The sequence below is a fragment of the Bacillota bacterium genome (genome assembly GCA_040757085.1).
Classification (GTDB): domain Bacteria; phylum Bacillota; class Sulfobacillia; order JACIYH01; family JACIYH01; genus JACIYH01.
The window spans coordinates 57,672-171,330 of sequence record JBFLXJ010000011.1; the positions used below are offsets into that span (position 1 = coordinate 57,672).

Here is a 113,659-nt window from a genome sequence, read left to right on the forward strand (position 1 = left end):
GTATTCGTCGCAGCCATGAGTCTGGTCGGCCTCGTCGGGGTATCCATAGAGCGCGTTGCGTACCGTCCTCTCCGCAGGTCGGGCAGGCTGGCCCCGGTCGTGTCTGCCCTAGGATGCGCGGTTGTATTGCAGAACGCGGTTATGCTGGCTTCCGGTGCTCGCTACCAGGTGTTCCCGGAAGGGCTGGTGCCAAGCGCGGCATGGAGGGTGGCAGGCATGACCGTCCCCTTGCTGAGAGTAAGTGTGCTGATCCTCTCTTTGATCTTCATGGGACTCTTGTACCTGTTCATCCATCGCACTACTGTGGGGGCGGCCATCCGCGCCACTGCGCTGGATCACGATACTGCCCGGCTCATGGGCATCAATGTGGACCGCATCATAATGCTGGTGTTCCTGATCGGCCCTGCCTTGGGCGCGGCAGCAGGCATTATGATCGGGCTCTACTACCGGCAAGTATACTTTACCATGGGCTGGAGCTATGGTCTGAAGGCTTTCACCGCGGCCGTCTTGGGAGGGATTGGCAACATCCCCGGGGCTATGGTAGGTGGCATAATCCTCGGCTTGTTGGAGACCCTTGGTGCAGCATACATCTCGGCGGCTTGGAAGGATGCCTTCGCCTTTCTCCTGCTCATCAGTATCTTGATCTTGCGCCCCACCGGCCTCTTGGGCGAGCGGGTAGCGGAAAAGCTTTAGGGGGCGGCAGAGATGGTGAGCAAGATACCCCGCAGAGCTTGGGTCAGTGTTCTGGTAGCAGGTCTCGTTGCTTGCCCATGGCTGGTAAGTGACTATTGGGTAGATGTAATGAACTTCTGCGGCATCTACATCTTGCTGGGCCTGAGTTTGAACGTCATCGTCGGGTACGCGGGACTGTTCAATCTGGGGCATGCGGCATTCTATGCGGTAGGTGCGTACACCACAGCTATTCTTTCTACCCGCCTGGGCATACCATCGCTGCTACTCCTGCCTGTGTCCGCGCTGGCAGCTGCCGCCTTCGCGTATATCATCTCCCGTCCCATTATCCACCTCCGGGGCGACTACCTGTGCGTAGTGACCATCGGGTTCGGCGAGATCGTGCGCATTGCCCTGCTCAACAATCCATGGGGCCTCACGGGCGGAGTCAACGGCGTGTTTGGTATCCCGCGACCCAGCCTGGGATTCTTCACCATACGGACGGTGGACCAGTACTACTACTTCATCCTGCTGTTCATCGTGCTGTTCGTGTGGGCCATGAGGCGCTTGGAGAGGTCCCGCGTGGGCAGAGCATGGACGTGCATAAGGGAGGACGAAACGGCAGCCGAGGCCATGGGGATGGATACCGCATCGCTGAAGCTGCTTGCGTTCGTGCTGGGGGCGGCGGGGGCGGGAATCGCCGGCAACATCTATGCATCCAAGATGACCCTGATTGCCCCCGAGAGCTTTAACTTCTGGGAGTCGTGCGTCATGTTTTGCATCGTGGTACTGGGCGGAACTGGTTCCATCCCAGGGGTAATTGTAGCCTCCTTGGGCATGACCGCCCTGCCCGAACTGTTCCGGGAATTTGCCCGGGCGCGCATGCTCGTCTTCGGCCTGGCCATGGTGCTCATGATGATCTTCCGCCCCCAGGGGTTGTGGCCCAGCGCCCACTGGCGCCGGCAGGTCCAGCGAGAGGGGGACCTGGCCGGGACTCCAACGGCGGCTACAGGTCCCGGCTAGCGGGCTTTCGCCCGATGCTTGCTGGTGAGTGCTCTGGCGGTGGGGGCTGGGTGCCGCATCCTGGGCCAGTTTCGCAAGGAGCAGGTGGTGACCCTTGCTGGAAGTGAAGTCCCTGACAAAGCGGTTCGGTGGACTGGTGGCGGTCAACCGGGTGGAGTTCGAGTTACGTCCGGGCGAGATCCTGGGCATGATAGGGCCCAACGGGGCCGGCAAGACCACGGTTTTCAACATGATCACGGGGATTTACCGGCCTGACGAAGGGAGCATCCGCCTTGAGGGCCGGGAACTGGTGGGGCTGCGCCCCCACGACATCACCGCCCTGGGGATCGCGCGGACCTTCCAGACCATCAGGCTTTTTCCTAACCTGACTGTCATGGAAAACGTGATGGCGGGCCAGTACTGTCGCACGCGGGCGGGGATATGGGACGCCCTGGTGCTCAGCCGGCGCCACCGTCAGGAAGAAGCGGCTATCCTGGAGGAAGCGGAGAGGCGACTGGCCTTCATGGGCCTTTCCCACCTGGCGGAGGAACTCGCCCGCAACCTCCCCTATGGTTTGCAGCGCCGGCTGGAGATCGCCCGTGCCCTGGCCACGCGGCCCAAGCTCCTGGTCCTGGACGAACCCGCGGGGGGATTAAACGACCAGGAGACTAGAGAGTTGATGGACTGGGTGGTCCAGATCCGGGACAGTGGGATCACCGTTTTCCTGATCGAGCACGACATGACGGTGGTAATGGGGATCTGCGACCGCATCATCGTGCTGGATAACGGCGAAAAGATCGCCGAAGGCACACCCGCAGAGGTACAGTCCAACCCGCGGGTGATCGAAGCATATCTGGGGAAGGAAGAAGAGGGGTTCCATGGTTGACCAAGGCATCCTGGAAGTGCAAGACCTGCACGTCTATTACGGTCACGTCCATGCCCTCAAGGGCGTTACGTTTCAGGTCTACCCGGGAGAAATCGTGGCCCTGCTTGGAGCCAACGGGGCGGGCAAGTCCACCACCCTGCGGGCAATTTCCGGGTTGGTCCGTCCCCGCCAGGGGGATGTGCGGTGGCAGGGCCAGTCTCTGCGTAACGTCCCTGCTCATGCCATCGTGGCCAGAGGGGTTTCCCACGCCCCCGAGGGGCGCAGAGTGTTCAGTACCCTTACCGTGGAGGAGAACCTGAACCTGGGCGCGTACAGCAGGCGCGGGGATCGAGAGGGTGTAGCCCGCAGCAAGGAGCGTGTCTTTACCCTCTTCCCCCGGCTGGCCGAGCGCCGCCACCAGCTAGCCGGCACGCTCTCGGGAGGAGAACAGCAGATGCTGGCGATCGGCCGGGCCCTGATGTCCTCGCCCCGTCTTCTCCTCCTGGACGAGCCCTCCCTGGGACTGGCCCCTCTGCTGGTGCGTGCCATCTTTCAGACCATCCGGGAGATAAACGAGCAGGGGGTCACCATCCTGCTGGTGGAACAGAACGTGCGGGCGGCCTTGCGTCTGGCTCACCGCGCCTACGTTCTGGAAACGGGTAGGCTGGCCCTGGCGGGTACGGCGGAGGAATTGCGCCAGGATCCCCGCGTGCGCAAGGCCTACCTGGGCGAGAAATAGCTGGCCCGAGACCTGCCCGGGGTGGGAACGCGGTCTCGGGGAAAACGCCCGGTCCCGCCGGGCAAGGAGGTGCTCGCTGTGCCCGGGGATTTGCTCATACTCACGGCGGACGACGTCAGGCGGGCTCTGCCCATGGAGCGGGCCATTTCGGCGTGTGAGGAAGCCTATGGAGCCTACTCCTCAGGCCAGGCCCTGGTTCCCCTGCGCACCCAGATTCCCGTGCCCGAATTCGAAGGGGTCAGCGTTTTCATGCCCGGTCACGTTTCCGGCGCGGGGGCGACCGGTCTCAAGGTGGTCTCCGTGTACCCGCGCAACCCGGAACACGGGCTGCCCACGATCATGGGGATGGTGGTCCTGCTCGATGCTTCCACAGGTACCCCCCTGGCCCTGCTGGAAGGTGGGTACCTTACCGCCCTGCGCACGGGAGCGGCAGCGGGGGTGGCAGCCCGGTACCTTGCCCCCGCCGGTGCCCGGGTGGCAGCGCTGTTTGGGGCCGGGGTCCAGGGCCGCACCCAGGTGCTGGCGCTGGCGGCCGTGCGACCCATCGAGGAGGTGCGGGTGTTCGATCCCGTGCCCGGACGCGCCCAGGCGCTGGCCCGCGACCTGGCCGGCGAGCTCCCCGCGGTAAGGTGGGTGTTTCCCTCCCACCCCCGGGAGGCAGTGGCGGGAGCGCAGGTGGTGCTCGCTGCTACCACTTCCTCGCGGCCGGTATTTCCCGGCGATGCTCTCGCCCCGGGTACCCACGTCACTGCCATCGGGGCATTTACCCCCAGCATGCAGGAGATAGATGAAACTACTATCTTGCGCGCCAGCAAACTGGTGGTGGATTCCCGGGAGGCGGTGCTGGCCGAGGCCGGGGACATCATCATTCCCCTCCGGGAGGGGAAGATCACCCGTGATCACATCTTCGCAGAAATAGGCGAGATAGTGCTCGGCCGTAAACCCGGCCGCCAGGCCGCCGACGAGACCACCGTGTACAAGGCGGTGGGTCTGGCGGTGCTCGATGTGGCGGCCGCGGCCGCCGCCTACCGGGGCGCCCGGGAACTGGGCCTGGGCACCAGAGTGCGGCTGCTCTGACCGCATCCCGGCGCTTCCCACGTCCACTCAATTGCAGGCTGTGCTTTGTAACTCAGGTCAGCCGCCCTCGTCCGCGGCGCGAAGACGCCCCCCTGGGGAAAAGTATGGGCGAGAGGTGATCGCCCGTGGGCGTGGGCAAAACGCGCCCAGTGTTCGCTGTGCTGGGGGGAGGCAACGGGGGGCTGGCCGCTGCCGCCGACCTCGCGCTGAAGGGGTTTGAGGTCAGGCTGTTTGAACTTCCCGAGTTCGCCCACACTGTAGCACCGGTGTCGGAAGCGGGAGGAATCCAGTGCGAGGTGCTCCCCAGCACCGGGCTGAGGGAGGGATTTGCCCGCCTGGCTGCCGTCACCACGGACATCGGGGCGGCGGCCAGGGGGGCCGACGTGGTACTGGTCATCGTGCCCTCCTTTGCCCACCGCCGCTTTGCGGAAATGTGTGGTTCCGTGCTGGAACCCGGCCAGGTGGTGCTGGTCGCGCCCGGGAACTTCGGTGGGGCGCTGGAGTTTGCGCTCACCTGGAAGAGACAGGGGATGAACCCGGGCGGGGTGGTGCTGGCCGAGGCGGAGTCCCTCATTTACGCCTGCCGCAAGAAGGGACCCACCACCATCTGGATTCGGGGATACAAGCGGTCCTTGCGCGTAGCAGCCCTCCCCGCCACCCGCACGGATCGAGTTCTGGCGACCCTCAAAGAAGCATATCCCACCCTGGAGGCAGCCCAGAATGTCTTGGAAACCAGCCTGAGTAATCCCAACGCCCCCACCCACCTTCCCGTGATGATTCTCAACGCCGCGCGCATTGAACGGACGCAGGGCGATTTCCTCTTCTACAAAGAGGGGATGAGTCCGGCAGTGGGACGGGTAATCGAGGCGATAGATGCCGAGCGCCTGGCGGTGGGCAGGGCCCTGGGCCTGCGAAGGATGCGCTCCCTGTACGAGCAGGACATGTCCTGGTATGCCCACCAGGGTACCTTTGGACAGAACATTTACGAGACCAACGTAAACAATCCCATATACAGTTGGAGCCGGGCGCCCGAGTCCTTCGAGCACCGCTACGTCACGGAAGACGTCCCTTACGGTCTTGTGCCCCTCGAGGACCTGGGGGCAACGCTGGGGATCCCGACCGCCACCACCACGGCCGTCATCCACCTGGCGGGGGTGATTGCTGACCGGGACCTGCGCGAAGGTGCCCGCACCCTGCAGGCGCTGGGCCTCGGTGACGTTCCCCTCACACGCCTGATAGAGATGGTCGAGGAGACGGGCGTGGCATGAGGTACTTCGTCACCGGTGGGACGGTGGTTACCGGGGACGGGCGTACTGTGCTGGAAGAAGCCGCCGTGGTGGTGGAGGGGACGCTCATCGCGGATGTGCTCCCCGGTTCCCCTGCGGATAACCCCACAGCCCCCGATCCTTCGGGGGGTGCGACAGGTCCCTCCGGTTCGGCCTCCACTGCCTGCGCGGGAGAGGTCATCGATGCCCGCGGGTGTTACGTGGTCCCCGGTCTCATCAACCATCACGCCCACGGCTGCGCTCTGGGCCCCCTTTTTGCCAGCGGGGCCGAGCCCCTTTCCGGGGAGGAAGTACGACAGAACCTGCTCAGGCATCTGGAGGCCGGCACCACCACCATACTGAACGTGGACGGGTTCGCCCTGCCCGAGGAGGTGGAAGCCGCTCGTCGATACCATCCCCTGAACCTGAAGACGGCCAGTTCCCACACCCCGCTCAACCTCAAGGCGGCGGCGCTGGCGGATGGTAAGGGGCTTTCCCCGCGACACCGCAAGATGACGGCGGAGAAGATGGTGGAGGCCGGGGCCGTCTGCCTGGGAGAAATCGGAGGGGGTCATACCCTGGGTGGGGGTGGCCAGGAATACCTGTACATACCGCGGGCCATACGGGCACGGACGGGAAGGTACGTATCGCCGGCCGGGGCGCGAGCTCTTAAGACGGCCGTGCTGGGCCGGTACATCGATCCCCGGGCTTACAGCGAGGAAGCCGTGCGGGCGGTGTTGGCCGAGCTGGGCCTCGCCGGCCTCCTTTCGCCCGAGGAGGCGAGACGACTGGTGGAAGACGCGGTGCTGCCTTCGTTCCGGGTGGCGCTGGACGGGATGCGGGAGGCCGCCGAAGTGGCGGCCCGGCTGGGAGTCCCCGTCATCCTCCACACCGCCGCCCCTTCCAAGGCCGTATTGCTGGAACTGAGCCGAAAGGCACCCCGGCTCACGGCGGGAGACCGGTCCGCGGGGGAATGCCGGTTCATCGCCGCCCACTGCAACCACGATTCCCTGCTGGTAGATGAAGCGGTCGACTTGGCCGTGCGGCTGCGGGCAGCCGGGATCCTGGTGGATGTGGCCACCTTCGATGCGTTGGGGGCCCGGTACACCACCCCGGGCCCGGAAGTCCTCCTGGAGCTGGTCGCACGGGGGGCTGCCGACCTGGTGTCCACGGACTACGCGGGAGGCCTGTTCGACCCCCAGGTGGTGGCTCTGGCGGAGGTGGTAAGGCGCGGATTGCGGCCCCTTCCCGAGGCAGTGGCCATGGTCACGGGAAGGGTGGCGGATGCCATCCCCTGCCTGGCTCCCGGTCGCGGTTACCTGGCGCGGGGCCGGGTGGCCGACCTGGTCCTTCTCCGCCAGGATGACCTGACCCAGGTGGAACTGGTGATGGTGGAGGGCCGAGTGGTGACCCATCGTGCCCCGGACGTCCGGGTATGACTCTCCGGCCCCGTCGGCGTTGTTTTTGATCGGTCATGTTGGCTACAATGGACGTACACAGGCAAGACGGTGTGCAGGAGGGGTTCTCGTTGAAGTGCACCGTGTGCAGGGGAGAGGCGGAGGTGAGGCTCCCTGCCCATAACTCCAAGTTCTGCCGGGAGCACTTCGACCGGTTCTTCTTGCGCCAGGTCGAGAAGGTTATCTCCGAGTTCAGGATGCTGGAGGCGGGGGCACCCGTGCTGGTGGCTGTGTCCGGAGGCAAGGACTCCCTGACCGTGGCCGATGTGCTGGCAAGGCTGGGATACTCCGTGGTGGGGCTGCACATCGACCTGGGGATCCACAGTGGCGGCTTCTCTGCTGCTTCACGGGAAGCAAGCGAACGGTTCTTTGCCCGCCTGGGCCGCCCCCTGCACATCCTCTCTCTGGAGGAGGAGTTTGGCCTGGGGGTGCCGCAGGTGGTGCGCAGGTTCGATCGGCCGTGCGCCGTATGCGGCCTGACCAAGCGGCACCTGCTCAACGAGTACGCTTACCGGCACGGGTTTACGGCTCTGGCCACCGGCCACCACCTGGATGACCTGTCGAGCACCCTGCTCGCCAACGTCCTGCGCTGGGACACGAGGTACCTGCGCAAGACGCTGCCGGTGCTCCCGGCCGGTGACGGTCTGGCCAGGAAGATCAAGCCCCTGGCCTTCCTTACGGCGGAGGAGATCAGGACTTACGCCCGGTTCCGGGGGATCGAGCCGGTCCTGGGCAACTGTCCCTTTTCGGCGGAAGCCAAGTTCAAGAGATACGCCCGGCTTCTCGATGCCGTCGAAGACGAGTCTCCGGGCACCAAGCGGGGCTTTTACCAGAATTTCTTGCGTATCGCCTCCGTTTTTGCAGAGGCCGCCCCGGCTGCAGGGCAGGCCCCCCGGTCGGAGTTGCCCGAGCTACGCCGGTGCCGGGTGTGCGGTGCCCCCACTCCCTCAGAAGTGTGTGCCTTCTGCCGCATCTGGCGACCGGACCGCGCGAAGGCGGTTGGTGCCGCCCATGGCTAGCAGATGACCTGGCGGAGGAGGCAGGCAAGAGAAGCCAGGTCTTGCTCCAGGGTGATTTTGAGTTCTTCCCGGTAAAACACGGCGGCGGGATGGTGGGTGGCGAAGATGATGCGTCCGTCCCGCTCCAGGGGGCGGCCACGCACCTCGCTGAGCTTGAATCCCGGGCCCAGGACGGCCCTGACCGCCGCCGTCCCCTGGGGGCAGATGATGCGTGGCCGTATGATCTGGATTTGGGGCCAGAGGTAGTGACGGGCGCACACTTCGATTTCTGACGCCCTGGGCGTGCGGTTTCCCGGCGGCCGGCACTTCACAGCCCCGGTGATGAATATCTCCTGCCGATCCAGCCCGGCTCCCTCCAGCAGGTGATCGAGCAGGTGACCGGTGTTGCCGACGTACGGGCGGCCGGTCTCATCTTCCTTTTCGCCGGGGGCTTCTCCCACCAGGACCAGCGCCGCATCCGGCGGGCCTTCGCCCGGCACGGCCAGGCGGCGCGACTCGCCCAGGGGGCACAGGTAACAACGCAGCGCCTCCTCCGCCAGGGCCTGCAGGCGCTGCCCCCGCTCGGCCCTCATTGCTCCACCTGCCCGGCCGATGGTGCTCTCCTCCCTCATTTCTCCACCCGGCCGGCCAGGGGCGTGGTGTGGGCCTCCAGCACCGTCCGGGCGGTGACCAGAGGAGTAGGCCAGGTTAGCTCCAGCAACTCCCTGATCATGCGTCCGTTGATGACCGCCTGCCCTCGGCGGTGGTTGTTCATGCTCACGAATACCTTCCCCGCCTGCCGGTCCAGGAGGCGGATGCGAGGCACCCACTCGGCCAGTTCCTCCCGCGTGTACAGGTAATCGTAGCGTTCCGAAGGTTCTTCGTGGTGCCACCATTTCTGGTAGTTGCGCCCGTGGAAGCGAACATAGGCCACATCTGCCGTCGCACGCACTGCAGGGGGCACCAGGGTGCGGAATGCTGGTTCGTCCACACAGGTGAACCCCAGTCCGGTTTCTCTGAGGAGTTCGAACACATCCTCGCGCAGCCACTCCTGGTGACGGAATTCGACCACGGCCGGAGTCCCGTTGAGGTCCTGCCCCAGTTGCCGGACCAACATCGTGTTTTCGCCGTTGCAGCGGAAGCTGGTGGGAAACTGAAGCAGGACGCAGCCCAGGCGTCCCTCCTGGCGCAGGGGGTCCAGCGCCTGGAGCAGGGTGCGCAGGTCTTGCCGGGGTTTTTCCCGCTCGTGGGTGATGCCCCGGTATGCTTTCACGGCGAAGGAAAAGCGAGGAGGAGTCATCCTGGTCATGTTCCGCAGCATGTGCGGGCTGGGTTGCCGGTAGTAGGTGGTATTCAGTTCCACGAAGTCGAATTCCCGGCTGTAGAATTCCAGCATGCGGTTTTTGGGCAGGTCCGGCGGATAGAACACGCCCCGCCAGTCATCGTACGAGTAGCCTCCTGTCCCCACCAGGATCATCTTCATCACCCCGCCTAGCTTTCTCCCCCAGGGCCGATGCTAAAAGACGCCAGTGACCGCCTCGCCGTTCCAGCCTCCCCCGGACCGTCAGGTGCCTGGGGTCGATCTCCAGGGCGTCCCTCTCGTATATCCTGGCGGGTACGTGCACGTGCACCATTTCGCGTCCGGTATCAACCAGCAGCACCAGGCGGTAAGCCCCTCTTGCTGCGGGAATGCGTTCCCCTTGCACCACCCTCCCCTCGAGCACTACCTCCTCGCCCTCCCGGGCGGCGAGTCCTTCCCGTTTCAATACTTGCCTGCCCTGGCGGGCGGCTTCTGCCTCGTGCCATGCGGCCACCAGGGAGGAGAGGGCGGTAGCCGATACCTTGTCCCGCAGGCGGGCAGCGAGGTCCTGGGGAGATCGGAACTCTCCACCGCTGGCCCGTTCCCGCAAGCAGGCCAGCGCCGCCTGGAAACCTATACCCGGGAGGGAGAGAAGCCCGGCGCGGATAGCTCCTTCTTCCACCCGCCAGAACGCCCCGCTGTGGTTGGGGTGGGGCGGCAGGACGGCGATTCCCAGGCGCCTGGCCTCGTACGCGTAGAGTGCGGGCGGATAGTACCCGCCGGGATTGGAAAGGAGGGCGGCCAGGTAGGGGGCAGGGTAGTGGGCCTTGAGGTACGCGGCCTGGTAGGCCAGGCGCGCGTAGCAGGTGGCGTGAGCGCGGTTGAAGGTGTATCCGGCTGCCCTGCGCAGCCAGCGGAAGGCCTCCCGGGCCTCGGCCTCGGCTATCCCCTGGTTGAGGGTACCCCGTATGAACCGGGATTCCCACTCCCGGATTTCATGACCGGGCTGGCGCTGCGCCTTTTCCAGGGCGCGTCGCATCAGGTCGGCTTCTCCCAGGCTCATTCCGGCCAGGCGGTGACCAGCTTCCATGACCTGTTCCTGGTACACCAGGATTCCACCGGTGGACCCCAGGATGGGCCTCAAACAGGGAGGAAGCCCTCCGGTGTGCGTGGGCGCCCCCGGTCTGCGTGCCCTCAGGGGTCCTGGTTTGTATGAGGCGATGGCGATGGCCAGGTCTCGCAGGGAGCGGGGCCGCATGCGCTCTAGCAGGTTACGGACCCCCTCGCTTTCCAGCTGGAAGCAGCCCACCGTCTGGCCGGTGGCTACGAGCTCCCAGGTGAGCGGGTCGTGCGGGTCGAGGTCTTCCAGTGAGAAGGACGGCTCGGTCTGCCTCACCATGCGCACCGTGTCGCTGGCCACCGTGAGGTGCCGCAATCCCAGCACGTCCAGCTTGGGCAGACCCAGCATTTCCAGGGAGTCGGCGTCGTACTGGCTGACCGGTTGGCCGTCGGGAGCGACATACAGGGGCAGCATCTCTTCTTTGCCGGGCGGGACAGCGATTATGCCCGAAGGATGACGGGATCGGCCCACCGGTATGCCCTCCAGGAGCGCGGCCGCTCCAAACAGGGTGCGAAACGGCTCCCGGTCCCGGGGGATGGCCCGCAATTCTGGCACTGCGTCCAGGGCGTGGGCCAGGGCGCCCGGTCCCCGTTCCCGGGGCAAGGCGGCTGTCAGGGCACCGATCTGCTCGGCGGGCAGGCCCAGGGCTTTCCCCACCAGGCGCAGGGCCGAACGGGCACCCAGGGTGGTGAAGGTGACCACTCCCAGCGCGCCGGCTTCCCCGGTGAGCATTTGGATGACGTCCGGGCGGCGGCGCTGGCACACATCCATGTCGATGTCGGGCAGGTCGGGCCTTTCGGGATTCAAGAATCGTTCGAACAGCAGCCCTTCCTCCAGGGGATCCACGTCGGTGATCCCCAGGCAGTAGCACACCAGGCTCCCCGCCGCCGAGCCGCGCCCTGGCCCTACCGGGATTCCCTCCTGCCGGCACCACGACGCCACCTGGTGCGCCAGCAGGAAGTAGTCGGCGAGGTGGCGGGCGAGGATGATTTCCAGTTCGCGTTGCAGGCGGGGAGCCACCCCGGTGGGTTCCCCGGCCGGATAGCGCCACCGCCTCCCCTGTTCGACCAGGTACCGGAGGATATCCCCTGACCCGGCGGACCCGGGGGAGTTGCTGGACCCGGCAGAGGTGACGGTGAACGGCTGGAGTTCCCAGCGGCACTCCTGCGCGATGGCCAGCGTACGGGCGAGAGCCTCTTGCCTCACCGGGCCAGGCAGGAAGGCCAGCCGTCGGCTCATTTCCTTTTCCGAACAAAGCCAGAGGTCACCTGGTTTCCCAGCTGCAGAGGTGGGCCCACCCCTGCCGGCCAGCAACAGGCGTCGCATCAGGGCCTCACGGCGCTCGGCGTAGTGGACGTCGGCCGTGGCCACCACGGGGATGCCCGCCTCCTGAGCCAGTTCGACCAGGCCGCGCAGCAGGTGCTCCATGGGAGGCTGGCGGCGTTTCCCGGCAGGTTGGGGGGCTTCGGCGGCGGGCGAGACCTGTTCCCCGGTAAAGAGCGTGGCCGGTAGCTCGACGAAGAACGCCCCTGGGAAGATTTCCGCAAGCAGGCGTGCCGTGCACATGGCCCGGTTGCGTTGACCCGCTGCGAGCAGCCGGACCAGGGGTCCTCGGTGGGAGCCGCTCAGGCACAACAGTCCCCCCGCGTTTTGCCACAGCAGCGACAGGGGCAGGGGGCGGCCCGCACCGCCCCCATCCCCTCCGCGGCCCAAGCCTCGCGAGCCGCCCGCACCGCCCGCGGGCCCCCCGCGGCTGGCGCCACCCCGGTGGCCCCCGTCGTCGTGACGGTATCCCTGAGTGGCGCTGCTCAGGCGGCACAGGTTGCGGTAACCCGTCTCATCGCGGCATAGGAGAACCAGGTGGAAGGGATCCGCCCCTGGTACCTCTGCGTTGCCAGCTTCCCCATCTGGCCAAAAGGAGAACTCAATCCCCACCACTGGGCGTATGCCCTGGCGCCGGCAGGCGGCCACGAATGCCGGCACGCCATGGAGGACGCCATGGTCGGTGAGGGCCAGGGCGGGCATGCCGAGGGATGCAGCCCTCTTCGCCAGAGCCTCGGGAGGGGTGGGGGAATCGAAGAAGCTATAATGGCTTTGAACGTGCAGGTGTACGAACATCTCCCCTAGTTTTCCCATGCCTTGGTTGCAGGGTGGGGGTACTGGGCCCTCCAAATGCTGAAACTGAAGGTAAGATGTGGGCCGGTGGCGAATCCTTCCTGTGATCAATTGGGGGCCAGTGTGCCCGTCAAGGGGGGGCTTGGGGTGCTGGTACGCGATCGCATGTCAAAAGACCTGGTGACGGTGTCACCTTCCACTCCCGTTCCCGAGGCCTTGCGCATGATGGAGCAAAGGCGCATCCGGCGACTGCCCGTGGTTCAGGATGGCCGGTTGGTCGGAATTGTCACCCTGCTCGACCTGTTCCGGGTGTCTCCTTCTCCGGCCACCAGCCTCAGCATCTGGGAATTGAACTACCTGATTGCGCGGCTCCCGGTGGAAGAGGCTATGACACGCAAGGTCATTACGGTATCGCCGGATGCCACTCTGGAGGAAGCCGCTCTGCTCATGCGGCACCACCGGGTGGGCGGTTTGCCGGTGGTGGAAGACGGCCGACCTGTGGGCATAATCACGGAGACGGACATATTCGATGCCTTCCTCGATCTGATGGGGCTGCGGCAGCCCGGTCTGCGCGTGACACTGGTATTGCCCGACAGGGTGGGCATGCTGGCGAGCGTGACTGCCATCTGCCGGGATCACGGCGTGAATATTGTCAGCGTGGCTTCTTTCCCGCCCCACGAGGGTGAGGCCAGGATCATCATGCGCCTGTCCGGCGAACAGGCGAGCAAGGCGGTGGAAGCTATCAGGGATGCCGGCTACCGGGTAGCCGATGTTCGCTGAACTTTGTCAGCAGGGCGGCTGACTCGGTCAGGGCCTGCAGTTCCTCGGCTGCCAGGGGTAGGGCCAGCACCTGTTCCCTTCCTCTCCTGCCCACTATGGTGGGAAGGCTGAGGCAGACGTCACCCAGGCCGTAGGCTCCTTCGACCAGGCCGGAGACTGTCAGTACGGAATGCTCATCGTTCAGGATGGCCTCCAGGATGCGGCGCAGTACCACTGCGATGGCGTAGTACGTGGCGCCCTTGCGTGAGATCACTTGTTGAGCAGCTTCCCGTACGCGGGCAAAAAAGGCGCTGCGGTCCCCTATGTGCTTTCCGGTCAGAGCTTCGAACTCGGATACGGTGAAGCCGGCCACCGTGGCCCGGCTCCACAGTGGTACTTCGGTATCGCCATGTTCTCCTACCACATAGGCGTGGACGTTGCGGGGATCTACCCCGAAGTGATGACCCAGGGCCTGGCGGAAGCGCGCACTATCCAGCACCGTACCGGATCCGATGACCCGTGAGGGCGACCATCCCGTCAGCCGGAGGGCAGCCAGGGTGAGAACGTCCACGGGGTTGGAAACCATCAACAGGATGGCCTGGGGGCAGGCGGTCAGCAGAGGTAGTGAATCACGCAAAACCTCCAGGTTTTGCTCCACCAGGTCGAGGCGGCTCTGCCCCGGTCGTTGCGCAGCCCCAGCGCAAAACAGTACGAGGTCTGCATCCCGGCAGTCTTCATAACCGCCCGCTCTCACCTCCACGGGTGCCGTCAGGGGACTGCCATGCACCAGGTCCAGCGCATGTCCTTCGGCCCTGGCCCTGTCCACGTCTACCAGGACCAGACGGCGGGCCAGGCCCGAGAGCATGATGGTGTAAGCTGCGGTGGAGCCCACATACCCTGCCCCCACTATGGCCACTTTGGGCCCGGAATCAGTGCCCATTCCTCCATCACCGTTTCCAGTATGTGCAGGCACATCCGCGTCCATGCCCCAGCATCGGCTGGCGGCTGGAGTCCGGTGACCGGTCAGCGGGACGACCGGAGTGCCAGGACCGTTGCGGGGGGCGTGTTCTGTTCTGAGTTGCGGGGAAGCAAGAGGAAATACCGGGTGGCGGTGGAACATAGTAATGCCGGGGGGATACCGTGGACTGGAGTCGCATTTTGGGTTGGGGATCGCCCATCGGTCTGGGTTTCTTCCTCGTTTGTTTGGCTATTTTCTTCTGGGGTTTCAGAAGCGGGACGGGCAGGCGATAGGGCCCGGTGTGTTCCGATGACGGTTCGCAGGGGCTGCGTAAGGAAGTAGACCTGGGCAAGGCAGGAGCCCCAGTTCAGGTGTGCAGGGTCAGCCTGGTTCGTGCCAGCCAGGAACAGGCAGTCCGGCGCGCTGTGCAACTGGCCGGGGCGCTTGACCTGATGGTGGGGTCCGGGAGTCGGGTACTGATCAAGCCCAACCTGGTGGCCGTGCCTCCGCACCCGCGCAACGGGGCGGTCACGTGGGTCGAGGTGGTCCGCGCGGTGGCCGACGTGGTGCGGGACATGGGGGGGCGTCCTGTCATCGCCGATTCGGCGGCGGTGGGGGCCTGCACCGAGGACGTCGTGGCCGTCTGCGGCTATGGTGCTCTCCGGGAGAAGGGATACCCGGTGCTGGACCTCAAGGACACCGAGGAAGTCGAGGTGGCGGTACCGGGCGGCGTCGTCCTTTCTCACCTGGTGACGTACCGGCCCGTGCTGGAGGCAGACCTGGTGGTGAGCGTGCCGGTCCTCAAAACCCACGACCAGTTGGGAGCCAGCCTGGCCATCAAGAATCTCAAGGGACTGCTCGCCGACCGGGACAAGAAGCGTCTGCACGCGGTGGGCGTGGTGGAGGGAGTATGTGACCTCCTCACCGTCCTGCCCCCCCTGTATGCAGTGGTGGACGGCACCGTGGGCCAGGAAGGACTGGGACCGGTGTTCGGGCGTCCGGTTCCTCTGGGGGTCGTGCTGGCGGGGGCCGACCTGGTAGCGGTCGATACGGTGGCGGGATGGATCATGGGCTTCGGGCCCGGGGAGCTGCCGCTTTCCCGCCGGGCAGCGGAACGGGGCCTGGGATGCGGGGATCTGGAGGCCATAGAGGTGACGGGGGAGGATCCTGCTCGGGTACGCCGGCGGTTTGTACGGGCAGAAGAGGATGTCTCCCTGGACATCCCCGGCTTCCGGGTAGTGTTCGCACCGCGGACCTGCACGGGGTGCCACCACACCGTGCTTTCCGTGGTGGCGGAGATCACAGGGGAGGGACGGACGGCCGCTCTGCACGGCAAGACGGTGGTGGCGGGGCGGCTTTCCCCTGCGGACGTGCAAGGCTTTGACCAGGATAGGCGCGGGAGTGCAGCGGATTGTCCCGGTGGATGCAGCAGCCCCCGGTTTTTCCCTTGCCCCGGCGAGCCTTACGAGAAGAATGTGGTGCTGGTGGGAAACTGCCTGGCTGAGCATGCCCGCCTGGGAAGCTGCTGGGTGAGGGGATGCCCACCCCACAACGCCTGGGTCAAGGATGCCTTACTGCGGGGTCCCGGCCCCTGAACAGGCGGGTCAGAGCGCGAATATCATTGCGAATATCATTCCCTGCCCCCCAGTCTACTCGGCCGGGTAGGGCCCCGGTCGGCCCGGTCGCGGCCCCGGCCGGCTGGTTGACAGAAGTGGTAGGCTGTGCTATAGTGGGCGCCAAACACAATACGGGTCGGGGGACTCTTATCCAGAGCGGCGGAGGGACTGGCCCGATGAAGCCCGGCAACCGGTCACGGGGCTAAGGCCGGCGACGGCCCCAGCCCGAGAGCGTGATGACGGTGCCAACTCCTGCGGAACCCCACGGTTCCGAGAGATGAGAGGTCCGGCTGGACGCCTCTTCCTCTCGGAGAGGCGTTTTTCGTTCTCCGGGGCTCCCGGGGGTCCCCCACCCGGGAGGAGGTGCCCATCTTGCCCAAGACGTTCGCCGAGATCAACCAGCGCATCCGGGAGGGCAAGGCGGTTGTGGTCACCGCCGAGGAAGTCATCCCGCTGGTGCGGGAGAAGGGCCCCCGCCGGGTGGCCCAGGAGGTGGATGTGGTTACCACGGCCACCTTCGCCCCCATGTGCTCGTCGGGAGCGTTCCTGAATTTCGGCCACAGCGAACCGCCCATCAAGATGCAGTCGGTACGCCTGAATGACGTCCCCGCCCATGCCGGGGTGGCGGCGGTGGACGCCTACCTGGGGGCCACCGAACTCAGCCGCGTGCGGGGGATGGACTACGGGGGCGCGCACGTCATCGAAGACCTGGTATCGCGGCGGCCGGTCCTGCTGGAGGCGGAGAGCTACGGGACTGACTGTTACCCGCGGCGGTCGATCCGTACTTTCATCAGCCTGGACTCCCTGAACCAGGCCTACCTTTTTAACCCCCGGAACTGTTATCAGAACTACGCCGCCGCCACCAACGGCTCGGACCGGATCATCTACACCTACATGGGCAAGCTCCTGCCCCGCTTCGGTAACGTGACGTATTGCAGTGCCGGCCAGCTCAGCCCCCTGCTCAACGACCCCGACCTGCGTACGGTGGGCATTGGCACCCGGGTGTTCCTGGGCGGGGGCATCGGATACGTGGCCTGGGAGGGAACGCAGCATTTCCCGGCGCGCCGTCGCCGGGGTGACACACCGGTGGGGCCGGCGGCCACCCTGGCGCTGGTAGGGGATTTACGGGGGATGGACCCGCGCTTCCTGCGCGCCGCCACCTTCACGGGCTACGGGGTCACCCTGTTCGTGGGGGTGGGGATTGCCATCCCCATCCTGGATGAGGATCTGGCTCGCCAGGTGGCGGTGAGCGACCGGGAAATCCACACGGTGGTCCTGGACTACGGCCAACCCCACCGGGATCGCCCCGTGGTGGCCGAGGTGAGCTACGCGGAGCTACGCTCCGGGCGTGTGCTGTTGCGGGATCGCTGGGTGCCCGCTGCGCCGCTGTCCAGCCTGCGCAAGGCGCGCGAGATCGCTGTCATCCTGAAAGATTGGGTGGCGAGCGGACGTTTCTTGCTAACGGAGCCGGTTGCTCCCCTTCCCTGGCGTGATTCCCTGCACACCCTGGCCGTTACTCCGCGGGCCGGAAGCGATCCTGCTGCGGCGGAGACAGCTGCCTCTGCAGAGGGGGACGGTCGGGGAGCATCGGGTAGGGCGGGTGTACCTGCTGCCCCGGAGGTCGCGGCCCCGGCGCAGGGGGCCGAGGGCAAGGGGGTAGAGGTTCCCCCCAGCCCTGCGACCGATCTTCTGCGGAACGGCAGGGGAAGGCCCGAACCGGATGGGGAACGCTGTGTGGCGTGTGGTGCCTGCACCGGGGTGTGCCTGCCGGGGGCGCTGCACCTTGACCCGGCCACCTGGGAGCTCTGCTGGCGGCCGGATCTGTGCACATCCTGCGCCCTGTGCCTGGATGCTTGCCCGGTGGGGGCCCTGGGCGTGGCCGTGCCCGCTGGAGGAGAGGGGTGACCCCCGTGCAGGTGGAGGAAAGATTCTACCGCCACGTCATGGGGGGTGCCGACCTGGTCACCTTCCAGGTGCAGGAAGGAGAAACAGACCTGTGGGTAGGGGTGGATCGGGAGAGTTGGCGTCTCGATCTCCCCGACCGGGTCCGCGAAGTCGTGCGGCGTGTGCGCCGGGACCTGGAAGACTACATCGGCAGAGACAGCAGGTTTATGACTTCCCTGGTGCCGGTGCCGGTCCCCGAGGATGTCCCCGGCGTGGTCCGCGAGATGGCCATTGCCGCTGCCCGGGTGGGGGTAGGTCCCATGGCGGCTGTGGCCGGCGCGGTGGCCGAAGAGGTGGGACGGGCCCTTCTGGGCGAGGCCGGCGAGGTCATCGTGGAGAACGGCGGTGACATCTTCCTCTGCAGCCGCAAACCGCGCCGGGTGGCGATCCTGGCCGGAACGTCGCCGTTCTCCATGCGGGTGGGCCTGCTCATCCGGGGAGACGGCCGTCCCGTGAGCGTGTGCACCTCGGCGGGACGCTGGGGGCATTCGCTGAGTTTGGGGCGGGCGGACGCGGCGGTGGCGGTGGCCCCGTCAGGGGCTCTGGCCGATGCCGCCGCTACCTGGCTGGGGAACCTGGTTCGGGAAGTGGGGGACCTTCCCACCGCTCTGGAACAGGCCCGCCGCCTGTCCGGGCTGACGGGGGCGGTGCTGATCAAAGACGCTCAGTTGGCGGCCTGGGGCGACATCCACCTTACCCCCGTCTGACCCTCAGGCCGCTCGAAGGCTCGCCAGGGGCTGCCGGGGTCCCGGCGCCCGGATGCCGGCCCCGGCAGGCGCTGGCTGGCGCGGGTGGTGTGGGCGGGTGGTGGCGGCGTTGACAACATGAGCGGGCAGATGCTATTTTCTTGATGGGTTTTAGCACTCTGCTGGCCGGAGTGCTAAGGTGAGACGGTGGACGAGCGCAAGCGGAGGATACTGCAGGCCATAGTGGAGGACTACGTGGCCACGGCCGAGCCGGTGGGTTCTCGCACCATCGCGCGCAAGTACGGGCTCGGGGTCAGCGCGGCCACTATCCGCAATGAGATGGCGGATCTGGAAGAGTTGGGGTACGTGGAGCAGCCCCATGCTTCGGCGGGGCGTATCCCATCTGACCGGGGATACCGCTACTACGTGGACGAACTGATGGAGGTGAAGCCGCTACCTGCCCCTGTGGCCGAGCGTGTCCAGGAACTGTGTGAGGGCCGCGTGCGGGCCATGGAAGCGGTGCTTCAGCAGGTGGCGCGCCTCCTCAGCGAGGCTACCAGTTCGTTGGCCATCCTGGTGGGGCCCCATGCTGGTCAGATGGTGTTCCGCAGCCTGGATCTGGTTCCCATCGGGCCCGGGCGGGCGCTGCTGGTGGCCGTGGCGGACCTCGGATTGCTGGAGTCGGGTATGGTGGAAGTCCCTGCGGATCTTACCCGGGCTGAACTCCAGTACATCTCCCAGGTGCTCACCCGGGCGCTGCGTGGCCTGACGGTGCAGGCACTGACTCAGAGCGTATTGCGGGAACTGGACGCGGAGCTGGCCCGTTACCGTCAGGTGCTGGAGCAGGTCCTGGAGATTCTGGTGGCCTCGGCCGGCGAACATCCCTCCGAGCGTATGTACCTGGTAGGGCTGAGCGCCCTGCTTTCGCAGCCCGAGTTCCACGATCGGCAGCGGCTGCGGGCGGTGATATCAGTCCTCGAACAGGAGGTCCTGGTGAAGTACCTGCTTCTGGCCTCGGGGGAGCGAGCGGTGGAGTCGGGGGTGACGGTGAGCATAGGCCAGGAGAATCCTCTGGGCGAGGTGCGCGACCTGAGCCTGGTGTTCGCTCCCTATCGGGTGGGCATGTCCCTGGGACGGCTGGCGGTGATAGGTCCCAAGCGTATGGACTACGGCCGGGTCGTGGGGGCGGTGTCGGAGTTCGAACGGGTACTGAGCGATCTCCTGGGGAGGTGGACCCTCGTGTAGGGAGGGCGTCACCGGCCCCAGATTTCGCTCCTAAATCTTTTTTTTGTGCAGGGAGGTCTATAGATGGCGCTCAAGCAGGTGGCGTCCGGTGCCGAGATCGACGAAAAGCTGGCGGCCCTATTGACAAATGCCAACGCGGTGCGTGCGATCGCCTCCGCAGTGGAAGGCACCATCGGTCCCAAGGGTCTCAACACCCTGCTGGTTGACCGCTTCGGAGACGTGACCATAACCAACGACGGGGTGACCATCCTTACCAAGATGGACGTCAACCACCCCGCCGCCAAGATGGTCATCAACGTGGCCCGTGCCCAGGAAGAGGAAGTGGGGGACGGTACCACAACCGCCACCATCATGGCAGGAGCGCTCCTCACCGAGGGTGTGAACCAGGCGGTGAGAGGGGTACCGGTGACGCGCATCATCGAGGGGGTCAAGCTCGGCATCCGCAAAGCGATCGAGGAAGTGGAGGCCAGGTCGCGACCGGTAGCCGGAGTGGATGATCCCATCCTGCGCCGGGTGGCGTACATTTCCGGACGGGAACAGGAGGACATCGCCGACCTGGCGGTGCGGGCGGCCGCCATGGTGGGAAAAGAGAAACTCCTCGACCGCTCTTTCAAGCTTTCGGACACCGTGGTGGCCAAGGCCGGGGCGGATAACGAAGTGTTCATGGGGGTCATCGTGGACAAGCAACGCACGAACAGGGAGATGCCCAAAGAGGTGTTCCCCGTCCGGGTCCTGGTGGTGGACGATGCTCTGGAGCCCGAGGAGATAGAAGAGGAAGCCCTCGGCACCGAGGCCGGCTTTGGCCGCTACATGCAGTTGCAGGAAGAGTTCCGTGCCAACGTGCGCAAGGTGATCTCCCTGGGCGTCAACCTGGTAGTGGTGGACCGCGGAGTGGACGAGGCCGCGGAGGAAATGTTCACTGACGCCGGGGTCATGGTGCTGCAGCGGGTATCGTCCCGGGAGCTGCGCCAGGTGGCCGAGCATACTGGGGCCAGAGCGATCAAGCGCACCGCCCTGCGCAAGGAGCCGGCGGAACTGGAGAAGTATCTGGGCGCGGCGGACCGGGCGTACGAAGACGAGAAGCTGGAGCACGTGCGCATCCTGGGTGGAAAGGGCAAGCCCATGGCCACCATCCTGGTGGGTGCAGCCACCCAGGAGGTGGTGGGTGAGCGGGAACGCATCGCCAAAGATGCCACCTCGGCCGTGCAGGCAGCGGTGCGGGGCGGGGTGGTCCCGGGAGGAGGGGCCATCGAGCTGGCGGTGGCGCGGGAGGTAGAGAAGCTACGCGCCAGCGTGCGGGGGATGGCAGCCTACGGGGTCGATTGCGTGGCGGAAGCCCTCAAGAAGCCCCTTTCCCAGATTGTGGCCAACGCCGGTTTCAATCCCCTGGAGAAAGTGGGGGACGTAATCGCTGCTCAGGTGGAGAGGGGCTCGGATTCGCTCGCGGTGGACTGCGACACCGGTGAAGTGGTGGACATGTACGAGGCGGGGGTGGTCGATCCCACTCCTGTCAAGACCTATGCTCTGCGGGCGGCGGGAGAGATCGCGGAAGCTATCCTGCGCATCGACACGATCATAAAGAAGAAGGATGAGGGAGGACCCGGCCAGCAGGGCGGGGAAGAGACTGGCGGTTCCCCTGGGGGAGAGATGGACTTCTGACCTGGAGTGGTGGGTTTGGAAGCCGGCGATGACCCACTGGTACTCAAGCTGGCCCAGTACCTGACCACCGAGTTCCGGGAGCGAACCGGGGTGGACCTGCGCTCTGACCCGGTGGCCTGGGACAAAGTCCTGCGGGCGGCCAGGCAGGCACGCCGGCAACTCGCCCGCTCCACGGTATACAGCGTCTCGCTCCCCTTCCTCGTGAGGGGGAATGAAGGACCCCTTCACCTGGACGTGGTGATCACGCAGCGCCAGTTCCTGGAACTCATGATGGGGGAGGTACCCGGGGAGGGCTAGCTTTGCCCGACAAGCGGGACTACTACGAGATCCTCGGTGTGAGCCGGGATGCCAGCCAGGAGGAAATAAAGAAGGCGTTCCGGCGGCTGGCTCGCCAGTACCACCCGGACGCCAACCCCGGTGACCCCACTGCCGAGGAGAAGTTCAAACAGATTAACGAGGCGTACGCGGTCCTTTCCGACCCTGAGAAGCGGGCGCGCTACGACGCCTTCGGCGCGGTCGACGGTGCCCCCGACCTGGGGAGTCCCTTCGCTGGCATCCAGGACCTGTTCGACATGTTCTTCGGGACCGGCCGGCCCCGGGGGCCGCGGCCCCATGAGCCCAAGCGGGGGGCCGACCTGCGCTTGGATCTGGACATCACCCTGGAGGAAGCCTTCGCCGGGGTCGAGAAAGAGCTGGAAGTACCGCGGGTGGAGCGGTGCCCCATCTGCGATGGGACGGGGGCCCGGCCCGGGAGTCCACCGGTAATATGTTCCCGATGCCGGGGTAGCGGGCAGGTGGAAACGGTGTCCGACAGCCTGTTCGGTCGCTTCGTCTCCATCCGCACCTGCCCGGCGTGCGGCGGAGAAGGGAGGGTGGTGACCGACCCCTGTCCCGACTGCGGAGGACTGGGCCGGGTGCGGCGGGTGCGGCACATCAACGTCAAGGTCCCCCCGGGGGCGGACAGCGGTTTGCGGCTGCGCCTGGCCGAAGAAGGTGAACCCGGTGCCCGGGGTGGACCTCCTGGCGACCTGTACGTGGACATCCATGTGCGGCCGCATCGCTTCTTCCGCCGGGAAGGCGACGACCTGCACTGTGAGGTAACCATCAGTTTCATCCAGGCTGCCCTGGGCACCGTGCTGGAAGTACCCACTCTGGAGGGGTCAAGTCCGGTTAAGGTGCCCGAGGGGACGCAACCCGGAACGGTGATCCGGCTGCGGGGCCTGGGGATGCCCCGCCTGCGGGGAGGAGGAAGGGGTGACCTGCACGTACACCTGGACGTGCGCACTCCTACCGGGCTCAGCCCCCGGGAGAAGGAGTTGCTGCGGGAGCTGGCTGCCATCCGCGGGGAGGGCGTCAAGGGGAAGGACAAGGGGATATGGGGGCGCGTGAAAGAAGCCTGGAACAGCTGAACCCCTGCCCCCATGCCCGCTTCACCGTGGAAGCGGGGGCCATCCGGGGCGACGAAGTGCTGTTCGGACAGGAGGCGGCCTGGCAAATGGCGCGCGTCCTGCGTCTCGGGCCCGGCCAGGTGGTGGGGGTGATGGTGGAAGGGCGGGAACTGGCCGTCAGGCTCGAAGAGGTGGGGCCACGGCAGAGCAGGGGGCGGGTGCTGGGGCCGGTGGACAGGTTCACCGAGCCGGGGGTAACGGTGGCCATCCTCCAGGCCCTGCTCAAGGGGGACCGCACGGACCTGGTGGTGCAGAAAGCCACCGAACTGGGGGTCAGCTACATCTTCCCCGTTATCACCGCCCGAACGGTGGTGCGCCCCTCCGCATCCCCAGGGAAATTGCAGAGGTGGGAGAAGATCGCCCGCGAGGCTGCCGAACAGTCACTGCGCACCCGGGTGCCGGCCATCTTTCCTCCCCAGAATCTGGAGCAGGCCCTGGAGCAGGCCCGTCAGTTGTTGCCGGGGGCTACTCTTGTCGTCCTCTGGGAAGAAGAGCGGAAGGTGGGTTTGTGCGATGTGCTGGCGGGCGACGGTAAGGAAATCATATTGCTGATGGGACCCGAGGGAGGCCTGACGGCGGACGAGGTGGCCGGGGTGCTGGCACTGGGTGGCAGGTCGGCCAGCCTGGGTACCCGCATCCTGCGTTCGGAGACGGCGGCGCTCGCTGCCCTCACCCTGGTGCTGGCGTCCCGGGGCGAGATCGGCCGCGCCCCCGGGGGGTGGAGACCGGGGTGTGTTTCGTCTTGAGCGAGGGCGGGCCGCGGGGGAAGGTGGCCTTTTACACCTTGGGTTGCAAGGTGAACCGGTACGATACCGAGGCCATGGCCGAACTTTTCCGCCGGGCGGGATGGGAGATAGTCGACTTCCGGGATATGGCCGACGTGTACGTCGTCAACACGTGCACGGTCACGGCCCGGAGCGAGGCCCAGTCCCGTCAGGCGGTGCGGCAGGCACGGCGTCGGAATCCCGCCGGCCTGGTGGTGGTGTGCGGTTGTTATCCCCAGGTGCAGGGGGAAGAAGCACTTTCTGCCACGGGCGCCGACGTGGTGCTGGGAACGCGGGGACGGGGTAAGATCGTCTCCCTGGTGGAAAGGGCCCTGCGGGGCGAGAAGCCCTTGGTGGAGGTGGCGCCCGGGCCCGCCATGAGCACCCGCCCTGCACCGGTTACCCCGGAGGCTGCTACGGCTCCAGAGCAGTACGAGGAGGTTCCGGTGGTGGGCCAGGGTCGCACGCGGGCTATCCTCAAGGTGCAGGAAGGGTGTAACATGCGCTGTACATACTGCATCGTCCCCGCTGCCCGGGGACATGCCCGCAGCCGCGACCCGGGGGCTGCCCTGGAGGAAGCCCGCCGCCTGGTGGCGGCCGGGTTCCGGGAGATCGTCCTTACCGGCATCCAGCTGGGCGCCTACGGCCGCGACCTGGGCATTCCCGATGGGCTGGCCTGGCTGGTGGAGAAGATGGCCGCCATCGGCGGCCTGTGGAGGCTGCGCCTGAGTTCCATCGAGCCGGTGGACCTCACGGACGCGCTCGTTGGCACCATGGCTTCTCAGCGGGTTGTTTGCCCCCACCTGCACCTCCCCCTGCAAAGCGGCTCCGACCGCGTCCTGGCGGCCATGGGGCGGCCTTACTCCGCCGGGGATTACCTGCGCCTGGTGGAGCGGGCCCGGGAAAAGATGCCGGGAATGGCCCTCTCCACCGACGTGATGGTCGGGTTCCCCGGCGAGACGGACGAGGACTTCGCCGCCACGCTGCAGGTGGTGGAAAAGGCTGGTTTCATGCGGCTGCATGTCTTCCCCTATTCCCCCAGGCCAGGCACGGCCGCTGCCCGGTTGCCGGACGGGGTGCCCGAGAAAGTGAAGGAGGAGAGGGCTCGCGTCCTGCGCGAACTGGGTATGCGTCTGGGCCGGGCCTTTGCGGAGCAAATGGTGGGACAGGTGGTGGAGGTTCTGGCGGAGCGGGAGCAGGACGGCCAGGTGTCCGGGTTGACCCGGAACTACGTGAGGGTTCGCTTCCCCGGCGGGCCGGAACTGGAAGGATGCCTGGTCGAGGTGCGCGTCATCGGTGCCGACCCCGACGGTGCGCGGGGCGAGTTGACGGGCGTGCTGGCAGCTCCGGAAGACGAATAGGCTAACGCGGGGGTGGGACGGTGCCGCAAAAACTGCGGGTGGGCATCGTCTTCGGAGGACGTTCCGGGGAACACGAAGTTTCCCTGATGTCCGCTGCTTCGGTCATCTCGGCCCTTGACCGGGAGAAGTACGAGCGCGTGCTGGTGGGGATAGACAAGGAGGGCCGATGGCGCCTGTTGCCGCCCCTGACGGGACAGGTGAACCCGGTGATGCTGGCCGAGGCCATGGCGCGAGCACCGGTGGTGACGCTGGCCGCCGATCCCCGGGAGCCCTTCCTCTTCGGGTTACCAGGGCGGGACGCCGCAGCGGTCATGCAAAGGATGGACGTGGTGTTCCCCGTCCTCCATGGTCCCTACGGCGAGGACGGCTCCGTGCAGGGGCTCCTCGAACTGGCCGGCATCCCGTACGTGGGGGCCGGGGTGCTTGCCTCTGCCCTGGGGATGGATAAGGCGGTCATGAAGGTGGTTTTTTCCGCCCACGGTCTCCCCGTAGCCCCCTTTCGGGTGGTGTTGAGGAGTCGCTGGGAAAAGGCCCGGGATGCGGTGGCCGAGGAACTGGAGGCGGCGTTCGGTTATCCCTGCTTCGTCAAACCGGCCAACCTGGGTTCTTCGGTGGGGGTTGCCCGATGCCAGAACCGGGGGCAGCTGATGAAGGCGATGGACAATGCTGCCCGGTACGACCGCAAACTGGTGGTGGAGAAGGGTGTCCGCTGCCGGGAGCTGGAGTGCAGCGTGCTGGGCAACGACGAGCCCCTGGCGTCGGTGGTGGGTGAGATCGTTCCCGGGCGGGAGTTTTACGACTACGCCTCCAAGTACCTGGATCCCCGCACCCGGCTGGTCATCCCGGCCCCGGTGCCCGATGAGGTTTCCCGCCAGGTGCAGGATCTGGCTATCCGGGCCTTCCGGGCTATTGACTGTTCCGGGATGGCCCGGGTGGACTTCTTCTGGGACCAGGATTCGGGGGAGGTGCTGGTGAACGAGATCAACACCATCCCCGGGTTCACCGCGGTGAGCATGTACCCCAAGCTCTGGGAGGCCACCGGCCTGCGATACTCGCACTTGCTGGATCGGCTCATCGAACTGGCCCGGGAGCGGCACCGGGAAATGAGCCGTCGCCTAACCAGCTACGTGCCCGAAGAGGATGACGGGCAGGGAGCGCCTTGACGGAGGCGAGGTCCATGGAGGAATGCCCATTCTGTCGGATCGTGAAAGGGGACCTGCCCTCCCAGAAGGTCTACGAAGGGGAGAGGGTAGTGGCCTTCCGGGACATCCGTCCCCAGGCGCCCGTGCACGTGCTGGTGATTCCCCGCCGGCACGTGGGGTCGCTCCTGGAACTGGGGGATGCTGACGGGGATCTGGCCGGCGAACTGCTGCTGACGGCGGTGCGGGTAGCTCGCCAGGAGGGAGTGGACCGCGACGGTTTTCGCCTGGTGGTGAACACGGGATGGCGCTCGGGGCAGACCGTGGGCCACCTGCACATCCATGTGCTGGGGGGTCGCATCTTCCGCTGGCCTCCCGGCTGACGGTTGCCCGGCTTACCCGTGCGGTGGCTTCCCGGCTGAGGTCCCCGCACGGCCCTTCGCCGATTGACAGGCCCCTGCTGGTGCCATACAATGGCGGTGTTGGCGCGGGTGGCGTTTGCTCCCCGCGGAGATTCGTCGGGGAGGAGGGATGCAGGTGACCGAAGTACGCGTCGGGAAGGACGAATCCCTCGACAACGCCTTGCGCCGCTTCAAACGGGAATGTCAGAAGACGGGAATCCTGGCGGAAATCCGGCGACGTGAGCACTACGAAAAGCCCAGTGTCAGGCGCAAGAAGAAGTCCAAGGCGGCCCAGCGCAGAAAGCACCGTTGAGCAGGCCCGAGCACCGTGGAGAAAGACCCAGGCGACCAGTCCCCAGCGGGACTGGTCGATAATTTTGGTGGGACCATTACGCGCCGGGGGCGGGAGTGGGCAGGTGGTGGTAGGCGAGGTGGCAAGGGTCTGGGTGGAAGACGGAAAGGTGCGAGTTGAGCACCCGGAGGGAGGACCGTACCCGGTGGTCCTGCCCGGTCCGGGTATGCTGCTGTACGTCAACGGACAGCTTCAAGCGGGGCCGGTCGAGGTGAAGGCGACAGACCAGGTGGAGGTGCGGTTGCGCGATGAGGAAAGGGCCGGTGCCTGGCGCCTGGAGATTACCCCCGATGGGATGGAGGCGGCCGTGATCGTATCCATGGCTGTCACCGTTCGGCGCAGGCTCCGGGACCTTCCACCTTCCCCGCGGTTGCAACTTCAGGTGGAAGAGGAGATCAGGACCCGGTCGCCCCTCGAACCCGGGGAATTACGGACGGCCCTGGCCCGGGCGGGGGTGGTGTACGGGATTGACGAGCAGGCTGTGGACCGGGTGGGAGACCTTACCCGTGATACCAGACTGGTGGTGGCCCGAGGCAAACCCCTTGTGCCTCCACAGGACGCGCGGGTCGAGCACTTCTTCTCTCCGGAGGAGAGGTTGCCCGTTTCCTACGGGGAAGCGGCTGCTGACCTGCGCCTGCGTTTCACCTTCACCTCCGTAGCACCCGGCGAGTTGCTGGCCCGCCGGCACCCACCGATACCGGGCGAGCCGGGGACCACGGTACGGGGCGAAGCCGTGCCCGTGAAGGCACCCCGAGACCTGGTGCTGGTGGCCGGACGGGGGGCGGAACTCAGCCAGGACGGGCAGGAGGTGCGGGCCACCTCCTGCGGTCGTCCCATGTCGGTGCGAAAAGGGGACCGGGTGCAGGTATACGTGGTGTCGGAACTGGTACATCCCCGCGACGTGGACCTTTCCACCGGACACGTGCACTTCAAAGGGGACGTTAAGGTGGGGGGCAGCGTGCTGGAGGGCATGGAGATAATGGCCCTGGGCACGGTGGAGATCGGGGGAAGCGCCGTGGGGGCCAGGGTTGTGGGCGGGGGCGGGGTCAAGGTAGGCCGGGGTGTGATTTCCAGCACGGTCGTGGCCGGGCAGCGCCCGGGATGGCTATCTGCCGTCCTCCCCCTTCTGACCGGGGTAGTGAAGGACCTGGGGGACCTGGGAGCAGCCCTGTCCCAACTGTGGGAGGCCGGCGAAGTGCTGCCGGGACCCGCCCTGCGCCTGCTGCTGGAGAGCAGTCGGTTCGGGCAACTCGGGAGCCGGGTGGGGCAGTTGACGTCCCAGTACATGAGCGTTCCTATCCGGGAACGCGACGAGGATCTGGCGGCAGCGCTGAAGAGGCTGCAACGGCTCCTCTCTGCCCCCATGGGATTGCGGGATCCCCAGGAACTGTTTGGTCTCTTGCGTGCCCTGCAGGAAAGGGGTATGGAACTGGAAGGGATGAACCAGGAGACTGCTCCCCTCAGGTGTGGATACGCCATGAACTCGACCCTGCAGGCCACCGGGGATATCCTGGTGGCTGGCGACGGCTGCCATAGTACCCGCCTGGTTGCCGGCGGTTCCGTGCGGGTGGAGAAAGTGTTTCGAGGGGGCGAAATCCAGGCCGGACGTGAGGTGTGGGTGGGGGAACTGGGTGCCCCCGGCATCCCCACCCGGGTCCGGGTGCCGCATTCCGGGCAGGTGAAGCTGCGCCGGGTGGCCGAAGACAGCGTGGTGCAGGTGGGGGACCGCGTTTACCAATTCCTCAAGGAAGAACAAAAGGTGGGCCTGCGCCTCAACTCCGAGTCCCAGCTGGAATTCTTCTGGTAGTGGCCGGGCCCTAACTTCGTACGGGGTGGACATAAGGCGACGCGTCGCGGGGTGCTTGGGCGTGGGGTACGAGCAGGCGAGCATAGACTAGAGGCGGGGAGACTGTTTGCCGCAACGACAGCGCGGGCGCCTCTCAGAACGCGTCGCCGGCGTGCTGGAGTTGCCGCGGGAAGTGGTGCTCCACGTGCCCCGGTTGGTGATCGTGGGGAACCTACACCTTACCATTGAGAATCACCGGGGCGTGGTGGAGTTCGGCCCCGAGAGGCTGGTGGTGGGGGTAGGCGAGGGTCAGGTCGCGGTCGAAGGCGAGGACCTCACCATCGTCCGCATCGGGCGCGAAGACATGGCGGTGACCGGACGTATCAGGTGCCTGCGCTTCTCCTGACAGGCGAGGCCGCAGCATGAGGCTGGTGCTTTTGTGGCTGGGGGGCTTTCTGCGCGTCACCATCCGGGGGGCCGCGCCGGAGCGATTCGTCAACCTGGCAGCCCGCCGGGGGATTCCTCTCTGGCAACTGCGTGACCGGGGAGACTGCATGTCGGCCGTCATGGCTGCTTCCCATTTCGGGCTCACCCGGCCCCTGGCCCGGCGGTCCCGCTGTCGCCTGCACGTGGAGGCCAGGGTGGGCCTACCCTTTCTCTGGCGTAAGGTTGGCCGTCGACCGGGGCTGGTGGCTGGCGCCGCCTGTGCACTGGCCTTGCTGGCGGTATGCAACGCCCTGGTCCTGTTCGTGGAGGTGAGCGGGGCTTCTGCCGGACACCGGGAGGAGATTCTGGCCCTGGTGCACCAACTGGGGTTGCGTCCCGCTACCCTCCGTTTCACGCTGAATGGCCCCGCGCTGGAGGAGCAGGTAGCCGGCCGCCTCCCCTACGTGTCCTGGGCCCGGCTTACGTTTCAGGGAACCCTGGCCCGTCTGGAGGTGGGGGAGCGGGAGTTGCCGCCTCCTCCGTCGCCGCCCGCAGGGCCTGCCGACGTGGTGGCGGCAAAGAGCGGTGAACTGGTGTACTTTCTTCCCCTCATGGGCGTACCCCAGGTGCAGATCGGGCAAAAGGTAGTGGCCGGGCAGGTGCTCATATCAGGGGTGATTCCGGGGAGAAAGGTAAACGAAAAGGAGGTGGGGCCTCCCCGGTTGGTGGCGGCCAGAGGCGTCTGCCTGGCTCGGGTCGCTTATCAGGCCATGGTGTGGGTGCCCTGCCGCGAGGTGGTGAACCGGCCCACGGGGCGGACGTGGCAGGGGTGGGTTGTCTTCGTAGCAGGAAAGGAGATAGTATGGAGAGGGAAGGTCCCCTTTGACCTGTACGAGATGTCGCGCACGCGGGCGGCTTGCTGGGGGAGGAATGGAAAGCCGATCGTCGAAGTCTTAAGAACAACCTATCACGAAATGGAGCCGGTGACCTTCGTGCGCACGGCAGAGGAAGCTGTCCGGGTGGCACGGGAGCGTGCTCTCGGGCAGGTGCTGGCGGAGGTGCCGCCCGCCGCAGAGAGGGAATTGATCGAGGCAGAAGTGGAGGTACGAGATGAGGGAGCCACCGCTCGGGTGACTGTGGTGGCCATCGAGGATATCGGCCGGGTGGTGCCCCGTTAGGCTTTCGGGGAGGGATATGACCGGTATTGGACACGACCAGAGTCGCCAGTGAACGCCTGCGCCTCAACGACGCCCAGGACGCGCTGTACCTTTTTGGGCACAACGATGCCCACCTGCGGGCAATAGAGCAGCAGTTTGACGTAAAATTGCAGAGCCGGGGAAGCGAGGTGGTGGTGACCGGCTCTGATGAAGAAGTGGCACGGGTGTCCCGGCTGCTGCACAGCCTCTTACCCCTGGCGCGGGAGGGGACCCTGGACAGTCACGACGTGGCATACGCCATCCGGCTGGCCCGGGAGGGGAACGAAGAAGCCCTCGCCGCCCTGCGGGGGGACACGGTGATCGTAACTTACCGGGGCAAGGCGATTCGCCCCAAGTCGGCGGGCCAGAAGAAGTACGTGGAGGCCATCCGCAATCACGGTATCACCTTCGGGATCGGCCCGGCGGGAACGGGGAAGACTTACCTGGCCGTCGCGGTGGCCGTGGCAGCGTACAAGGCCAAGGGATGCAACCGCATCGTACTCACCCGTCCGGCGGTGGAAGCGGGCGAGAAACTGGGGTTCCTGCCTGGTGGCCTGGAAGAGAAGGTCAACCCGTATCTGCGGCCCCTGTACGACGCCCTGTTCGATATCCTGGGGGTGGAGGCATTCGAGCGCCTGCTGGGGCGGAATCTGATCGAGGTGGCACCCCTGGCGTATATGCGCGGCCGTACCCTGGATGACTCTTTCATCATCCTGGACGAGGCGCAGAACACCACCCCCGAACAGATGAAGATGTTCCTCACCAGGCTGGGACTGGGTTCGCGGGCGGTGATCACGGGCGACATCACGCAGGTCGACCTGCCCCGGGGACAGGTGTCGGGCCTGGAAGAGGCCCGCCGCGTGCTGGCGGATGTCGAAGGCATCGCCTTCGTCTACCTGACCGAAGAGGACGTGGTCAGGCACGAACTGGTCACCAGGATAATCAAGGCCTACGAGCGCTGGGACAGGGAAAAAGGAGGTTAGGGCTTGACCACCTCCCGCTGGCGGCAAGTGTCGGGGATTTCCTGGCGCAGAGCAGGCTGGGGCTTGCTCTTCCTCATACTGTGGTCGACGGTGTTTTACGCGGATCTGGCTCCTCGTCCCCTCAACCTGCTGGAGGGGCAACTGGCCCCTGAAACCATACGGGCGCCCCGCCAGGTGGTTGATCGGGTTCGGACGGAACAGTTGCGGGAGGAGGCCGCTGCCGCCGTCCCGGACGTGTTTGACCTGGATCCCCGGGCCACGGCGGAGGCGGAGCGTGCCGTCGCCGATGCCTTTGCCCGGTTGAGGGAAGTGGCCGCCCAGGCCGGGAAACCCGATGAGAAGGCGCGCCTGCTGGCAGGGGAACTGGGCATCACCGATCAAGACGCCATCCTGGCCGCCCTGCGTGCCGATCCTGGCCAGCTGGAAACGCTGGAGGCGTGGGCGCGGGACACCCTGGTGGCTGTCATGCAGGTGGGGGTGCGAGAAGAAAACCTGGACGCCACCCGCCAGCAGATAAGGCAGCGCGTGGAGGTGCTGCGGCAGCCCCGGGACCTGAAGAATTTTGCCGCCGAGGTGGCGGCAGCCAGGGTGCGCCCAAACCTGGTCTTCAACGCCAGGGATACGGAGGCCCGGCGCCAGCACGCCCGGGAGCAGGTGCGGCCCGTATACGTCCAGCGCGGTGACGTAATCCTCCGCAAGGGAGAGCTGGTCACCGCGGCCCATCTGGTCCTGCTGCGGGACCTGGGCTTGATGCAGGGTGGGGGCAACTGGCTGCTGGGCGCCGGTGCAGTGGTGCTGGCGCTGTTGCTGGGAGGAGCGCTCGTCGTTTACCTGCGCGTATTTGCCCCGGCGGTGTGGAATTCCGAGCACCTCCTGGTCCTGGTGGGACTGGTCACCTCTGTGGCCCTGGTGCTGGGTCACCTGGTGCGGGGAGTGTCCGGGCACCTGACCCCTGTCGCTACCGCATCCCTGCTCCTGGCCGTGCTGGTGCGGTCCGAAGTGGCGGTGGTGGCCTCTCCCGTGCTGGCCGTGGGCGTGGCTGCTATGAACGGGCTGCACGCGGAGTTTGCGGTGACCAACCTCTTCGGTGCCCTGGCGGGGGCCTACGCCGTGGGGCGGATCACCCAGCGCACCGACTTCCTGCGGGCAGGCTTCCTGGCGGGGATGGGGCAGTTGGGGGCGGCGGTGGCGCTCAGCCTGGTGGGCGGGCTGGCGCAGGACAGCCTGGCTCTGTGGCAGGTGTACCTCTTCTCGTTCCTGAGCGGACCCACCTCGGGCGTGCTGGGGGTGGGCCTGCTGCCGTTCCTGGAGAGCGCCTTCGGGGTGGTCACCCCCATCAAGTTGCTGGAACTCTCCAATCCCAACCATCCCCTGCTGCGACGGCTCCTGGTGGAAGCACCGGGCACGTACCACCACTCCATCCTGGTGGCCAACCTGGCCGATGCCGGGGCGGAGGCCATCGGGGCCGACGGTCTGCTTGCCCGGGTGGGAGCGTATTACCACGACATAGGCAAGATCAGGCGTCCCTACTTCTTCATTGAGAATCAGATGGGCCAGGAGAACCCCCACGACAAAATGTCGCCGGCCCTATCCGCGGTGGTGATCACCGCTCACGTGAAAGACGGGCTGGAACTGGCCCGCGAGTACCGGTTGCCTCCCAGCGTGACCGCTTTCATCGCGGAGCACCACGGTGATTCCCTGGTCTCCTACTTTTACAGCCGTGCAGCGGAGAACGGCGGTCCGGTAGAGGAGCAGGGCTTCCGCCACCACGGGCCCCGTCCTCAATCGCGGGAGACGGCCATCGTCATGCTGGCCGACGCCGTGGAGGCCGCAGTGCGGGCCCTTCCCGATCCCACCCCGGCGGCTATCGAGGGGGTAGTGCGGAAGATCATCAGGGACCGCCTGCAGGATCGCCAGCTCGACCAGGCTCCCATCACCCTGCGGGACCTGGACCGGGTGGCGGCGGCGTTCGTGCGCGTCCTGAGCGGGATATACCACCCCCGCATTGAGTACCCGGAGGGGAAGGGTGAAGGCGATGAAACCAAGGGTGGCAGTGACCCGCGATCCGGGGGTCAGGGTTCCCCCGGGGACCGTGGGGTTGGTACGGCAAGCGGTGAAGATGACGCTGGAGAAAGCCGACAAGTCGGGGACGGTGAGCGTGGCCCTGGTGGGTGATGAGCAGATACGGGAACTCAACCGCCGTTTTCTGGACCGGGACCGGCCCACCGACGTGCTGGCCTTTCCCCTGGGCACCGGTGAGCCGGGGGCCTGGGGTGAGGTGGTGGTGTCAGTGGATACCGCCCGCCGCCAGGCAGCGGAAAGGAATGGCGGCCTCCAGGAAGAATTGCTGCTTCTGGCTGTTCATGGCACCCTCCACCTGCTGGGGCAGGACGATGACACCCCCGCGGGGTGGCAGCAGATGATGGAAGATGCCCGGGAGATAGTGGCGGCCTGCCTGCGTGAGAGAGGGGCCGGATCACCCGGCTAGCGAGCCCAAGGGCTTCGCAGGGTACCCCAAAGTTGGGGCGTTGCCCCCCGGACCTGGGACGCGGCCAGGGGACGGGGGTGGCCTGAGCCGGGAGGCGGTGATGACGTTGGGAGGGAGATTTCGTAACCTGTTCCTGAGCGGGCTGGCGGTACTGGTTCCGGTGGTCCTCACCGTGTTTGCCCTCAAATGGCTGTTCAAGGTGGGGGATGGCGTCCTGCGTCCGCTGGTGGTGGGGCTGCTGGGCAGGTATGTGCCCGGGTTGGGCATCGTTTCCGGAGTCCTGTTCGTCCTGCTGGTGGGGTGGCTGGCGCGGGCGTATGTGGGCCGGTGGATATTCCGCGCGGTGGAGACGGCCTTCCTGCGCGTGCCCGTTGCCCGGGAGGTCTACAGTACGGTGAAGGCGGTGGTTGACGCGTTCTCCGGCCAGCACATGGCCCTGGGCCGGGTGGCCATGGTGGAGTACCCCCGTCCTGGCCTGTACTCAGTGGGGTTTGTCACGGGAGCAGGGCTCCGGGAAGCCTCTTCTCGCCTGGGAGAAGAGACCGTTTGTGTGTTCATCCCCACCACGCCCAATCCTACTTCCGGGTGGATGGTAGTGGTTCCCCGCTCCCAGGTGGTCTTCCTCGATCTAACCCCGCAGGAGGGGATGCGACTGGTGATATCGGCCGGGGCTGCGGAGTTGCGTCCGCGGAGGGAGTGAAATGACGTGCGGTACATATGCATGTTATTGCTCCTGGTCGCCGTTACGGTGTTGGCCTGCGGATGCTTCCGGGGCGGGGGCGAGCCCGCCGTGCCCGCCCGGGGGCCGGAGGGCCCCCCGGGGGGCACAGCAGCCCAACCGGAGGTACCCAGGCGGCCCTGCCCCCTTTGCGGGCAGCCGGTTCCCGAAGGCCTGATACATAGACGCCCTTTCGCCCTCATGATCGACAACGCCCCCCAGGCCCGCCCCCAATCCGGACTGGGGGAAGCGTGCCTGGTGTACGAGATGCTGGCGGAAGGCGGTATTACGCGTTTTCTGGCCTTCTACCTGCACCAGGACCCGCTCAGGGCTGGCCCCGTGCGCAGCGTGCGCCCCTACTTCCTCGACCTAGTCCTGCCCCTGGATGCCGTGCTGGGTCACGCGGGGGCAAGCGACCAGGGATTCGCGGACCTGCGGGCGCTGGGCGTACCTCACCTGGACGAGATATACGGAGGCGGGGAAGCTTACTGGCGGGTTTCCCCCTCGGAACGGAAGCCCCCCCACGCCACCTACACCTCGGGCGAGCTTTTCCGTGCCGCCATGGAGAAGCGGGGTTGGGAGAAAGAGGGACCGTTCCCGTCGCCGTTCCCCTTCCGGGACGCCGGGAAGGAAGGGCCGCCGGGCAAGGACGCCGTCCTGGTGACGGTATGGTACCCGGGAGGGTGGCAGGGATACCGGGTAAGTTATGCGTATGACAGGGACACGGGCAGATGGTTGCGCTCCGTGGATGATGAGCCCCATCGGGATACAGAAGGCCGCACCCTGTGGGCGCGCAACGTAATCGTACAGTTCGTCGAGATGCGGCAGATCCCCGGGGACAAACTCTTGCACATGGAAGCCAAGATGACCGGGCAGGGACGGGTGGTCGTGTTCAGCGGGGGCAAGTACCGGGAGGGGATCTGGCGCAAGCAGAGCCGCAAGTCTCCGGTCGTGTACCGGGACGAAAAGGGCCATCCCCTGGAAGTGGAGCCCGGTCCCACCTGGGTGCTGGTGGTACCGGTGGGTACGAAGGTGGAGATCAGGTGAGCGGGGAGGGTGACGCTCTGGCGGAGGAGGCTTTCCGTTCCGGGTTCGTAGGGGTAGTGGGGCGTCCCAACGTGGGGAAATCCACACTGGTCAACGCTCTGGTCGGGCGCAAGGTGGCCATCGTTTCCGAGAAACCCCAAACCACCCGTAACCGCATCCTGGGGGTGCTCAACGGGTCCGGGTATCAGATGGTGTTCCTGGATACCCCCGGGATGATCGAGCCTCGCTGCGAACTGGACCAGTTCATGGTGAAGATCACCCGCGGCACGGTCAGCGACGTGGACGTGGTGCTCTTGGTGGTCGATGGCACCCAGAATCCCGGTCCCGGCGAGAGGGCGCTGGTGGCCAGTTTCCCCCGCAAGCCTGTGGCGGCGGTGCTGGCCGTCAATAAGGTCGACCTCCTCACCGGACCAAAGGTGGCGGCTGCCCTGGAGGCATACCGGGAACTGTATGCCTTCCGGCATGCGGTGGCCATTTCTGCCCTCCTGGGCACCAACCTGGATCTCTTGCGGGATGCGATTTACGACTGCCTGCCTCCGGGGCCCCGCTATTATCCCGAGGACCTGGTTACCGATCAGCCCGACCACTTTTACGTGGCTGAGGTCATCCGGGAGAAGGTGCTGGACCTGGTCCGAGACGAGGTACCCTATGCGGTGGCCGTGGTGGTGGAAGAAATTACGCCCCGGCGCGACGACCTGCTTTACATCAGGGCCTACCTCTATTGCGAACGGGCTGGCCAGCGGGGCATCCTGGTGGGACACAACGCGCGGGTCCTGAAGACGGCGGGGACCAGGGCGCGGCAGGAACTGGAGGCGTACTTCGGGAAGAAGATATACCTCGACCTGTGGGTGAAGGTCAGGCGCGACTGGCGGGACGACCCCAGCACGCTGCAGCAACTGGGATACAGGTTGAAGTAGGTCATGGCCCTTTATCACGTGGAAGCCATAATCCTGCGCAGCCGCGACGTGGGCGAGGCTGACCGCCTGGTCACCGCGTATTCCCTGGAAGAGGGAAAGCTGGCTGCCATCGCCAGGGGCGCCCGTCGTCCGGGAAGCAGGCTGGCGGCGGCGGTGCAACCCTTTGCCTGCGCCCGTCTCCTTCTCTGGCGGGGGAAGCGCCTGGACGTGGTCACCCAGAGCCAGTTGCGGCAATCATTCCCCCGCCTCCGTTCCGACCTGGCCGGGGTGGCGGCGGCCAGCCTGCTCACGGAACTGGTGGACTCCTTCGCCCAGGAGCGCGACCCCGCCCCGTCTCTATTTGCGCTCCTGCGGGGCAGCCTGGCTGCCCTGGACGAGGCGGTGGGGGAAGCGGGGCGGTCGGTGGAGGCAGTGGTGTACGCCTTCGTGCTGGGCCTTCTGGCCCTGGCCGGGTACGCCCCGCGGCTGAGCCGTTGCGTATACTGCGGTGAGGATCCCGGGACAGGGGGTTGCTCCTTCGACGCCGGCGCGGGAGGGGTGGTGTGCGCGCGCTGCCGCGCCGGTAACCGTACTTCCCACCTGTCGGAAGCCTCCCGCAGGGTGCTGCTGCACCTGGCAGGTGCTTCCCCCCAGATGGCGTCCCGCCTTGCTGTGAGCCCGGGGACCATGGACGAGGTGCGGGCAGCGGTGGTGTCCTGCCTGGAGGTACGGCTGGATGCCCGACCGCGGGCCTGGGAATTCTGGTACCAGCAGGTGGGAAGGCGGTGAATCCCCTTGCCCGCTGATCCGGTTGCGCCGGACGTGCGGCGGCTGGTGTTGCCCACCCCGTATGCCGTGGGCCCCGTCAACGCCTACCTTCTCCTGGGGTCGGAACCCACGCTCGTCGACGCCGGTCCCGCCACCCCGGAGGGGGTGGAGACCCTGCTTGCGGGGCTGGCAGCGGCAGGGATGGAGCCGGGGGACGTGCGCCGTGTGGTCGTCACCCACGCCCATCCCGACCACTACGGAGGGTTGGCCCTGCTCCAGGAGGCCGGCTGGGAGGTGGCCGCCCACCCCCGGGCCCTGCTGTGGATGTCGGGCGACCCGGTTTTGCTGGAAGCCCGGGTATCGTTCTACCTGGGGTTCCTGCACCGGGCCGGGGTACCAGACAGGGTCCTGCGAGTCATGGAGCGACAAGGCCTGGGGCTGCGGCAGTACCCCCGGGGGGTCAGCGTGCACCGTTTCCTCGAGGAGGGCGACTTGGTGCCGGCCGGAGATGACCTGCTGGTGGTGCACCACACGCCGGGGCACGCCTCTTCGGCGCTCTGCCTGGAGCGTCCGCGGGACGGCCTGCTTTTCTCGGGGGATACCCTCCTGGGCCACATATCTTCCAACGCCGTCGTGGAGCCGGTGGATTCCTGGTCGGGGGAACGCCGGCACAGTTTACCCGAGTACCTGAGGACCCTGGCGCACCTCCAGACCATGGCGGTTCGTCTCGTGTTGCCCGGTCACGGCGACCCCATCTGCGACCCGGGTGAGCTGGTCTCGCGGCGCCTGAAGTTCTACGAGTTGCGCCGGGATCGGGTATTGGACCTCTTGCGGGCGGGTCCGGCTAGCGTGTACGCCCTCTCTCTTTCCCTGTTTCCCGATCTCGCGGAGGACCAGCTCTTCCTGGCGCTGTCCGAAACCGTGGGTTACCTCGACCTGCTGGAAGAAGAAGGGCTGGTGGGGCATACCGCGCATGCTGGTGTGCATATGTATCACCGTATCCCCGGCGGGGCAGCGGTCTAGCCCGGCGTTCCGGGTGCTCATCAGAGGCAGGGGACGGGGATGCCGGTCACGCTCACGTTTCTCGACGGTGTGGGGTGCATAGGAGGCACCAAGGTACTCCTGGAGGCGGACTCGGGAAGCCTGCTCCTCGACTTTGGGGTCAACTTTGCTGCGGAACGGGCGTTCTTCGATGAGTTTCTCCGTCCCCGCGGTTCTGTGGGGATCGGTGACCTGCTGGAGCTGGGCCTCCTACCCCCGCTGCGGGGCATATACCGCCGCGACCTGGATCAGCCCGCCCGGCAGTGGTGGAGCCGGTTGGAGGGGCGACGAGGTTACCGCCAGGTGGAGGTGGCGGGTGTGCTCCTCAGCCACGCCCACCTCGACCACAGCGGGTACACATCCTTCCTGGAAGGCACCATCCCGGTCTTTACCGGCCTGGCGTCGGCGGTGATCGCCAAGGCGGTGCAGGACACCGTCCCCGGCACCATGGAGCGGGAAGTGGCCTATCTCACCCCGCGGGAAGAAAAGGAGGGCCTGCTGCGGGCGGTCGATTACCGCAAAGCTCCCGCCCGGCTGCGCCCCTTCGTGGTATTTTCCCCTGGGTTCACCGCTGCCCGCTCCCAGGCTGCTGCGGAGTTCTGGCTGCGACCAGCCGCCTCCCGCGAGCTGGAAGGGGATCCCCTACGGGTGGTGGAAGGCCGCGAGGCTCTAGTGGCGGGGATGCGCGTGCGCTGGTGGCCCGTGGATCACTCTGTGCCGGGTGCCGGTGCCTTCGCTGTCGAGACCCCGGCCGGATGGGTGGTGTACACCGGCGACCTGCGCCTGCACGGGTCGCGCGGTCACCTGACCCGGGCCTTCGCAGAGGAAGCTGCACGTCTGCAGCCCGCCCTGCTCCTCTGCGAGGGTACCCACCCCCGCACCGGGACCCCCGTGGGCGAAGAAGAGGTACGGCAGAGGGCGTGCGAGGCGATCCGTCGGGCGGAGGGGCTGGTGATCGCCGATTTCGGGCCCCGGCATGTGGAGCGCCTGCTCTCCTTCCTGGAGGCTGCCCGTGTTGCGGGGCGTCGGCTGGCGGTCACCGCCCGCGACGCGTACCTCCTGGAAGCGCTGCATGCAGCCGGAGAAGGCGATGCGCCCGACCCGTTTGGCGAGCCCTGCCTGGCGGTGTACTTCGAGGCCAAGGTGCAGCGGCCAGTATGGGAGCGCATCCTGATGGAGCGTTACCTGTCCTCGTGCCCGGACCGGGTGGTTTCCGCCCGCGAAGTCGCCGCCCGGCCGGGCGAGTACGTGTGCGCTTTCTCTTACTGGGACCTGAGCGAACTGGTGGACATTGCCCCGCGCGGGGGCACGTATATTTACTCATCCACGGAGGCGTTCAACGAGGAAATGCACACGGACCTGGACCGCCTCCGCAACTGGATCTCCCACTTTGGCCTGCGTCTGCTCGGTGATCCGGGCGACCGCGCCGGCCAGGGCCGCGATCCCGGCTGGCACGCCAGCGGGCATATCCACGGCGCCGGCCTGGTGGAACTGGTAGAGACCATCCGCCCCCGCGCCCTGGTGCCCATCCATACGGAGGACCCGGCCTTCTTCCGGGAGAACCTGGGCCACCTCGCCCGGGTGGTCATCCCCGAGCCCGGCTCGACCCTCACGCTGTAACGCAGGTGTCAGCGCAGGCCCAGGTATTCGGCGATGTTGGCCCGCTCCACCTGCACTGGGCGGATCCTTCCGGTCAGAGAGGTCATCAGGGACGTCACCCCCGGCCCGTGACCCGAAGTGTAAGAGTCACTGTGGACCACGACGCCGATAATGACTGCTCCCCGGCGGTAGCTGCGTCCGTAGTACGAGGAAGCGTCCCGGATGGCCACAATGTCGCCCAGGCGGAGCCGGTCCAGCCCCAGTTCGCGCAGTCCCTCTTTCTCCATGGAGGTGATGTCGTAGTCGCCCCGCTCGGCGGCCGCCGATCCCAGCCCGCTCCCCATGAACTCAGGGGGGACGATGCCCGCCACCGGCACCTCCAGGACGCCATTCTTCTCCTGGATACCCATCTTGTCCAGCAGGCGCGGGTCCAGGTTCATACACTTGACGTCGGGGTATCCCTCGATCTCCAGGCCCTGGCCCCACGCCCGCACCTGGATCTTATCGCCAATTACCAGCTTCTCCAGTACCTCGGGCGGGAAGTCGATGAGGACGTGCTCTATCCCCCCGTGCTTGCCCGTCACCACTCCTTTGGCCCCCTTGGCATCGCCCGAGACCACATAGGCATCGTTGCCCACGCAGCACAGGGTGTTGTAGCCGTGGTTGGGGTTGTCGTCCTTGTTCCTGGTGCTTACACCGGGCTCCACGTGGTCACCCGCCCAGCCGAAGGCGGGGTCGCCCACCCTTACGTTGTAGGTGATGCCACCCGTAGCCGGCAGCACCCGGGCCACCCCGTCGTATCCCACCCGGTGCGGAGGCTGTGCTCCTCCCGGGCTCGATACCTCGCCCAGCACCGATATCATAACCAGCCGCTCCCTGTTCGTCTTCAGCACACGAACACCCCTCTCTCGCAGGTACGTGTATCAGGCTTCGCCACCCTGCCCCCGCCGACCTGCCGGCGCCGACGTGCGGTTCGTCAGTTTTCGCGGGCCGGGCAGGGATGCAGGGGGAAACTGAAGTAAGAGGGAGTAGGCAAGCTTGCCGCGCGATGTGCACATGGAGGAGAGAAGCACATGGTTTCACGGGAGCAGGTTCTGGAAGCACTTGGCAGGGTGATGGATCCGGAGCTCGGTCGCAGCCTCACCGAGCTGGGTATGGTCAGGAGTGTTCAGGTCGAGGGAGGGAAAGTGCGGGTGGGGGTGGCTCTCACCGTGCCGGGGTGCCCCCTGCGCAACAAGATCCGGGACGATGTGGTGGCCGAGGTCGGGCGTCTCCCTGGGGTAGAGGGGGTGGAGGTAGACCTGTCGGCCATGACCGACGCCGAGCGCGACGCCCTGGGTGAGCGGCTGCGGCGGGAGATGGCCCGTCCCACTGGCATCATGAGCCCCGCCTCCCGCACCCGGGTAATCGCAGTGGGTAGCGGCAAGGGGGGTGTGGGCAAGTCCACTGTCACCGTCAACCTGGCGGCGGCGCTGGCGGCAGCCGGCCGCGAGGTGGGCCTGCTCGACGCCGACATCCACGGCTTCAGCATTCCCCACCTGCTGGGGATCAATGGTACCCCCCGCGCCGAGAACGGGAGGATCATCCCCCTGGAGCGCCACGGCATGAAGGTGATGTCCATCGGCTTCTTCCTGCCCGAGGACCAGCCCATCATCTGGCGGGGCCCCCTGCTCATCCGGGCACTGCAGCAGATGCTCCAGGACGTAGAGTGGGGCGACCCCGAGTTCCTCTTCATCGACCTCCCGCCCGGAACCGGCGACATCCCCCTGTCGGTGACCCAGATGCTGCCCCGGAGTGCGCTGGTGCTGGTGACCACCCCCCAGCCCGCCTCGGTCCAGGTGGCCACCCGGGCGGGGGCCTTCGCCCGCCGGGCCCATCAGGAGATCCTGGGTGTGGTGGAGAACATGTCCTGCTTCATCTGCCCGGGGTGCGGTCGCCGCAGCTACGTGTTTGGCCGGGGTGGGGGAGAGGAGCTGGCACGGCACCTGGGCGTGCCTTTCCTGGGGGAAATTCCCCTCACAGAGGAGGTCCGCGCCGGTTCGGACCTGGGCCGACCGGTGGCCATCTACCAGGCGGACAGCGAGGCCGGACGCGCATTTGCTGCCATCGCCCGCCGACTGACGGGCTGACCTGGCATTACGGCGCCTTCCTGGAAACGCGGTCTTGCTCTGCGGCGGCCCGGTCCTCTCGTTCCTCCGGATGACGGAGCAAATCGGTCAGATCTCGGGCGTTTTGCAGGGCAAACCCCTGGGCGTCGTTGTTGAAGTAAGCGAAGACGTCCCGGCCCCCCGCGCGCCACCGGGTGATTTTCTCCACCCAGGCCCTCAACTCTTCCGTAGAGTAGCAGGAACTGTAAAGCCTGTGGCTGCCGTGAAAGCGGACGTACACGAAATCGGCAGTGACCTCCTCGCAGGAGGGCCAGCGGGGTGCGTCCGCCACGCACAGGGCCAGATTGCGCTGTCTCAGGAACTCATAGAGTTCTGGGGTGAACCAGCTCTGGTGCCGGAACTCGAAGGCGTGCCGGGTGGCGCCCGCCACGCTCTCGAGGACGGTGCAGAAGGGCTCCAGCCTGCTCAGGTCCAGGCGGAAGCTGGGCGGGAACTGCCAGAGTACCGCTCCTAGCTTCTCCTTGAGTTCGCCCGCGTGGGCGAAGAACCGCCTGGTATCCTCCTCCACATCGGCCAGCCTCTTGAGGTGCGTGATAAGCCGGCTGCCCTTGATGGCGAAGGTGAAGTCCGGCGGCGTCTGTTCGTACCACCCGGCGAAGGTGCTGCGGCGGGGCAGGCGGTAAAAGGTGACGTTCAGTTCCACGGTCGGGAACGTCCGGGCGTAGTAGGACAGCCACTGGCGAGCGGGAAGCTCCTCGGGATAGAAACGCCCCCGCCAGTGCCCGTAGTTGTACCCGCTGGTGCCGATCAACAGCCCCGCTTGTCTGCCGGCCACGGCTGACTCAGTCATTCCCATCCCCACCTGCGCTGCTATCCCGGGTTTTGTTCGATGAAACGGGCTGTCATTCCTCGCCCCACCAGGTGCCGGGCGGCACCCGTGCTGTAACATCGGGTATGTTGGGGCCAGCGTGCTTGGCGGTCGGCTGCTAGGGTTTCTCTATTGTCGCCTGCTCGAACAGGGCGAGCACGCGTTTGGCGTCCGAGACTAGGAGGTCAGGGTAGGCGTGCCATCCCCTCTCGCTGATGAGGCGGGCGACCATGCTGGCGCCCACGTAGTAGCCGTAGCGGGAGGGCGTGCCATCGGGCAGAAAGGCTGATTGGCCGACGAACATGTCGGTCTCGGGCCACGGCCGGTCCCAGGCGGCCAGGGCCCGCTCCCACATCTCGCCCTGACGCTCCTGGGCCGCGGCCATCTGCTCCGGGCTCCAGAAGAGCAGTTCTCTGAGCAGTTCCGGGGTGATGGGAGCACCGGCGATGTAGGCCGGGCAGAGGGTGGCCAGTCCTTCGTTTACCAGCATCTCCCTTGCGGGCACTCGCTGCATGAGCCGGGTCAGTTCGACCGGGTCGTTGAGGTCCACGTGGGGCGGCATGAGGTCCCGGATCGTCTCGGGGTGGGCTATGCGCACGAGGTGGGCGTATTCGTGCTGCACCAGGTGCGCGAGGTTCCGGTTGACCGCGACCAGTTCCAGACCCAGGATGAGCACCGGGTGGCCGCGGGCAAAGGTAAGACCCCCGTCCACCATTCCGAAGCCCCAAATTAGGTTAACCTCCGGAGGAAAGGACGCTAGGGGGGGTAGTGCTTTTTCTGCCGCCTGCAGGGCGAGGGCGATCTCTCGGGAACCATCTCTTTTCTGCCATGCCTGCACGCGGTCTGCGTACCAGCCGAGGTCCATCCGCTCAACCAGCTCCCTCATGCTGAGACCCAGCCAGAACAGATGGGTGGCGAGCATCCCTTGCAGGACGGCGCCGTGGGTTGATAGGTACGCTTCCTCGTACTGCCCCCACCGGTCGCCAGGGGTTGCTCGTGCGGCGTCGAGGAAGCGCAAGAAGTCCGGGGTGCTGTCGATCAGGGCCGTTCGCATCGCAGCTCAAAACGTCCCTTCAGTACTGGAAGTAGATGAAGGCGTTGGGCCGGGGCCGGCTAGAGGATGCGGTAGACGGCCATGACACGGCCCACCAGAGTAGGGGGTGAGGAAGAGTCCAGCGGCTGTCCTGTAATCGGATGGGTGTAGAGGGGGTTGCCCTCAGGGCCGTAGTAGCGCAGCAGCACGGGAAGCTCTCCCGCTATGCCCAGTACGATGTCGCCGGGAGACAGGGGCGCCTCGGGATCGACGGCCAGGTGGTCACCGGCCATGAAGAACGGGAAGTACTCTCCCGACAGCCAGTCTACGGCAAATGCCTTCTCACTCAGGTTGCGCCGGGGAAGCGGGCTCACCCCCGCCCACACTGGCCCCCCGTCCGGCCCCAGCCCGCGGGCCAGGGGGAGCAGATCCGTGGTGTAAGGGGTCTTTCGTTCTCTCACCCGGGGTGCGATCGGCGAAGGGCGCCGCATGCGTTCCGGATACACTCCGGTGAGGACCGCCTTCTTGAATTCTTTGAACCCGCGGAAGCGGGCCTTGTGTAACCAGTAGTAGATGGACTTCTGCTCTGCGTATCCCAGCGCCTGCGCGAGTTCGTGGACGGTTATGGCCGGATTTTGCCGGACCATCTCAGCCATCTGCTCCAGCACATCCAAGGGTGCCCATCCCTTTACGGCCAGGCTGGATAGTGATTACACCTCGGGGAGGGCATACCTTTACCCGTGTTGGGTAACACCCTTCCAGGTTTCGTGTATCCTTAAAACGCTGTCTTCAGACAGTCCTCGTCGGGTGTTGCGGAGGTCGACGGACGACGTCCTCCAGGAATGCCCGGAAAGGCGGCCCCAGATCGGCCCGCGCCAGAGCGAATTCGACGGTGGCCATTAGGAATCCCAGTTTGTCCCCCACGTCGTACCGGGTGGCGCGAGGACGGTATGCGTACAGGGGTTTGCGTAGGGCCAGTTCGCGCAGGGCGTCAGTGAGTTGGATTTCGCCCCCGAACCCGGGTGGTTGCCGTTCCAAAATGGCGAATACTTCGGGATCGAGTACATAGCGCCCCACGATGGCCAGGTTGGAAGGCGCCTGCTCGACCGGAGGCTTTTCCACCAGGTCGTGCACCCGGTACAGCCCGGGGGAAATCTCCACGGTGCTTACCACGCCGTAGCGCGATACCTCTTGGGGAGGCACCGGCACCACGGCTATGACGCTGGCCTGAAGGCGGGTGGCCACGTCCACCAGTTCGGCCAGGCAGGGTCGATCTCCCACGAATATTTCGTCCCCCAGGAGCACGGCGAATGGCTCCTGGCCCACGTGATGGCGCGCCATGAGCACCGCATGCCCCAGCCCGCGCGGCTCTGGCTGCCGTACGTAATGGACGAACGCCTCGTTCTCCTGCTGGATGAGATCCAGCAGGTGACCTTTGCTGCTTTGCTTGAGGTGGCTCTCCAGTTCAGCGGCCCGGTCAAAGTGATCCTCTATGGCCCGCTTGTTCTTACCCGTCACCAGCAGGATATCCTGGATACCGGCGGCCAGTGCCTCCTCGACCACGTACTGGATGATGGGTGTATCCACCAAAGGCAGCATTTCCTTGGGCTGCGCTTTGGTAGCCGGCAGAAACCGCGTCCCCAGTCCGGCTGCCGGGATCACGGCCTTCTTTACCCGCATGGTCCATCCCCTTCTCGCTTGCGCTGGGCCATCACGGCCCATATGTGCGGGTCTTCTTGCGGCGCAGCTATGGGTAACCTAGCCACCGGGTTGCACGTGGTAACTTAGCCACCGGGCCCTGGCATTCCTGCCCGGCGGCCTGGCGATGGGGCCGGGTGGCCACCGGCAGCGAGCGGCGGCCAGACAGCGGGCGGCCGGAGGGAGGAGGGTTGACCCCCGGGGCGGGCATTGCTACACTGGGCGCAGTGAACGCGAGGGGGTGCGCCCTTGGCTTATCTACAGGAGCTCATCCATACCCTGGACCGCTTCTGGGCCGGGCAGGGGTGCCTGATCTGGCTGCCGTACGACGTGGAGAAGGGAGCGGGTACCATGAACCCCGCTACCTTCCTGCGGGTGCTGGGCCCCGAACCCTGGCGGGTGGCCTATGTGGAGCCTTCCCGCCGGCCTGCCGACGGCAGGTACGGCGAGAACCCCAACCGGCTCTACCAGCACCTTCAGTACCAGGTGATCATGAAGCCCTCGCCCGACAACATTCAAGAGATTTATTTGGAGAGCCTGGAGGCTATCGGCCTCGACCGGCGCCAGCACGACGTGCGCTTCGTGGAGGACAACTGGGAATCGCCCACCCTGGGCGCCTCCGGCCAGGGCTGGGAGGTCTGGGTGGATGGAATGGAGATCACCCAGTTCACCTATTTCCAGACCGTGGGGGGCCGGGAATGCCGCCCGGTGGCAGTGGAGATCACATACGGACTGGAGAGGCTGGCCGCCTACATTCAGGGGGTCGAAGACGTGTACCAGGTGGCCTGGTCCCCCCATCTCACCTATGATGACCTGTTCCGGGAGAATGAAAGGGAGCAGTCCCGTTACAGCTTCGAAGTGGCCGATGTAGCCCTTATGCGCCAGTTGTTCGACGCCTACGAGGCAGAGGCAGTCCGCTGCCTGGAGGCGCGGTTGCTCCTGCCGGCTTACGACTATGTGCTCAAGTGCTCTCACACCTTCAACATCCTGGATGCCAGGGGTGCCGTGAGTCTCGGGGAACGTACCTCTTACCTGGCCCGGTGTCGTCACCTGGCCCGGCGGTGCGCCGACCTGTACCTGGAGCAAAGGGAGCAGGCCGGCTACCCGTGGCAGGAACGCTGGGGTTCCTAGCGACACCGCCACGTCTGCTGACCCGGCCAACCCGCACAAACGTGGGGATACGGTAGGCGTCCCAGGGCAGGATGCTCTTCGGGAGGGAGAGATGGGTGGACTTCGTACTGGAACTGGGGATGGAGGAGGCGCCGGCCCGCTTTCTGCCCCCGGCGCTGGATCAACTGGAGGAACGTACGCGCCAGGCCCTTGAGGAGGCGCGCCTGGGGTGGAGCTCCCTCTCCACCATGGGGACGCCCCGCCGTCTGGTGTTGTTGGTGGAAGGGTTGCCGGAGCGGCAGGAGCCGCGGGTGGTCAAGGTCAGGGGCCCCGCCCGGCGGGTGGCCTTTGACGATCAGGGAAACCCGACCCGGGCGGCACTGGGGTTTGCGGCCAGCCAGGGAGTGAGGGTGGAGGATCTGGTGGTCGAAGACACGCCGGGCGGTGACTACGTGTTTGCCCTCCGGGTGGAAGAAGGACGTCCCACCGGCCAGGTGCTGGCTGCCCTCGTCCCTCAGGTGCTGGGGCAGCTTGAGTTCCCCCGCATGATGCGGTGGGGGCGAGGTGAGCACCGTTTCGTGCGACCCGTGCGCTGGATCCTGGCCCTGCTCGACAACCAGGTGGTACCGTTCACCTTTGCGGGGGTAGAGAGCGGCCGGGCGACACGGGGGCATCGATCCCTGCACCCCGCCGCAGTGGGGGTTGACCACGCCCGTGCTTACCTTCAGGTGGTGGCGGGGGCGGGGGTGGTTCCCGACCCGGTCCTCCGCCGTCGGCAGATCAAGGAGCAGGTGGAACAGGCGGCAGCATGGGTGGGCGGACAGGCCCTCTGGGACGAGGAACTGGCAGAGGAAGTTACGTTCCTGGTCGAGCACCCCGTGGCGGTGTGGGGCCGCTTCCACCCCGACTACCTCGCCCTGCCCCGCGATGTGATCATCACTGTGCTCCGGCACCACCAGCGGTTTTTCGCCGTCCGCGACCCGGGCGAACCGGCCCGGTTGCTTCCCGCCTTCGTGGCGGTGCGGGATGGGGGGCAGGAGGGACTGGATACCGTTCGGGAGGGTTACGAGCGGGTGGTGCAGGCCAGGCTGGCCGATGCCCGTTTCTTTTACGCGGAGGATCTCAAGGTGCCCCTGGAGCGCTGGGGGGAGTCTCTGGCCGGGGTCGGGTTCCTGGAGGACATGGGGACTCTGCAGGACAAGGTGGCCCGGATGGAGATCCTGGTGGGCTTCCTGGCTTACGCTTTCGGCCTGGACGGGCGCCTGGCCACGGTTTGCCGAAGGGCTGCCCGCCTTTCCAAAGCCGACCGGGCTACGCACATGGTGAGAGAGTTGCCCGAACTGGAGGGCATCATGGGCAAGGAGTATGCCCTGCACTCGGGAGAGGATCCCGCCGTGGCTGAGGCCATTCGCGAGCACTACCTCCCCCGTTATGCCCAGGACGAACTGCCCTCTTCCATGGCCGGGATGGTGGTGAGCCTGGCCGACCGCCTGGACACCCTGGTGGGCGCTTTTGCCGCCGGCCTGGAGCCAACGGGGTCCCAGGACCCCTACGGGCTGAGGCGCGCCGCCTACGGGCTGGTGCGCATCCTGTGGGCCGCGGGCTTGCGCCTTTCCCTGGGCTGGGCGATCGAAGAAGCGCAGGCCGCCTACCGGCAGGTGCTGGGGCGGGCGGAGCTGGTGGGGGGAGAGGCGGCGGAGCGGGTGAAAACCTCTCTGCTGGAATTCTTGCGTCACCGGATCCGTAACCTTTTCGGGGAGCAGGGTATCCGGCCCGACTTCGTCGAGGCCGTGGTCGCCAGGACGGACGACGTGAGCGACGCCTGGAACCGGGCCCGGACGCTGCAGGAGGTCAAGGACTACCCCGAGTTCACCGATGCCCTGGCCGCCTTCCGGCGGGTGGTGACCCTGGCCGAGAAGGCGGAAGACGATGCCGTAGAGCCTGGACTCCTGCGGGAGCCTCCCGAACGCCAGTTGTGGGAAGCATACCTTGCTTGCAGCCCCACTGCCCGTGCCTATGCGGAGGCGGGTGACTGGCGGCGCTTTCTGGCGGCGGTGGCCACCCTGCGGCCTTCCGTGGACAGCTTCCTGGATAACGTGCTGGTGATGGCACCGGAGGAGCCCCTGCGCCGCAACCGGCTGGCCCTTCTACGGCGCTTGGCCGACCTCTTAGGGCTCCTGGGTGACCTCTCGCGCGTGGTCGTACTGTAGGCCGCGCCGGTCCCTGTATTTGGAACAAAGTGGGGGCAAAGAGGATGAGAGGGGGGCCGGCGGCGAAATAGGGTAAGCACGTGCCGGGGTGGTGATCACGTGGACGACGGCGACGGGACCCGGACCCTCGTCTTTGTGGTTTCCGACTCATTGGGTGAAACCGCCGAACTGGTGGCGCGGGCGGCTGCCATCCAGTTCGATTCCCATCGCATGGAGTTTGTGCGCGTCCCGTACGTGGAGGACGCCCGCATGCTCATGGGTGTTTTTGAACACGCACGTACCAGGCCCAGCCTGGTGGTGTACACCCTGGTGCGTCCTGACTTGAGGAAGCTCGTGCAGGAGTATTCCGCACGCCTGGGAATCCCGGCGGTGGATGTGCTGGGTCCCCTTCTGGAGGCCATGCAGAAGGTGGCCGGTTTTCCACCCCGGCTCCAACCAGGGTTGATCCGCCAGCTCGACGAGGCCTACTTTCGCCGCATTGAAGCAGTGGAATTCGCCGTCAAGTATGACGACGGGCGGGACTTGAGGGGGCTGGCTCGCGCCGACCTGGTTCTGGTGGGGGTTTCCCGGACGTCCAAGACCCCGGTAAGTCTGTACCTGGCGCAGCGCGGCTACAAGGTGGCTAACGTTCCCCTGGTACCGGAGATACCGTTGCCGGCTGAGTTGCTGGCCCTTCCCCGGGGCAAGGTGGTGGGGCTCACCATCCAGCCCGAGTCCCTGTGCGCCATCCGCAGCGAGCGGGTCAAGGCCATGGGCCTTAACGGTCCTGCTCGCTACGCCGACCCCGACCGGGTGCGGGAAGAGCTGGCCTATGCCCGCGAGGTATTTCGCCAGTTGGGGTGTCCGGTGGTGGACGTTACCTACCGGGCGGTGGAGGAGACCGCCAACCGGGTACTGGAAGCGATGAGGCGTCTCAGGGAGGGGGAAACCGTTGAGTAGTCAAACTGCCGACCCATACGTGTACATGTTCGAGGAAGGTCAGGGTTCCTGGCGCCACCTGCTGGGAGGCAAGGGTGCGGGTTTGGCGGAGATGACCCGCATCGGTCTGCCCGTCCCACCGGGATTCACCATCACGACTCGGGCCTGCGCGGCGTACTACCGCCTGGGAAAGCGCCTGCCGCCCGGCTTGTGGGACGAGACCAGGGCAGCCATGGGGCGCCTGGAAGAAAAAACGGGCAGGCGGTTCGGCGACCCCACGCACCCGCTGCTGGTTTCGGTGCGCTCGGGCGCTCCGGTTTCCATGCCCGGGATGATGGACACTATCCTGAACCTGGGCCTGAACCACAGCACGGTGGCTGGCCTGGCCGCCGAAACCGACACCGGCTTTGCTTACGATTGCTACCGCCGTTTCATCCAGATGTTCGCAAACGTGGTCCTCAAGTTGGAACACCGGCGATTTGAGGAACTGCTGGAGGCAAAGAAGCGATCGGTGGGCGTCGAGGCGGATCAGTTCATGCCGGCCGAGGCCTGGCAGGAACTGGTTGAGGAGTACCTGGCCCTGGTGGAGAGGGTGACAGGACAACCCTTCCCTCAGGATCCCTGGCAGCAACTGGAGAGAGCCATCGGGGCGGTGTTCGAGTCCTGGGACAACCCGCGCGCCCAGGTGTACCGGCGGGTGAACCGCATCCCCGACGACCTGGGTACGGCCGTGAATGTGCAGGCCATGGTGTTCGGTAACCTGGGGGAGCACTCGGCCACCGGCGTGATGTTCACCCGCAATCCTTCTACCGGGGAAAAGCAGGTGTACGGCGAGTATCTGGTCCGGGCTCAGGGGGAGGATGTGGTGGCCGGGCTGCGCACTCCCCAGCCCCTGGTGAAGATGCGGGAGGAGATGCCCGCCACCTATGAGCAGGTGCTTGAAGTTGCCCGCCTGCTCGAAGAGCACTACCGCGATGTGCAGGACATCGAGTTCACCGTGCAGGAGGGCAAGTTGTTCGTCCTGCAGACCAGGTCGGCCAAGCGGACAGCCCGGGCTGCCATCCGCACGGCGGTGGATATGGTCAGGGAGGGTCTGATCAGCCGGGAGGAGGCCCTGACCCGGGTGGATCCGGCCCAGGTGGTGCAGATACTTCACCGGGGGGTTGAGCCCGACGTCAAGATCCCGCCCCTGGCGCAGGGGCTTCCCGCTTCCCCGGGGGCTGCCACCGGAAAGGTGGTCTTCGATGCCGACCTGGCGGAGGCGCTGGGTGCTCAGGGAGAGGCGGTCATCCTGGTGAGGCCGGAGACCACCCCCGATGACATGCACGGCATCGTCCAGAGCCGGGGCATCCTCACCAGCCGCGGAGGGATGACCTGTCACGCTGCCATCGTGGCCCGCCACATGGGCAAGCCCTGCGTGGTGGGATGCGAAGCCATCCGCATCGATCTGGAGAAGCGCGAATTCTGGGTGGGGGACAAGTTACTGAGGGAAGGGGATGTGATTTCCATCGACGGGGCCACCGGGCGCGTGTTCGCGGGGGAAGTCCCCCTGGTGGATCCCGAGTTGAGCCCGGAGTTCCTGGAGCTCCTCGCGTGGGCCGATGAGGTGCGGCAACTGGGGGTGCGGGCCAACGCCGACACCCCCCAGGATGCCAGGCGGGCCCGCGAGTTCGGGGCGGCGGGGATAGGATTGTGCCGGACGGAGCACATGTTCATGGCGCAGGATCGCCTGCCCGTGGTCCAGGAGATGATCATGGCGGAGACCGAAGAGGAGAGGCGGGCAGCCCTGGACCGGCTCCTTCCCATGCAGGAAGACGACTTCTACCACATCCTGCGCACCATGGAAGGCCTGCCGGTTACCATCCGTCTCCTTGACCCACCCCTGCACGAGTTCTTGCCCCGTACTGAAGAACTGGTCGAGCGCGTGCGCGAACTCCGCGCCGGGCTGACGGATGCCGTTGGCCAGATGGCGGAGGAACTGGCGCGGGCGGAGAGGCTCTTGCGGCGGGCCCGTGCCCTGCAGGAGGCCAACCCTATGCTGGGGTTCCGGGGCTGCCGTCTGGGGATTCTCTACCCCGAAATATACGAGATGCAGGCCCGTGCCATTTTCCAGGCTGCTGCCCGCCTGCGCAAAGAAGGGGTGGATGCCCGGCCCGAGGTGATGATCCCCGTGGTGGGTATCGCCCGCGAACTGGAAATCTTGCGGGAACTGGTACTGCGGGTGGGCCGGGAGGTCATGGCGGCGGCCGGGGTTAGTTTCCCCCTGGTGGTGGGGACCATGATCGAGGTCCCCCGGGCCTGCCTTACCGCAGGAGAGATCGCCCGCCATGCCGACTTTTTCTCGTTCGGGACCAACGACCTCACCCAGACCACCTTTGGCTTCTCCCGCGACGACGCCGAGGCCAAGTTCCTGCCCCAGTATGTGGAGCGCAAGCTGGTACCCGAGAATCCCTTCATGACACTGGATGAACAGGGCGTGGGCCGCCTCATGGCCATAGCCGTCCAGGAAGGGAGGGCTACCCGGCCCGACCTCAAGGTGGGCATTTGCGGTGAGCACGGCGGTGACCCCGCGTCCATAGATCTCTGTCACCGGTTGGGCCTGGATTACGTGAGTTGCTCTCCTTTTCGCGTCCCCATAGCCCGGCTGGCAGCGGCCCGGGCGGCCATCCGGGCCCGGAACCGGTCGGGGAGGTGAAAGGGCAGCCGTGTCCGGGTGGCCCCGGGTCCGGGAAGCGACCGAAGAGCTGGAGGAGCGCATCCTTTCCCCACGGGCGACCCTCAGCAGCCGCAGCCGGGGCCGTCTGCGCCCGGAGGAGCCATGCCCCGTGCGCACCGCCTTTCAGCGGGATCGGGACCGCATCATCCACAGCAAGGCCTTCCGCCGCCTGAAACACAAGACGCAGGTGTTCATCGCTCCGGAGGGCGATCATTACCGCACCCGCCTGACCCACACCCTGGAGGTGGCCCAGATCGCCCGCACCATCGCCCGCGGGCTGCGCCTGAACGAAGATCTGACTGAGGCCATCGCCCTCGGGCACGACCTGGGCCACACCCCCTTCGGCCACGCCGGGGAGGACGTCCTGCAGGCAGTGCACCCGGGTGGCTTTCGCCACAATGAACAGGGGTTGCGAGTGGTGGACGTGCTGGAGAACGGGGGCCGGGGGCTCAACCTTACCTGGGAGGTGCGGGACGGTATCCTGTGCCACGTGCCCGACCGGGAGCCGTCCACCCCCGAAGGCCAGGTGGTACAGCTGGCGGACCGCATCGCCTTCCTGAACCATGACATCGATGACGCCATCCGGGGCGGGGTACTGGCGCCCGGCGACCTGCCCCGTTCATGTCTGGAAGTACTGGGCCGGACTCACTCGGAGCGCATCGCCACCATGGTGCGGGACGTGATCCACACCTCCTGGGACTCCGACCGGGTGGGCATGAGTGCGTCCATCGCCGAGGCGACCGAGGAACTCCACCGCTTCATGTTCGCGCGGGTGTACACCGACCAGGCACGCGCCAAGCGGGAGGAGGCGAGAGCCCGCCGCATGCTGGAGATGCTGTACCGCCACTACCTGGAGCATCCCGAGGAGATGTACGAGGGCGCGGGCCCTCCCCCCGGTGAAGATGTGGCCAGGGCCGTGTGCGACTACGTGGCCGGCATGACCGACCGCTTCGCCATCACCCAGTATTGCCGTACATTCCTGCCCGCCCCCTGGGGACGTCCCGTATGAGAGAAGGCCTGGATTCCCGATTCCTGGAGCAGGTGCGGTCCCGGTCCGACATAGTGGAAGTACTGGGGCAGTACCTGGATCTGAAGAAGGCAGGCAAAAACTACGTGGGCCTGTGCCCCTTCCATCCCGACCGCCGGCCTTCGCTGAGCGTGTCCCCGGAACGGCAGATGTTCTATTGCTTCGCCTGCGGGGCGGGCGGCGACGTGTTCACCTTCGTCATGAAGCGAGAAGGCGTGTCCTTTGCAGAGGCGGTGCGGTTCCTGGCCCGGCGGGCCGGCATTCCCTGGCCGGGACGTCACCTCACGCCCCCGGAGGAAGCCCGCAGCCGGCACCGGCGCCGCCTTCTGGATGCCCTTGCCCTGGCGGCCGAGTTTTTCAATGAGCGGCTGATGGGGGGCAACGAGGGGGAAGGGGCACGGGCTTACCTCGTCCAGCGGGGGATCAGCGAAGAAACGGCGCGCCGGTTCGAGCTGGGGTACGCTCCCGCGAGCTGGGACGCCCTGGCGAAGTTCCTGGTCCGGCAGGGCTTCACGGAGCAGGAACTCGCTGACGCGGGCCTGGTGGTGCCGCGCGAGAGCGGCGGGGTGTACGACCGCTTCCGTCACCGCCTCATTTTCCCCATCTGGGACGTGCACGGGCAGGTAATAGCCTTCGGCGGGCGGGCTCTGGACGATACCCAGCCCAAGTACCTCAACTCCCCGGAGAGCCCGGTGTTTCAGAAGGGCAGCAGCTGGTACGCCCTTCACCTGGCACGGGACGCCATCCGGCGGGACCGGAAGGCGGTGGTGGTGGAGGGCTACATGGACGTGATCTCTGCCCACCAGGCCGGTTTCCGGTCCGTGGTGGCTTCCATGGGCACCGCATTCACCCGGGAGCAGGCCCGGGTGCTGCAGGGGTATTGTTCCGGCGTGGTCATATGTTACGACGCCGATGCTGCCGGGCAGAGTGCCACCTGGCGGAGTCTGGAGATCCTGCGCGATCTGGGGCTGCGGGTGTATGTGGCTTCCCTGCCGGCGGGGGATGATCCCGACTCGCTGCTGCGCCGAGAGGGGCGGGAAGCCCTGGCGCGCGTGCTGGAGGGGGCCCTGCCCCTCGTGGAGTTTCGCCTGGAAGTGGCTGCCCGCCAGGCCACCACGGTAGAAGGAAAATTGCAAGCGGTAGCGAACATCATTCCGGTGCTGGCCGATCTCTCCAGTCCCGTGGAACGGGAAACGTACGTCCGGGAGGCGGCCCGGCGTCTGGCGGTCTCCGAGGGGGCGTTGTGGCAGGAGTTGAGGGCCTACGGACGCCGGGGCCGCGGGCATAAGAGGCCGCCCGTCAGGGAAAGAATAGCAGAAATGAACGAGGCTGGAAGGCGCCCGGCCCTGGTGAAGGCGGAGGAGATGCTGGTACGGCTCATGGTGGACGATTCCCGACGGGTGGAGAGGGTACGGGCCCGGATAGGTGCGGATGACTTCCACCATCCCGTCTGGCGGGAACTGGCGACGGCGGTTATGGAGATGGCCGCGGGGACGGCGGGCGAGATGGACACCGCGAGTCTGGCGGCTGGGCTGGAGAGCGAACAAGCCCTCAGTGCGCTCGCTCGCCTTCAGGTGGAGGAGTTCGCCTGCCCTGACCCCGAAAGGGCGCTGGAGGACTGCCTGGCCCTGCTGGAAGGGGAGCGCAAGCGCCAGCGTTTGCGCGAACTGGGGGACGTGATCAGCGAGTACGATAGGAGAAAGGAGCCGGTCCCCGCGCATATCCTGGAAGAATACCAGGAACTCGTGAAGACGGTGCAGGGTCGGAAGCGCCGGCCGGGGTGAAGAGGGAGTTAATAAGAAGGTCGAACGCCGGGCCGGGGAGAGGGAGACGGGGAACCCTTGCGGGCTCGAGCGGCCGGGCCAGGAAGGAGGGATGACGAGGTGAGCGAGAACCTGGACGTGAACGCTCTCATCGAAAGCCTGGTGGAAAAGGGGAAGAATACCGGTTCCCTCACCTACGGGGAGATCATGGACACCCTGGCCCGGGCCGACTTGACTCCCGACCAGATCGAAGAGCTATACGACCGTCTGGCGCGGGAGCGCATCCAGGTGGTGGACGAGCAGCGGCCCGAGCAGGGCCAGGACGGGAAGGCCCCGGCGCGGGCGCCAGAAGAGGATCTGGAACTGCCCGAAGGCATCGCCCTCGACGACCCCGTGCGCATGTACCTCAAGGAAATCGGCCGCGTACCCCTTCTCACCGCAGAAGAAGAGGTGGAGCTGGCCAAGCGCATCGAGCAGGGTGACGAAGAGGCCAAGCGGCGCCTGGCCGAGGCCAACCTGCGCCTGGTGGTGAGTATTGCCAAGAAGTACGTGGGCCGGGGGATGCTATTCCTGGACCTCATCCAGGAAGGGAACCTGGGACTCATCAAGGCGGTGGAGAAGTTCGACTACCGCAAGGGGTACAAGTTCTCCACCTATGCCACCTGGTGGATCCGGCAGGCCATCACCCGGGCCATCGCCGACCAGGCCCGTACCATCCGTATCCCCGTGCACATGGTGGAGACCATCAACAAGCTTATCCGGGTCTCCCGGCAACTCCTGCAGGAACTGGGCCGGGAACCCTTGCCCGAGGAACTGGCGGCGGAAATGGACATCCCCGTGGAGCGGGTGCGGGAGATCATGAAGATTGCCCAGGAGCCGGTTTCCCTGGAGACCCCCATCGGGGAAGAGGAAGACAGCCACCTGGGGGATTTCATCGAGGACGAAGAAGCACCGGCTCCGGCCGACGCCGCCTCGTACCTGCTGCTGCGGGAACAACTCGACGAGGTTCTCGACACCCTGACCCCGCGGGAGCGGGACGTCCTGCGCCTGCGCTTTGGCCTGGATGACGGTCGCCCCCGCACCCTGGAGGAAGTGGGTCAGATATTCAAGGTGACCAGGGAGCGCATCCGCCAGATCGAGGCCAAGGCCCTGCGCAAGCTGCGTCACCCCAGCCGCAGCAAGAAACTCAAGGACTTCCTGGAGTAGCACGACTGAAGAAACTCGCGGACGCCCCCGAGCAGCAAGCTAATCGTTTTCTTGCCTGAGCGTGAATTCCCAGGCGCACCAGAACTCGGGGGGGTGGGGATCCGGTGGGCATGCCACGCATCGGGTCTGGATGCGGGGGTCGATGATGCGGGCGAATTCGGAGTATTCCAGGATGCCCACTGACTTGCACGGGAAGTCGGGCAGCCCCTGCCGCTGCCGGGCCGCCTGCACCCGGCAGGTGCGCATGCGGAACACCACCCGGTTTTCGCTCTGTTCGATCACATCCTGCTCGTTTATGTAGGCGTACAGTCTCTCGCCCAGGGCCCGCACCAGGGCGGGAATGCCACCGCCCGGTTCCATGCCCAGGCGCCGCATGATGCGCTGGGCCTCCAGCACGGTGAAGCGGGCCATGGCCCTCTCGTCCAGCTTGATGGCCGCCTCGAGGCCGAATTCTTCCTCCACCGCGCGGAACCAGAGGCCGTCGTGGGCCAGCCACAGCTTGGCCGCATCCACCAGCTTCTCCCTCCACTCCTGCTGGCCCAATCCGGGGTCCGTCTTCTGCCGTACGGTTGTTTCTGACATCAGCCTCCCCCTCTCCCCGAGCAATTCTGCGCGCCATCGACGGTCCCCGGTGGTGTGGGTAGGACCGTGGGGCATGCGGACTGGCGGTTAACGCTGCCAGGGGCGGCCGTGCCGATGCCGTCCCGGATGTGCCGGGGTGAAGGCGCCGCCCTGGATGCGGATGGCTTTTCCCTGCACCAGAGCCTCCGCCACCTTGGCACGTCCCGATACCAGGACCCGCCGGAAGGTGGTGCGTGCTATCCCCATGCGCGCGGCGGCTTCTTCCTGCTCGAGACCTTCCATGTCCTTTAAGCGGATGGCTTCCAGTTCGTCCACGGTCAGTTCCACTTCTTCAAGCTGGCGCAGCGGTATCCCGGCCGGCTTGAAGTAGGTCACTTCGGGGATGTGCTCGACGAACCTGGGGATGGGAGGTCTGGGCATAACAGGTATCCCCCGCATGATCTGGCGAGTGATCGACTGGTGAGCCGATCACGTCTACTGTATCATTTTGCGGCCGGGTGTGGAAAGGCCGCAGGAGATGGGAGACCGGGCGTAGAATAGACGTAGCACGCAAATCAGCATCGTGTTACGGCGGGGGTGGGACGGTGAACGCGAGAAACCTGACCCGGGGGGCGCTGTTCGTCGCGATAGGTATCCTGTTGCCCATCATGTTTCACGCCGTGGGGTTGGGGTAAGGTCTTCCTGCCCATGCACATCCCGGTCTTGCTGGCGGGATTCTTCTGCGGTCCTTTCGTGAGCATGCTGGTGGGCATGATTACCCCGCTCCTCAGCGCGGTCCTCACCGGGATGCCGCCGCTCGTGCCCCCGGTCGCGCAGATGATGGTATTCGAACTGGGGATATATGGCCTGCTGACGGGGCTCCTGTACGAGCGGTTGCGCCTGGGGGTGTACCCTTCCCTGGTGGCGGCCATGGTGGCGGGCAGGTTGGTTTACGGCTTCCTGGGATACCTGGTCCTGCCCCTCTTCGGCCTGAACCGGGTTCCCCTGCTTGCTCCCCTTGCCCTCGCCGTGGGGCAATCGTTGCCGGGGGTGGTGCTCCAACTGCTGCTCGTTCCCCTGGTGGTGGCTCTGGTGGAGCGTAACGCGGCCATTCTCCTCGTGGGCAAGCGGGCGGTGCCGTCGCGCCCGTGACCGAGGAAGCGTACGCCGCCCTGAGGGCATTCTTCGATCAGGCGGCGGCGTCCTGGGATGAGACCGTACAGGTGGACGCCGACCTGATCAGGTGGGTCCTCGCCCACGCCTGCCTGAGGCCGGGCGATACGGTGCTGGACGTAGGTTGTGGAACGGGAGTACTGCTGCCCTACCTGCTGGATCTGGTGGGGCCAGGGGGCCGGGTTTACGCGCTGGATATTTCCCCCGCCATGCTGGAGAAGGCCCGCGCCAAGTACCCGAGTGTGACCTACTTGTGTGCGCCGGCGGAAGAGATCCCCCTGCCCGAGCGCTCCTGCAGGGCTGTGGTGTGCTACTCGGCTTTTCCCCACTTTCCCGATCAGGGGCGGGCCGTGGCAGAGATGGCGCGGGTACTGTCTCCCGGGGGGCGGTTGGTCATCGCTCACGCCAGGAGCCGGGAGGCCATAAACCGCCTGCACCGTGAACTGGGAGGCCCGGTGGCCCATCACCTTCTGCCGGACGACGGCACGATGAGGTCCCTGCTTGGGCGTTCCGGCCTGTGCGAGATCACGTTGGCCGACGGGGAAGGGGGATACCTCCTGGTAGCCTGCCGCCCGTGACGCCGCGCTGCGGCGAGTTATAATGTATGCGGGATAGGGCAGCAGAGGGGTGTATCCTGTGGGACGGGAAAACGAGGCTGTCCGCGCCCACGTGTACATATCGGGGCGGGTGCAGGGTGTTTTCTTCCGGGCCACGACTCGCGAGCAGGCCGAGCGTCTTGGGGTGGCGGGCTGGGTGCGGAACCTGCCGGACGGGCGGGTGGAGGCCTTGTTTGAAGGCCCCCGGCCCGCCGTTGAGGCCTGCCTGGAATGGTGCCATCACGGACCCCCGGGTGCTCGTGTCACCGGGGTCGAGGTGGAATGGCAGCAGCCCCGAGGCGAGCGGGGATTTAGCATCCGCTGAGAATCGCTTCTGGTGCCGTCCGCCGCGGGCTGAGGGCTGAGCGGGCACCCATGTGGACGCGTCTCCGACCCGGTTGACACCCGGGGCGCCCTGGGTTACCATTGTTGTGCACGGATGTGTGCACACAACCACGGACCGGGGGCGAAAGAGTTGGGAGAGGCGAACGGCATTTTGCATGTGGTGTCGGTCTCGCTGGGTTCGAGCAGCCGGGACCACGTGGCCCGCGCCGAATTCCTGGGACGGCAGGTGCTCATCGAGCGGCGGGGTACCGACGGGGACATCGGCAAGGCCATCCGGCTGGTGCAGGAGCTGGATGGACGGGTGGATGCCTTCGGTATGGGCGGCATAGACCTCTACCTGCAGGCGGGGAGGCGCAGGTACCGCATCCGCGATGCCGTGCCCATAGCCCGGGCAGCCCGGCGCACGCCCATGGTCGACGGTTCCGGACTCAAGGACACCCTGGAGCGTCGCGTCGTCAGGTACCTGGCGACCGAATACGGTCTTCCCCTGCGAGGCAAGACCGTGCTCATGGTGTCGGCCATGGACCGGTTCGGGATGGCCGAGGCCCTGGTGGAGGCCGGATGCCGGCTCATACTGGGCGACCTCATGTTTGGCCTGGGCGTCCCCGTCCCGCTGTACAGCCTGCGTTCGCTGGAACTGCTGGCGCGGGTGCTGGCGCCCGTCATCGTGCAGTTACCGTTCCGCTTGCTCTATCCCACCGGGGAAAGGCAGAAGGAAACCCACCCCAGGTTCGCTGCTTACTACCAGCGGGCTGACATCATCGCGGGTGACTACCACTTCATCGCCCACCACATGCCGGACCGCCTGGAGGGAAAGGTCATCATCACCAATACCGTCACCCCTGCCGACGTTCAAGCCCTGCGTGCCCGCGGGGTGAGTTTGCTCGTCACCACCACGCCCGAGTTCGACGGGCGATCCTTCGGGACCAACGTGATGGAGGCGGTGATGGTCGCCCTGTGCGGTCGTGCGGCCGGAGAACTGACCGCAGCGGACTACGAGGAACTGCTTGACCGCATAGCATTCCGCCCTCGCATCGAGGAACTCAACTGAAGACCGGGCCGGGGAACTCAAGCACAGCCCGGACTCAAGCCAAGCCTGCTCGCCGGGAAATCAACTGCTGCCGGCACGGCGGGCGGCGGCCAGGGCTCTTTCCACGGCGTCTTCGGGACCGGTGGCCAGCATCAATCCGGCGGGTGTGCCGTTCCTGGCGATGGACCAGGTGCCCAGGCCCACCACGGGCCGCCCGAACTTGAGGGCAAACGCGATCTCTGAGAGGGTGCCGTATCCCCCGGAAATGGCGATGGCCGCGTGGCAGGTGCGGGCGATGATTACGTTGCGGGCATCACCCATGCCGGTAACTATGGGGATGTCCACATAGGGGTTGGCCTGTTCCCGGGATTCTCCCGGCAGGATGCCCACCGTCAGTCCTCCCGCCTCTTTGGCCCCCAGGCAGGCGGCTTCCATGACGCCCGTGGTCCCCCCGCATACGAGGACGGCTCCGGCGCGGGCGATAGCCTGCCCCACCCGGCGGGCCGCCTGGTAAACTTCCTCCGAGCACTGGTGAGCACCAAAAACGGCCACGATCACGGTCTTGACCTCCAGCACGCGCGTGGTTGTAACTGGGGGCGCCGACCTCAGCCCCGGCCTGCCCGGGGGCGGTGTTCCAGGTAGGCGGCCAGGCGGCGCATGCCTTCCTCGATGTTCTCCAGGGAGTTGGCGTAGGAGAACCTGAGGTACCCCTCTGCGTTGTTCCCGAAGTCGATGCCGGGTGCCACCGCCACCCGGGCCCGTTCCAGGAGTTCGCTGGCAAAGGCGTAGGAGTCCGGGCTGAACTTTTTGGCGTTGGCCAGCACGTAAAAGGCACCCGTGGGCTCTACCGCTACTCCGAACCCGATCTCGCGCAGGCGCGCCACCAGGTGCCGGCGCCGGGCGTCGTAAGTCCTGACCATCTCCCTGACGTAAGGGTCGCACTCGCGGAAAGCGGCCAGGGCGGCATACTGGGCCAGGGAGGATGCGCATATGAGCAGGTTCTGCTGCAGCTTCTGGATGGGCCGCACCAGTTCGCGGGGGACGATGGCGTAGCCCAGCCGCCACCCCGTCATGGCGTACAGCTTGGAAAAGCCGTTGATCACCACGCACCGGTCCGTGTATTCCAGCATGGAGTGGGCCCGCCCGTTGTACACCAGGCCGTGGTATATCTCGTCGGAGACCACCAGGGTGTCCAGGTTGGCCAGTTCGGCAAGCTGCTCGGGAGAAAGCACGATTCCCGTGGGATTGGCCGGGGAGTTGATCAGGATGGCCTTCGTGCGGGGGCCGATGGAGGCCCGGATGGCCTCCGGGTGGTAGCGAAAACCTTCCTCCTCGCGGAGGGCCACGTAGACACAGGACCCGCCCACGAAGCCGATGGTGTTCGGGTAGCAGGCGTAGTGGGGGTCGGGCAGGATGACCTGGTCGCCTGGATCCAGGATGGCCGCGAATACGAGCAGCATGGCGGGTGAGGTTCCGGAGGTGACGATGATGCGGTCGGGGGTGATGTCCACCCCGTATTCCCGCTTGTAATACGCACATATCTCTTCCCGCAGTTCGAGGAGCCCCAGGCTGTGGGTGTAGTGGGTGTGGCCGTCGGCCAGGGCGCGGGCCGCTGCTTCCTTGATGGGCGGGGGGGTGTCGAAGTCGGGTTCGCCCACCTCCAGGTGGATGATGGGAACCCCGTCTTTCTCCAGGGCCTGAGCCTTTTCCATCACGTCCATCACGATGAACGGCGGGATGGCCGCCGCCATCTGCGAGGTAAGGCGGGTACCCGGAGCGCTCGTGCTGGTTGGCCGGCTCATCTCGTTCCCCCCATCCGGGCTGAGTGCTTGCTGCTTGCGCGAGCCCGTTATCCTCCTGTTGTTCTCCCGGTGACCTTTTTTTCCTGCATGGCGGCTACGCATTCCTCTACGACGACTTTCAGTGCCTCGACCACTGTGGCCAGGGCCATGCTGGGGCGGGGCGGGCTGGAGGTGGCTGCCTGCACGGGCAAAAGGGGGATGTGGACGAAACCGTTCCTGGCGGCCAGGCCGCGCGCGGCGATGTAGTCGGACACAGCATAGAAAACCTCGTTGCAACAGAAGGTGCCCGCCGAATAAGACACCGACGCAGGTATCCCGGCGTCGTTTAATCGCCGGACTATGCTCCTGGCCGGAATGGTGGCGAAATAGGCAACCGGCCCGCCCGGACGGATGGGCTCATCCTGGGGTTTCTGGCCGGCGTTATCGGGGATGCGGTAATCGCGCAGGTTTATGGCGACGCGTTCCACGCTGATGTCGGGACGACCGCCGGCCTGGCCCACGTTGATGACCACTTCCGGTTGCCATTTCTCGATCAAGCTGATGGCCCGCTCGCCGCAAACTCTCGCTACCGTAGGCAGTTCTCCTGTCACCACCTGGTATCCCTCTACGGTGAAACCGTCCAGTTGCTGCGCTGCCAGGCTGGAAGGATTGATGCTGTCTCCTCCGAAGGGTTCAAAACCGGTGACCAGGACGTACTTCATGGTCTGATGGCTCGCCTCCTTGTGACACGGTGGTGGTGGAAACGGTGTTCGCCGGCTCCTCATTGATTCCCTTTTCAGCGTAGCAGGAATTGGGCAAGCGGGTGGCGAATAGCCAATTTGGGTCTATAAAGAGACAGGTGATAAATTCGGCGGGAGGAGGACGGGAATGCCCGGGCCGGTGCGAGTGGCCGTGATCGGACCTGCCGACATGGTGGATCAGGCCACTGCAGTCGCGGGTGGCATCCCCGGAGTGAGGGTCCTGCCCCTGGCCTACGAGCACGAGGGTCGGGCGCCGGAACTGTACCGCCAGGCCGCCGGACAGGCCGAGGTGGTGCTGTTCACCGGTCCCCTTGCCTACCAGAGAACGGTGGCGGAGGTCCGTGCCAGCGTCCCAGCCCTGTATATCCCGTATTCGGCCATGTGGCTTTACGCCTCTCTTTTCCGCGTGGGCGACAGGGGTTCCCTGTCCCGGGTGAGTGTGGACACCATGGACCGGCGCGTGGTGGAAGAAACTTATCGGGAGCTCGGCATTCCTCTCCTCGACCTGTACGTGCACGAGTACAGTGGCATCCCCGACCCGGAAATCCTGGTGCAATTTCACCTCGACCTTTACCGCGACGGTAAGACTTCCCATGCTCTGACCTGCCTGCGCCGGGTACACGGGCGCCTGCGTGACCTGGGTGTTCCCTGCGCCTGGCTGGTACCTTCCCGGGTGGCCATGGCCGAGGCGCTGGAAAAGGCCATGCTGGTGGGGGAGGGGATACGTGCCCGCGGCATGCAGATGGTGGTGGGACTGGTAAAGATCCACCCGGACGGGACCACTCTGACGCCCCTGCAGCAGCAACGGGGAAGGCTGCGGGTGTACGACATCCTGCTGGGATTCGTGGAAGAGATCGATGGCCACATGTGGTACGACGGCGGGGATGAGTACCAGTTCTTCACCACCCGCATGCTCTTTGAAAAGTCCACCAACTTCTACACGAGCTGGAACCTGGTGGAGAGGCTCAACCGCGCAGGTGTGCGGGTGAGCGTGGGAGTAGGTTTCGGAGAGACGGCCAACCGGGCGGGAGCGAACGCCCGCTCTGCCCTCGAGGAAGCCATCAAGACGGGGGGCAACAAGTGCTACGTGATGACGGAGCGTAAGCGCCTGATTGGTCCCCTGGGTGCGGGCTCGGTCGCCTACGAGGTGCGCAGTACTGATCCCGGTCTGCTGGACCGGGCGCGCGAGCTGGGCATGGCTCCGGCATCCCTTAGCCGGGTGCTGGCGGTTCTGGAAGGGCTGGGAGAGGAGTTCACGGCCCGGGAGGTTGCGGCGGGGCTGCACGTTTCTCCCCGCAGCGCTAACCGAATCCTGGGGCGGCTGCAGGCGGGCGGTTTGGTGGAGCAGGCTGGTCAGGAAGCCCCCGGCCGGCGGGGGCGACCGCGGTTGGTGTACCGCCTGACGGGGGACGCGGGCTCCCCGTCAGGATAGGGATTACCTGACGGGCACACCGGGTGCTGATACGGTGGGCACCGGCGGAGGTGCGGGTATGGGGCAGGAGGGCTGGGGCGACGGCCGGGTGAGTTTCGCGGCCATAGTGGGGCAGAGCCCGGCCATGCAGCAGGTGTGTGAGATTGCCCGGCGGGTGGCGGTGGGGGATTCCACTGTGCTCATCCAGGGCGAGAGTGGCACCGGTAAGGAGCTATTCGCCCGCGCCATTCATCAGGCCAGCCGCCGGGCAGGAAGGCCATTCGTCCCGCTGAACTGCGGAGCCATTCCCGAAGGCCTGCTGGAGAGCGAATTGTTCGGTTACGACCGGGGTGCCTTCACGGGAGCCGATCCCCGGGGCAAGCCCGGGAAATTCGAACTGGCAGACGGGGGCACCCTCTTCCTGGACGAGGTAGCGGACCTCGCCCTCCCCCTGCAGGTGAAGCTCCTGCGCGCCCTGCAAGAAAGGGAAATAGAGCGGCTGGGGGGCAGAGGTTCCATACGGGTGGACGTGCGGGTGATCGCGGCCAGCAACCGTCCCCTCGATCACCTGGTGGAGGAGGGGAAGTTCCGGCGGGATCTGTATTACCGCCTGAACGTGATCCCGCTTCACATTCCGCCCCTCCGTGAGCGTCGTGAAGATATCCCCCTGCTGGCCCACCATTTCCTGGCCCGCCTGGCGCACACCGTCCCTTGTTGCCCCCGGGGTTTTACTCCCGCCGCCATGCGCGCGCTGGTGTCTTACTCCTGGCCGGGTAACGTACGGGAACTCCAAAACGCCGTGGAGTTTGCGGCCAACATGTGCCAGGGCGACCTCATCGGGCCCGAGGACCTGCCCCCTTACGTGCGCGGGATTTCACCCCCGGCCGCCGATGGCGGCCGGAGCCTGGACCTGCGCACCCTGGAAAAGAGAGCCATCCTGGAGGCTCTTGAGCGTTACGGGACCAGCTTACAGGGCAAGAAGCTGGCGGCGCGGGCTCTGGGGATCAGTGTGGCCACGCTCTACCGCAAGGTGGAGCGCTACTCCCTGGAGGGGTCCCATATGCGCCATGTGCGCTAGCAGGGTCCTCCGGCGCACACGCAGATTTCCCTGTGGAGCCCAACGGGGAGGTGGTGCGAGAGGGTAACAAACGGTGATTCTATGGGCGGAGCAGGGACCGGGAAAGGAGGTAGCGCAGGATGGAGAAGACCGGTTGGCTGGAGCGGAAATTCGCCCTCTTGGCGAACCGGACCACGGTGCGGACGGAAGTCCTGGCCGGGCTGACCACCTTCATGACTATGGCCTACATCATCTTCGTTAACCCGTCCATCCTCAAGGACGCCGGCATGGACTTCGGGGCAGTGATGGTGGCCACCTGTCTTTCCTCGGCGGCGGCCTGCTTGATCATGGGGCTGTATGCGAACTATCCCATCGCGTTGGCTCCCGGTATGGGGATCAACGCATTCTTCGCGTATACCGTGGTGAGGGGCATGGGCTACCCCTGGGAAGCAGCCCTGGCGGCGGTGTTCGTCGATGGCGTCCTGACTCTGCTGCTCTTGACCATGACCGGGGCGCGGGAAGCGATCATCAATTCAGTGCCCATGTCGCTCAAGCTTTCCATCTCCGCGGGTATCGGCCTTTTCCTTGCTCTCATCGGTTTACAAAACGCGGGTATCGTCCAGCCCAATCCCGTCACCCTGGTGCAACTGGGTGATTTCTCGAAGCCCAATGTCCTTCTGGCCGCCATCGGTCTGGTGATCACGGGGGGGCTGGTGGTGTTGCGGGTGCGGGGGGCCTTGCTCCTGGGCATCATCGCCACCACGCTGCTCGGTATCCCCATGGGGGTGACCAACACCCAGGGGTTCCGGCTGGTCAGTCTTCCCCCCAGCCTGGCTCCCACCTTCGGGGCCTTTGCTTATGGGCTGCGGGACGTGCTGACCGTGGGCATGATCCCCATCGTGTTCACCTTCATCTTCGTCGACCTCTTCGACACGGTGGGGACCATCATCGGGGTGACCAGCAAGGCGGGCATGCTGGACGAAAGGGGCAGGCTTCCCCGGGCCAACCGGGCCCTGTATTCGGACACCCTGGGCACCGTGATCGGTTCCATCCTGGGGACAAGTTGCGTGACATCCTACATCGAAAGTGCCTCGGGTATGGCCGAAGGCGGGCGCACCGGCCTTACGGCGGTGGTGGTGGCGGTCCTGTTCGTCCTGGCCACCTTCTTCGCCCCTGTGGTGGGCATCGTACCGGCGGCCGCCACCGCCCCCGTGCTGGTCATCGTGGGCGTATTCATGATCGAGCCCATCATGAAAGTGGACTTCGGCGACTACCTGGAAGCCATCCCGGCCTTCCTGGCTCTGGCCATGATGCCGTTTACCTACAGCATCGCCGAGGGTATCATCTGGGGCGTGCTCTCCTACGTGGTCCTGCACGCCATCGCCCGCAGGTTCGAAAAGATCAGCCTCACCATGTGGATCCTGGCGGCGGTGTGTTTGTTGCGCTTCTTCGTACACTGATAGCTGGGTGGCGGGGGGCCAGCCCCGGGGCTGGCCCCCCGGATCAAAATGGGTCTGCGGAGGAGAGTGCGGAGGTGGGATGTGGTGACAGGGGGGGCGGGACTTGCCAACCTGACCCGGGACCTGGTGAAGGTGGCCACGGGGGCCGTCCCGGCGGAGACGGTCATCCGGGAGGGCCAGGTGGTGAACGTATTCACGGGTGAGATCCTGAGGGCGGACGTGGCGGTTGCCTGCGGCCGCGTGGCCTTTGTGGGGGAGGCCTCTCACACCATCGGGCCGCATACCCGGCTGATCGATGCCAGCGGGTACTACCTGGTTCCCGGATTTATCGACGGTCACGTGCACACCGAGAGCAGTATGCTGTCCCTCACCCAGTTTTGCCGGGCCGTACTCCCGCGGGGCACCACCGCCATCTTCATGGATCCCCACGAGATCGCCAACGTCCTCGGCCTGGAAGGTGTCCACCTGCTCCTGGAGGAAGGGGAGGGCCTGCCCCTCAAGGTGTTCGCCACCGTGCCATCCTGCGTGCCGGCGGCACCCCCGTTCGAGGACTCCGGGGCAACCCTCGACCCGGGCCAGATAGCCGCTGCCTTGGCCCGGCCCCGGGTGGCCGGGCTGGGCGAGGTTATGGACTTCGCCGGGGTCCTCAACGGGGATGTGCGCATGCACGACGAGATTCGCGCTGCCCTGCGGGTGGGCAAGCCCGCCACGGGGCATTACGCCCATCCCGACGTGGGGCGCGGGCTGGTGGCGTACGCGGCCAGCGGGGTTTCCTCCGACCACGAATCAACCACCGCAGCCGACGTGCTGGCTCGGCTGCGGTTGGGGATGTGGACCATGCTGCGCGAAGGGTCCGCGTGGCGGGACGTGAAGGAGACGGTCAAGGCCATCACCCAGGCGGGGGTGGATGCCCGCCGGGCGGTGCTGGTGACGGACGACTGTCACCCTCACACCCTGCTCACCGTGGGTCACATGGACCACGTGGTGAGGAGGGCCATTTCGGAAGGGCTCCGTCCCGTGACCGCCATCCAGATGGCCACCTTGAACCCGGCCGAATACTTCGGGGTGGACGGGGAAATCGGGAGCATTGCCCCCGGACGGCGGGCAGATATCCTGTTTGTGACCGACCTGGCTGCCGTGGACGTGCGGCAGGTGATGGTGGACGGGGAGCTGGTGGCTAGGGAGGGGAGGCTCCTCTCGCCGCCGGGCGACCGCGTCTACCCCGATTTCGTGCGTCACTCCGTGAGGTTACCCCGACCGCTGTGCGCAGCGGATTTCGCCCTCTCCGTGGACGCTACCGGCCCGGTGCGGGCGCGGGTGATAGGGGTGGTGGAGGCCAAGGTGCTCACCCGCCACCTGACCATGTCCGTGCCTGCCCGTGAGGGTAGACTATGGGCGGACCCCGGGCAGGACATCGCCAAGGCGGCGGTGGTGGAGCGGCACGGCCGCGGCGGCGGCATCGGGTTGGGCTTTGTGCACGGGTTCGGATTGCGGCGGGGTGCGGTGGCGTCTACCGTGGCCCATGACAGCCACAACCTCCTCATTGTGGGGGTGGACGATGCCGACATGGCCGCCGCCGGAAATGCGCTGGCCGAGTGCGGGGGAGGGATGGTGGCGGTGGCGGGCGGGAAGGTGCTGGCCCGGGTGGAGCTGCCCATTGCCGGGCTCATGTCCGACCGGCCCGCTCACGAGGTGGCAGCCGCCGTGGCGGAGCTGGAGCGGGCATGGCGCGACCTGGGTTGCCAGCTGGCCTCTCCCTTCATGACCATGTCCCTCCTGGCGCTGCCCGTTCTGCCCGAGTTGCGCCTGACGAACCGCGGCCTGGTGGACACGGTGGCCTTCCGCTTCGTGGACCTGCTGTGCTGAGCGGTGTCGACCGAGGGGCCGTACCCAACGTGCCGCCCGGGGCAGGACGTGCGCTCTTCCCGCACGAACTATGATGGGGTGGACAGAGAGCGAGAGGTGACCGTATAGTGGGGCAAGCGTTGGTGATGGATGGGGTCAGGTTTCGATACAAGGATCAGTCTTCGCCGGCGCTCGACGGTGTCGATCTCGGGATTGGCGAGGGTGAGTTCCTGGTCGTAATGGGTCCCAGCGGGGCGGGCAAATCCACCCTTTGCTGTACCACGAACGGCCTCATCCCCCACTTCCTGAGGGGGAAATTCGAGGGCCGGGTGACGGTGCTGGGTAAAGATACACGGCAGGCAAGGGTCAGCCAGCTGGCACGTGATGTGGGCCTGGTTTTCCAGGATTTCGAGACCCAGCTCTTCTCCACCAACGTGGAACTGGAAGTGGCCTTCGGACCGGAGAACTTCGGGCTCCCCCGGCGGGAGATTGCGTCCCGGGTGCAAGAGGCCCTGGCAACCGTACGCCTGGCGGGGATGGAGAGACGGCCGCCCATGACGCTTTCCGGCGGCCAGAAACAGCGCCTGGCCATCGCTTCCGTGCTGTCCCTGGCTCCCCGCATCGTATGCATGGACGAGCCCACCACTGACCTTGACCCCATCGGAAAGCACGAGGTATTCGATGCGGCAGCTCGGCTGCGGTCAGCTCGGGACATCACCATGGTCATCGTGGAGCACGAAACCGAGGAAGCCCTGGCGGCCGACCGGCTCATCATCATGGAAAGAGGCCGCGTCAGCAGGGACGGACCCCCGCGGCGGGTCCTGGCTGATGTGGATGCCCTGGAGGCAGCGGGAATTCAACCCCTCCCCGTGGTCAGGCTGTTCCGCGATCTGGGGGAGCAGGATATTCCCTTTACGGTGGAGGAAGCCCTGGACTTCATGCGCACCCGGGGATGGCACCTGGACGGGGGCGCTTATGCCCGCCTGATGGCGGAGAAATCCCCTCCGGCGGCGGGTGATCCCATCATCGAGGTGAAGGGCCTGCATCATCGCTATCCCAACGGGTTGCTGGCCCTGGCGGGCATCGACCTTACGGTGCGCGAGGGCGAGTTCCTGGCCATCGTGGGCCAGAACGGTAGCGGTAAAACGACCCTGGTGAAGCACTTAAACGGGTTGCTGCTCCCCACTTCTGGTCAGGTGCTGGTGGGAGGCAGGGATACCAGCCGAACCGGGGTGTTCGAACTCAGCAAGCTGGTGGGCTACGTCTTCCAGAATCCCGACCACCAGATTTTCGCTGACACCGTGTTCGATGAGGTGGCTTTCGGACCCCGCAACTTCGGGGTTCCCGCCGGCGAGATAAAGGCGCGGGTCGAGGAGGCCCTGGCCGCGGTGGGGTTGACTGGTTACGAACAGGCCGACCCCTTTGCCCTCACCAAGGGGGAAAGGCAGCGGGTGGCGGTGGCGTCGGTGCTGGCCACGAAGCCCCGCGTAATCATCCTGGACGAGCCCACTACCGGTTTGGATTACCGGGAGCAGCAGGGCATGATGCAGCTCATCAGGAAGCTGAACGCCAGCGGCCACACCATCATCGTGGTCACCCATACCATGTGGGTGGTGGCCGAGTATGCCCACCGGGTGGTGGTGATGAAGGAGGGGGAGGTAATGTTCGACGGCCCCACCCGCGAAGTGTTTTCCCACGAAGCGGAATTGACCGAGGCGTTCCTGCGTCCTCCCCAGATCGTCAGGCTGGGTAATCGGCTGGGACACACCCTGCTAACCGTGGACGAGGCCAGGGCCTGCCTGGTGAAGGGAGGCGAAGGCGGTGGACGTGTATCTCTACCTTGACCGCAATAGCGCCATCCACCGCATGGATCCGCGGTCGAAGCTATTCATCCTGCTGATTGTGTTTGCCATGGCCGTGCTCTTCAACCATCCCCTGCCGCTGCTGGGATTGCTGTTCCTGGTGCTGGCCGTAGGTCAGGCCGCACGCGTGCTGGTGAACCTCAGGCGCATCTGGGTGATGCTGGCCACCATAGGCTTCCTGTCCACCCTTATCTGGTCTTTCTGGGCAGGCGGGCGGACGCCGCTGCTGGGTCCGGTAGAACTGGAGGCATTCCTGTACGGGCTGGCCACCGGTCTCAAGCTGGACACCATGGTGATCGCGGGAATGGTTTTCCTTTCTACCACCCGCAACGAGGAGATAACCACCGGACTGATCAGGCTGGGCACTCCCTTTCCGGTCAGTTTTGCTTTCTCTACCGCCCTGAGGTTGGTGCCCACTTTCATCGGGGCCAGCGTAACCGTTATCCAGGCCCAGCGATCGCGGGGTCTGGACATTGGCTCGGGCGGGTTCATCTCGCGGGTAAAGAAGCAGCTTCCCATGCTCATTCCCGTGTTCGTGACCGCCATCCGGGGTACCAACCAGCTGGCCATGGCCCTGGAGTCCAAGGGATTCGGCGCCCAGAAGGAGAGGACGTATTATCTGGAGATAGGTTTTCGGCCCCTCGATTACGCGGCCGTGGCCTGTTCGGTTGTACTGCTGGCGGCCACGGTTTTCTTAAAGCTGCGCGGGCTACTGGAAATCCCTGGGCTAGTCAGGTAGATAATAGTGACACACCAGCTTGAGGAGGGAGATTGATCGTGGCAAGCAGCATGGTGAGGAATCCGTCCCTGGCTCCCGGGGGGAGATTGAAGATCGAGTGGGTCAGCCAGCACATGCCTGTGCTGGCCGAGGTCAGGCGCCAGTTCGAGAGAGAACTTCCCTTCTCGGGGCTGACCGTGGGGGTGTGCCTGCACCTGGAGGCCAAGACTGCCTACCTGGCGCAGGTGATCCGGGCGGGCGGGGCCCGGGTGGCGGTCGCGGGGAGCAATCCCCTGTCCACCCAGGACGATGTGGCTGCTGCCTTGGCCGAGTCGGGGGTCCTGGTATACTCCTGGCACGACGCCACCCCGGAGGAGTATCACGGGTTCTTGCACCGGGTGCTGGACTCCGAACCAGACCTGATCATCGACGACGGCGCCGATCTGGTCACCCTCATCCACACCGAGCGGCAGGAACTGCTCGGGAGGGTCAGGGGGGCCTGTGAAGAGACCACCACCGGGATCCACCGCTTGCGTGCCATGGAGGCGCAGGGTGTCCTGGGCTTCCCCGTGGTGGCCGTCAACGATGCTTACTGCAAGCATCTGTTTGACAACCGGTACGGTACCGGCCAGGCTACGTGGGACGGCATCATGCGCGCCACGAATCTGGTGGTGGCGGGGAAGACGGCAGTGGTGGTGGGATACGGTTGGTGCGGCAAAGGGGTGGCCATGCGCGCCCGGGGCCTGGGAGCCCGCGTGATCGTGTGTGAGGTCGATCCCGTATATGCCATCGAGGCTATTATGGACGGCTTTCAGGTGATGCCTCTCCGGGAGGCCGCGCCCATGGGAGACTTTTTCGTCACGGTGACCGGAAACAGGGATGTCATCCGCCGGGAGCACTTCCAGCTGATGAAAGACGGTGCTATCCTGGCCAATGCGGGCCACTTCGACGTGGAGATCTCCAAGCCCGACCTGACCGACCTGGCCGTCTCCCGCCGGGTGGTGCGTCCGGGGGTGGAGGAGTACCGCCTGGCGGACGGGCGCCGGTTGCACCTTCTGGCCGAAGGCAGGCTGGTTAACTTGGCTGCGGCAGATGGTCATCCTGCGGAAATCATGGACCTTTCCTTCGGGTTGCAGGCTCTGGCCCTGCGCTACGTGTGCGAACACGGCCGGGACCTTGAGAACCGCGTCATCAGGGTCCCCCGCGAGATCGATGAGAGGGTGGCCCGGCTCTGGCTGAGGGGATGGGGGGTGAGCATCGACAGCCTGACTGTGGAACAGGAAGAGTACCTGCGTTCGTGGAGACTGTGACGACCGCGAGCCCCCCGCGGAAGTGGGTGGGGGGCGCAAGGAGGGTGCTGGGATGAAAGAACTCATCACCATGTGGCGGAACACCAAGATGGTGGTTCTGGTGGCTCTCACCGCGGCGGTGTACGCAGCTATCCTCATCCCGTTCAAGGGTATTCCGTTGATACCCGGGATCACCGAGGTGCGTCCGGCCAACGTGGTGCCGGTCGTGTTTTCATTGCTGTTCGGTCCGGCTGCCGCCTGGGGATCCGCCATCGGCAACCTCATCGGGGACCTGTTCGGGACCCTGGGACCGGGCAGCTTTTTCGGCTTCATCGGCAACTTCTTCTTCGGGCTGGTCCCCTATGCCATCTGGGGGCGCATGGGTGCGCTGTCTGCCGGTACCGAGCCGGACATGAGGTCGCGCCGGGGCCGGCAGGTGCTGGAGTTTGTGCTGGTTGCTTTCCTGGCCAGCACCATATGCGCGGTGATCATAGCCTGGGGGCTCGAGGTGCTCAGGATGTTGCCCTTTGCGGTGCTGGGTAATATCATCACCGTCAACAACTTCGTGGCCGCCATCATCCTGGGGCCCATCCTGCTGTACATCCTCTACCCGCGGGTCAAGCGCTGGGGCCTCTTGTGGACAGACATCATGCCCGAAGAGGATGTGGGGCGCAGGGCTCCCCGGGCCCGCACTGCCCTCTTGTGGCTGGGTGGAGTGGCGGCGCTGATCCTGGGCAACTACCTTTCCATCGGGGTATACCGGGCATCCGCCTTTGCGGCCGGTTTCGCCCAGTTCGGCAACCTGGCCGTGGTGGGGAAGTTGGGGATCGTGGGCGGGCTGGCCCCGCTTGTGTTCCTGATCCTCCTGGCCATGTTCCTGTGACGCGGGTGAGCAACGTCGTGCGGCCTCGACTGCCGCCGGGGACCAACGGGGAAGGCCCGGGCCCAGCCCGGGCCTTCCCTGCAGAAACGAAGGGTCGAGCGGGAACGAGCTCGGCTGCCTAATGGAGGAGGCGTTAAGCTTGCGGATCGCCATCATCGGAGGTACGGGTGTATACGACCCGGGCCTGTTAGGGGAGCGGGAGGAAAAGGTGGTACGAACCCCGTACGGGGAAGCTCACATCACCCTCGGGGTGTACAGGGGCGTAGAGGTCGCATTCCTGACCAGGCATGGCCCCCATCATTCGGTTCCCCCCCACCGGATCAATTACCGCGCCAACGTCTGGGCGTTGCGTCACCTGGGTGTTGAGCGCGTGCTGGCCACCGCGGCGGTGGGATCTCTCAACCTCGAGATGAAACCCGGAGATTTCGTGCTGGTGGACCAGTTCATCGACTTCACCCGCCGGCGGGAGTCCACGTTTTTTGAAGGAGGGGAAGCCGGCGTGGTGCACGTGGATTTTACCGAGCCCTACTGCCCCCAGTTGAGGGCCGTGTTGGCTCAGGCCGCCCGAGAGCTGGGGATAAGCGTACACGACGGGGGGGTCTACGTTTGTACCGAGGGACCCAGGTTCGAGACTCCCGCTGAAATCAGGGCCTTCCGGCGGCTGGGAGGAGACCTGGTGGGGATGACCAATGTCCCCGAGGTGGTGCTGGCCCGGGAAGCTAACCTGTGCTACGCGCTGGTGGCCATGGTGACCAACTTCGCAGCGGGCATTTCCCCGACCCCGCTCACCCATGAGGAAGTTCTCGAGGTCATGGCCGCCAATGCCCACCGCATCAGGTCGCTGCTCTGGCGGGCCGTGGAAGTGATTCCCGCTGAACGCAGTTGCCCGTGCGGCCAGGCGGCGGGTCCGGTTGCACCCGGCGGTTGAGATGCTCCCGCCGCCACGGACGCCTGACGGCCCGCTTCAGGGAGGTAAGGAGGGTGACAAAAGCGGGTGCCGGCGAGCGGTTGGTCATAACGGGGGCCACGGCGGTGACCATGACGGGGCCGTCGGGGATTATCCCGGACAGCGAGGTGGTGGTGGAAGGATCGTTCATTGTATCCGTGGGGCCCCGGGGGCAGGGTGCGGCCGCCCGGGAGCCGGGGACCCGGGTCATCGACGCCACCGGGAAAGTGCTCATCCCCGGGCTGGTAAATGCGCACACCCATGCCGCCATGTCCCTGCTACGGGGGTACGCCGAGGACCTTCCCCTGCAGGAGTGGCTACGGGAGAAGATCTGGCCCGCCGAGCAGCAGCTCACTCCCGAGGACGTGTACTGGGGGACCCTGCTCGCCATCGCCGAGATGATCCTTTCGGGCACCACCGCCTTCGCCGACATGTACTTTCACATGGACGAGGTGGCGTCGGCGGTGCGGCAGTCGGGCGCACGGGCTGCCCTGGCGCCGGGTATGGTGTCCGGAGGGGGCGGGGACGATGAACTGCTGGGGGCCGCGCGGCGGTTTGCGGCCCGCTGGCACGGCGCAGGGGATGGACGCATCACAGTGATGTTCGGGCCGCACGCCCCGTACACCTGTACGCCCGCTCTCCTGGGGCGGGTAAGCCAGCTTGCCCGGGAGATGGGGCTCCCCGTGCACATCCACCTGGCCGAAACCGAGGGAGAGGTGGCGGAGTGTCTGGTGAGGTACGGCAAGACTCCGCTCGGGGTGGTTCGCGAAGCGGGGTTGCTGGACGGCATACTGCTGGCTGCCCACTGCGTCCACCTGGAAGACGATGAGGTGGCGGCTCTGGCTTCCCTGCGTGGGGCCTGTGTCCACTGCCCGGTGAGCAATCTGAAGCTGGGGGCGGGGATAGCGCCGCTCCTGCGCCTGCTGGACGCGGGGGTACCGGTAGCTCTCGGCACAGACGGCGCCGCCAGTGCCGGGGCGCTGGACATGTTCACCGCCATGCGGGCCGCGGCGCTGCTTCCCCGGGGGATCCACGGCGACCCCACCCGGCCCACGGCCTATCAGGTACTGGAAATGGCTACCGTAGGAGGAGCCCGTGCCATCGGCCAGGGACATCATTTGGGCAAGCTGCAGCCCGGCATGAAAGCGGACCTGGTGATACTGGATATGCGCAGGCCCGGCACCTGGCCTGTCCACGACCTCTATGCCGGCATCGTGTACAGTGCAGGCCCGGCCAACGTGGAGACGGTGATTGTGGACGGCCGGCCGGTGTTCTTCGAGCGCCGGCTCCTCAACATCGACCTGTCTTCCGTGATGGCCGAGTGTGAGGCACGGGCTCGCCGGCTGGTTGCGGCGGGGCGCAGACGCAGAAGATGTTCTCACTTCGCATAATGAGAAGAGTGGAGACACGTCCTGAGTCGCGGGGAACAAGAGGGAGGCCGTTTTTGGGCAGGCACAGGTGGCATGGATTTTGCAAATGATGGATAGGCAGACGGGCTGGGGGCCGTGCCCCTGATCACCATGAGACACAGGAGGGAGAGAGACGACGTGAAGACGGACGTGTTCAAGGGGAGGGACTTCATCTCCGAACTGGAGTACACCCGTGAGGAGATTGAGACCATCCTGGAGGTGGCGTTCCGGCTCAAGGAGGACTACGCCATGCGCCGGCCCCACCGGTTGCTGGAAGGTAAGAACATGTTCTTGATCTTCTACAACCGGTCCCTGCGCACCCGCAACAGCTTCGAGGCTGGGTTTGCCCAGTTGGGCGGGCACGCCAACTACCTGGATGCGGACAAGGTGTACACCCCCGCCATCAAGGGGATGGAGAAGGCATACACCACCGAGCGGGTGGCGGACGTGGCACGGGTGCTTTCCCGGTACGGTGACGCCATCGCCATCCGCATTTACGGCAAGCCCACCGGATGGGTGTACGGCCGGGGCAACGAGTACATTCGGGAATTTGCCCGCTGGGCCGACGTCCCCGTGATCAACATGGAAGACGACATGTACCATCCCTGTCAGGCGCTGGCCGACATCATGACCATGAAGGAGAAGCTGGGTGACCTGAAGGGCAAGAAGATCGTGGTGAGCTGGGCTTACTCCCCGAGTGTGGAGAAGCCGGTGGCGGTACCCCAGAGCGCCATGGCCATTTCCAGCTTCTTCGGCATGGACATCGTGCTGGCTCACCCCGAAGGGTTTGAGCTGGATCCCATGGTGATCGAGAAGGTGAAGGAGAACCAGCGCAGGTTCGGGGGCACCTTCGAGATCGTGCACGACATGAAGAAGGCCTTCCGCGATGCCGACGTGGTGTATCCCAAGTGCTGGGGGGTGCTCAAGCACATCCCGCCGCAGGCCAAAGAGGCGGACTGGGACGCCATCCAGAAGCTGTTTGACGCCAACAAGCACTGGATCTGCGACGAGGAGACCCTGAAGCTCGCCAAGCCTGACGTGCTGTACATGCACTGCCTCCCGGCAGACCGCGGGTTCGAGGTCACGGACGAGGTAATCGACGGGCCCAACTCCGTGGTGTTTGACGAGGCCGAAAACAGGCTGCACGCCCAGAAGGCGGTCATGGCGCTCATCATGCAGTAGCCCTTGCCGGCGGCATCCGGCTGCCGGTAGGGCGGCAACGCACGCCGGCAGCCGGGGATGCCGCGGGTGGACTCGGGACCGATACGGGTTGCGGCGGGATGCGGCTGCCGGCGAGTGCGGCCCGCAGAGCCACCGGGCGGGGAACAATAGGGCCGACTGGAGAGCGGGAGGAGCCGGAAATGGATAAGGAGTTGGTGGTTATCGCCCTGGGAGGCAATGCCATCTTGCAGCCCGGGCAGCGAGGTACGGCAGAGGAACAATTTGAGAACGTGCGGGCCACCTGCCGGCAGATCGTGACGCTGCTGGCAGAGGGGTACCGGGTCGTGCTGACACACGGTAACGGTCCGCAGGTGGGGAACATCATCATCCAGAACCAGGCAACGGATGCGGTACCGGCCATGCCCATGGACGTCTGCGGAGCGAAGAGCCAGGGCATGATTGGCTACATGATTCAGCAGAGCCTGCATAACGAGCTGGTGCGGCGGGGGATGAACGGCTGGCCGGTGGCCAGCATCGTGACCCAGGTGGTGGTATCGGCGAACGATCCGGCGTTCCAGAAACCGACCAAGCCGGTGGGGCCGTTCTACGACGAGGAATATGCCAGGAAGAGGATAGGGGCGGGAGAGAGCTGGATCGAGGACGCCGGGCGGGGCTGGCGCAAGGTGGTGCCTTCGCCGGACCCGGTGGAGATTGTGGAGCTGGACGCGGTCCGGCAACTGGCGCGCGATCACGCCATCGTGATATGCACAGGTGGCGGTGGCATCCCGGTGGTCCGGGAACCGGATGGTACCCTGCGCGGGGTAGAGGCGGTTATCGACAAGGATCTGGGTGGGCAGCGCCTGGCTACGGGACTGGGCGCGGACGTGTTTATGATCCTGACGGACGTGGCCGCGGTTGCGGTGGACTGGGGCAAGCCCACACAGCGGTATCTTGCACGCCTCACGGTTGCGGAGGCGAGGGCGTTGCAGAAAGAAGGGCATTTCAAGCCCGGGAGCATGGGGCCAAAAGTGGAAGCCTGTTGCCGGTTCGTCGAGGCCGGTGGCCGGTGCGCCATCATCGCGTCGTTGAACCAGGCCCTGGAGGCCCTGGCCGGCAGCGCCGGTACGTGGGTGGTGCCCGCCTGAGGTCCCTCCGGGTATTGGAGGCGGCGGGTTCAATTGCCAATGGCAGTTGGCAGGAGCATTGAGGGGGGAACGAGAAATGTTTGAATTTGAAGGCAAAGACCTTCTGCGTACGCCCGACTGGCCGCGGGAGGCACTCGATCGGGTGATCGAGCTGGCCAAGGAGATGAAAGCAAACAGGTTCCATCCCCGTTACCTGGACCTTCTCAAGGGGAAGACCATGCTCATGCTGTTCTACTCTGAGTCCAGCCGCACCCGGCAATCCTTCGAGGCGGCGATGACCGAGCTGGGTGGTCACGCCCAGTTTCTTGAACCCCAGAAGATGCGCATCCAGACCAAGACTTACCGGGGCGAGGTGGTGAAGGATACCGCCCTGGTGATGTCCCGTTACGGCCAGGCGATCGGGATCAGGATTGCGGAGGACAAGCTGAGCTACTACGGGGAAGGGTACGCCCTTATCAAGGAGTACGCCGACCACGCCACCATCCCGGTGATCAACATGTGCGATGACACCTACCATCCCTGCCAGGCCCTGGCAGACCTCATGGCCCTGCAGGAGGCATTCGGGCAAAGAGAATTCCGGGGTAAGAAGTTCCTCCACGTGTGGGGTTACTCGCCCAGCAAGGCCCGGAGCTGGTGCTCGGTGCAGGAGAGCCTGCTCTTGCAGGCCCGCTATGGTTGGGACATCACCCTAGCCTACCCGCCCGGGTTCGACCTGGATCCCAAGATCATCGAGCAGGCGAAGTCTTACGCCGCCGAAGCGGGGGGCAAATTCGAGATTACCCACGACCTCGAGGAAGCTTACCGCGGCGCCCATGTGGTATACTCGCGCAACTGGATGAGCCCGCGGCGCTATGAGATCGGGATGGAGGAAGAACTGAAGAGCTACCAGCCATACCGGCACTGGTGCACCACGTCGGAACTGATGGCAAAGACTAACAACGCTTACTTCGTCCACCCCATGCCGATCGAGCGCGGGTTTGAGGTGACGGACGAAGTGGCCGATTCGGACCGCTCCTTGATCTACGAACAGGCGGAAAACCGCCTGCACGTGCAGAAAGCGATACTGGCCCTGGTCCTGGGAGCCCTCAAGTAGCAGGCAGGGAGGTATGCGCGTGGGGGGAGAGCACGGGGTTCTCGAGCACTATGAGGTTGATCCCAGGGAGTGCACGGGGTGCCGTTACTGCGAGGCGGCCTGCAGCCTGGAGCACTTCGGCAAAGTGGCTCCTTCCCTGGCCCGCGTGCGGGTGAGAAGGTACGACGACGGGCGGGACGAGGTGGTGATGTGCCGCAACTGTGCGGACCACCCCTGCGTGGGTTCCTGCCCCACGGGCGCGCTGGTGTTGCGGGACGGTCACGTCCACCTGGAGCGAGACCTGTGCGTCTCCTGCCGGGCCTGCCAGGAAGCGTGTCCCCACGGAGCGGTGTTCCTCCACCCACAGGAAGATTATCCCCTCATCTGCATCCAGTGCGGCACCTGTGCCACCTTTTGCCCGCCGGGGGTGATGCGGCTTGTACGGGTATGCGGGTAGAATCCTGCGGGTTGACCTGACCCGGGGGCAGGTGAAGAAGGAACCCCTGGACGAGAACCTCGTGCGCCGTTTCCTGGGGGGAACAGGATACGCTTCCTGGCTGCTTTACCAAGAGGTGGGGCCGGGGATTGATCCCCTGGGCCCGGAGAACAAGCTGTACTTCTTTACGGGGCCGTTCACAGGTACCCTTTGGCCCCAGGGGAACCGCTATGTGGTCACCACCCGGTCCCCCCTGACCGGCATATGGGGACAAGCTCATGCCGCCGGCCACTGGGCTCCCGCCCTCAAGTTTGCCGGGTACGACGGCCTGGTCGTGGAAGGGATGGCACCGCGGCCCGTTTATCTGTTCATTGAAGATGAGCGGGTGGACATACGGGATGCCGGTCATCTGTGGGGCAGGAACGTGCACGAGACGGAGGACATGCTGCTGGACGCTCACGGGGATGATTGCCGGGTGGCCAGCATCGGGCCCGCAGGTGAAAGGCAGGTGCTCGTGGCCGCCATCGTGAACGACCGCGACCGGGTGGCGGCGCGGTGCGGCGTGGGTGCCGTGATGGGGGCCAAGCGCCTGAAGGCCATCTGCGTGCGGGGTACGGGCGGGGTGGAGGTGGCCGACCCTGGCCGCTATCCCGAGTTCTGCCGGCGCATGGTGCAGAAGCTGCTCGACGACCCCATCGCAGGCACCCGGGTGGTCTACGGCACCGCCGGCCTCATGGAGATCATGTCCGACATCGGGCGGGTGCCCACCTGGAACCTGCGCTCGGGCGTGTTTCCCGCCGCGCGCCGCATCGGAGGCAGGCGCTTGCGGGACGAGTACCTGCTCAAGCCCCGGGCCGACTTCGCCTGTGCCCAGAGGTGCGGTCGTTACGTGGAGGTGCGGGAAGGCCGCTGGCGCTGCCGCACCGGCGGGCCCGAATTCGAGACGCTGGCCGCCCTGGGATCCCGGTGCGGGGTGGACGACCTGGAGGCGGTCATTTACGCCGGTTACCTGTGTAACGTGCTGGGGATGGACACCATCGGCGCCGGTGCCGTGATATCCTGGGCCATGGAAGCGTGGGAGCTGGGGTTGCTCCCCCGGGAGCTGGTGGGCGATCTGGACCTCAGTTGGGGCAACGCCCAGACCATGGTGGAGTTGACCCGGCGCCTGGCTTACCGGGAGGGGCTGGGGGACTTCCTGGCAGGCGGGTCGCTGCGGGCCGCGCGAGAACTGGGTGCCGAGGCGGAGAAGCTGGTGATGCACGTAAAGGGCATGGAAATCGCGGGCCAGGACCCCCGGGGGCAGAAGTCCATGGGACTGGCCATGGCGACTTCCGCCCGCGGTGCCGACCATCTCTACGCATTCCCCGTGCTGGACGAAGGAGGATTCGACGAGGAGATCCGCCGCGTTTACGGCCCGCAGTACATGCCGGAGATGGCCGACCGCCTGTCGCCCGTGCACAAGGGGCACATGGTGTATGTGAACGAGAACTGGGCGGCGGTGGTGGAGTCGGTGGGGGCATGTAAATACGGCACCATGGTGCCCCCCACCCTGGGATACGAGGAGGTGGCCGAAGGGTTGGCCCTCACCTGCGGCCTGGAGTACTCGGTTTCTGACCTGGAGAGGCTGGGCGAACGGGTGGTCAACCTGCAGCGCATGTACAACGTCAGGCTGGGCGTGCGGCGGGCCCAGGATACCCTCCCGGAGCGCCTGCTCAAGGAACCCGCTCCGGACGGGCCAGCCCGCGGCCAGGTCGTGGAACTGGACTACATGCTGGACGAGTACTACCGGGAGCGCGGGTGGGACCCCGATGGGGTCCCCACCCGGGACCGCCTGCTGCAACTGGGTTTGCCGGAGCTGGTAACGTGAAGGTCAGGGTTAAGGTGGCGGGGCCCCTGCAACAGTTTTACCCGCCGGGCGAGGGGGAGGTGGAACTCGCCGGGGCTGCGAGCGTGGCGCGGCTCATCGACACTCTGGGGCTGCCCCGCTTCCCTCCCATCGTGGTGGTGGTGAACGGCAGGTACGCGACAGAAGATACCCTTCTGGCTGACGGAGACCGCGTCTTTCTCCTGTGGCCGGTAGGTGGGGGGCAGGGTGGGGCGTGCCGCAGGACGGGTGCCGGCCGGGGTCCAGAAGAAGGATTGGTCCAACCGTTAGGGGGGAAGAACGTGCAGAAAGTGCTGCTGGTGTGGCCGGAGAAGTGCACGGGCTGCCGGGTCTGCGAACTCGCCTGCTCGTGGGAACATGAGAAGGTCTTCAGTCCCGCCCTTTCCCGCATCCAGGTGGTGTCCTGGAAGCGGGAGGGGGTCGATGTGCCCATGGTGTGCCAGCAGTGCCAGACCGCCCTGTGCATGGAAGCGTGCACGGCCCGGGCCATCAGCCGGGACCCCGACACGGGGGCGGTACTGGTAGACCAGCGGCGGTGCATCGGGTGTCACATGTGCGTGCTGGCCTGTCCCTTCGGGGGCCCGGCCATCCACCCCGAGACGGGGAAGATCATGAAGTGTGACCTGTGCGGGGGGAACCCCCGCTGTGCCCAAATGTGCCCCGTGGGGGCCATCGAGTACGTGCGGGCCGACCGGGTGGGGCTGGCGCGGAAGCGGGCCAGCCTGGGCTATCTCACCCGCTACCTCGAGCTGGCGGTTAAGGAGGGGTGAGCGTGGCGTACGGCGGTTACCAGGGGTGCTTTTTGGACGTGGATCTTTCCGCGGGCAGGGTGGAAGCTCACCCCGTCCCGGAAGAGATGCAGCGCATGTACCTGGGCGGAGACGGGGTGGCGGCCCGCATCCTGTGGGACCAGGTGCGACCGGGGGTCGATCCCCTGGGACCGGAAAACGTGCTGGTCATAGCCACGGGTCCCCTCACCGGCACCCTGTTTCCTCCCTCGGGACGCTGGATGGCTGCCTCCCTTTCACCCCTCACCTTCCACTGGGGGGAGGCCCATGCCGGGGGCTTCTTCGGGGCGGAGTTGAAGTACGCCGGTTACGACTACCTGGTGATCCGGGGTAAGGCATCCGAACCGGTCTGGCTTTGCATCCATGACGGGCGTGCCGAGCTGCGATCTGCTGCCACCCTGTGGGGCAGAACCGTGCCGGAGACCACTGCGGCAATTACCGGTGAACTGGGTGACCCCGACGTCAAGGTGGCGTGCATTGGTCCGGCCGGGGAGAAGCTGGTGCGGTATGCGGCCATTATGTCCGATTACTGGCGCGCAGCCGGACGCACGGGCATGGGAGCGGTGATGGGCTCCAAGAACCTGAAGGCCATTGCCGTGCGGGGGTTTCTGCCCGTGCGGGTGGCAGACCCGGATGGGTTCTGGGCTGCCTGCCAGGAGGCCCACCGGGCCCACCGCGAGGGAGAGTGGGCCGAGTACGTCCGCCGCACCTCCCGTCGGTACGGCACCACGGGGCTGACGGATGCCATGAACGCCATCGGCCGCCTTCCCGTGAAGAACCACCAGGACGGGTACATCCCGGACGTGGAGCGGGTGGGGTGCGAGGCCATCAGGCAAAAGTACCGGGTGGCCCACAAGTCCTGCTACGGGTGCGCCCTGCAGTGCAAGTACGTCTCCCACGTGCCTTCGGGGCCGTACCAGGGCACCCGTTCTGAGGGTCCCGAGTACGAGACCGTGGACGCCTGGGGCCCCAACATCCTGGTGTACGACCTGGATGTGGTCATGCGGGCCAACTACCTCTGTAACATTTACGGCCTGGACACCATCTCGGCGGGGGCGGCCGTTGCCTTCGCCATGGAGCTTTACGAGCGGGGACTGATCGGTAAAGAAGAGACGGGCGGAACGGAGATCCGCTGGGGCGACGGACAGGTGGCGTTGGATCTCCTGGAGCAGATTGCCCGCCGAGAGGGGTTCGGGCGGCTGCTGGGCGAGGGGTGCGAACTGGCAGCCCGGCAACTGGGTGGCGAGGCCTGGCGCTATTCCATCTCGGTGAACGGGCTGGAGGCATCGGGCCAGGATCCCCGCTCCCACAAGTCGGTGGGTTGCACGTACGCTACCAACGTGCGGGGCGCCGACCACTTGCGCAGTCTTTCCGTCATCGACGAGCTGGGGTTCCGGTCCAAGGCCATCGAGCGTTTCCCGCACCTGGATCCCGGCATCTGTGGTGACCTGCTGGACGAGACGTACAAGGGTTACATGGTGGCGGACCAGGAAGAGTGCTTTGCGGTGTGCGATTCCATGATCCTGTGCAAATACGGGGTGATGTGGCCGCCCATCTACTATTTCCCGGAGTTTGCCCGCGCCATTTCCACCGCCACGGGCATGAGGGAGTATGGGGATCCCGAGGCGGTGCGTCTGCTCGGGCGCCGCATCTGCCACCTGCGGCGGGCATTCAACGTGCGACTGGGTTGGGACCGCTCCCGCGATACTCTGCATCCCCGTTTCACGCAGGAGCCCATGCCCAGCGGGCCGGCCAGGGGCCAGGTCTGCAACCTGGAGCCCATGCTGAGGGAGTACTACGAAGTATTCGGCTACGATCAGGCCACCGGGCTCCCCTACCGGGAAACCCTTGAGCAGGTGGGGCTTTCGGACGTGGCAGACGAACTGGCCCGTGCGGGCCGGCTGGCGCAGAGGGGGTGAGGGGTTGGCCGATCTGCGGGTGAGGATAGCGGGGATTGAGTTCCCCAACCCGGTGTTCACGGCTGCCGGGCCCCCCTCCCAGGATGGCGCCGCCCTGCTGCGGGCGGCGGCAGGGGGTGCCGGGGGCCTGGTGTGCAAGACGGTATCCCTGAAGCCGGCGCCTGTGCCCCATCCGAACATGATGGTTCCCGGGCGCGGGCGCACCATGCACCTCATCTCCGTGGGTGCGGGCGGGGGGCTGGCCAAAGTGGTACGGGCCGAGTTGCAACTGGGCCAGGCCCTGCTCAACACGGAACTGTGGTCCGACCTGCCCCTGGAGCGGTGGCTGCAGGTGGAGTATCCCCGCGCCCGCCAGGCCGGGCTGCCCGTGATCGCCAGTATCGGTTACACCGCTGACGAGGTGCGCGAGGTGGGTCCCCGGGTCGAGGCAGCGGGGGTGGACGCCATCGAGTTTTCCGTCCACTACCTGGGGGGCGCCATCGACCCCGTGCTGGAGACCGCCCGTGCTCTGCGCGATGCCGTCAGCGTGCCCATCTTCGCCAAGCTTTCCCCCAACGTGCCCGACCTGGTGGCGGTGGCGCGGGCCATTGATCCTTACGTGGACGGGTTCGTGGCTATCAATTCCCTGGGACCGTGCCTGGACTTCGATCCCGAGAACCCGGCACCTTACCTGGGCAGCAAGCTGGGGTACGGGTGGATATCCGGGGCGCCGCTGAAGCCCCTGGCCCTGCGTTGTGTGTTCGAGCTGGCGCGGGCTACTCCCAAACCCGTGATCGGGGTGGGCGGGGTGATGAGCGGGCGGGACGCCGTGCAGTTCCTCATGGCCGGGGCGTGGGCGGTGCAGATCTGTACGGGGGCCATCCTGCAGGGACCGGGGGTGTACGGGCGCGTGGCCGGAGAACTTGCTGCCTGGCTGGACGGCCACGGCTACCGGTTCCCGGAGGAGATCCGCGGCAAGTACATCCGGGCGGTGGGCGAAGGGCAGGCCGTCAAGTTGGAGGTTACGCCAGCCCGGGTGGATGAGGACCGCTGCACGGGGTGCGGGCTGTGCGTGCCCAGTTGCCCGGCCCAGGCTATATCTCAGGAGGGCATGCGGCCGGTAAGCGTGGACGAACTCAAGTGCCAGGGTTGCGGGCTGTGCGGGAGCATCTGCCCGCAGGGTGCCATGAGCCGCCCCTACTGATCCACCCCTACTTACCCGGACCGCCGCCGTCGCCCGTTCATGCTCGCATCGCCGTGTCATTTGCCGACTACGGAGAGGAGGAGAAGGACCGGTGGCAGGGGTTTCGTACCAGGGTACCATCCTGTGGGTGGACCTCAGCCGGGGTACCGTGGAGGGCAGGACATTTTCCGAATCACTTCAGCGTGCTTACCTGGGGGGCAGGGCACTGGCCGCCCGGCTCCTCTACGACCTGGTGCCACCCCAAGCCGATCCCCTGGGGCCGGAAAACGTGGTCGTGGTGGCGACCGGACCCATCACCGGCACCCTGGCTCCTGCCTCCGGCCGCTTCACGGTGGCGGCGGTCTCGCCCAAGACCGGCCTGATAGGCTACGCCAACTCAGGCGGTCACTTCGGGCCGGAGATGAAGCTGGCGGGATTTGACGCCCTGGTCATCACGGGTTCCAGCCCCGAACCCGTGTACCTGTACCTGAGCGATGGCAGGGCCGCACTGCTCCCCGCCCGCGAGATGTGGGGACAGGGGTTGTTCCGGACGTGGGCAATGCTGGAGGAAAGGCACGGTCCCGGCGTGCACTACCTGGGTATCGGTCCGGCAGGCGAGAACCAGGTGCTGGTATCCGCAGTGATGAACGACGGCTGGGATGCGCAGGCACGTCCTGCCCTGGGGGCGGTGTGGGGGGCCAAGAAGCTGAAGTGCATTGCGGCCCATGGCACCGGGAAGGTGAAGGTGGCTGACCCGGAGGGTTTTCTGGATGCGGTGCGGGACGCCTACCGCAAAATCATGGCCGACAAGACGTACCCCGATTTTTCCAAGTACGGGACCTCTATCCTGGTAGACATCGCCCAGGCCAGCGGCGGGCTTTCTACCCGCAACGCCCAGGAGGGCGTGTTCGAGCACTACGACCGCATATCCTCGCGTCGGATGCACGCTGACCACACGGTGGGGAAAAAGGCTTGCTGGGGGTGTCCCCTCCACTGCAAGAACTACGTGGAGGTGAGGAGCGGCCCCTACCGGATGCGGGGTGGGGGACCGGAGTACGAGACCCTGGTGTGCCTGGGGTCGCGAGTGGGGCTGGGCGACCTGGGAGCCATCCTGTACGCCAACCACATCTGCAACGACCTGGGGCTGGACACCATCTCGGCCGGTACGGCCATTTCCTTCCTGATGGAAGCGTCCCAGCGTGAGCTCATCCCGGAGAGGCTCCCCTGGGGGGATGCCCAACTGGTCATCGACCTCCTGAAGAAGATGGCGTACCGGGAGGGGTTGGGGGAACTGGCCGGGCAGGGGGTGGCCCGCCTGCGCCAGGCCATCGCCGGTTCGGACGAGTTCGCCCTCGAGGTGAAGGGTCTGGAACTTCCCGCCTTTGACGTGCGCACGGGAAAGGGCTTCGGGTTGTCTGAGGCAACTGCCAACCGGGGAGGGGACCACCTCACCGCGCTACCCAATTTTGAACTGCTGGGGATGAGCGAGCAGGAAGGAGAGCACTGGTTCGGGAATCCTTATTGCGTTGATCCGTATACGGAGCGGGGCAAGGTTCCCATGGTCCTCTGGCACGAATACTTTGCCATGCTGTGCGACTCCGCAGAAATATGCAAGTACACCACCTTTGCCACGTACGCCCTGTTGCCCCGGGATTTGGCCCGTTTCATCACCCTGGCGACGGGTGAAGAACGGACGGAAGCAGAGTTGATGTATCTCGCCGAGCGGGCCTACAACCTGGAGCGGCTGTTCAACATCCGCAGGGGGATGGTCCCGGCCCGGGACGATCGCCTGCCCCGTCGATACACTCGCGACCCGCTTCCGCACGGGCCGGCGCGGGGTCAGGTGGTCCATCTGGAAACCATGCTCCCCGAATACTACCGGGCCCATGGCTGGGACCAGCGGGGAGTACCTTTGCCCGAAACCCTGCGCCGTCTGGGTCTGGATAAAGAGGCTGCCCAGGCGCTGGGGGGTGGCACCGGGCAGTGCGGGTGAAGCTGCGCAATTACGGGTACTACGCCGACCTGCTGGGAGGGCCGCTGGTGGAACTGGAGATCCCGGGCAGCACCCTGGGGGATCTCTTTACGGCCATCAGGTCCCGGTTCGGGGTCGACCTCGGGGCGCGGCCTAACCTGCGGCTGATCGTGGGAGAGAAGGTTTTACACTCTTTTCCCGCGGGGTTCAGGCTGGAAGAGGGTGCGGAGGTGGCCATCGTTCCGGTGGTGGCAGGAGGAGATTGGGTTGTGCGGGAGGAGGTGAGTATGGGACGGCGTTCGGTGGTGTCTCGGCATCGGGGAACGGCCATTCGTTCTGCAAGAGGGGAGGAGAGGGAATGCACCGGAGGATACTCGTCACCGGGCTGATACTCCTTTTGCTGGTAGCGTTTGTGACGGCGTGCACGAGCAAGCCAGCCGAGCCGCAGCAGCCCGCCAAGCCAGCGGAGGAGCCCAAGGAGATCAACGTGGGATTCATTTACGTGGGCCCGGTGGGGGACGCCGGATGGACCTGGGCCCATGACCAGGGGCGCCAGTACCTGGAGAAGAACCTGCCCGGCGTGAAGACGCACTTCATCGAATCGGTACCGGAGGGAGCCGACTGCGAGCGGGAGATCCGGCGGCTGGTGGAGGAGAAGAACTGCAAGGTGGTTTTCACCACCAGTTTCGGGTTCATGGACGGCACGCTCAACGTGGCCAAGGAGTACCCCGATCGCGTGTTCATGCACTGCTCGGGGTACAAGATGTCGGACAACATGGGGAACTACTTCGGCCGCATGTACCAGCCCCGGTACCTGGCGGGGATCGTGGCCGGCAAGATGACAAAGTCCAACAAGATCGGCTACGTGGCTGCGTTCTCCATCCCCGAGGTGGTGCGCGGGATCAACGCCTTCACCCTGGGAGTGCGTTCGGTTAACCCCAAGGCTACGGTGAAAGTGGTCTGGACCAACACCTGGTACGACCCGGCCAAGGAGAAGGAAGCCGCCAAGAGCCTGCTGGCGGTGGGCTGCGACGTCATCGCCCAGCACCAGGATACACCAGGTCCGGTGCAGGCGGCCGAAGAGGCGGGCAAGTACGGCATCGGGTACAACTCCGACATGTCCAAGTTTGCCCCCAAGGCCCACCTCACCGCGCCCGTATGGAACTGGGGTCCTTACTACGTGCGGGTGGTCAAGTCCGTCATGGACAAGACCTGGAAGCCCGAGGCGTACTGGGGTCCCATGTCTGATGGCATCGTGGGTCTGGCACCCTTGGGTCCCATGGTCCCCGAAGACGTCAAGAAGCTGGTGGAGGAGAAAAAGCAGGAGATCCTGTCCGGGAAGTGGGACGTGTTCACGGGGCCCATCAAGGACCAGTCGGGCAAGGTTCGGGTGGCCGAGGGTCAGAAGATGACGGACCAGGAGATGCTCAGCTTCGACTGGTTCGTCGAGGGCGTGGAAGGTACCATCAAGTAATCGGTAGTGTGGAGGTAGCCCCGGCGCCGTTCCGCGCCGGGGCTGCCTGATAAACGGGCGGGGGTGAGCCGTTTGGCCGGGGAAATCCTGGTCGAGATGCGGGGCATCACCAAGCGCTTTCCGGGAGTGCTGGCTAACGACGGGGTGAACCTGTCGGTGCAGGCGGGGGAGGTGCACGCCCTCCTGGGCGAGAACGGGGCGGGCAAGACCACCCTGATGAGCGTCCTCTCCGGCCTGTATCAGCCTGATGCGGGGGAAATCCTGGTGGAGGGCAGGCCCGTAGTCTTTCGATCACCGCGGGACGCCATCCGGGCGGGCATCGGGATGGTGCACCAGCACTTCCGCCTGGTGGAGCCGTTCACGGTGGCAGAGAACGTCACCCTGGGGCTCGACCGGCCCCGATTCGCACTGGACCTGGGCAGGGTGGAAGCGGAAGTGGCCAGGCTGGGGGACCGGCACGGCCTGAAAGTTGACCCCCGTGCGCGCATCTGGCAGCTTTCCGTGGGGGAGCAGCAGCGGGTGGAGATCCTCAAGATGCTTTACCGGGGTGCCCGGGTGCTGATCCTGGACGAACCCACCGCGGTGCTCACCCCTCAGGAGGCGCGAGAGCTTTTCGCCGTGCTGCGCCAGATGGCCGCCTCCGGGCGGGCCATCGTGTTCATAAGCCACAAGCTGCAGGAAGTGATGGAGGTAGCCGACCGCATTACCGTGTTGCGGGGTGGCCGCAACGTGGCTACCCTGGCCAAGGCCGCCACCACCCCGCGGGAACTGGCCCACCTCATGGTGGGGAGGGAAGTCTCGGTTTCTTATGACCGTGCGGACCGCCCCCCGGGGGAGGTGCTGCTTTCCCTGGAGGGCGTGGAAGCCATGAGCGACCGCGGCTTCCTGGCCCTGCGGGGTCTCTCCCTCAAGGTGCACGCCGGAGAAATCGTGGGCATCGCGGGAGTGTCGGGGAACGGGCAGCGAGAACTGGCCGAGGTGATCAGCGGGCTGCGCCCGGTGGTGGGGGGCACCGTCAGGGTGGGGGGCAGGGAGCTCACCGGCTGCCACCCGGCCCGCATCATCGAGTGTGGCCTGAGCCTGATCCCTGAGGACAGGCTGGGCACGGGCCTGGTGCCCACCCTGCCCGTGTGCGATAACGTGATCCTCAAGGGGTATCGCCGTCCCCCCATTTGCCGGGGTGCCTTTTTGCAGTGGGCGGAGATCAGGCGGCAGGCCCGCAGTCTGGTGGAGGAATTCGCGGTCAAGGTGCCCAGCCTGGATGCGCCGGTGCGCAAGCTTTCCGGCGGCAACCTCCAGCGCCTCTTGCTGGCCCGCGAGATATCGGCCAGGCCCCGCGTGATGGTGGCCGTGCATCCCACCCGGGGGCTGGACGTAGGCGCCACGGCAGGGGTGCATGGCCTCCTGCTGCAACAGAGAGATGCGGGAGCGGCTATCCTCCTCATTTCCGAGGATCTCGATGAGATCATGGCCCTGTCCGACCGCATTGCCGTTATGTATGAGGGACAGATCGTGGGAGAAGTGATGGCCCGAGAGGCACGTTTGGAGGAGATAGGTTTGATGATGGCGGGCGTACGTCCCCGCTCGACAGGTCCCGATGAGGCGGAGGCTGGCCAGGGAGGTGCGACGGGATGAGGTTGCCAGAGGATGGCGGCGGGGGTGCGAGGGCATGAGGTTGCGCCTGGAACGGCGGCTTGACGTTCCCCGCCCCCTGATCTGGTTGATGCCTGTGGTGTCGGTGGCGCTTGCCCTCCTGGCCGGTGCCCTGTTTTTGCACCTCACCGGGAGCGACCCCGGGGAAGTGTACGGCATGATGTTGCGGGGTGCCTTCGGGTCTCGCTACGGCACTACCGAGACCTTCGTGAAGGCGATCCCCCTCATGCTGTGCGGGCTGGGGGTGGGGATTGCCTTCCGCATGCTGCTATGGAACATCGGGGCAGAAGGACAGCTGTACATGGGGGCGTTTGCCGCCACCTGGGTGTGCCTCTCGTTCCCGGAGGGGCCCGCGTACCTGCTCGTGCCCGCTATGATGCTGGCGGGATTGCTCGCCGGCGGTGTGTGGGCCCTGCTGCCCGCCATACCACGGGCTTACCTGAAGACCAACGAGGTCATCACCACCCTGATGCTCAACTACGTGGCCATCCTGTGGGTGAGTTACCTGGTGCACGGCCCCTGGCGGGACCCGGCCGGGCTCAACTTCCCGCTGACCCCGCCCTTCCCCCGCTCGGCATGGCTGCCCACCTTTCCCGGGACCCGCGTCCACGTGGGCCTCGTAATCGCCGTGGTGGCGGCGGCGCTGCTCAGCGTGGTGCTGTGGCGAACCCGCTGGGGGTACGAGGTGAGGGTGATTGGAGAGAGTGCCCAGGCCGCGCGCTACGCGGGCATGAACGTGGAGCGCAACATCCTGCTCGTCATGTTCCTGAGCGGGGCCCTGGCCGGACTGGCGGGCATGTGCGAGGTCTCCGGGGTTATCCACCGCCTGCAGCACCAGGTGTCCCCCGGATACGGGTATTCCGCCATCATCGTGGCCTGGCTGGCTCGCCTCAACCCCTGGGCTATCCTGGTGGTATCCATTCTTTTCGGCGGGTTGCTGGTAGGAGGGTATGCCGTACAACTGGCCGGCATTCCGGCAGCGGTGGCTTACATGCTCCAGGGAGCCATCCTGTTTTTCGTGCTGGGAGGCGAGTTTTTGACGCGCTACCGCATCCGCCTGGTAGTTTCGCCGGGCCCGGGTCCGGTGGTGGCGGCCGGAGCAGGGGGGGACGGCTCTCCGGCCGGCACGGCCGCGCCGCGTTCGGCGGGTCGGGGAAGCAAGGGCGGCACCCGGGAAGGGGGGGTATAGATGGACTGGCTGCTGGCGGTTTCCATCTGCCAGGCCGCCATCACGGCGGGAACCCCCATCCTGTTCGCAGCCCTGGGGGAAATCCTGGCCGAGCGGGTGGGCGTGCTCAACCTGGGCGTGGAAGGCATGATGCTGGTGGGGGCGGTCTCGGGGTTCCTGGTAACGGTCCGGACGGGAAGCCCCTGGCTGGGCCTGCTGGCCTCTTTGGTGGCGGGAGGGCTCATGGCCCTCATCCACGCCGTGCTTTCGGTGGGGCTGCGGGCTAACCAGGTGGTGAGCGGCCTGGCTCTCACCCTGTTCGGCACAGGGTTGAGTGGCTACCTGGGTAAGCCCCTGATCGGGGTTCCTGCTCCGCTCACGTTCCGCCCGGTGAAGGTCCCCGGGCTGGGGGACATGCCCTTCCTGGGACCGGTAGTGTTCGGGCACGACTACCTGGTGTACATCAGTTACCTGCTGGTACCGCTGCTGTGGTTCTTCCTGTACCGCACGCGACCGGGCCTGCACATGCGGTCCGTGGGGGAAAACCCCGCTGCCGCCGATGCCATGGGCATCAACGTGGTCTGGACGCGCTACATTTACACCGTGGCTGGGGGCATGCTCGCTGGAGCTGGCGGTGCGTACCTGTCCCTCGCCTACGCCCCTACCTGGCTGGAAAACATGACTGCGGGACGGGGCTGGATTGCGGTGGCCCTGGTGATATTTGCCGGCTGGAATCCCCTTGTGGCCCTGGCAGGATCCTACCTGTTCGGGGGCGTGGATGCTCTGGGCCTGCGCATCCAGGCTGTGGGTACCGTGGTGCCTTCGTTCTTCCTGAGCATGCTCCCTTATGTCTTCACCATCCTGGTGCTTCTGGTTAGCGCCCGCGGCAAGCGCCGTCTGGCGGCTCCCGGTGCCCTGGGGCTGGCCTACGACCGCGAGGGCCACTAGCCCCCCGGCACAAACGGCTGGGCGCAAGCGATCCGGGTTCCGGGGTGCATGACGGCGCGTGATGGCCTAGCCGGTGTGGCGCAGGGAGTAGAGGTGGGTTCTCTGCTCCAGGCTGATGGCGCGGGTATGGGGGGTACGGTACCAGCCGCGGTGGCGGAAAGTGAGCAGTCCCGCCACCGCAATGGGTATCCAGGTAAACGAGAACACGGTGTAGGCGGGTAAATAGAGATAGGCTTTCAGGGGTGCCTTTTCCAGATACATAGCGATCACGGGCATGAGGTAGGGGACGAGGGCCAGGGCCAGCAGCAGGGGGTTTTGGTCGCGGGCGGCGGCGACGGCTACCGCCGTCCGGGGGTGCAGGGCAGCAGAGAGGGCACAGAGGGGTCCGGCGAGGAGCAGTACCGGTTGCAGCAGGCACAGGAGGGCGTCCGCCCTCGTCCAGCTGCGCAGGGTCAGGGCCTCCCGGAACAAGCGGGGTCCGTAGGTGAAGAGGACCTGCCATTTCCCTTGCAGCCAGCGCAGCCTCTGCCGGCAGGACGGCCCCAGCCGGGCAGGTTTTTCGTCGAACACCACCGCTTCGTGGGCCCAGGTCACTCTTATGCCCCGCGAGATCAGGATCACCGTGTACTCCAGATCTTCGGTGAGAGAGGTGGCGGGCCAGCCCGTGCTGGCCAGAACGTCCCTGCGGAAGCACATGCCGGTACCGCAGAGCAAGCCCGATAGCCCCGCCCGGGCGCGGCCCAGTTGCCACAGCCGATTGGCCAGCCAGAAGTTGATGGCGTACGAGGCGCTCACCCAGGAATCCAGGGGGTTCTTGGTTTCCACCCGGGCCTGGACCACGCTGGCTCCCGCCACCAGGCGCGCGTTCACCCGGGCCAGGAACGAGGAGTCAAGGAGGTTGTCAGCGTCCATGATGCAAATGGCGTCACAGCGCGAGCGGTTCAGTATCTGGCACAGCCCGAACTGCAGGGCGTACCCCTTCCCCCGGAGGTGGCTTACCCGCTCCAGCACGGTTGCCCCTGCCCGCGCTGCCACGTGAGCGGTCCCGTCAGTGCAGTTGTCTGCTACCACGTAAACCTCCACCAGGTGTGCCGGGTAATCCTGGCGGGCAATGCTGTCCAGCAAATGGGGCAGTACTGTCTCCTCGTTGTGGGCGGGTATGAGCAGGGCAAAGCGGGTCACCGGCTCCGCCGGAGGCGGGCAGCGCGGGTGCCCCAATCCCAGGTACGCGAGAATGTAGTAATAGAGGAGTGCCAACAGAAACAACCATTGTAACGCGCTCAATATGTACTCTGGCGCCGCCATGGCGACCCCCCTCCGATTGCTCCCCTGCGATTATACGTTGGGGAACAAGGAGGCTTCACGGACGGCGCCCGGCCCTGCAAGTGGGGCCGGGGCGAGAACGGCGCGACTACGCTTCAAAATCGCACTCGCTCTCCCTCACCCGGCCCCGTACGCCCGCGGGCTAGGTCGTACAGAAGGAAGTGAGGGCGTCCCACATCACCTGCAGGGCGAAGCGGAAGCTGTCCTCGGGAAGTCGCTCATCGGTACCGTGGGCCAGGTGAACCGGCACGTGGGGCAGGTAGGGCCAGAACCCATACACGGGGATGCCCAGCCGGCGCAGGAAACGGCTGTCGGTCATCCCGGTGGACATGAAGGGAGCGAGGGTGCTTCCCGGGACGTGCCGGGAAAGGGCCTGGCGCAGGCACTCCACCAGGGAGGTGGGGAAAGGTGACTCACTAGGCTGGTCGCTCATGAGGACCTCCACCGTGATGCCTGCCCCGTCGTCTCCCAGGGCCTGGCGGACTTCGGCCAGGAAGGTTTCGGGCGTGAATCCCGGCACCATGCGACCATCCACCTCGGCCGTGGCCTGGGCGGGGATCACGTTGGTTTTGCTCCCCGCCGCCAGTACGGTGGGACTAACCGTGTTGCGCAGGGTGGCCGCCAGCCCGGCTGCCTTTTCCGGTGGCAGGAGCCGCTCCAGGTCTTCCCGCCTGCCGCCGGTGGCGATTGCCTGCCGGATGGCCCTGCCCACTTCCGGTCCCCCGGCCTCCACGAAAGCGGCCAGCATGGCCTCGACGGTGGGGGTGAGATGCAGGGGTAGTTCGCGCGTGCCGAGGCGGGCCACGGCGCGGGCCAGCTTCACCACCGCATTGTCGGCGACGGGCACGGAGCCGTGGCCCGCCCGGCCCCGGGCAGTGAACCGCAGCCAGCATACGCCTTTTTCCGCCGTCTGGCAGGTGAATACTTGGGCTCCCCCCAGGGAGAAGGAGGCACCGCCGCCCTCATTGAGGGCTGCTTCCGCCTGCAGTAGTTCGGGGTGCTCGCGGGCGAGCCAGGCCATGCCCCAGGTGCCGCCTGCTTCCTCGTCGGCGGTGGCGGCCAGGATCACGTCCCGGTCCGTTTTGACCCCCAGGCGCTTCATCCAGAGGAGGATGGTCACCCAGCCGGCGATCATATCCTTGCAGTCCAGGGATCCCCGTCCCCAGATGGCGCCGTCCGCCACCGTCCCCGAAAAGGGCGGGTACTGCCAGTCCTCTGCCCGGGCGGGTACCACGTCCAGGTGACCCGCGAGCAGGAGGGGTTTTCGCCTCCCATCCCCCGGCCAGCGGGCTACGATGCTGCCCCGCCCCGGGGCGGGCTCGAATACCTGGCAGGAGATCCCCTCCCGGCGCAACAATCCTTCCAGGTAGCGTGCTGCCTGGACCTCGTTACCCGGTGGATTGGTGGTGTCGATTTGCAGTAGAGAAATCAACAGTTCTTTGGCCTCTGCGTACATCTCATCTCCCGGGAATTCCATCGGTTCGTTCCTCCTTTCCTCTCTTGGACGCCTGTTCCGCCCCGGGTGCCAAGCCTCCGCGTCCGGGAAGCATTCTGCGGGCAGAAAGCAGCTTCCTGCTCCCGCCAGAGCGCGGGGCGGAAGGGAAAGCGGGGATCCGGGGAGAAAATGAAGTAGGAATTGGGTGGTGAGGGAGGCTGAACGGTGCGCAGGTCATTTGAAGAAGGGCTGGCCAACCTGCGGGAGGACTTGCTGCGCCTGGGCCACATGGCCGCGGAAGCAGTGGCCCTCTCGGTTGACGCTTTGAAGCGTCAGGATGTGGAGCTGGCCCAGAAGGTCATAGCGGGTGACGAGCCCATCGACCGCCTGCACCTGGAGATCCAGAACCGGTGCATGGAACTGATTGCCACCCAGCAGCCCATGGCGGGCGATCTGCGCGTGATCGGTGCTGCCATGGTGATAAGCATTGACCTGGAGCGGGTGGCCGACCATGCCGAGGGAGTGGCGTCGGCGGCGGTGCGGATGGCCCGGCAACCGTTGCTTAAGCCCCTCATCGATGTGCCGCGGATGGCGGAAGTGGTGCAGGGGATGCTGAAGAAGGCGCTGGACGCCTTTGTGGAGCGGGACGCACAGAAGGCAGCCCAGGTGGCCCAGGACGATGACGTGGTGGACGGCCTCCGTTCCCAGGTGTTTCGCGAACTCCTCACCTACATGATGGAGGATCCCCGCAACATCTCCCGGGCCCTGGAATTGATCCTGGTAACCCAGCACATCGAGCGGATGGGAGATCATGCCACCAACATCGCGGAAAGAGTCATCTACATGGTCACTGGCGACCTCCGCGACCTCAACGTCTGACCACGAGGAGGGACCCTCTACCCGGCCCCGGGCGGGCACCCCCGCCATATCCGGGGGAGGAATCCCCGCCCGGGGAGGCCGGCGCAGGACGTCCGCCGGGCACGGCTTGGGCGATGGCAGGGCGCGCATCAGGGCCCTCGTAATGGTGGGCGTCATGCTCCTCGGCTTGCCCGTCCTGGCCGGGTGCCGGCGGGAAGCCCGGGCCCACTCCCTTACCCTGGCGGGATCTACCTCCGTGCAGCCATTTGCCGAATTGCTCGCGGAGGTGTTCATGTCCCGGCACCCGGACATATCGGTCAACGTGCAGGGCGGTGGCTCCAGTGCCGGCATTGAGGCCGCTCTCAGCGGTGCTGCCGACATAGGGATGTCTTCCCGCCATCTGGAGCCCGGGGAGGAAGCGCGCCTGCGGCCGGTATTGATAGCCCAGGATGCCCTGGTGGTGGTGGTCCATCCCTCCAACCCGGTCACTGGCCTGAGCCGTATCCAGGTGCGGGAGATATTTGCGGGGCGGATAAGGGACTGGAGCCAGGTGGGAGGGCCCCCGCGTCCCATCCACGTCATATCCCGGGAGGAAGGCTCGGGGACGAGGGCTTCCTTCGAAGAAATGATCATGGAGGGGCAGGAGGTAGACCTGCGCGCTCTGGTTCAGGACTCAAACGGAGCCGTGCGCGAGACGGTGGCTCAGGACCCCGGAGCCATCGGTTACATCAGCATGGGCCTCGTCGACGAGAGGGTCAAGCCCGTTTCCATCGATGGGATGAGTCCCTCGGTGCAGGCGGTACTGGAAGGAAAATACCGGCTGGTGCGCCCGTTTCTGTTCGTGCTGAGGGGAGAGCCGCAGGGGCCCGCGCGGCAATTCCTGGATTTTGTCCTGGGCCCGGGGCAGGCTATCCTGCAGGAAGAGGGACTTATCCCCGCCCGCACTGAGGGGGGAGGGGGTTCTTGAAAGGTCGGGAATTGATCATCCATCGCGTCCTGCTCGTGTTGGCCTTGTCTTCCCTCAGCCTGTTGGCTCTCATCGCCCTGTTCATCTTCGTGGGCGGGGTGCCCATCATGGTGGAGGAAGGGGTGATGGAGTTCCTCCTGGGAACCAGGTGGGCTCCCACCCGCGGCCATTTTGGCATCCTGCCCATGATCGTGGGGTCCCTGTGGGTGACGGTCGGCGCACTGGTGCTCGGGGTGCCTGTTGCCCTCGCCTGTGCCATTTACCTCTCGGAGATAGCCTCGGAAAACGTGGGTAGGGTGGTCAAGCCCGCGCTGGAACTGCTGGCGGGGATTCCCTCCGTGGTTTACGGATTCCTGGGACTCGTGCTGCTGGTCCCCTTTGTCAGGGAGTTCCTGGGGGGGCCGGGCTTCTCCGTGCTGGCGGCTGCCACCGTCCTGGCGGTGATGATCCTGCCCACGGTGACCAGCGTCTCTTACGATGCCCTGCGGGCGGTCTCCCCCAGCTACCGGGAGGGCTCCCTGGCCCTGGGGGCTACCCGCTGGCAGACCATCCGCATGAGCGTCCTGCCGGCGGCCCGCTCCGGTATCCTGGCCAGTGTGATCCTGGGGATGGGGAGGGCGGTGGGCGAGACCATGGCCGTGATCATGGTGGCGGGGAATGCCACCCTGTTGCCCATTTCCCCCCTGGACCCGGTGCGTACGCTGACCTCGAACATTGCCCTGGAACTGGGGTACGCCGCCGGCAGGCACCGGGAGGCCCTCTTTGCCACGGGGGTGGTGTTGTTCCTGATCATCATGGCACTGAATCTGGTGGCAGGAGCTGTAGCGGGTAGGAGGAAGTCCAGGTGAACGGCCGTGTACACGGAAGTGCAGCGCCGGGCGGCGGCAGGTTGGAAAACCCCGATGGGAGGGGCAAGGTTGCCTGGCAGCGGGATGTCATCCTGCGTTCGCGGCGGCAGGACCGCTTCGTGGTGGGCCTGCTGGCTGGCAGCGCCTTGCTGGCCGTCGGGATTCTGGTGCTCATCGTGGGATACGTGCTGTGGCAGGGCCTGCCCGTTCTCACGCCCGAGTTCCTGCGGGGGGCCCCGGAAAAGATGGGGAGGGCGGGTGGCATATTCCCCACCATCGTGGGCACAGTGCTCCTCACCGCCGGAGCGGTGCTGGTGGCGGCTCCCCTGGGTGTGGGCACGGCCATATACCTTGCTGAATACGCCCAACAGAGCCGGCTGGTGGCGCTCATCCGTTTCGGCACCGAGTCCCTGGCCGGGATACCTTCCATCATCTTCGGTGTTTTCGGGTTTCTCTTCTTCGTGATCTACCTGGGGATGGGCTGGTCCATCCTCTCCGGGGCGCTGACCCTGGCTGGTATGATCCTGCCCACCGTCATCCGCACTGCCGAGGAGGCGATGCTGGCCGTACCGCGGGAGTACCGGGAGGTGAGCTATTCATTGGGGGGATCACGCTGGCAGACCATCACCAGGGTGGTACTCCCCAATGCCCTGCCCGGCATCCTCACGGGCGTCATGCTGGGGGTTGGGCGCAGCGTGGGAGAAACGGCGGCCGTAATATTCACGGCTGGAGCCTCCCTGCGGGTTCCCCACTCGGTGCTGGATCCTGTGCGTACCATGTCGGTGCACTTTTACCTCCTGGCCCGGGAGGGGATATCCATGCGCAATGCATACGGCACCGCAGCGGTGCTGGTGATGTCCGTGCTCGCCGTGAATTTCGTGGCCTACTATCTCATGCACCGGCGTCTGGTCCGGTTCCGGGGGGCGGGACGGTGAAGGACGCGGCTGGTACGGAGACGAGGGCCTGCGGGGAATCCGCGGAGCCGGTCAAGATCCTGGTACGGAACCTTGAGTTCTGGTACGGACCGGTGCAGGCTTTGAAAGGCGTCACCCTGCAGGTGGGGCGGGGGGAGCAACTGACCATCATGGGCCCCACCGGCAGTGGAAAGACCACTTTCCTGCGCTGCTTGAACCGGTTGAACGACCTGGTGCCCGGCACCAGGCGGGAGGGCGAAGTGCTCATCGACGGCCAGGACGTGTACCGCCCCGGCGCCGATCCCGATGCGCTGCGCAGGCGGGTGGGTATGGTGTTCGCCCTGCCTGTCCCCCTGCCCATGTCCATCTTCGACAACGTGGCGTATGGACCCCGGCTGCACGGGGTGCGGGGCAGGAAGCTGGCCGAGGTGGTGGAGCGGAGCTTGCGCGGGGCGGCCCTGTGGGACGAGGTAAAGGACCGCTTGGGAGACTCGGCATTCAGCCTGTCCGGGGGACAGCAACAGCGCCTGTCCATTGCCCGTGTCCTGGCGGTGGAGCCGGAGGTCATCCTCATGGATGAACCCTGCTCGGGTCTGGATCCCATCTCCACCCTGCGGGTGGAGGAACTCGTGGAAGAGTTGCGCGGCCGGTACACCATAGTCTTCGTCACCCACAATCCGCAGCAGGCGGCACGCCTGGGCGGGCAGGTGGCGTTCTTTTACCTCGGTGAACTTGTGGAGTGCGCCCCGGCGGGGCAGCTTTTCACCAGGCCCCGTGACCGGCGGACGGAGGACTACATCTCCGGCCGCTTCGGATAAATCCTGGCCGGCCGGGTTCCCGAGCGGCGACGACAGCGGCCCATGGATGAGGTGAAACGCGGTTGGCGAAAGGCAAAGTGGTGGTGTCCGAACTGAACCTCTCCTACCGGGGAAGACCCGCCCTCCGAGACGTTACCCTGATGTTCCCCGAGAAGGCCATCACCGCAATCATCGGTCCCTCCGGGTGCGGCAAGTCCACGCTGCTACGCACCATAAACCGCATGAACGACCTCATCCCGGGTGTTCAGATCCGGGGAAAAGTCCTGCTCGACGGCGAGGACATCTACGGCGGAGGCATCCTCCTTGAGGAGCTGCGTCGGCGGGTGGGGATGGTTTTCCAGCGCCCCAATCCCTTCCCGCTTTCGGTTTTCGATAACGTAGCTTACGGGCCCCGGGTCCACGGCGTCCGCGATCGCCGGGTGCTGGCTGACATCGTGGAAAAGTGCCTGCGGGCGGTGGGCCTTTGGGACGAACTGCGGGACCGTCTGCACCGCCCTGCTCTGGACTTATCCCTGGGCCAGCAGCAACAACTCTGCCTGGCCCGGGTGCTGGCCGTGGAACCCGAGGTCATCCTGCTGGACGAGCCCTGCTCTGCCCTGGATCCCATCTCCACCCTGCGCATCGAGCAGTTAATGCAGGAATTGAAGGAACGGTATACCATCATCATCGTCACCCATAACATGCAGCAGGCAGCCCGTGCCTCCGACCTCACCGCCTTCATTCTGAACGGGGAGCTGGTAGAGTGGGCGCCTACCGAACTCCTCTTCACCTCACCCCGCGACCCGCGCACGGAGGCGTACATCACCGGACGTCGCCTCCCCTGACCGTCCGGGTCGTTGGCCGGCAGAGCCGACGGGCGGTCGCCTGGGAAGGTGACCGTGTGCTATACTGTCTCGGAGAGAAAGGCCGAGCCAAACATTGTGCGGGAGAGGGGCAGGGGAACTGGCCGGGGCGGGCAACGCGGGCGGAAACTGGATCGTCTACATCGATGGAGGGGCCCGGGGAAATCCGGGGCCGGCGGCGGCCGCCGGGGTGATCCGGGACGAATCCGGAAAGCAAATACAGTTTTGCGTGTACCTCGGGGTAACCACCAACAACGTGGCGGAATATCTTGCTCTGTTGTGGGCCCTGGAGGAGGCACGGCGGGCCAGGGTGCCCGAGTTGATGGTTTTCACCGACAGCGAACTCCTGGTCCGGCAAATGACGGGAGAGTATAGGGTCAAGAGCCCCCGGCTCACGTCCCTCCATCGGCGTGCCCTCGAATTGGCCCGGGCCTTTCCGCGTTTCCAGATAAGCCACGTGCGGCGGGAGGACAATCGGCTGGCCGATTTCCTGGTCAATCGCACACTGGACTGGGCCGCCAAATATCTTGAGCCCCCGGCCTGCCCTGGAGCGGGTGCGGACGAATATGCGCGTGGGCCCGGTGAGGGCAGGCAGACCTAGCACGGCGGCGTCAGCGATGGGCGAGGTAGTGATGGGAGCGGACAGAGCGGACGGTAGGGTGCGGAGGAAGCGTGCTTTGGTGATGGCCACCTGGGCTATCGCCGTGATGGTGGCTGCTGCCAGCCAGGCGGGAGCAGCCGCAGAATTCCCGGCTCCGGCTGGCTACGTCAATGATTTCGCCGGGGTCCTGTCCGGCGCGGACAGCCAGAGGCTGGAAGAGCTTTGCCGCTCGCTTGAGGCCAGGACGGGGGCGGAGATGGCCATTGTCACCGTGCGCACGACCGGTGAAGAGAGCATCCAGATGTACGCGGTGAAGCTGTTTCAGACCTGGGGGATCGGAAAGAAGGGCGAGGACAATGGTCTTTTAATCCTCGCGGCAATAGATGACCGGCGTGTTTGGGTCGAGGTCGGCTACGGCCTGGAGGGTGTCCTGACGGACGGCAAGGTGGGTGCCATCTTAGACCGTCACCTGGTGCCCGCCTTCAAGGAGGGCAGGTACGGGGACGGGATGTGGGCCTGTGCTCGGGCTCTGGCCGGAGAGATAGAGGCCGCTTACGCCGGCAAGGGAACGCCGGCGCCGGGCCAGCCCGTACCCGCCCCGACCCCGGCGGCTGCCTCACTGCTCTTCTTCGGGCTGGGCATCGCCGTCTTCGTGGCGGGGGTGTACCTCCTGGCGCGAGCCACCTTCCCTCGATGTCCCTCGTGCCGGGCCCGCCTGCTGGTGAGGGAGAAGGTGCTGGTGCCGGCCACCCTGCTCGCGGCAGGCATGGCCCTGGTACTCTACACCTGTCCCCGGTGCGGTTACAGCCGGGAGAAGCGGCGCGTGCTGCCCCGGCTGATCCCCGTCCACACGGGCGGGACGTCGCGGCGGGGCGGGACCTTCTGGGGGCCCTTCGGGGGAAGCGGTTGGACCGGCCGATCCCGGGGCGGGTTCGGCGGTTTTGGGGGGGCCGCAGCGGCGGTGGCGGAGCCGGTCGCGGTTGGTGAAGCCGTTCTGGAAGCCGCCCGGAGTGGGCCCTCATCCTCGCAGGGTGGGGAGCCGCCGAACGGTCAACGGGCGGCCACCGCATAGTCAATGGACGGGGGGAAGGGTGAGCAGTTTGAGGCGGGCGATCCTTGTGGTGGTGGCTCTGCTGCTGCTGGTTATCCTCCTGGGCGGGGGAACCCTGGCCGCCACCTACAACCGACTGGTGAGTGCATCCGAGCAGGTGAACGAGCAGTGGGCGCAAATCGAGAGCCAATTGCAACGGCGCTACGACCTTATCCCCAACCTGGTGGAAACGGTCAGGGGGTACGTGGCTCACGAGCAGGAGGTGTTCACTGCCGTGGCAGAGGCCAGGGCGAAGCTGGCGGGTGCTGCCACCACGTCGGCGCGGGTCGAGGCGGCCAACCAGCTTGAGAGCGCGCTGGCCCGGTTGCTGGTGATCGTGGAGCGTTATCCCGAATTGAGGGCAAACGAGCAGTTCAATCGCCTGATGGACGAACTGGCGGGGACGGAAAACCGGATCAACGTGGCCCGCATGCGCTACAACGAGGCGGTCAAGCAGTACAATCGCATGATCCGCAGTTTCCCCACGGTGCTCCTGGCCGGGATGTTGGGCTTTGGCGAACGGCCCTATTTCCAGGCCCAGGAGGGGGCCGAGACCGCTCCCCGCGTCGACTTCGGTAAGTAACGGGAAGCCAATTGCCTGGGCCTGGGTCTGAAAAGCGCTGATACGCAAGAGCGGGCGGGACCTCCCAGGAAGTGGCGGTCCAGGAGTGTCGCTGGCCCCTATGTCAACATACGCCCTCCCCGCCGCCGGAGTGCCGGTCGCAGGGCAGCCTGCGTGTGGCGCCCCGACGGCCGGCATATGGATTTGGTAGGGAGACCTCGGGGGGTGCGGGTATGGAGACGAGGCGGGCGGGGCTTGAGCTGGTGGCGGAGAGCGCCGTCATCATAATTCCCGGTGTATTCCTGATCATGGACGTGGCCTTCGATCATCAGGTGCCCTTGGCATGGAGCGGCAGCGATGTCTATGAACTAAACGGTACGGTGCTCGGGGGCAGGCGGGTGGCGGCGAGCGGACGGCATCGCACCTACCGGGAGACCTCCCTGCCGCTGGGCCTGGGCACAGTGGAAGCGGCGCCGGCAGTTCCGGCGCCGCGTCCCGAGTACGTACGGCGCACGAGGGTGAAGCTCCACAGCAACTTATTCCTCGATCCGGGCCAGCTGCTGGCGGGCCTCACCGCCCACTGGGTGGATGAGGCGGGCCAGGTGATTCTGGATATTCCCCTGCGCCGGCCGGACGTGAGCCTGGATTGGCTGGGCCGCGGCCTGTTCGTCCTGGACGTCTCCGGCCAGGTGCAAGCGCTGCTGGCCCGGCTCTAAATCGCTGCCTTCCTTGCCCGTCAGGACACGAGCGGGGTGAGGGCCACCGCCAGCAGGGCGGCGGTGAGGATGCGGATGACAGTGCCCAGTACGGCGGCCTCCATGGCCTCGCCTTCGGACAGGTCGGATACCCGTGCCCATACCGCCGGGATCTGGCCAAAGATCACCTGCAGGGGGAAGCCGGACGCCGCCAGCACGAAGGACCCGATCACCAGGGCGGGAGCCACCTGGGCCGAGATGTCCTTTAGCGTGTTCATGGCCAGGGTGGGGGAGGCCAGCACGGACAGAATGCCGGTCTTGGGCTCGATGCTGAGGGCGGTGAGGGCGGCGGTAAGGCCGCTCTCAATGGGCTTCCAGATTCCCAGGTAGTCCAGGGCGCCGATGATCCCGAATATCACCACCGCGGCGGGGATGATGAGCAGGAAGACAAGTTCCGCCCCTTCGCGACCGGCACCGAACACGGTGTCGAGCGCGCCCCTGGTGGGGGTGAAGCGCGGCAACTCCTTAAGCTCCACCCGTCTGGTATCCCGGTAGATGGTGCGGCTCAGCAGGAACGGCACCACCACCAGGGGGAGGAACAGGGCGATCAGGATCACGGGGAACACGGCGATCCCGGCCCGGGTCAGGGCCAGCATGCCCAGCATGAAGGTAGAGAAGGACTGCTGGGATTGGACCATGGTGGCTACGGCAATCTTCTGCTCTGCCTTCGTGGCGCCGGCCTGCTTGAGAGTGGGGCCGGTGATGCGGCCCGCGGCGTTGATGTCACCCAGGATGTTGTACACGGCGGGGATAATCACCGTGGGGTTTATCCTCATCCACCTGGCGATGGGCGCGAAGATGCGGATGAGAGCGTCCGTGAATCCCAGTCTCTCCAGAACACGGCCTACGATCACGCTCAACATGATGGTGACGCCCAGGGCGCCGGTGATGTAGATCTTGACCACGATGTCGAATACTTTTTTCACCATGGCATCGAAGGTCCCCGCGATGGTTCCGGGTCCCACTAGCAATCCCAGCAGGGCCAGGAGGACCATAACCAGCCCGATCACCTCAATGCGGGTCATGGTGCGCCCGGCTGCAGCTTCCTTCTCCAGGGTCGCCATTTTCGTTGCCTCCTCTCTGGCAATCCTGTGTTCCCGATGAGTCCTTCCCGTGGTACGGCTTGTCTACCTGCGAGTACCATCACCTCCCCGAAGGCCGGGCGGCCACCTGCTTGGGCAGGAGGAAGCGTCCGGCCATGTCTTGCGCGTATTGCCTGACGGCGGCATGTCCTGCCCGCTCGAGAGGCAGGGCCAGCACCCGTTCCCGGAACAGCCAGACCTCCACGGCGGGAAGGAGAGCACGGAGGGCATAGGCCAGCGGCATGCCGTTTTCCAGGATCTCCACCGCATGGGAGTTGCCCACCAGGAAGGTCAGTCCCAACTCCCTGGCCTTCTCCACCAGGGGGCTGGAAGACCGCACCCTGCTGATGCTGGCCACGATGGTGTTCACTTCGGGATGTTCGGTGAGGGCCTGACTCAGGTGGTTGTCACTGAAGCCGGTGTGGGGGAAGATGTGCAGTATCTGCCGCACCGGCGAAGAGGGGCTGCCGTTGAGGAGTTGCGGTCCGGTGGCCACCACCGTTTCCATGGCATCGGGACACTCGCGCAGGTCGCGGTCACTGTCCAGGGCGTCTCGCTCGCGGGCGAACCCCATGAAATCCTCCAGGCGGTGCAGGATGTCGCCCGCAGTGCGGATGCCATCCAGGGGTTCGCCCACGTACATGATGTTGCCGGGGACGCCCCCGTACGCGATATCCACCCGCAGGGGGCGGTGGCCGTGCAGGAAGGGGATGCCTGGATGGAGCCCGTGGAACGCCTCATGCACCTCGAACACCGCTATCCCATACAGCGACAGGTAGAACTTTAGGGGCACCCCTCCCGAGTTGGCTGCATCCGCCACCGGGTGATGGGCCACCACGGCGTCGATGTCCATGGCGCCCGCCAGCTCGATTTGCGACTCGGTGAGGGTCATGGTGACCGCCAGCTTCCGCACCGGCTGTTCCGGATCGCCGAATACCAGCCCGGGCGTCTCCATCACCGCCTTGCCGGGGATTCCCGAGGACTTGATGACCACAAACCGGTTGCTGGCGCGGGCGAGCTGGTCGAGCTGGGTGACCACCCGCCCCCCCGTGATGGCGTCCAAGGCCATCAGCACGTCTTTCACCCGCGGGAAATCCATGCTCTTTCCTGCCTCCTTTTCGACCGGGCTCTTTTCACCGGGGTGGCAGCCCAACCGATCCCTGCCGCCTCCCCCGTCTATAGCCCTCGCCGACCCCTGCCCTCCTCGGCGGGCCGTGCCTGATTGGAGGGCTGGCCCTACTCTAAGCGGAAACCGCCGGCCCGGGGAAAACACATCCCCCGGACCGGCGGTTTACAGGCTCTTCGGCCCGAAGCTCCCTACACCTGCCGGCCCTTTGCGATCCGGCGGCTCGCACCACGCAGTGCCATTCTGCCCGCTGGCCAGACCAACTCTCCGGCCGACAGGCGGCGGACACTCCCCTCTTGTCTTATGCCGGGCGACTCAGTCGCCCGTGAGGGGCTCGCCCACCACGATGATGGTTCCTGCGATCTCGGCCTCCGGGTCGTAATCCTTCAGGATGCTTACGACTTTGAGCCAGGGAAGCTGACGCTCAAGCTCCTGCCGCATCCGTTCCTTGAAGGCGTCCAGCAAGGCCACATCGGCCATGCGGGAGGCCGCGCGGTTCACCCGATCCAGGTAGTCAAGGCCTCGGATGCGCTTGTGATCCGCCAGTACCACGATCTTGGTGCCGACGATGTCCACCCGCAGCCGCCTGACCCCGATCTCGAACGCCTCCTGATTCACCTGGTTGTAGATGCGGGCTATTTCCTGCTTGAGTTCCCCCAGCGCCAGCTCCGGCACCTTGTGGCAACCACCCCCCTGGCCTGTCTGCTTTGTCCCTTGTTATTCGACATCTTCCTCCAGATTCCTCCTCGGCTTCGGACCGGCGGGAAGCGGCAGCAACCGACACGCCCAATTGTGTACCATGGGTGGGTGGAATCGCCACGGATTCCCATCCATTCCAGGGAGGTAGGGAACGTGAGGAGGCGCAGGGTGCTGGTGATCCTGGTGTCGGCGGTCATGGTCCTGGGAGTCCTGTGGGTGGGGCCGGGCTCCCCGGGAGCCGTCGCCGCCCGGCGGGGTGCTGCGCCCTCCTTACCCTGAAGGAGGGGACCCAGCCGGGCTCTTTCTACATGTGGGGGTGCGTGGGGGACGGGAAATCCATCGTGTTCACCTCCCTATCCGATAATGTGTTGGGACCCCTGTGGCGGTACGACATCGAGCCCTGCGGTGCCGCTGGGCGTGGGGTCTACAAGGTTACGGCCCGGAGCCCTGACCTCTCCGTGGTCAACCTTGACTACGTGGAGGCTGCCCGGGCGGCGGGTGGCCCACCGGGGCAATTTGTCCGCGCTCAGGTGACGAAGTCAGCACGGATGCGGAGGCGATGCAGTTGGAATCGCGGCTGTTGCACTTCCTGATCGGGCAACAGGATGCCATCACCGAGGAACTGCGAGAGCTGGTGGAACTTGAGTCGCCCAGCACCGATAAGGGGGCCGTGGACCGCTTCGCCGCCAGGCTGGCGGAGAAGCTGGCAGGCCTGGGCCTCCAGCCCCAGGTCGTCCGGGGGCAGGAGCGGGGAGACCAGGTGCGGGCCGTGCTGGGCGAGGGGGAGCGCCAGATATTGGTGCTGTGCCACATGGATACCGTGTGGCCCGTGGGCGAGGTCGCCCGGCGCCCGGTCAGGATCGACGACGGCAGATTGTTTGGGCCGGGGGCCTACGACATGAAGGGAGGCATTGTGCAGACCCTCTGGGCCCTTCGGGCCTTGCGGGAACTGGGGCGGTGGCCGGGCACGGAGGGCGGCCGCGACCTGTGGTCCCATAAGAGGGTGGTGTTCCTCTATACCTCGGACGAAGAGATCGGTAGCCGCTCGTCCCGTCCTCTCATAGAGGACGAGGCGAGGCGGAGCCGGGCGGTGCTCGTTCTCGAGCCGGCCGGCCGGAACGGCGGTGTCAAGGTGTGGCGCAAAGGGGTGGCCGGATTCCGAGTCCGGGTGGAGGGCCGGGCAGCTCATGCGGGGGCGGACCCGGAGCGGGGCATAAGCGCGGTGCACGAACTCTGCCGGCAGGTGCTGGACATTTGTGCCCTGGCCAACCCGGTGGCGGGCACCACGGTCAACGTGGGGGTGATCCGGGGCGGCAGCCGTCCCAACGTGGTGGCCGCCGAGGCCGAGGCCGAGGTGGACTTCCGGGCTGCCACCGCCGCGGAGATGGATCGCATCGTGGCGGCCATGTTCGCCCTGCGCCCCCATGCCGAAGGAACAGTCCTGCACGTCACCGGTGAGATGAACCGTCCTCCCATGGAGCCCACCGCCGCGTCGGAGCAACTCTATCGCCTGGCCCGTGACCTCGCTGGCAGTCTCGGCTTTGACCTGCCCGCCGAGGGGACGGGTGGTGCCAGTGACGGCAACTTCACCGCTTACCTGGGGGTTCCCACTCTGGACGGGCTGGGAGCGGTGGGCGATGGGGGGCACTCCCTTGACGAATATGTGGTTCTGGATGACCTACCGCGGCGCACCGCTCTGCTAGTCCGGCTGCTCGAAACCGTATGAGAGGAAAGCGCGGTTCAGGCGGTCCCATCCGGCCGGCAGGAGATTGCGTCGGGGGCCCGAACTGAAATGGTAGTGTGCCGGCGGCTCCCAAAATGTGGGAGGTAGAGAGCCATGGATGATGAGCTGCGGGCGTTTTTGGAGGATCGCTTCGCGCGACTGGAACAGCGGATGGGCGCCCTTGAGGAGCTGATTGGGTCTCTCGATGGGCGGCTGGCGCGGGTGGAGCCGCAGGTAACTACGGTTGGCGAGCGGGTAGTCGGGGTGGAGTCGGCGGTCGCCGCGGTTGGAGAGCGGGTGACCAGGGTGGAGTCGGCGGTCGCCGCGGTTGGAGAGCGGGTGACCGGGGTGGAGTCGGCGGTCGCCGCGGTTGGCGAGCGGGTGACCGGGGTGGAATCGCAGGTGACGGCCCTTCGCTCGCAGACGAGCGACCTGGGTGTCCTGCTAGAATCGACCCAGTACCAGGTTCGCCTGGTAGCAGAAGGTCACTCGGTCTTGTACGGCGCGATCGACCGCCAGTACGAGGAAGTCAGGGCGGAACTGCGGGATGTGCGTGCCCTCCTCAGGGTGTGGAACGACCTGGTAACCAGGCGCCTGACAGACCTGGAGTACCGCGTGCGGGAGAAAGTGGGATAGGACCACTGTCCGGGCCGGAGTAGCCGCCGCGAGGGGAGCTTCCCGGTGCGGGACACGGGGCTTCCGAGCACCGCCGGGTGGGTTCGGCCCCGGTCGGCCGCTGTCCCCGGGGTGATGGCGGGATCGGACGGGGAAATCCAAGGGTGCAGTGGGGGTGCGTGGCGGGAGCACATGGAAAGGGCATCCGGGGAGCGGGGGCGCACTTGCAAGCGCATGATCACCATCAACGCTGCCCACATTATGGGAACGGCGGACCGGCTGGGGACCCTGAAGCCCGGGCGGACCTCAGCCTGTTTACCGGGCATCCCCTGGAGGCCCAGAGCCGCGTTGCGTTCTCATCGACGGCCGGCCGGTGTACGCCCTCCCCTGACGGGGGATCACCAGCGGGTGCCATCTTCACACTGCTCGCCAGCCACGTGCTGCCGGACACCGAGGGCGAGGCTGCGAAGGCCGCAGAAAAGGCCCTGCGCGTTAGCAACCCGCTCTTCCCCCGCGCAGGGCGGCAGGTGAGCCTTGGCGCTGTGAGCAAACTGCCCGGGGTCAGGCGCGGATTTCCTGGCGGATGACAAGGTCTGCTCAGGTCATTATCCTTACGGTGGGTACATATTCCAGATATGGAAAGGGGGGCTACGCTGCCACCGGCGGCCGCTCATAGAGAGTTGCGGGTGCCCTGATGGCGTGCGTATTGCGCTTGGTGCACCGAGAAAGGGGTGCATGGAGATGTTTTCGCGCCGCCTGGCGAAGATCACCTCCTGCGTACTGGTGGTAAGCCTGCTTTGGCTTTTTGCCCTCCCTCCCGCCGTGCTGGCCGGCAGCGGTGCTGGCGCTGCGAGCGGAGCCGGTTCCGGTGCCGATGGCACGCACGGTGTGGCAGGTGAGCACGCCCGCTCCGTCCTGTTCCTGCAGCAGGAACTGCTGGGCAGGCCGGCGTTGCGCCGGGGTCTCTCCACGGTCGCGGACAACCTGGTCGTCGATGCGTCCGAAGTGGGGTTTGCCCTGGCATCCAAGGGCGGAAGGTGGAAGGTCCACTTCACGGCCGATGCCCGTCCCGCCCGTGCCCACGGGGGCCGTTCCGCCGCGGCGTTACGCATTGACGACCGCGGACGCTCTTTGGGCCTGGCCCTCCGGGATGCCCGTGCGGTGCCCGGCAAGCACCGGGGCAGCAAGGTGTGGTACGACGAGGTGCTGCCCGGGGTGCGCCTGGAGTTCCAGGTGGCCACGGACGGGGTGAAGGAGAGCATCGTCCTCAAGCGTGCGCTCAAGGAGAAGGACGTCTCCTTCCGCTTTGCGCTGGAGACCGCGGGCCTGGAGCCCCGCCTGGAGGGGGGCCAGGTCCTCTTTTGTGACGAGCACGGCCTTCCCCGCTGGTACGTGCCGCGGCCCTTCATGGTGGACGCGGCCGGGGCGGTGTCCGCCGCGGTCTCCCTCCAACTCGGCCGGGAGGGCGGGGCGTCGTTCCTCGAGATCGTACCCGACGCGGCATGGCTTTCCGACCCCGCCCGCCGCTACCCCGTGGTGATCGACCCCAGCCTGGCGCTGTGGCCCGGGCAGCTTGGCTGGGAGCCCTACTGGCGCTATTTCACCCTGGATCTCGATGATGCGGGCAGCGTTTCGGTGAACCTGTTCAACGGCAACCTGGTGCTCAAGTACCAGGACCTTTACTTCACCGGGCAGGGTTCTCCCACCTTCCTTACCCGTACCTACAACTCGCAGGGGAACATGAACGGCCTTTTGGGTTACGGCTGGGTGCACAACTACTTCGGCTTCCTGCTGGAGAACGCTGACGGCATGGTCACCTACACCGACGACGACGGCACCGAGGCGGTGTTCACGCCCAATGGGGACGGCACCTATGCCCACCCGCCCGGGATACACCTCAGGCTCACCCGCACCACCGACCCTTCCGGCCAGGTCCTCTTCCTCCTCGAGGACGTCAAGACCCACGAGGTGGAGACCTACGACGCGAGCGGCAACCTCATCCGCCGGGCTGACCGCAACGGGAACGCCACCGTGTTCACGTACCAGGAGGGCGCCCTGGTCTCCATCACCGATGCCTCGGGCCAGGTGACCACCTTCTCGCTTTCGGCGGATGGTGGCATCCTAACCGCCACCGACCCGGCGGGCAAGTCGTTCACGTACTCCCGCGATGCTTACGGCAACCTGGTTTCGGTGACCAACCCGGCCGGTGAAGTCGTGCAGATGAGCTATGACGCCCCCCGGCACCTTGTGCTGTCCGTCACCGATGCCCGCGGCAGGACCACCTCGTTTGCTTACGATGCCGAGGGCCGGGTGGTGGCGGTGACCGACCAGGAGGGCAACGTCTGGCGTCTCTCGTACGACCCTGCCAACCGCGCGAGCCAGGTGACCACTCCTCGGGGGGAGGTGTACGCCTACCGGTTCGGTGAGCTGGCCAACTGCGTGGAGGTGACGGAGCCGGGCGGGCTTGTCACCACCTACGGCTGGGATGCCGACCTGAACCTGGCTCGGGTGACCGACCCCAAAGGGGGCACCACCACTTACACTTACGACGACATGGGCAACCGGCTTACGGAAACTGACCCCCACGGCAAGGTGACCAAGTTCGAGTACGATGCGGATTACAATCTGGTGCGCGCGGTGGACGCCGAGTCCTCCGCGGTCCAGGTCACGTACGATGCCAACCACAACCCCCTGACCGTGACCGACTCGGCCGGCTCCCAGGTGAGCATGACCTACGACCAGAAGGGCAACACCAAGTCCGTGACCGACGGCAACGGCAACACCACGTATTACTACTATGACGAGCGGGGGAACCTCGTCCGGGTTGAGGACCCCGAGGGTGGGGTGGCCACCTACGGGTACGACTCCTCCAACAACCTGGTTTCGGCCCAGCTTTCCCGGGACGGCACCGTTTACCTCAGGTTCGAGTACGCCTACGATGCGCTGGGCCGCCTCGTCCGGGTGACCGACGCGAAGGGCCAGTCCGTCCTGCAGAGCTATGACGCCAACGGCAACCTGGCCGAGGTCCGAGCTGCCGACGGGGCCACGGTGAGCTACGCGTACTCCGGCACCAATCAAGTTCTCGAGGAAAAGCATGGCGGCGTCACCCGCTACGGGTTCGCCTACGATGCAAACGGCAACCGCGTGTCCATGGCCGTGGCCGGCCTGCCCGGGCCTTACAGCTACGCTTACAACGAGCAGAATCGCCTCGCCTCCGTCACCGAGCCCTGGGGCAACCGGGCCGAGTACAGCTACGATGCCGCCGGCAACGTGACCGGGGTGGCCTTCACAGCCGGCGGCCTGAGCTTCACGGTGAGCTACGGCTACGACGCCAAGGGCCGCCTCACCACGGTCTCGGACGGTGCGGGCCAAATTGCCCTTTCGTACGGTGCCAACGACCGCCTGGCGCAGGTCGCCTACCCGGGCGGCGTCACCAGGGTGCTATCGTACGATGCCGCGAACAAGGTGACCAGGGTGGAGTACCGCGACGCTGCGGGCACCGTGCTCTACTCCGAGGACTACGCCTATGACGGCGAGGGGAACAAGGTCCGGGTCACTTACCATGACGGCACCGCGGCGGTGTACACCTACGACCGCCTGAACCGGCTGACGGCCGAGACCGATCCGGTGACGGGCAGGAAGACCGTCTACCAGTATGACCCGGCAGGAAACTGCACTGCGAAGCTGGTCTACGCCGCCGACGGCACCCTGCAGTCGAGCCTCGTTTACGGGTACAACCAGGCCGGAGAACTCGTCTCTGTGGACGGCGTCCCCTGCGAGTACGATGCCCGGGGCAACCTGGTTGACGACGGCTCGCGCATTTACGTCTGGGATGCGAAGAACCGCCTGATCGAAGTGCGGGACAAGGTCACGGGCAGCCTGGTGGCGGCCTTCTCGTACGACGGTGACGGGCGGCGCATTTCCCAGACCACCGTCCAGGGCACCGTGTACTACCACTATGATGGCAGGCACGTGGCTTACGAGACGGACGGGGCGGGCAACGTCACGGTAGCCTTCACCTACGACCAGGCCGGTATCCCGCTCACCATGCGCTACCAGGGCCAGACCTACTACTACCGCACCAACGACCGCGGCGACGTCCTGGCCCTGGCCGATGCTCAGGGTAACGTGGTTGCCTCCTACCGCTACGACGCCTGGGGCAACATCCTGGAGGCCGCCGGCCCGCTGGCGCAGGTCAACCCCTACCGCTACGCCGGCTACCGGTGGGACGCGACCACGGGGCTGTACTTCCTCCAGACAAGGTACTACAATCCAGGCACGGGGCACTTCCTCAGCGGGGACGCGGTGCTGGGAACTCCGTTCGCGTCTCAAACGCTCAACGCCCGTGTGTATGGGGCAAACAACCCTATACGATTCGTCGATCCGGACGGACGGTGGGTTCAGGCAGCGGTAGGTGCTGCGGTCGGCGCTGCCATCGGACTGGGGACGTACCTTTGGGACAGCAGGGGGCAAAAGCGGTCGGTGGGGCAAGCCTTGGTGAGTACGGTGTACGGTGCCGTGACCGGTGCTCTCATTTCGACCGTGGGTGGTTCGGCGGTTGCCGGTGCGGCGATCAACGTGGGAATGGCGTTGTACCGCGGGGAACGCAACCCCAAACGATTGGTCGCCGAGGCCGCAAAGGGAGCCGCGTATGGTACCGTGGGACTGTACGTCACGAAGCTGGTGGGTCCTGCAGTGGCGAAGGTCATCACCAGACTGAGGAAATAGATGCCCCAGGGACAGCCCGTGCACGGCCCAAGGAGGTGTCTGTGTGCTGAAGAACGACCTGTTTCCGCTTGTATTAGGGCTAGCTGTAACGGCCTTCGTATACGTGTTCGTTTTCCGCCGTGTAGGCAGCGTGGAACAGCGTATGTTCCAGACATGGTTGCTCGTAACGATCATAATCCTGGGCAGTTGGCTATCCCGGTCCGTGTTCGGTCGGCGGTA

At 66.0% G+C, this 113,659-nt stretch carries 102 protein-coding genes and 1 riboswitch (1 of these 103 running past the window's edge); of the genes, 83 read left to right on the forward strand and 19 right to left on the reverse strand.

The features are described 5' to 3' along the window. The 8 genes from AB1446_04020 to AB1446_04055 form a co-directional block, all read left to right on the forward strand. A protein-coding gene (locus tag AB1446_04020) for a branched-chain amino acid ABC transporter permease (GenBank protein MEW6546068.1) crosses the window boundary here: on the forward strand, nucleotides 1-693 show its 3' portion. 213 nt of this gene lie to the left of the window's left edge; only the last 693 of its 906 coding nucleotides appear in the window; its start codon lies beyond the left edge, outside the window; the stop codon is at nucleotides 691-693. 12 nt (nucleotides 694-705) lie between these two features. Further along, nucleotides 706-1,692, forward strand: coding sequence for a branched-chain amino acid ABC transporter permease (locus AB1446_04025; protein MEW6546069.1), 987 nt, complete (start codon nucleotides 706-708; stop codon nucleotides 1,690-1,692). 94 nt (nucleotides 1,693-1,786) lie between these two features. Next, nucleotides 1,787-2,557: an ABC transporter ATP-binding protein gene (locus AB1446_04030; protein ID MEW6546070.1), complete on the forward strand. Its 771-nt coding sequence runs from the start codon at nucleotides 1,787-1,789 to the stop codon at nucleotides 2,555-2,557. Further along, on the forward strand, nucleotides 2,550-3,275 hold the full coding sequence (locus tag AB1446_04035; GenBank protein MEW6546071.1) for an ABC transporter ATP-binding protein: 726 nt from the start codon (nucleotides 2,550-2,552) through the stop codon (nucleotides 3,273-3,275). Before AB1446_04030 ends, AB1446_04035 begins: the two co-directional genes overlap by 8 nt. A 78-nt stretch (nucleotides 3,276-3,353) precedes the next feature. Continuing rightward, on the forward strand, nucleotides 3,354-4,352 hold the full coding sequence (locus tag AB1446_04040) for an ornithine cyclodeaminase family protein (GenBank protein ID MEW6546072.1): 999 nt from the start codon (nucleotides 3,354-3,356) through the stop codon (nucleotides 4,350-4,352). Between the two features lie 125 nt (nucleotides 4,353-4,477). Continuing rightward, nucleotides 4,478-5,620 (forward strand): NAD/NADP octopine/nopaline dehydrogenase family protein, encoded by a 1,143-nt coding sequence (locus AB1446_04045; protein ID MEW6546073.1) that lies wholly within the window; start codon nucleotides 4,478-4,480, stop codon nucleotides 5,618-5,620. After that, the gene (locus tag AB1446_04050; GenBank protein ID MEW6546074.1) at nucleotides 5,617-7,056 is read left to right on the forward strand and encodes an amidohydrolase family protein; all 1,440 of its coding nucleotides are present in this window, start codon (nucleotides 5,617-5,619) and stop codon (nucleotides 7,054-7,056) included. Before AB1446_04045 ends, AB1446_04050 begins: the two co-directional genes overlap by 4 nt. An 89-nt stretch (nucleotides 7,057-7,145) precedes the next feature. Continuing rightward, nucleotides 7,146-8,093 (forward strand): ATP-binding protein, encoded by a 948-nt coding sequence (locus tag AB1446_04055; GenBank protein MEW6546075.1) that lies wholly within the window; start codon nucleotides 7,146-7,148, stop codon nucleotides 8,091-8,093. Here AB1446_04055 and AB1446_04060 read toward each other — a convergent pair. Genes AB1446_04060 through AB1446_04070 form a run of 3 tightly spaced genes read right to left on the reverse strand, consistent with a single transcriptional unit; the run spans nucleotide 8,090 to nucleotide 12,610 of the window. Continuing rightward, nucleotides 8,090-8,665 (reverse strand): uracil-DNA glycosylase, encoded by a 576-nt coding sequence (locus tag AB1446_04060; protein ID MEW6546076.1) that lies wholly within the window; start codon nucleotides 8,663-8,665, stop codon nucleotides 8,090-8,092. The two genes, AB1446_04055 and AB1446_04060, sit on opposite strands and share 4 nt — an antisense overlap. A gap of 35 nt (nucleotides 8,666-8,700) precedes the next feature. After that, nucleotides 8,701-9,555 carry a DUF72 domain-containing protein gene (locus AB1446_04065; protein MEW6546077.1) on the reverse strand — a complete coding sequence of 285 codons (855 nt, stop codon included), beginning with the start codon at nucleotides 9,553-9,555 and terminating at the stop codon, nucleotides 8,701-8,703. After that, a complete protein-coding gene (locus tag AB1446_04070) occupies nucleotides 9,512-12,610 on the reverse strand; it encodes a DNA polymerase III subunit alpha (GenBank protein MEW6546078.1) in 3,099 nt (1,032 codons plus the stop codon). Before AB1446_04070 ends, AB1446_04065 begins: the two co-directional genes overlap by 44 nt. A 144-nt stretch (nucleotides 12,611-12,754) precedes the next feature. Here AB1446_04070 and AB1446_04075 point away from each other — a divergent pair, with 144 nt between their 5' ends. Continuing rightward, nucleotides 12,755-13,387: a CBS and ACT domain-containing protein gene (locus tag AB1446_04075; GenBank protein ID MEW6546079.1), complete on the forward strand. Its 633-nt coding sequence runs from the start codon at nucleotides 12,755-12,757 to the stop codon at nucleotides 13,385-13,387. On the opposite strand, the gene AB1446_04080 is transcribed toward AB1446_04075, so the two are convergent. Next, the gene (locus tag AB1446_04080) at nucleotides 13,350-14,306 is read right to left on the reverse strand and encodes an L-lactate dehydrogenase (GenBank protein MEW6546080.1); all 957 of its coding nucleotides are present in this window, start codon (nucleotides 14,304-14,306) and stop codon (nucleotides 13,350-13,352) included. The genes AB1446_04075 and AB1446_04080 overlap by 38 nt on opposite strands. Before the next feature lie 389 nt (nucleotides 14,307-14,695). Between AB1446_04080 and AB1446_04085 the strand changes: the two genes are divergently transcribed. From AB1446_04085 to AB1446_04200, 24 genes are all read left to right on the forward strand, one after another. Beyond that, the gene (locus AB1446_04085) at nucleotides 14,696-15,919 is read left to right on the forward strand and encodes a DUF362 domain-containing protein (protein ID MEW6546081.1); all 1,224 of its coding nucleotides are present in this window, start codon (nucleotides 14,696-14,698) and stop codon (nucleotides 15,917-15,919) included. 165 nt (nucleotides 15,920-16,084) lie between these two features. Beyond that, nucleotides 16,085-16,224, forward strand: a riboswitch (SAM riboswitch). A gap of 88 nt (nucleotides 16,225-16,312) precedes the next feature. Then, the gene (locus AB1446_04090) at nucleotides 16,313-17,845 is read left to right on the forward strand and encodes a homocysteine biosynthesis protein (GenBank protein ID MEW6546082.1); all 1,533 of its coding nucleotides are present in this window, start codon (nucleotides 16,313-16,315) and stop codon (nucleotides 17,843-17,845) included. Then, entirely contained in the window at nucleotides 17,842-18,591 is a 750-nt protein-coding gene (locus AB1446_04095) for a UPF0280 family protein (protein ID MEW6546083.1), read from the forward strand. Before AB1446_04090 ends, AB1446_04095 begins: the two co-directional genes overlap by 4 nt. A gap of 186 nt (nucleotides 18,592-18,777) precedes the next feature. Beyond that, on the forward strand, nucleotides 18,778-19,815 hold the full coding sequence (gene hrcA / locus AB1446_04100) for a heat-inducible transcriptional repressor HrcA (GenBank protein ID MEW6546084.1): 1,038 nt from the start codon (nucleotides 18,778-18,780) through the stop codon (nucleotides 19,813-19,815). 63 nt (nucleotides 19,816-19,878) lie between these two features. Continuing rightward, nucleotides 19,879-21,474, forward strand: coding sequence for a TCP-1/cpn60 chaperonin family protein (locus AB1446_04105; protein ID MEW6546085.1), 1,596 nt, complete (start codon nucleotides 19,879-19,881; stop codon nucleotides 21,472-21,474). A 15-nt stretch (nucleotides 21,475-21,489) separates the two neighbouring features. Then, on the forward strand, nucleotides 21,490-21,771 hold the full coding sequence (locus tag AB1446_04110; GenBank protein MEW6546086.1) for an Hsp70 family protein: 282 nt from the start codon (nucleotides 21,490-21,492) through the stop codon (nucleotides 21,769-21,771). 2 nt (nucleotides 21,772-21,773) lie between these two features. Further along, complete coding sequence (gene dnaJ / locus AB1446_04115) at nucleotides 21,774-22,883, forward strand: molecular chaperone DnaJ (protein MEW6546087.1); 1,110 nt, start codon at nucleotides 21,774-21,776, stop codon at nucleotides 22,881-22,883. Next, a complete protein-coding gene (locus tag AB1446_04120; protein MEW6546088.1) occupies nucleotides 22,850-23,668 on the forward strand; it encodes an RsmE family RNA methyltransferase in 819 nt (272 codons plus the stop codon). The genes dnaJ and AB1446_04120 overlap by 34 nt, the downstream gene beginning before the upstream one ends. Then, nucleotides 23,653-25,047: a tRNA (N(6)-L-threonylcarbamoyladenosine(37)-C(2))-methylthiotransferase MtaB gene (gene mtaB, locus AB1446_04125; protein MEW6546089.1), complete on the forward strand. Its 1,395-nt coding sequence runs from the start codon at nucleotides 23,653-23,655 to the stop codon at nucleotides 25,045-25,047. Before AB1446_04120 ends, mtaB begins: the two co-directional genes overlap by 16 nt. A 20-nt stretch (nucleotides 25,048-25,067) precedes the next feature. Next, on the forward strand, nucleotides 25,068-26,210 hold the full coding sequence (locus tag AB1446_04130; GenBank protein MEW6546090.1) for a D-alanine--D-alanine ligase family protein: 1,143 nt from the start codon (nucleotides 25,068-25,070) through the stop codon (nucleotides 26,208-26,210). A gap of 14 nt (nucleotides 26,211-26,224) precedes the next feature. After that, entirely contained in the window at nucleotides 26,225-26,569 is a 345-nt protein-coding gene (locus tag AB1446_04135) for a histidine triad nucleotide-binding protein (protein ID MEW6546091.1), read from the forward strand. Nucleotides 26,570-26,723: 154 nt separating this feature from the next. Further along, a complete protein-coding gene (rpsU, locus tag AB1446_04140) occupies nucleotides 26,724-26,900 on the forward strand; it encodes a 30S ribosomal protein S21 (GenBank protein ID MEW6546092.1) in 177 nt (58 codons plus the stop codon). A gap of 118 nt (nucleotides 26,901-27,018) precedes the next feature. Next, complete coding sequence (locus tag AB1446_04145) at nucleotides 27,019-28,746, forward strand: FapA family protein (protein ID MEW6546093.1); 1,728 nt, start codon at nucleotides 27,019-27,021, stop codon at nucleotides 28,744-28,746. Between the two features lie 106 nt (nucleotides 28,747-28,852). Further along, complete coding sequence (yqfC, locus tag AB1446_04150; protein ID MEW6546094.1) at nucleotides 28,853-29,131, forward strand: sporulation protein YqfC; 279 nt, start codon at nucleotides 28,853-28,855, stop codon at nucleotides 29,129-29,131. A gap of 16 nt (nucleotides 29,132-29,147) precedes the next feature. Next, the gene (locus AB1446_04155) at nucleotides 29,148-30,329 is read left to right on the forward strand and encodes a sporulation protein YqfD (protein MEW6546095.1); all 1,182 of its coding nucleotides are present in this window, start codon (nucleotides 29,148-29,150) and stop codon (nucleotides 30,327-30,329) included. A 26-nt stretch (nucleotides 30,330-30,355) separates the two neighbouring features. Further along, nucleotides 30,356-31,330: a PhoH family protein gene (locus AB1446_04160; GenBank protein MEW6546096.1), complete on the forward strand. Its 975-nt coding sequence runs from the start codon at nucleotides 30,356-30,358 to the stop codon at nucleotides 31,328-31,330. 3 nt (nucleotides 31,331-31,333) lie between these two features. Then, on the forward strand, nucleotides 31,334-33,505 hold the full coding sequence (locus AB1446_04165; protein ID MEW6546097.1) for an HDIG domain-containing metalloprotein: 2,172 nt from the start codon (nucleotides 31,334-31,336) through the stop codon (nucleotides 33,503-33,505). Then, nucleotides 33,450-33,818: an rRNA maturation RNase YbeY gene (ybeY, locus tag AB1446_04170; protein MEW6546098.1), complete on the forward strand. Its 369-nt coding sequence runs from the start codon at nucleotides 33,450-33,452 to the stop codon at nucleotides 33,816-33,818. The genes AB1446_04165 and ybeY overlap by 56 nt, the downstream gene beginning before the upstream one ends. A gap of 100 nt (nucleotides 33,819-33,918) precedes the next feature. Further along, nucleotides 33,919-34,518, forward strand: coding sequence for a DUF502 domain-containing protein (locus AB1446_04175; GenBank protein MEW6546099.1), 600 nt, complete (start codon nucleotides 33,919-33,921; stop codon nucleotides 34,516-34,518). A gap of 6 nt (nucleotides 34,519-34,524) precedes the next feature. After that, the gene (locus AB1446_04180; GenBank protein MEW6546100.1) at nucleotides 34,525-35,583 is read left to right on the forward strand and encodes a DUF3048 domain-containing protein; all 1,059 of its coding nucleotides are present in this window, start codon (nucleotides 34,525-34,527) and stop codon (nucleotides 35,581-35,583) included. Next, nucleotides 35,580-36,500: a GTPase Era gene (gene era / locus AB1446_04185; GenBank protein ID MEW6546101.1), complete on the forward strand. Its 921-nt coding sequence runs from the start codon at nucleotides 35,580-35,582 to the stop codon at nucleotides 36,498-36,500. The genes AB1446_04180 and era overlap by 4 nt, the downstream gene beginning before the upstream one ends. Before the next feature lie 3 nt (nucleotides 36,501-36,503). Beyond that, nucleotides 36,504-37,268: a DNA repair protein RecO gene (gene recO, locus AB1446_04190; GenBank protein ID MEW6546102.1), complete on the forward strand. Its 765-nt coding sequence runs from the start codon at nucleotides 36,504-36,506 to the stop codon at nucleotides 37,266-37,268. Between the two features lie 6 nt (nucleotides 37,269-37,274). Next, entirely contained in the window at nucleotides 37,275-38,270 is a 996-nt protein-coding gene (locus tag AB1446_04195; GenBank protein ID MEW6546103.1) for an MBL fold metallo-hydrolase, read from the forward strand. Between the two features lie 39 nt (nucleotides 38,271-38,309). Next, complete coding sequence (locus AB1446_04200; GenBank protein MEW6546104.1) at nucleotides 38,310-39,908, forward strand: exonuclease; 1,599 nt, start codon at nucleotides 38,310-38,312, stop codon at nucleotides 39,906-39,908. 8 nt (nucleotides 39,909-39,916) lie between these two features. On the opposite strand, the gene AB1446_04205 is transcribed toward AB1446_04200, so the two are convergent. Continuing rightward, nucleotides 39,917-40,780 (reverse strand): DUF4438 domain-containing protein, encoded by an 864-nt coding sequence (locus AB1446_04205; GenBank protein MEW6546105.1) that lies wholly within the window; start codon nucleotides 40,778-40,780, stop codon nucleotides 39,917-39,919. A gap of 180 nt (nucleotides 40,781-40,960) precedes the next feature. Between AB1446_04205 and AB1446_04210 the strand changes: the two genes are divergently transcribed. Beyond that, nucleotides 40,961-42,016, forward strand: coding sequence for an Mrp/NBP35 family ATP-binding protein (locus AB1446_04210; protein MEW6546106.1), 1,056 nt, complete (start codon nucleotides 40,961-40,963; stop codon nucleotides 42,014-42,016). 7 nt (nucleotides 42,017-42,023) lie between these two features. On the opposite strand, the gene AB1446_04215 is transcribed toward AB1446_04210, so the two are convergent. From AB1446_04215 to galU, 4 genes are all read right to left on the reverse strand, one after another. Beyond that, entirely contained in the window at nucleotides 42,024-42,845 is an 822-nt protein-coding gene (locus tag AB1446_04215) for a DUF72 domain-containing protein (protein ID MEW6546107.1), read from the reverse strand. 136 nt (nucleotides 42,846-42,981) lie between these two features. Then, nucleotides 42,982-43,917, reverse strand: a complete 936-nt coding sequence (locus AB1446_04220; protein ID MEW6546108.1) for a hypothetical protein — start codon at nucleotides 43,915-43,917, stop codon at nucleotides 42,982-42,984. A gap of 59 nt (nucleotides 43,918-43,976) precedes the next feature. Continuing rightward, nucleotides 43,977-44,570, reverse strand: coding sequence for a hypothetical protein (locus AB1446_04225; GenBank protein ID MEW6546109.1), 594 nt, complete (start codon nucleotides 44,568-44,570; stop codon nucleotides 43,977-43,979). Between the two features lie 115 nt (nucleotides 44,571-44,685). Continuing rightward, complete coding sequence (gene galU / locus AB1446_04230) at nucleotides 44,686-45,576, reverse strand: UTP--glucose-1-phosphate uridylyltransferase GalU (protein MEW6546110.1); 891 nt, start codon at nucleotides 45,574-45,576, stop codon at nucleotides 44,686-44,688. A gap of 267 nt (nucleotides 45,577-45,843) precedes the next feature. Between galU and glyQ the strand changes: the two genes are divergently transcribed. The 7 genes from glyQ (at nucleotide 45,844) to rpoD (ending at nucleotide 56,544) form a co-directional block, all read left to right on the forward strand. Next, entirely contained in the window at nucleotides 45,844-46,725 is an 882-nt protein-coding gene (glyQ, locus tag AB1446_04235) for a glycine--tRNA ligase subunit alpha (GenBank protein ID MEW6546111.1), read from the forward strand. A gap of 95 nt (nucleotides 46,726-46,820) precedes the next feature. Next, nucleotides 46,821-48,914 (forward strand): glycine--tRNA ligase subunit beta, encoded by a 2,094-nt coding sequence (glyS, locus tag AB1446_04240; GenBank protein MEW6546112.1) that lies wholly within the window; start codon nucleotides 46,821-46,823, stop codon nucleotides 48,912-48,914. A 99-nt stretch (nucleotides 48,915-49,013) separates the two neighbouring features. Further along, nucleotides 49,014-49,853: a pyruvate, water dikinase regulatory protein gene (locus tag AB1446_04245; protein MEW6546113.1), complete on the forward strand. Its 840-nt coding sequence runs from the start codon at nucleotides 49,014-49,016 to the stop codon at nucleotides 49,851-49,853. After that, on the forward strand, nucleotides 49,846-52,527 hold the full coding sequence (gene ppdK / locus AB1446_04250) for a pyruvate, phosphate dikinase (protein ID MEW6546114.1): 2,682 nt from the start codon (nucleotides 49,846-49,848) through the stop codon (nucleotides 52,525-52,527). The genes AB1446_04245 and ppdK overlap by 8 nt, the downstream gene beginning before the upstream one ends. 10 nt (nucleotides 52,528-52,537) lie before the next feature. Then, nucleotides 52,538-53,557 carry a deoxyguanosinetriphosphate triphosphohydrolase gene (locus AB1446_04255; GenBank protein ID MEW6546115.1) on the forward strand — a complete coding sequence of 340 codons (1,020 nt, stop codon included), beginning with the start codon at nucleotides 52,538-52,540 and terminating at the stop codon, nucleotides 53,555-53,557. After that, on the forward strand, nucleotides 53,554-55,359 hold the full coding sequence (gene dnaG, locus AB1446_04260; protein MEW6546116.1) for a DNA primase: 1,806 nt from the start codon (nucleotides 53,554-53,556) through the stop codon (nucleotides 55,357-55,359). The genes AB1446_04255 and dnaG overlap by 4 nt, the downstream gene beginning before the upstream one ends. A gap of 99 nt (nucleotides 55,360-55,458) precedes the next feature. Further along, nucleotides 55,459-56,544, forward strand: coding sequence for an RNA polymerase sigma factor RpoD (gene rpoD / locus AB1446_04265; GenBank protein ID MEW6546117.1), 1,086 nt, complete (start codon nucleotides 55,459-55,461; stop codon nucleotides 56,542-56,544). 39 nt (nucleotides 56,545-56,583) lie between these two features. Here the strand turns inward: rpoD and AB1446_04270 are convergent, their stop codons facing one another. Together AB1446_04270 and AB1446_04275 are read right to left on the reverse strand one after the other, a co-directional pair. After that, entirely contained in the window at nucleotides 56,584-57,126 is a 543-nt protein-coding gene (locus tag AB1446_04270) for a DUF6125 family protein (GenBank protein MEW6546118.1), read from the reverse strand. An 87-nt stretch (nucleotides 57,127-57,213) separates the two neighbouring features. After that, the gene (locus AB1446_04275) at nucleotides 57,214-57,546 is read right to left on the reverse strand and encodes a DUF134 domain-containing protein (protein MEW6546119.1); all 333 of its coding nucleotides are present in this window, start codon (nucleotides 57,544-57,546) and stop codon (nucleotides 57,214-57,216) included. A 267-nt stretch (nucleotides 57,547-57,813) separates the two neighbouring features. On the opposite strand from AB1446_04275, the gene AB1446_04280 reads away from it, so the two are divergent. The 4 genes from AB1446_04280 (at nucleotide 57,814) to AB1446_04295 (ending at nucleotide 60,270) form a co-directional block, all read left to right on the forward strand. Beyond that, entirely contained in the window at nucleotides 57,814-58,257 is a 444-nt protein-coding gene (locus AB1446_04280; GenBank protein ID MEW6546120.1) for an ECF transporter S component, read from the forward strand. Then, complete coding sequence (locus AB1446_04285; protein MEW6546121.1) at nucleotides 58,254-58,856, forward strand: methyltransferase domain-containing protein; 603 nt, start codon at nucleotides 58,254-58,256, stop codon at nucleotides 58,854-58,856. The genes AB1446_04280 and AB1446_04285 overlap by 4 nt, the downstream gene beginning before the upstream one ends. A gap of 58 nt (nucleotides 58,857-58,914) precedes the next feature. Further along, entirely contained in the window at nucleotides 58,915-59,199 is a 285-nt protein-coding gene (locus AB1446_04290; GenBank protein ID MEW6546122.1) for an acylphosphatase, read from the forward strand. Nucleotides 59,200-59,367: 168 nt separating this feature from the next. Further along, complete coding sequence (locus tag AB1446_04295; GenBank protein MEW6546123.1) at nucleotides 59,368-60,270, forward strand: quinate 5-dehydrogenase; 903 nt, start codon at nucleotides 59,368-59,370, stop codon at nucleotides 60,268-60,270. Nucleotides 60,271-60,330: 60 nt separating this feature from the next. Here AB1446_04295 and AB1446_04300 read toward each other — a convergent pair whose 3' ends face one another. Genes AB1446_04300 through pcp form a run of 3 tightly spaced genes read right to left on the reverse strand, consistent with a single transcriptional unit; the run spans nucleotide 60,331 to nucleotide 62,752 of the window. Further along, a complete protein-coding gene (locus AB1446_04300) occupies nucleotides 60,331-60,807 on the reverse strand; it encodes a TIGR00725 family protein (GenBank protein MEW6546124.1) in 477 nt (158 codons plus the stop codon). Between the two features lie 47 nt (nucleotides 60,808-60,854). Next, nucleotides 60,855-62,051 carry a pyridoxal phosphate-dependent aminotransferase gene (locus AB1446_04305; protein MEW6546125.1) on the reverse strand — a complete coding sequence of 399 codons (1,197 nt, stop codon included), beginning with the start codon at nucleotides 62,049-62,051 and terminating at the stop codon, nucleotides 60,855-60,857. A gap of 47 nt (nucleotides 62,052-62,098) precedes the next feature. Further along, nucleotides 62,099-62,752 carry a pyroglutamyl-peptidase I gene (pcp, locus tag AB1446_04310; GenBank protein MEW6546126.1) on the reverse strand — a complete coding sequence of 218 codons (654 nt, stop codon included), beginning with the start codon at nucleotides 62,750-62,752 and terminating at the stop codon, nucleotides 62,099-62,101. 166 nt (nucleotides 62,753-62,918) lie between these two features. Here pcp and AB1446_04315 point away from each other — a divergent pair, with 166 nt between their 5' ends. From AB1446_04315 to AB1446_04430, 24 genes are all read left to right on the forward strand, one after another. After that, nucleotides 62,919-64,223, forward strand: a complete 1,305-nt coding sequence (locus AB1446_04315; GenBank protein ID MEW6546127.1) for a MarR family transcriptional regulator — start codon at nucleotides 62,919-62,921, stop codon at nucleotides 64,221-64,223. A gap of 58 nt (nucleotides 64,224-64,281) precedes the next feature. Beyond that, complete coding sequence (locus tag AB1446_04320; protein ID MEW6546128.1) at nucleotides 64,282-65,280, forward strand: sigma 54-interacting transcriptional regulator; 999 nt, start codon at nucleotides 64,282-64,284, stop codon at nucleotides 65,278-65,280. A gap of 119 nt (nucleotides 65,281-65,399) precedes the next feature. Further along, entirely contained in the window at nucleotides 65,400-66,719 is a 1,320-nt protein-coding gene (locus tag AB1446_04325) for an NCS2 family permease (protein MEW6546129.1), read from the forward strand. 84 nt (nucleotides 66,720-66,803) lie between these two features. Continuing rightward, entirely contained in the window at nucleotides 66,804-68,585 is a 1,782-nt protein-coding gene (gene ade, locus AB1446_04330) for an adenine deaminase (GenBank protein MEW6546130.1), read from the forward strand. 125 nt (nucleotides 68,586-68,710) lie between these two features. After that, nucleotides 68,711-70,408, forward strand: a complete 1,698-nt coding sequence (locus AB1446_04335; protein MEW6546131.1) for an energy-coupling factor transporter ATPase — start codon at nucleotides 68,711-68,713, stop codon at nucleotides 70,406-70,408. After that, on the forward strand, nucleotides 70,386-71,165 hold the full coding sequence (locus AB1446_04340) for an energy-coupling factor transporter transmembrane component T (protein ID MEW6546132.1): 780 nt from the start codon (nucleotides 70,386-70,388) through the stop codon (nucleotides 71,163-71,165). The genes AB1446_04335 and AB1446_04340 overlap by 23 nt, the downstream gene beginning before the upstream one ends. 38 nt (nucleotides 71,166-71,203) lie before the next feature. Beyond that, complete coding sequence (locus AB1446_04345) at nucleotides 71,204-72,454, forward strand: adenosylhomocysteinase (protein ID MEW6546133.1); 1,251 nt, start codon at nucleotides 71,204-71,206, stop codon at nucleotides 72,452-72,454. Between the two features lie 52 nt (nucleotides 72,455-72,506). Beyond that, entirely contained in the window at nucleotides 72,507-73,316 is an 810-nt protein-coding gene (locus AB1446_04350; GenBank protein ID MEW6546134.1) for a QueT transporter family protein, read from the forward strand. 121 nt (nucleotides 73,317-73,437) lie between these two features. Beyond that, nucleotides 73,438-74,244 (forward strand): S-methyl-5'-thioadenosine phosphorylase, encoded by an 807-nt coding sequence (gene mtnP / locus AB1446_04355; protein MEW6546135.1) that lies wholly within the window; start codon nucleotides 73,438-73,440, stop codon nucleotides 74,242-74,244. A gap of 53 nt (nucleotides 74,245-74,297) precedes the next feature. Then, on the forward strand, nucleotides 74,298-75,653 hold the full coding sequence (locus AB1446_04360; GenBank protein ID MEW6546136.1) for an amidohydrolase: 1,356 nt from the start codon (nucleotides 74,298-74,300) through the stop codon (nucleotides 75,651-75,653). 129 nt (nucleotides 75,654-75,782) lie between these two features. After that, nucleotides 75,783-76,853: an N-acetylornithine carbamoyltransferase gene (locus AB1446_04365; protein ID MEW6546137.1), complete on the forward strand. Its 1,071-nt coding sequence runs from the start codon at nucleotides 75,783-75,785 to the stop codon at nucleotides 76,851-76,853. Nucleotides 76,854-77,032: 179 nt separating this feature from the next. Continuing rightward, on the forward strand, nucleotides 77,033-77,977 hold the full coding sequence (gene arcC, locus AB1446_04370; protein MEW6546138.1) for a carbamate kinase: 945 nt from the start codon (nucleotides 77,033-77,035) through the stop codon (nucleotides 77,975-77,977). A 76-nt stretch (nucleotides 77,978-78,053) separates the two neighbouring features. Continuing rightward, nucleotides 78,054-79,070: an ornithine carbamoyltransferase gene (locus tag AB1446_04375; GenBank protein MEW6546139.1), complete on the forward strand. Its 1,017-nt coding sequence runs from the start codon at nucleotides 78,054-78,056 to the stop codon at nucleotides 79,068-79,070. 19 nt (nucleotides 79,071-79,089) lie between these two features. Then, complete coding sequence (locus AB1446_04380; protein ID MEW6546140.1) at nucleotides 79,090-79,506, forward strand: 4Fe-4S dicluster domain-containing protein; 417 nt, start codon at nucleotides 79,090-79,092, stop codon at nucleotides 79,504-79,506. Further along, complete coding sequence (locus AB1446_04385) at nucleotides 79,487-81,352, forward strand: aldehyde ferredoxin oxidoreductase family protein (protein ID MEW6546141.1); 1,866 nt, start codon at nucleotides 79,487-79,489, stop codon at nucleotides 81,350-81,352. Before AB1446_04380 ends, AB1446_04385 begins: the two co-directional genes overlap by 20 nt. Beyond that, the gene (locus AB1446_04390) at nucleotides 81,349-82,140 is read left to right on the forward strand and encodes a 4Fe-4S dicluster domain-containing protein (protein MEW6546142.1); all 792 of its coding nucleotides are present in this window, start codon (nucleotides 81,349-81,351) and stop codon (nucleotides 82,138-82,140) included. Before AB1446_04385 ends, AB1446_04390 begins: the two co-directional genes overlap by 4 nt. A 2-nt stretch (nucleotides 82,141-82,142) precedes the next feature. Beyond that, nucleotides 82,143-84,077, forward strand: coding sequence for an aldehyde ferredoxin oxidoreductase family protein (locus tag AB1446_04395; GenBank protein MEW6546143.1), 1,935 nt, complete (start codon nucleotides 82,143-82,145; stop codon nucleotides 84,075-84,077). Between the two features lie 4 nt (nucleotides 84,078-84,081). Beyond that, a complete protein-coding gene (locus AB1446_04400) occupies nucleotides 84,082-85,260 on the forward strand; it encodes a 4Fe-4S binding protein (GenBank protein ID MEW6546144.1) in 1,179 nt (392 codons plus the stop codon). A gap of 91 nt (nucleotides 85,261-85,351) precedes the next feature. Beyond that, a complete protein-coding gene (locus tag AB1446_04405) occupies nucleotides 85,352-87,232 on the forward strand; it encodes an aldehyde ferredoxin oxidoreductase family protein (protein ID MEW6546145.1) in 1,881 nt (626 codons plus the stop codon). Continuing rightward, the gene (locus AB1446_04410) at nucleotides 87,223-87,600 is read left to right on the forward strand and encodes a MoaD/ThiS family protein (GenBank protein ID MEW6546146.1); all 378 of its coding nucleotides are present in this window, start codon (nucleotides 87,223-87,225) and stop codon (nucleotides 87,598-87,600) included. The genes AB1446_04405 and AB1446_04410 overlap by 10 nt, the downstream gene beginning before the upstream one ends. After that, complete coding sequence (locus AB1446_04415) at nucleotides 87,570-88,685, forward strand: BMP family ABC transporter substrate-binding protein (GenBank protein MEW6546147.1); 1,116 nt, start codon at nucleotides 87,570-87,572, stop codon at nucleotides 88,683-88,685. The genes AB1446_04410 and AB1446_04415 overlap by 31 nt, the downstream gene beginning before the upstream one ends. A gap of 96 nt (nucleotides 88,686-88,781) precedes the next feature. Next, nucleotides 88,782-90,320, forward strand: coding sequence for an ABC transporter ATP-binding protein (locus AB1446_04420; GenBank protein MEW6546148.1), 1,539 nt, complete (start codon nucleotides 88,782-88,784; stop codon nucleotides 90,318-90,320). A gap of 34 nt (nucleotides 90,321-90,354) precedes the next feature. Beyond that, complete coding sequence (locus AB1446_04425) at nucleotides 90,355-91,527, forward strand: ABC transporter permease (GenBank protein MEW6546149.1); 1,173 nt, start codon at nucleotides 90,355-90,357, stop codon at nucleotides 91,525-91,527. Then, on the forward strand, nucleotides 91,528-92,454 hold the full coding sequence (locus tag AB1446_04430; GenBank protein ID MEW6546150.1) for an ABC transporter permease: 927 nt from the start codon (nucleotides 91,528-91,530) through the stop codon (nucleotides 92,452-92,454). A gap of 66 nt (nucleotides 92,455-92,520) precedes the next feature. Here AB1446_04430 and AB1446_04435 read toward each other — a convergent pair whose 3' ends face one another. Further along, complete coding sequence (locus AB1446_04435; GenBank protein ID MEW6546151.1) at nucleotides 92,521-93,759, reverse strand: glycosyltransferase family 2 protein; 1,239 nt, start codon at nucleotides 93,757-93,759, stop codon at nucleotides 92,521-92,523. A 160-nt stretch (nucleotides 93,760-93,919) separates the two neighbouring features. Continuing rightward, nucleotides 93,920-95,254: a M20/M25/M40 family metallo-hydrolase gene (locus AB1446_04440; GenBank protein ID MEW6546152.1), complete on the reverse strand. Its 1,335-nt coding sequence runs from the start codon at nucleotides 95,252-95,254 to the stop codon at nucleotides 93,920-93,922. A 183-nt stretch (nucleotides 95,255-95,437) separates the two neighbouring features. Here AB1446_04440 and phoU point away from each other — a divergent pair, with 183 nt between their 5' ends. The 10 genes from phoU (at nucleotide 95,438) to AB1446_04490 (ending at nucleotide 103,428) form a co-directional block, all read left to right on the forward strand. After that, entirely contained in the window at nucleotides 95,438-96,091 is a 654-nt protein-coding gene (phoU, locus tag AB1446_04445) for a phosphate signaling complex protein PhoU (protein ID MEW6546153.1), read from the forward strand. A 106-nt stretch (nucleotides 96,092-96,197) separates the two neighbouring features. After that, nucleotides 96,198-97,037: a phosphate ABC transporter substrate-binding protein gene (locus AB1446_04450; protein MEW6546154.1), complete on the forward strand. Its 840-nt coding sequence runs from the start codon at nucleotides 96,198-96,200 to the stop codon at nucleotides 97,035-97,037. Next, on the forward strand, nucleotides 97,034-97,885 hold the full coding sequence (gene pstC, locus AB1446_04455; protein MEW6546155.1) for a phosphate ABC transporter permease subunit PstC: 852 nt from the start codon (nucleotides 97,034-97,036) through the stop codon (nucleotides 97,883-97,885). Before AB1446_04450 ends, pstC begins: the two co-directional genes overlap by 4 nt. Further along, the gene (pstA, locus tag AB1446_04460) at nucleotides 97,882-98,820 is read left to right on the forward strand and encodes a phosphate ABC transporter permease PstA (GenBank protein ID MEW6546156.1); all 939 of its coding nucleotides are present in this window, start codon (nucleotides 97,882-97,884) and stop codon (nucleotides 98,818-98,820) included. Before pstC ends, pstA begins: the two co-directional genes overlap by 4 nt. Continuing rightward, nucleotides 98,817-99,617 (forward strand): phosphate ABC transporter ATP-binding protein, encoded by an 801-nt coding sequence (locus AB1446_04465; protein ID MEW6546157.1) that lies wholly within the window; start codon nucleotides 98,817-98,819, stop codon nucleotides 99,615-99,617. The genes pstA and AB1446_04465 overlap by 4 nt, the downstream gene beginning before the upstream one ends. 62 nt (nucleotides 99,618-99,679) lie before the next feature. Further along, complete coding sequence (gene pstB, locus AB1446_04470; protein MEW6546158.1) at nucleotides 99,680-100,441, forward strand: phosphate ABC transporter ATP-binding protein PstB; 762 nt, start codon at nucleotides 99,680-99,682, stop codon at nucleotides 100,439-100,441. A gap of 94 nt (nucleotides 100,442-100,535) precedes the next feature. Next, nucleotides 100,536-101,060 (forward strand): ribonuclease HI family protein, encoded by a 525-nt coding sequence (locus AB1446_04475; protein MEW6546159.1) that lies wholly within the window; start codon nucleotides 100,536-100,538, stop codon nucleotides 101,058-101,060. A gap of 16 nt (nucleotides 101,061-101,076) precedes the next feature. After that, nucleotides 101,077-102,132, forward strand: coding sequence for a TPM domain-containing protein (locus tag AB1446_04480; protein ID MEW6546160.1), 1,056 nt, complete (start codon nucleotides 101,077-101,079; stop codon nucleotides 102,130-102,132). A gap of 28 nt (nucleotides 102,133-102,160) precedes the next feature. Next, entirely contained in the window at nucleotides 102,161-102,733 is a 573-nt protein-coding gene (locus AB1446_04485; GenBank protein MEW6546161.1) for a LemA family protein, read from the forward strand. A gap of 212 nt (nucleotides 102,734-102,945) precedes the next feature. Further along, complete coding sequence (locus AB1446_04490; GenBank protein ID MEW6546162.1) at nucleotides 102,946-103,428, forward strand: hypothetical protein; 483 nt, start codon at nucleotides 102,946-102,948, stop codon at nucleotides 103,426-103,428. A 20-nt stretch (nucleotides 103,429-103,448) separates the two neighbouring features. Here the strand turns inward: AB1446_04490 and AB1446_04495 are convergent, their stop codons facing one another. From AB1446_04495 to AB1446_04505, 3 genes are all read right to left on the reverse strand, one after another. Further along, nucleotides 103,449-104,531 (reverse strand): hypothetical protein, encoded by a 1,083-nt coding sequence (locus AB1446_04495; protein ID MEW6546163.1) that lies wholly within the window; start codon nucleotides 104,529-104,531, stop codon nucleotides 103,449-103,451. A gap of 79 nt (nucleotides 104,532-104,610) precedes the next feature. After that, nucleotides 104,611-105,648: a Nif3-like dinuclear metal center hexameric protein gene (locus AB1446_04500; GenBank protein MEW6546164.1), complete on the reverse strand. Its 1,038-nt coding sequence runs from the start codon at nucleotides 105,646-105,648 to the stop codon at nucleotides 104,611-104,613. 342 nt (nucleotides 105,649-105,990) lie between these two features. Continuing rightward, complete coding sequence (locus AB1446_04505) at nucleotides 105,991-106,350, reverse strand: Na-translocating system protein MpsC family protein (protein ID MEW6546165.1); 360 nt, start codon at nucleotides 106,348-106,350, stop codon at nucleotides 105,991-105,993. 177 nt (nucleotides 106,351-106,527) lie between these two features. Here AB1446_04505 and AB1446_04510 point away from each other — a divergent pair, with 177 nt between their 5' ends. The 4 genes from AB1446_04510 (at nucleotide 106,528) to AB1446_04525 (ending at nucleotide 113,440) form a co-directional block, all read left to right on the forward strand. Then, the gene (locus tag AB1446_04510; protein ID MEW6546166.1) at nucleotides 106,528-106,653 is read left to right on the forward strand and encodes a hypothetical protein; all 126 of its coding nucleotides are present in this window, start codon (nucleotides 106,528-106,530) and stop codon (nucleotides 106,651-106,653) included. Between the two features lie 286 nt (nucleotides 106,654-106,939). Next, nucleotides 106,940-108,100 carry a M20 family metallopeptidase gene (locus AB1446_04515; GenBank protein ID MEW6546167.1) on the forward strand — a complete coding sequence of 387 codons (1,161 nt, stop codon included), beginning with the start codon at nucleotides 106,940-106,942 and terminating at the stop codon, nucleotides 108,098-108,100. Between the two features lie 111 nt (nucleotides 108,101-108,211). Continuing rightward, entirely contained in the window at nucleotides 108,212-108,733 is a 522-nt protein-coding gene (locus tag AB1446_04520; GenBank protein MEW6546168.1) for a hypothetical protein, read from the forward strand. A gap of 720 nt (nucleotides 108,734-109,453) precedes the next feature. Next, nucleotides 109,454-113,440, forward strand: coding sequence for an RHS repeat-associated core domain-containing protein (locus tag AB1446_04525; GenBank protein ID MEW6546169.1), 3,987 nt, complete (start codon nucleotides 109,454-109,456; stop codon nucleotides 113,438-113,440). The last annotated feature ends 219 nt before the right edge of the window (nucleotides 113,441-113,659 follow it).

Excerpts from the sequence above, each read along its gene's own strand:
- AB1446_04025 (MEW6546069.1), top strand. The coding sequence starts at position 706 with ATGGTGAGCAAGATACCCCGCAGAGCTTGGGTCAGTGTTCTGGTAGCA.
- AB1446_04035 (MEW6546071.1), top strand. The coding sequence starts at position 2,550 with ATGGTTGACCAAGGCATCCTGGAAGTGCAAGACCTGCACGTCTATTAC.
- AB1446_04050 (MEW6546074.1), top strand. The coding sequence starts at position 5,617 with ATGAGGTACTTCGTCACCGGTGGGACGGTGGTTACCGGGGACGGGCGT.
- AB1446_04060 (MEW6546076.1), bottom strand. The coding sequence starts at position 8,665 with ATGAGGGCCGAGCGGGGGCAGCGCCTGCAGGCCCTGGCGGAGGAGGCG.
- AB1446_04065 (MEW6546077.1), bottom strand. The coding sequence starts at position 9,555 with ATGAAGATGATCCTGGTGGGGACAGGAGGCTACTCGTACGATGACTGG.
- AB1446_04070 (MEW6546078.1), bottom strand. The coding sequence starts at position 12,610 with ATGTTCGTACACCTGCACGTTCAAAGCCATTATAGCTTCTTCGATTCC.
- AB1446_04080 (MEW6546080.1), bottom strand. The coding sequence starts at position 14,306 with ATGGGCACTGATTCCGGGCCCAAAGTGGCCATAGTGGGGGCAGGGTAT.
- AB1446_04105 (MEW6546085.1), top strand. The coding sequence starts at position 19,879 with ATGGCGCTCAAGCAGGTGGCGTCCGGTGCCGAGATCGACGAAAAGCTG.
- AB1446_04120 (MEW6546088.1), top strand. The coding sequence starts at position 22,850 with ATGGGGGCGCGTGAAAGAAGCCTGGAACAGCTGAACCCCTGCCCCCAT.
- AB1446_04135 (MEW6546091.1), top strand. The coding sequence starts at position 26,225 with ATGGAGGAATGCCCATTCTGTCGGATCGTGAAAGGGGACCTGCCCTCC.
- AB1446_04155 (MEW6546095.1), top strand. The coding sequence starts at position 29,148 with ATGAGGCTGGTGCTTTTGTGGCTGGGGGGCTTTCTGCGCGTCACCATC.
- ybeY (MEW6546098.1), top strand. The coding sequence starts at position 33,450 with ATGACGCTGGAGAAAGCCGACAAGTCGGGGACGGTGAGCGTGGCCCTG.
- AB1446_04175 (MEW6546099.1), top strand. The coding sequence starts at position 33,919 with ATGACGTTGGGAGGGAGATTTCGTAACCTGTTCCTGAGCGGGCTGGCG.
- recO (MEW6546102.1), top strand. The coding sequence starts at position 36,504 with ATGGCCCTTTATCACGTGGAAGCCATAATCCTGCGCAGCCGCGACGTG.
- AB1446_04200 (MEW6546104.1), top strand. The coding sequence starts at position 38,310 with ATGCCGGTCACGCTCACGTTTCTCGACGGTGTGGGGTGCATAGGAGGC.
- AB1446_04210 (MEW6546106.1), top strand. The coding sequence starts at position 40,961 with ATGGTTTCACGGGAGCAGGTTCTGGAAGCACTTGGCAGGGTGATGGAT.
- AB1446_04215 (MEW6546107.1), bottom strand. The coding sequence starts at position 42,845 with ATGACTGAGTCAGCCGTGGCCGGCAGACAAGCGGGGCTGTTGATCGGC.
- AB1446_04220 (MEW6546108.1), bottom strand. The coding sequence starts at position 43,917 with ATGCGAACGGCCCTGATCGACAGCACCCCGGACTTCTTGCGCTTCCTC.
- galU (MEW6546110.1), bottom strand. The coding sequence starts at position 45,576 with ATGCGGGTAAAGAAGGCCGTGATCCCGGCAGCCGGACTGGGGACGCGG.
- dnaG (MEW6546116.1), top strand. The coding sequence starts at position 53,554 with ATGAGAGAAGGCCTGGATTCCCGATTCCTGGAGCAGGTGCGGTCCCGG.
- AB1446_04270 (MEW6546118.1), bottom strand. The coding sequence starts at position 57,126 with ATGTCAGAAACAACCGTACGGCAGAAGACGGACCCCGGATTGGGCCAG.
- AB1446_04275 (MEW6546119.1), bottom strand. The coding sequence starts at position 57,546 with ATGCCCAGACCTCCCATCCCCAGGTTCGTCGAGCACATCCCCGAAGTG.
- AB1446_04280 (MEW6546120.1), top strand. The coding sequence starts at position 57,814 with ATGCACATCCCGGTCTTGCTGGCGGGATTCTTCTGCGGTCCTTTCGTG.
- AB1446_04305 (MEW6546125.1), bottom strand. The coding sequence starts at position 62,051 with ATGAGCCGGCCAACCAGCACGAGCGCTCCGGGTACCCGCCTTACCTCG.
- pcp (MEW6546126.1), bottom strand. The coding sequence starts at position 62,752 with ATGAAGTACGTCCTGGTCACCGGTTTTGAACCCTTCGGAGGAGACAGC.
- AB1446_04315 (MEW6546127.1), top strand. The coding sequence starts at position 62,919 with ATGCCCGGGCCGGTGCGAGTGGCCGTGATCGGACCTGCCGACATGGTG.
- AB1446_04320 (MEW6546128.1), top strand. The coding sequence starts at position 64,282 with ATGGGGCAGGAGGGCTGGGGCGACGGCCGGGTGAGTTTCGCGGCCATA.
- AB1446_04325 (MEW6546129.1), top strand. The coding sequence starts at position 65,400 with ATGGAGAAGACCGGTTGGCTGGAGCGGAAATTCGCCCTCTTGGCGAAC.
- AB1446_04335 (MEW6546131.1), top strand. The coding sequence starts at position 68,711 with ATGGATGGGGTCAGGTTTCGATACAAGGATCAGTCTTCGCCGGCGCTC.
- AB1446_04350 (MEW6546134.1), top strand. The coding sequence starts at position 72,507 with ATGAAAGAACTCATCACCATGTGGCGGAACACCAAGATGGTGGTTCTG.
- mtnP (MEW6546135.1), top strand. The coding sequence starts at position 73,438 with ATGGAGGAGGCGTTAAGCTTGCGGATCGCCATCATCGGAGGTACGGGT.
- AB1446_04365 (MEW6546137.1), top strand. The coding sequence starts at position 75,783 with ATGAGACACAGGAGGGAGAGAGACGACGTGAAGACGGACGTGTTCAAG.
- arcC (MEW6546138.1), top strand. The coding sequence starts at position 77,033 with ATGGATAAGGAGTTGGTGGTTATCGCCCTGGGAGGCAATGCCATCTTG.
- AB1446_04375 (MEW6546139.1), top strand. The coding sequence starts at position 78,054 with ATGTTTGAATTTGAAGGCAAAGACCTTCTGCGTACGCCCGACTGGCCG.
- AB1446_04415 (MEW6546147.1), top strand. The coding sequence starts at position 87,570 with ATGCACCGGAGGATACTCGTCACCGGGCTGATACTCCTTTTGCTGGTA.
- AB1446_04420 (MEW6546148.1), top strand. The coding sequence starts at position 88,782 with ATGCGGGGCATCACCAAGCGCTTTCCGGGAGTGCTGGCTAACGACGGG.
- AB1446_04425 (MEW6546149.1), top strand. The coding sequence starts at position 90,355 with ATGAGGTTGCGCCTGGAACGGCGGCTTGACGTTCCCCGCCCCCTGATC.
- AB1446_04430 (MEW6546150.1), top strand. The coding sequence starts at position 91,528 with ATGGACTGGCTGCTGGCGGTTTCCATCTGCCAGGCCGCCATCACGGCG.
- AB1446_04435 (MEW6546151.1), bottom strand. The coding sequence starts at position 93,759 with ATGGCGGCGCCAGAGTACATATTGAGCGCGTTACAATGGTTGTTTCTG.
- AB1446_04440 (MEW6546152.1), bottom strand. The coding sequence starts at position 95,254 with ATGGAATTCCCGGGAGATGAGATGTACGCAGAGGCCAAAGAACTGTTG.
- AB1446_04480 (MEW6546160.1), top strand. The coding sequence starts at position 101,077 with ATGGGCGAGGTAGTGATGGGAGCGGACAGAGCGGACGGTAGGGTGCGG.
- AB1446_04490 (MEW6546162.1), top strand. The coding sequence starts at position 102,946 with ATGGAGACGAGGCGGGCGGGGCTTGAGCTGGTGGCGGAGAGCGCCGTC.
- AB1446_04495 (MEW6546163.1), bottom strand. The coding sequence starts at position 104,531 with ATGGCGACCCTGGAGAAGGAAGCTGCAGCCGGGCGCACCATGACCCGC.
- AB1446_04500 (MEW6546164.1), bottom strand. The coding sequence starts at position 105,648 with ATGGATTTCCCGCGGGTGAAAGACGTGCTGATGGCCTTGGACGCCATC.
- AB1446_04520 (MEW6546168.1), top strand. The coding sequence starts at position 108,212 with ATGGATGATGAGCTGCGGGCGTTTTTGGAGGATCGCTTCGCGCGACTG.
- AB1446_04525 (MEW6546169.1), top strand. The coding sequence starts at position 109,454 with ATGTTTTCGCGCCGCCTGGCGAAGATCACCTCCTGCGTACTGGTGGTA.